This is a genomic window from Ornithinimicrobium sufpigmenti (assembly GCF_004322775.1).
Classification (GTDB): domain Bacteria; phylum Actinomycetota; class Actinomycetes; order Actinomycetales; family Dermatophilaceae; genus Ornithinicoccus; species Ornithinicoccus sufpigmenti.
On the sequence record NZ_CP036403.1, the window covers coordinates 2,506,747 to 2,619,035 of the forward strand.

The following is a 112,289-nucleotide window of genomic DNA, read 5'->3' on the forward strand; positions in this document are numbered from 1 at the left end:
CGGTGACAGGATGACGATGAGGGCAACCTCGGCCGGCGGTTCCTGGGGCGTCACCGGCACCCCTACCTGGTCGCCCCGCGGACCCGCGTGCGCCACCATTGTCGAAGTACCTCCCGAGGCCGTGACCTGCGCATCACCCATACGCTTGCCGGTGCAGCTGCTTCGAACCTAGGGGTGCCGGAGCTGGGCCACAAGGCTCTTGACCAAGTCCTTACCCGCCCTTGACCTGATCGTGACCGCTGAGCCGATGTGACGGCGCAGCGGGGGCGGTCACGACCTGCGCACCGCGCGGAAGCCGACCCCGTGAACCACCTGCACCTGCACCGGGCTGCCGATCTCGTCCAGCTTGCGCCGGACCCGTTTGACCACCGAGTGGACCTGGGCGGTGTCACCCACGTGCCCGGTCCCCCAGACCTCCTCGGTGAGCTCGGCGTACCGGCGGACCTGGCGCGGCTGGGCGACCAGCGCGTGGAGCACGGCGTACTCCAACGGCGTCAGGTGCACCTGTCGACCACCGCTGGCGACCAGCTGCCGGTCCGGGTCCAGGATCAGCTCGAGGCGAGCCGACTGACGTCTCGGTGCTGGGGTGGACGGCAGCTGCTGCCGGTCCGCGGCGGCGGGGCCTGGCTGCGGCCCTGGCCCGGAGGGGCCGGGCTGCGGCTCGGGGCGGGTCAGTCCCGGCCGAAGGCGGCGGGCCAGCTCGGTCGCCTCGCCCGCGTCCCCCACCACGACCACCGGGCCGGTCCATCCGCTCTCCTGTACCCGGCGCAAGGACTCAGCGAGGTGCCGCGAGGCGACCAGGACCAGTGCTGTAGGGAACGTGCACGGACCGTCCGTGGGATCAGACGTCACCGGAGACAGCCTCCCCCCTCATGCCGGACGGGCACGGCCTACCATCCACACCTCGCACGCCGCACCCTAGGGCACTGGTCCGACGCCGTCCACCACCGAGCCGGCCTTCGAGAAACTTGAATGATTCAAGATTATCTGAGAGACTGTACCTATGTCCGCATCACCCGCCGCCGCCCTCCGAGAGGCCGGTCTGCGCGTGACGAATGCCCGTCTGGAGGTCCTGCAGACGGTGCAGCAGCACCCGCACGCCGATGCCGCCACGGTGCTGACCCTGACCCGGGAACGAGCCCGGGGAGTGTCGGTGCAGGGCGTGTACGACGTGCTCGGCACGCTCACCGACGCGGGCCTGCTGCGCCGGATCCAGCCGGCCCACTCGGTGGCCCGGTTCGAGATCGACGACGGCGACAACCACCACCACGTGGTGTGCCGCAGCTGCGAGGCGATCGTCGACGTCCCGTGCGCGGTGGGTGAACGGCCCTGCCTGGATCCGGCGGCCGCCGCCGCGCTCGGTTTTGAGGTGGACGAGGCCGAGATCATCTACTGGGGCACCTGCCCTGCCTGCCGCGAGGACCGTCCAGCGACCGCACTGGATACCCCCGCCTGACCGTCCCGAGCGGGGCCGGCCGCGCCCTGGCGCGACCCACGCACCACCAAGCAACGAAGCGTTCCCGAAGAGATCGAAGGAGAAGCATGACCGATATCCAGCACGGCTACGTCAACGCCGAGCACAGTGGGCAGGGTGCCCCCCTCATTGGCTCCACCCACAGCAACGGCGCGCCCAACGAGTCTGACCGCAACAGCCTGTCGGTCGGGTCAGACGGCCCGCTGCTCCTGCACGACGTCTCGCTGATCGAGGCCCTGGCCTCCTTCGACCGGGAGAAGGTGCCGGAGCGTCTGCCGCACGCCAAGGGCTCGGGCGCGTTCGGCGTCTACGAGACCACCGAGGACGTCTCCGCCTGGACCAAGGCGGGCATCTTCCAGCAGGGCGCCTCTGCCGAGACCCTCCTGCGGTTCTCCACGGTCGCGGGCGAGCAGGGCTCACCCGACACCTGGCGTGACGTCCGGGGCTTCGCGGTCCGTCTCTACACCGATGAGGGCAACCTCGACATCGTCGGGAACAACACCCCGGTCTTCTTCGTCCGCGACCCGATGAAGTTCCCCAACTTCATCCGTTCCCAGCGCCGCCTGCCCGACAGCGGCCTGCGCTCGGCGAACATGCAGTGGGACTTCTGGACGCACAACCCGGAGTCCGCGCACCAGGTGACCTACCTCATGGGTGACCGTGGTCTGCCCAAGACCTGGCGCCACATGAACGGCTACTCCTCGCACACTTACATGTGGGTCAACGAGGCGGGCGAGCGGTTCTGGGTCAAGTACCACTGGCACAGCGACCAGGGGGTGGAGAACATGACCAACGAGGAGGCCGAGCAGCTGGCCGGCCAGGACGCCGACATCCACCGTCGCGACCTCTTCGACGCCATCGAGCGCGGGGACTTCCCCAGCTGGACCCTCTCCGTGCAGGTCATGCCCTACGAGGAGGCCAAGACCTACCGGTTCAACCCCTTCGACCTGACCAAGGTCTGGCCGCACGCGGACTACCCGCTGCACAAGGTCGGCAAGCTGACGCTGAACCGCAACCCGCAGAACTGGTTCGCCCAGATCGAGCAGGCCGCGTTCAGCCCGTCCAACACGGTCCCCGGCACGGGCGTGTCCCCGGACAAGATGCTGCTGGCCCGCACCTTCTCCTACCCGGACGCCCAGCGGCACCGGATCGGCGCCAACTTCACCCACCTGCCGGTGAACCAGCCGAAGGTCCAGGTCAACGCCTACCAGTTCGACGGTCCGATGGCCTACCTGCACTCGGGCAGCCAGCCCACCTACGTCACCAACTCCTACGGCCGGCCCTGGTCGGACCAGGAGGGCCCGGTGGAGAACGGCTGGGAGGCCGACGGCGCGCTCGTCCGGCAGGCCTACCAGCTGCGTGAGGACGACGACGACTTCGGTCAGGCCGGCACCCTGGTGCGGGAGGTCTTCGACGACGCCCAGCGCGAGCGCCTCGTGCAGACCGTCGCCGGCGCGATGGGCGACGTCCAGCCGGAGATCCGCGCGCGGGTCTTCGAGTACTGGCGCAACGTCGACCAGGAGATCGGCAACCGCATCCAGCAGGCCGCCCAGGCCAACGCGGGCACCGACCACTACCCCGGTCTGGATGAGCCGGCGGACGAGTTCCCCTCCCTCAAGGAGGAGCCGGGCGACGCCTACGTGGGCGTGCGCTGACCACCCACGGCTGATGGTCCACAGCTGACCGTCCGCAGCTGACCGTCCGCAGCTGATCACCGCCGGCCGGGTCGCCTCGTGCGACCCGGCCGGCGGCGTCTGCGGTGTTCCCCGCACAGGACACGCCAGACGTCGCCACAGGACACGCGATACGTCGCCACAGGACACGCAGAACGTCTCGGTCACGTGTTCTGTCGGGCCGTCTGGCGTGTCCTGTCGGGCCTTCTGGCGTGTCCTGTCGGTGGGCTGGTCAGCCGAGGCGGAAGGCGAGGGCGTCGATGCGGGTGCGGGTGTCCTGGTCCTCCGCCAGCCGCTCCCCGATGCCGGTCACCAGCGTCTGCACCTGCGTCTGGGTCAGGCCCGGCGCCAGTCTGAGGCGAACCTGCAGCTGGCCCCCCGGCCCGCCGCCGAGCTCGTGGCCCAGGACGGCCGGCTCGTCCGCCACCGCCCCCGCCACCGCGGCGGCGACGGCAGGATCCCGGTGGGCAGGCACCCAGTCCCGGCCCATCGCCAGGGCCCACACCATGGACGGGCGCAGGGTGTATGCCGCGGGGCCGGGCGGGGCCGGCAGGTCGACGGGGATGACGTCACACCCCTCCTGGACCGCCGCCAGCGCAGCCCGCTGGGCGGTGACCGGCACGGGCCTGGCCTCGGCGTTCCACGCGGCCAGTGCAGCGGTCGAGGTGAAGGCGGGCAGCGCACGCTGACCGTCCGGGGCGACCAGCGTCACCGAGGCCATGTCGCTCACCGCGTCGACCGGGATCCCGGAGGACTCGTCGATCTCGCTCGGGACCGCCACGATCGGGACGATGAGGCGGGCCCGCGCCGCCGCGGCGACCAGCTCCTCCTCGTCGCGCTCGGTGTCCGGGCTCGCCAACAGCTGCGCCAGCCGGGCGTCGGCGGCGCCGGTGTCGTCGTCGAAGCCGGTCCCGGTGAGGGTGCGCCCGGCCCACGGGACCCCAGCGGTGTCATGACCGGCCGCCGGGTCGTGCCCGGTGAAGCGGTGCGGCCCGTCGGCGCCCTGCTGCTGGTCGTCACCGCCCTGGTGCACGCCGGCCATGCCCGGGTGCGGGCCGTCGCTGCTCGGGTGGGTCATCGGCATACCTCCAGGGCCTGTTCCAGGGTGAACTCGTCGTGGTAGAGCGCGGCCCCCAGGACCGCCTCGGTGACCCCCTGGCCGGTCAGGGCCCGCAGGGCGCGCAGGTCGGCGAGCTTCGCGACCCCGCCGGAGGCGGTCACCTCGGTCTGCCCCAGCGCGGCGATCTCGGCGAACAGGGTGACGTCGCTGCCCTGGCGCGACCCGTCCCGGGCAGCGTCGGCCACGAGCATGCGGGACGTCAGCCCCAGCACCGGGTGGCCAGGGAGGACCTCGTGGACCGGGCCCAGGTCGAGCCCGGTCCCCCGACTGACGACCCGGCCCTGTCGCACGTCGACCGCGGCCACGACCCGGTCCCTGCCGTGCCGCTCGACCGCACTCACCAGCAGGTCCGCGTCACCCAACGTCGAGCTGGCCAGCACGAGCCGTGCGGCCTGCGTGCCTGCGGCCCACTCGATGCTCGCCGCGGTGCCCAGGCCGCCGGAGAGCTGCACCGGCACGGGGAGGCGGGTGACCAGCTCCTCGAGCAGGTCCGCGTTGTCCCCACGCCCGAAGGCCCGGTCGAGGTCCACCAGGTGGATCCACTGCGCGCCCCGTTCGACCCAGCCCATCGCCACGCGGAAGGGGTCGTCGGTCCCGCCGTCGACCACCTGGGCGGCCCGGCCGGCCGCGACGTCCACCGCGGGCAGCAGGGTCAGCGGTGCAGCGGCGGTCACGGCAGACCACCGAGCTCGCGCCGCAGCCGGACCGAGTCGCGGACCGCGTCCTCGAACCACCCGACCTCGCGTCGGTCCGGCTCGTGGTCGGTCGCACCGGGCAGGGAGTCGACGTGGCCAGGGTCCTCGAGGAGGCGGGTGCCGGGCAGACCCAGGGTGGCCATCACGGCCATCAGCATGCGTGCGGGTCGCACCCGGGTCTCGTGCAGCAGCTCGACCAGCTCGTCGCGGACGCGCGGAGCGGCTCCTGCCAGGGACACCACCTCGGCGGGGCCGGCCAGCTCCAGGCCGGGGGGCCGCAACAGACCCACGTCCGGCTCCCACACCACCCAGCGGAGCAGCTTGCGCCGGCCCGCAGGGTGCGCCGTGATGACCGCACGACCATCGATCTCAAAGAACCCCAGCCCCGGGCCCGCCTTGGGGCCGAGGGCTCGCGCGGCCAGCATCAGGGGCCCGTCGTGGTAGGGCTCACCGGTACGCGCCCGCCCGCGGGCCACCACCCCGATCCAGCCCTCCAGAGGCGCCACGGTGACCGGGACCACGCCGCCAGCGACCCAGGCGTCGACCTCGCGCCGGGGGCCGGCTGCCAGGACGAGGGCGGCCTGCGAGGGGTCGGAGCGGGTCACTCGGCCATCCTACGGATCGTCCTTGTCCCCTCCCGGACGGCCGCGCCGGTCGGCGTCGCGGCCGCGCGCCTCGTGGGTCTGCTGGCCGGTGCCACGGCCGGCGTCCCGGCCGGTGTCTCTGGCGGTGTCTCTGGCGGTGTCTCTGGCGGTGTCTCTGGTGGTGTCTCTGGTGGTGTCTTGGGCGGGGTCCTGATCACGGTCCCGGTCACGGTCCGGATGGGCGTCGGACGCCAGCGGGTTCTCCACCCCCGGACGACGGGTCGTCGGTCCGGGTCGGCGGGGGCGGCCGAAGGCGTCGGTGCCGAAGGAGGGCGAGCGAGGACGGCCCGGCGGGGTCCGCGGGCGACCGAACCCGCCCTGGCCACCGCGGGCATCAGCCGGTCCTGTCGCACCGAACCTGCGCGGCAGGGGCTGGTGGGTCCCCGGCTCGGCGAAGGCGCCGGTCCTGGGCGGCCGGTCGCCGTAGAAGAGCCGTTCGACGACGACCCGTGAGCGCCGCGCCGCGCGGCGCCAGTCCTGCGCCAGCTCAGCGCCCCGGCCCGCCTCGTGCAGCATCACCCGGGCCATGCCTTCCGCGTCGCGCGCGTCGCTGGGCACGCTGTCCACCGCGCGCCCCCGCCACACGATGCCCGCGTCCCGCAGCTGGGAGGCCATCCGCCAGGCGGTGAGCAGCTGGTCGGCGTCCCGCCGCGACATCAGCCCCGCCTCGGCCGCCGCCTCCAGCGCCTCCACCGTGCCGGTCGTGCGCAGCCCCGCGTGGGCGTGGGCGTGCTGGAGCTGGAAGAGCTGGATGACCCACTCCACGTCGGAGAGCCCGCCCAGGCCCAGCTTCAGATGGGTCCGAGGGTCCGCGCCGCGGGGCAGCCGCTCGGCCTCCATCCGGGCCTTGAGCTTGCGGATCTCCCGCACCGCGGCCTGGCTGATGCCGTCCTCGGGCCAGCGCAGCGGCTGGATGAGCTCGACGAAACGCTCCCCCAGCTCGCTGTCACCGGCCACCGGCCGGGCGCGCAGCAGAGCCTGGGACTCCCACCCGGCCGACCAGCGCTCGTAGTAGCTGCGGTACCCCTCCAGGCTGCGCACGATCGGGCCGCTCTTGCCCTCCGGGCGCAGGCTGGCGTCCAGCTCCAGCACAGGGTCGGGGCCGGCGCCGGCCAGACCCTGGCGCAGGCCGGTGAAGATCTCGGTCGCCTGGGCGGCGGCCACCTCAGGGTCCGCACCGGGCAGCGGGTCGTGCACGAACAGCACGTCGGCGTCGCTGGCGTAACCGACCTCCCTGCCCCCCAGCCGACCCATCCCCACCACCAGCAACCTCGTCGCCGGGTCTTCCGCCCTGCGCTCCAGCACCCCGCGCTGGGCCACCTCCAGGGCGACGTCGAGGTAGGCCTCCGTGAGGTCGCTGAGCGCGGCTCGCACCCTCTGCCCGTCCCAGCCGGCCGTGACGTCGCCCAGGACGATCCGCACCAGCTCACGTGCCCGCACCGAGCGAACCGCGGCGAAGGCCTCCTCCGGCGTGGCGCGGCGCCTGGCGGCCGTCGTCATCCGCGCCAGCACGGTGTCCTTGTCGGGGGGGACGAAAGCTCCCTCGTCCCCGAGCAGCGCGACCGTCTCGGGACTGCGGATGAGCAGGTCCACGGCATACCGGCTCGAGGAGAGGACCCGGGCCAGGCGCTGGGCGGCGGTCCCCTCGTCGCGCAGCATGCCGAGGTACCAGTGGGTCGTGCCCAGCTTGTCGCTGATCCGCCGGAAGGCGAGCAGCCCCGCGTCAGGATCGGCGCCGTCGGCGAACCAGGACAGCATGACCGGCAGCAGGTGGCGCTGGATGGTCGCCCGCCGGCTGACCCCCTCGGTGAGGGCGACGAGATGCTGCATGGCGCCCGCCGGGTCGCGGAAGCCCAGGGCCGCCAGACGCGCCCGGGCGGCCTCCGGCGACAGCCTGGCCTCGTCCGTGGACAGCCGAGCCACGGCGGACAGCAGCGGCCGGTAGAAGAGGCGCTCGTGGAGCCGGCGCACGTCCCGCTGGACCGAGCGCCACCTCTTGAGCACGGCGCGGTCGGCGTCACCCCGCTCCCCGAGCGAGCGGCCGAGGCGGCGCAGGTCAGCCTCAGCGGTGGGCATCAGGTGGGTACGGCGCATCCGGTGCAGCTGCACGCGGTGCTCCAGGGTGCGCAACAGCCGGTATGCCGGATCGAGCACCTTGAGGTCGTCCCGGCCGACATACCCCCCGTCAGTGAGGGCCCGGAGGGCCTCCAGCGTGCTGCCGGAGCGCAGGCGCTCGTCGGTGCGCCCGTGCACCAGCTGCAGGAGCTGGACGCTGAACTCGATGTCGCGCAGCCCGCCCGGGCCCAGCTTGAGCTGCCGGTCGGCCTCCTGCTTCTTCACGTGGTGCTCGACGCGTCTGCGCATCGCCTGGACGTCGTCGACGAAGTTCTCCCGCCCGGCGGCCTCCCAGATGAGCGGCGTGACCATCTCCAGCCAGGCCTTGCCGGGACCGGGATCACCGGCGACCACCCGGGCCTTGAGCAAGGCCTGGAACTCCCAGGTCTTGGCCCACCGCTCGTAGTACTCCTTGTGCGAGCGCAGCGTGCGGATGAGCGGCCCCTGCTGCCCCTCGGGCCGCAGCGCGGCATCCACCTGCCAGAGGGTGCCCTCCTCGGTGGACTGCCCACAGATGCGCATCACCGCGCTGGCCAGGCTGGTCCCGACCCGGGTGGCCTCCTCCTCGGTGGTGCCCTGCCGGGGGGCGGCGAGGAAGATCACGTCGACGTCGCTGATGTAGTTCAGCTCCCGGCCGCCGGTCTTGCCCATCCCGATGACCGTGAAGTCGACCCCCTCCTCCCCTGGGGTCTCGGCCCTGGCCAGCAGCACCGCACCCTGCAGGGCGGCCGAGGCCAGGTCGGCCAGGGCGCCGGACACGGCCGGCATGAGGGCCACCGGGTCCTCGCTGGTCAGGTCGGCGCAGGCGATGCGCAGCAGCTGGCGCCGGTAGGCGACCCGCAGCGCGTCCGGACCCTCGGGCGTGTCCCCCCGCAGACCCTCCACCGCCGCGACGACGTCCCGGGCCTCGGGGGCCAACGGTTCGGCGACGTCGACGACGTGCGCGGGGTGGCGCAGCAGGTGCTCGCCGAGCGCGACCGACCCGCCCAGCAGGGCCAGCAGCCGGCCACGTCCCGGCCCCTCCGCGAGGACCACGGGTCGGACGTGCTCGTCGCAGCGGTCGCCGTCGGCCCCGGTGCTGCGGGGGTCGAGCAGGCGGACCAGGCCCAGCAGGGCCCCGTCGGGGTCCGCGGTCGAGCCCAGCTCGCTCGCGAGCTGGGCTGCGAGCAGCCCCTCGGCGCCAGGCGCAGACTGCTCAGCCTGCAGACGATAAACGACCTCGGTGAGCAGGGTCGCCGCCCGCCGGGCGTCACTGAAACCGGCCCGGGCCAGGACCGCCTGCCCGACCTGGTCCGGGTCGACCCGGTCCCTGCCACCGCGGGGGCGCCGGGCCGTCGGGTCGTGCGTCGCAGGGTTCATCGCCGGCTCATCGTCGGTTCACGATCCGCTCACCGCAGGGTGCAGAAGTGCGTCCACGGGCGGGTCCGCAGGTGGGCACACCGCTGAGCTCACGGCTGGGCTCACAGGTGCAGCAGGTAGCGGTCCAGCTCGAACTGCGTCACCTGCGAGCGGTAGTCGCCCCACTCCTGCCACTTGTTGCGCAGGTAGAAGTCGAAGACCTGCTCGCCCAGCACCTCGGCAGCCAGCTCGGAGTCCTCCATGATCGCGACCGCCTCGCCCAGGCTCTGCGGCAGGGGGTCGATGCCCATCGCGCGACGCTCGGCGTCGGTGAGCGCCCACACGTCGTCCTCGGCCTCGGGCGGCAGGTCGTAGCCGTCGCGGATCCCGCGCAGCCCGGCCGAGAGGACCATGGCGAAGGTGAGGTAGGGGTTGCAGGCGGAGTCCAGGGAACGCACCTCGATTCGCTTGGAGTGCCCCTTGCCGATCGAGTACATCGGCACGCGCAGCAGGGCCGAGCGGTTGTTGTGGCCCCAGCAGACGTAGGCCGGGGCCTCGCCGCCGCCCCAGAGCCGCTTGTAGGAGTTCACCCACTGGTTGGTGACCGCGCAGATCTCCCGGCTGTGGGCCAGCACCCCCGCCATGAACTGGCGACCGGTCTGGGACAGCTCGTAGTCGGCCCCCGGCTCGTAGAAGGCGTTGCTGTCGCCCTCGAACAGCGAGACGTGGGTATGCATGCCCGAACCTGGGTGCAGCGCGAGCGGCTTCGGCATGAAGGTGGCGAACGCCTTCTCCTGCAGCGCCACCTCCCGCACGACGGTGCGGAAGGTCATGATGTTGTCGGCCATCGACAGGGCGTCGGCGTAGCGCAGGTCGATCTCCTGCTGCCCGGGGCCGCCCTCGTGGTGGCTGAACTCGACCGAGATGCCGATCTGCTCCAGCATCTCGATCGCCGCGCGGCGGAAGTCGTGGCCGTCGCCGCGGGCGACGTGGTCGAAGTAGCCCGCCTGGTCCACCGGCACCGGCCCGACCGCGCGGTCGTAGGGCTCCTTGAACAGGTAGAACTCGATCTCCGGGTGGGTGTAGAAGGTGTAGCCGTCCTCGCCTGCCGCCGCGAGCGCGCGCCGCAGGATGTGCCGCGAGTCGGTCGCCGCCGGAGTGCCGTCCGGCATGTGGATGTCGCAGAACATCCGGGCCGTGTGCCCCCGCCACGGCAGCACCTGGAAGGTGTCGGCGTCGGGTTGGACGATCATGTCGGCCTCGTAGACCCGGGTGAAGCCCTCGATGACGCTCCCGTCCAGGCCGATCCCCTCGGTGAACGCCTGCTCCAGCTCCGCCGGGGCGACCGCCACGGACTTCAGGGTGCCCAGGATGTCGGTGAACCAGAGCCGGACGAAGCGGATGTCCCGCTCCTCGATCGTGCGAAGGACATACTCCTGCTGGCGGTTCATGGCCTCATCCTGCCGTATCGGGTCCGGCCGGGGCGGGCAGGTCGGCCGTGGCCCGACCGTAGTCACGGGCGAGCTGCTCCAGATCCGCGTGATGAGACTGGAACCGGCAGCCCGTCCCGGAGGCCGCGAGCGCGATCCCCTCCTGGTGCCAGTGCTCCCGCGCCCGGGCGAGCAGCGCGGCATACACCGTCCCGTCCCGGCGGGTGACACGCCACCACGGCACCCCCGAGCCCCACTCACGCAGGATCCGCCCGACGTGCCGGGGCCCGGTGCCGACGAGCGCGCCGAGATCGCCGTAGGACACCACCCGGCCCGCGGGCACCTGCTCCACGGCCCGCAGCACCCGCTCGACCAGCACCTCGTCCACGAAGGCAACCTACCGAGGGTCGTGGCCCGAGCCACGCACGCGGCTGGCGGCCGGGTGCGGACAGGGCCGTGCTGTCCGAGGGGGTTCGGCCGCGCCGTGTCCTCGTGGGTGTGGCAGTGTGCAGGCCGCCGGAGAGTCGACCAGTCGGGAGGGTGCCATGAACGAAGCAGGAAGGTCCACCGAGGACGGCAGCGCTCTCCTGCGCTCCATGCGCAGCACCGTAGGCCGGGAGAGCACGACCTTCGGGTTCTCGATCCTGGTCACCGTGACCTTCGCCATCCTGCAGGTGACCCAGGGCTCACCCCAGCCCCTGCAGATCTTCAGCTATGCGGCAGGGGCGGTCGCGTCCTTCACCCTGCTCGAGGGCGTGCTGTCCCGCGGCTTCCGTCGCCCCATGCCGCAGCACGCGACGCAGACGCTGACCCTGGGCACCAGTCTCAACATCGTCTCCGTGCTCGTGGCCCTGGCGGCCGGGTGGGGCGTGGCAGAGGTCACCTCCGGCGTGGTCGCCTGGGCGGGGGCACCCCTCGTGGCAGGGTTGACCTATCTCCTCGTGGAGGGGCTGGAGGAGACGCTGGCCGAGCGGATCCTGGTCTCCGCCGGCGACCCCGATGCTCAGGAGACCTCCAACCAGGACGCCTGAGCCCCGGGGGTCCCGACGCGTCGAGGTCGTGTCGGCACCGGCTGGCTAGGCTCGTGCCCATGAGCGGGCTGACGGTCGGGTATGCGGCGATGCTGGAGCAGTTTCACCCCCGGGAGGCGGTGGCGCTGACGGCGAGTGCGGAGGAGCACGGGTTCTCCGGCTGCATGGCCGCCGACCACTTCGCACCGTGGGTGCCGGCGCAGGGACAGTCGGCGTTCGTCTGGAACGTCCTGACCGCGGTGGGGGAACGTACGTCCGGTGACCTCGGACCCGGCGTGGTGTGCCCGAGCTTCCGCTGGCACCCGGCGGTCGTCGCGCAGGCGGCGGCCACCCTGGAGGCGATGTACCCCGGGCGGACCTGGCTGGGCGTCGGCGCTGGCGAGGCGCTCAACGAGCACGTCCTCGGCGGGTACTGGCCCGAGGCGGGTGAACGGTCGCGCCGGCTGTTCGAGGCCGTCGAGCTGATGAGCCAGCTGTTCACCAGGTCCGCGGAGGGCAAGGACTCCAAGTGGTCCGGCGAGTTCTTCACCATGGAGACGACCCGGCTGTGGACGATGCCGGAGCAGGCGCCCCCGATCCTGGTCGCCACCGCGGGGCCGGTGAACGCCAAGCGCACCGGTCGGCTGGCGGACGGCATCATCACCGTCGGCGCCCCGCACGGCAAGATCGAGATGCTGTTCGGCAAGTTCGCCGAGGGGGCCCGCGAGGCGGGCAAGGACCCCGACGCGATGCCCAAGGTGCTGCAGCTGCACCTGTCCTGGGCGGAGACCGACGAGGAGGCGCTGGCCAACGCGATGACGGAGTGGCCCAACGGCGGGATGAAGTTCCCGAAGGCCGACATCCGCAGCCCCCATGACTTCGCGGAGATGGCCAAGCTCGTCCGCCCGGAGGACTTCGAGGGCCGCATGGTCATCTCCAGCGACCCGGACGTGCACCGAGCGCACATCCAGACCTTCGTCGACCTCGGCTTCGACCGGGTCTACCTGCACAACGTGGGTCGCAACCAGCAGCAGTGGCTGGAGGTCTTCGGGCGCGAGGTGCTGCCCAAGCTGCACCGCTAGGCAGCGCAGGACACAGGGCTCAGGTCAGTCGTTCAGCGGGTTGGCGTCCCACCGGCGACGCTCGGCATCGCCGGTGGCCCACTCGTCCTCCTGGCGCTCCTCGTCCTCCCACTGGGCGGTCCGCTGCGCCGCCCGCTCGACGGCGGTCGCCGCTTCCTCCTCCGTGGCGTAAGGGCCCATGAGGTCCGCGCTCCGCGCGCGAGCGGGGTCGTCGTGGGCCTCGACCTTGCGAGTCCTGACGTTGAACCAGAACGGCATACGTCCTCCGGGAGTCGTGGGTGTACGGGGGCGGCACCTAGAATCACCCTATGCCCACCCTCACCCCGCTTGCCCCCGGGCGCGTCAGCCCACGGCTGTCCGTGCCCGGTCACATCGCCCGTCCCGAGTACGTCGACCGGCCAGCCCCGGCTCCCTTCACCGGGTCGGAGATCAAGGACGCGGAGACGATCGAGGCGATGCGGGTGGCGGGCCGGCTGGCCGCCCAGGCGCTGGAGCTGTGCGGGTCCATGGTGCGGCCGGGGGTCACCACCGACGAGATCGACCGCGCCGGGCACGAGTTCCTCCTCGACCACGGCGCCTACCCCTCCACGCTCGGCTACCGGGGCTTCCCCAAGTCGCTGTGCACCTCGGTCAACGAGGTGGTCTGCCACGGGATCCCGGATGACCGGGAGCTGCAGGACGGCGACATCTGCAACATCGACATCACCGCCTACATCGGTGGCGTGCACGGCGACAACAACGCGACCTTCCTGTGCGGGGACGTCGCCGAGGAGACCCGACTGCTGGTCGAGCGCACCCGGGAGGCGCTGATGCGCGGCATCCGGGCCGCGCGCCCGGGCCGGGAGATCAACGTCATCGGGCGGGTCATCGAGGCCTACGCCGACCGCTTCGGCTACGGCGTCGTCCGCGACTACACCGGTCACGGCGTCGGCCAGGCCTTCCACTCCGGTCTGGTCATCCCCCACTACGACGCCGCGCCGGCCTACGACACGGTGATCGAGCCGGGCATGACGTTCACCATCGAGCCCATGCTCAACCTGGGTACCCCGGACTGGAAGGAGTGGGCCGACGGCTGGACCGTCGTCACCGCGGACGCCCGCCCCTCGGCCCAGTTCGAGCACACCATCCTCATCACCGAGGACGGCGCGGAGATCCTCACCCTCCCCTGACCCCTGACCGGACACGCCAAAGAGCCCGACCGGACACGCCAAAGAGCCCCACTGGACACGCGCGGGTCAGGGTGCCCGCCCCACGACATACCCTTGGCCGCATGGCGAACACGCAGGTCCTGGGCATCGACATCGGCGGCAGTGGCATCAAGGGTGCCCCGGTCGACCTCGCCGAGGGCCAGCTGACGGCCGAACGGCTGCGGGTCGACACACCCGAAGGTGCGACACCCGGTGACGTCGCCGACGCCGTCGCGTGGGTGGCCGAGCAGTTCGCGGGCCAGCTGACCACCGACAGCCCGGTCGGCATCACCGTGCCGGCCGTCGTGCAGCAGGGCATCGTGCGCTCTGCGGCCAACATCGACGACTCGTGGATCGACACGGACGCCGACGCGCTCTTCACCCAGCGGCTGGGGCGGCCGGTGCACGTGGTCAACGACGCGGACGCGGCGGGTGAGGCCGAGGTGCACTACGGCGCCGGACGGGGTGTCAGCGGAGTCGTCCTGGTGACCACGCTGGGCACGGGGATCGGCTCGGCGCTGTTCGTCGACGGGACGCTGGTGCCGAACACCGAGCTGGGCCACCTGGAGATCGACGGGCACGACGCGGAGTCCCGCGCCGCCAGCAGCGCCCGCGAGCGCGAGGGCCTGTCCTGGAAGCAGTGGGCGGGCCGGCTGCAGCGCTACTACTCCGTCGTGGAGGCGCTGTTCTCGCCCGACCTGATCATCGTCGGCGGCGGGGTCTCCAAGCGGGCCGACAAGTTCCTGCCGCTGCTGGACCTGCGGGCACCGATCGTCCCCGCGCAGCTGCGCAACCAGGCCGGGATCATCGGCGCCGCCTGGCACGCCCACCACCTGGGCTGAGCGGCCTCACCAGCTGGTGTGCCGTGGCCGGCCTTCCTCGTAGCCGGCGGCGCCCTGGATGCCGACGACCGCGCCGGTGTGGAACTCGCCGATGGTGCGGGCGCCGGCGTAGGTGAAGGCGGAGCGCACGCCGGAGATGATCGCGTCCAGCAGGTCCTCGACACCGGGACGCTGGGGGTCCAGGAACATCCGGCCCGAGGAGATGCCCTCCTCGAACAGGGCCGAGCGGGCGCGGTCGAAGGCCGAGAGCTCTCGGGTGCGGTTGCGCACCGCCCGCGCCGAGGCCATCCCGAAGGACTCCTTGTAGAGCCGGCCGTCGGTGTCGCGGACGAGATCTCCCGGCGACTCGAAGGTGCCGGCGAACCACGACCCGATCATCACCGAGGCCGCACCGGCCGCCAGCGCCAGGGCGACGTCGCGGGGGTACTTCACCCCCCCGTCGGCCCACACTTGCGCACCGAGCGCCCGGGCGCTCTCGGCCGCCTCCAGCACCGCCGAGAACTGCGGCCGACCCACGCCGGTCATCATCCGGGTGGTGCACATCGCCCCAGGGCCGACGCCGACCTTGATGATGTCGGCCCCGGCGTCGACGAGGTCCTCCACGCCGGAGCGGGACACGACGTTGCCGGCGACGACCGGCACCCTGACCCCGGTCTCGGCCTCGTGACGGTCCCGTTCACGGGTGACCTGGGGCAGGGCCGCGAGCATCTTGTCCTGGTGCCCGTGGGCGGTGTCGACGACGATCACGTCGGCGCCGGCCGCGAGCAGCTCGGCGGCGCGGCCTGCCACGTCACCGTTGATGCCCACGGCGGCCCCGACCCGCAGCCGCCCCCGGTCGTCCAGCGCCGGGGTGTAGATCGCCGAGCGGATGAGGCCCGTGGGTGTGACCACACCGGCCAGCCGGCCGTCCGCCACGACCGGGGCGAGCTGGACCCGGGCGTCCTCGAGCTGGTCGAAGGCCTCGCGCAGGTCGACGCCGTCCTCCAGCACCAGAGGCGGCTCCTGCATCACGTCCCCCACTGCGGCGAACCGGTCGACCTCCTCCGCGTCGGTCTCGGTGACAACACCGACGGGCCGCCCGTCCTCGATGACGACGGCGGCGCGGTGGGCCCGCTTGGGCAGCACCGAGAGCAGCTGCGCCACGGGCGCGTCGCGGCCGATCACGATCGGGGTCTCGTAGACCGTGTGGCTGGCCTTGACCCGCTCGATCGTGCCCCGCACCTCGGGCAGCGGGATGTCCTGGGGCAGGATCGCGATCCCGCCGCGGCGGGCCACCGTCTCGGCCATCCGGCGCCCGGCGACGGCCGTCATGTTGGCCACGACGATGGGGATCGTGGTGCCGACCCGGTCCGAGGTGCGCAGGTCGACGTCCATCCGCGAGGTCACGTCGGAGCGCGAGGGGACCATGAAGACGTCGTTGTAGGTCAGGTCGTGCGTCGGCCGCATGCCGTTGAGGAACTCCACGGACCTCGACGATACGTGCTCTCGCCCGGTCGACGGGAACCGGATACCGTCCCGGTATGCAGATCACCCACCTCGGCCACGCCTGTCTCCTGCTGGAGATCGCTGACCAGCGCATCCTCATCGACCCGGGCAACTTCTCCGACGCCGCCTACGCGGGGCTGGCGGACCTGACCGCGGTGGTCATCACGCACCTGCACCGCGACCACTACGACCCCGACCGGCTGCCCGGCCTGCTCCAGGACCACCCGCGCGCGGTCGTCCTGGCCGAGCCGCAGACCGCCGAGCAGCTCACCGAGGCCGGGCTCGCGACGCGCACCGAGCGCATGGCGAGCGGCGAGCGGATCACCCTGGGCGACGGCTCGGTGGAGCTGACGCCCGTGGGCGAGCAGCACGCCCTCATCCACCCCTACGTCCCCCGTGTCGGCAACCTCGGCGTGGTGGCGCGGGCGGAGGGCGAGCCGGTGCTCTTCCACCCCGGGGACGCGCTCGACGCCGAGCCCGGGGAGGTCGACCTGCTGGCCGTGCCGGTCAACGCGCCGTGGGGCAAGGTGGCCGAGGCGATCGAGTTCGTCCGGCGGGTCCAGCCGCGCACGGGGGTCATCCCCATCCACGACGCGCTGCTCTCCCCCACCGGTCGCGGGATGTACCTGCAGCACATCGGCGACTTCGGCGCCGAGGGCGGCGTCAAGGTCCTGGACCTCAAGGACCAGGGGCCCACCGACTGCTGAGCCCCTGACTGCGCTGCTCGGGGGGTATGCCGAAGCGGTCTGGGCGTCCTTGGACCGCCCCGGTCAGCCCAGTCCGCTGGCGCCGAAGGCCAGCCCGAGCAGGTAGGTGGCGGCGGCCGCCCCATACCCGATGAGCAGTTGCCGCAGGCCCCGCGCCAGGGGGGAGGCGCCGGAGAGCACCCCGACGACCCCGCCGGTGACCAGCAGCGCCACCCCGACGAGCAGCAGCGAGGTCAGCAGGGCGCCGTAGCCGCTGAAGCCGATGAGATAGGGCAGCACGGGGACGAGGGCGCCGGAGGCGAAGAAGCCGAAGCTGGCCAGTGCCGCGCCCCACGGGTTGAGCACGGCGTCCTGCTCGTCCGCGTCGCTCACCACGGCCGGTACCGCATCGGCCGGGGGCAGGCCCCGCAGCTGGATCTGGCCGAGCACGTCGGCGGCACGTGCCCTGGCGTGGTCGGGGTCCATCCCCCGGGCCCGGTAGACGAGCTCGAGCTCGTTGGTGTTCAGGTCCAGCCCGCCGAGCGCCGCGCTGGTGCCGCGGGACGGTTGCGAGGCGGCGAGCAGCTCGCGGGCGGACCGCACTGAGATGTACTCCCCCGCCGCCATGGACAGGGCCCCGGCCAGCAGGCCGGCCATCCCGGCGGTGAGCACGATGCTGCTGTCGTCCACGGCCGCCGCCATCCCCATGACGAGCGCCAGGTTGGAGACCAGCCCGTCGTTGGCGCCGAACACCGCGGCGCGGAAGGTGCCGGACAGGTGCAGCCGGCCGCGGGCAGCCAGGGCGCGCAGCACCTCCTCGTGCACCGCCTCGTCGGCGACCATCGAGGAGGAGGCGTCGGCGTCGCGGGCGTAGGGGTTGCCGGCCTTGGAGCGCTGCAGCAGCGAGAGCACGAAGAGCATCCCGAAGCGGCGGGCCAGCCAGGCGTGGACCCGGTGGCCCAACGTCGCGCGGGGGGTGGGCTCGGCCTGGTTGCCGAGCAGGGTGGCCCAGTGCTGCGCGTGCCGCTCCTCGGCCTCGGCGAGGGCGTTGAGGATGTCGCGCTCCTCCCCGTGCCGTCGGGCCGCCAGGTCGCGGAAGACGCGGCTGTTGGCCCGTTCGTCCGCCAGGTGGCGTCGCCAGCGGCGGACGTCGTCGGTCGAGGGGTGGCTGGTGGTCACGTGGGTCAAGTGTACGTCGCCGGCCTGACGCCCGGGGTAGACTGGCGGGTCGTGGATGAGTCGGCCAGGCGGCCGCGTCGGGCCCCGTAAGGGTGTCCCGCCGAGGAACGTCCGGGCTCCACAGGGCATGGTGGTGGCTAACGGCCACCCGGGGTGACCCGCGGGACAGTGCCACAGAAAGTAGACCGCCCACCGGTTCGCCGGTGGGTCAGGGTGAAAGGGTGGTGTAAGAGACCACCAGCACGCCGGGTGACCGGCGTGGCTCGGTAAACCCCGCCAGGAGCAAGACCAGACAGTGCGCGCCCGAGGGCTGCCCGCCCGAGCGCACGGGTAGGTCGCTGGAGGTATGCGGCAACGCATGCCCGAGATGGATGGTCGCCACCTCCGCAGTGCCGGCAACGGCGCGGAGGGACAGAACCCGGCGTACCGGCCGACTCATCCACCACCATCTCCGTGGTGCCCGACGCTGGTGGTTCAGCCGAGCAGCCGGTCCGCCAGGGTCCGCGCGACGCCGTCCTCGTCGTTGGCGGGCACGACGTGGTCGGCCACGGCCAGCACGTCCGGGTGGGCGTTTGCCACTGCGTGCGCCACCCCGGCCCAGGAGAGCATCGGCAGGTCGTTGGGCATGTCCCCGAACGCCCAGACCGCCTCGGCGGGCACGGGTGGGTCCAGCTCCCGGCACCAGTGCGACAGGGCCAGGGCCTTGGTGACGCCGGCGGGCACGATCTCGGTCATCCGGATCGCGCCGGAGTGCGAGACCTCGGCGCGCTCACCGACCACCTCGTCCACCAGGACCGTCAGCTCCTCGGTGTGCAGGTGCGGGTGGCGGACGAGGATCTTGCCGGCGTCGACACTGGCCAGCTCCTCGACGGGACCGACCAGCCACTGGCCGTCGGTGCGCCCGGTGGCCCGTTCGAAGTGCGGCTCGCGGGCGAAGCCGCGCAGCGACTCGGTCGCCAGCGCGACATCGGGCAGCTCCCGGCGCAGGTCGCCCAGGAGCTCGGCGACGAGCTCGGCGTCCATCAGCCGGTGCGCGACGATCTCCCGGCGGCCCAGGTCGTAAGTGAACGCCCCGTTGCCGCACAGCGCCAGACCGGTGACGCCCAGGTCGGCCAGCTCGTCCATCCACCGTGGCGGGCGGGCGGTGACCAGGATGGTCGGCAGGCCGCCGCGCGCCAGCTCGGCGAGCACGTCCCGGGTGTATGCCGAGACGGTGCCGTCCGAGCGCAGCAGGGTGCCGTCGCAGTCGGTGGCGATCAGCCGGGGCCGGGGGCCGGCGACTGGGGCCTGGCTGCCCGGGGCCGGCCGGCGCTCCGTGCTCACGACGCCTCGGCCGCCTCGTGTCCGTCGGCCGCCGCGGCCGTGTCGATCGTCTCTCCCGTGACGCTCGTCTCTCCCGTGACGCTCGTCTCTCCCGTGTCGCTCACGACGCTCAGCTCCACCGTGCGGGCACGGATGTCGGCAGCGTCGACCCGTACGGTCGCCATCGTGCCGACCTCGGCACGTCCCATGGCGGGCTCGCTCACCGGGGGGTCCAGGAGTTGGACGATCACGTTGCCTCGGTCGGTCTCGTCGACCACCATCGCCTCGAAGGTCTGCCCCACCCGGTCCCGCAGGACGGCCGCCTCGACGGCGCTCACGCACGCGCGGTCCACCGCGCGGGCACGCTGGTCGCTCTCCCGCATGACGGCCGGGAGGTCGGGCAGCGCCTCCCGCACCCAGTCCGGCACCTCCCGCCCGGCGCTGAGCGCCTCGCAAACGGCCAGTGCGTACCGGTCCACGAGCCGGCGCAGGGGCGCCGTCACGTGGGCGTAGGGGGCGGCGAGCGCCGCCTGCACCTGCTCCTCCTCCGCCGGCAGCACCCCGTCGAAGGCCGTGTATGCCGCGCCCCGGAACAACGTGGTCGCGGCGTTGATGATCGCCAGGTGAGCCGGGTCGGTCCGGTCCAGCGTGCGCAGGAACTCGCCGTACGTCATGTCCCGCGGCCACGACTCGCCCAGCGCGGCCGCCTCGCGGCGGAAGCGGGCGACGGCACGGTCGTCCGGGGGCGGCATCGTGCGCAGGATGCCGACGCCGCCGTCGAGCATCATCTGTCCGGCGACCATCCCGGACAGCAGGGAGATCTGGGCGTTCCAGTCCTCGCTGGCCAGCAGCGGCCGCAGGCGCAGGACGTAGCTGTCCCCGTCCTGGTGCACCTCCTGCTGCGGCATCGGCAGGCTGGCGCCACCCCGCTCCAGCTCGCGGCTGATCCGGGCCTCGCCGACCTCCTTGAGCAGCAGCAGGGTCTCTTCGGCCTCACCCGAGTCGACCAGGCGTTGGGTCTCCTCATAGTCGTAGCGACGGCGGGACCGGACCATCGCCCGGTAGACCTCGGCAGCGGCTCGACGACCGTCGGCCGACAGGACGATGTCCCAGACGTAGGCCGGACAGGTCTGGCCGGGCAGCAGGCTGGCCGCCGCCTCGCTCAGCTCCGGCGGGTGCAGCGGGATCCGTCGGTCGGGGCAGTAGATCGTCTGACCGCGCAGCCGCACCTCCTGGTCGACGGCACCTCCGATCCGGACGAAGGCGGGCACGTCGGCGATGGCGTAGCGCACCCGCCAGCCCTCCCCCGCCCGCTCGATGTGCATCGCCTGGTCCAGGTCCATCGAGCCGGGCGGGTCGATCGTCACGAACTCGACATCGGTCTCGTCCCGCCCGGGCAGGTCCGGGTCGGCCATGGTCCTCCGGACCTCCTCGAGCACCTCGACGGGGAAGTCCTCCCGCACCTCCTGCTCCTCCCGGATCGCGTGGAAGGTCTGCTCGAGCAGCTGCCCGGTCGGCGTGCTGAGGTCGCTCGCCAGTGTCGTCGCCGTCTGCACCATGCGGCCCACCCTACGGGTCGGCTCCGGTGGTGCCGCGGCTGTGGCCTAGCCTGCCTGACGTGCTGATCCTGCTGCCGCCGTCCGAGTCCAAGGCCGTCCGTGACCGGGGCGCACACCTGCGGTGGGAGCGGCTCTCGGCGCCGGAGCTGACCGGCGCGCGACGTGAGGTGGCCACGGCGCTGGCCGGGGTCAGCGACCGGATCGATGCGCCGATCGTGCTGGGCGTGAGCGCGAACCTCGCGCCGGAGATCGCGCTGAACACCCGGCTCGACTCCTCCCCGACCCTGCCCGCCCGGGAGCTCTACACCGGGGTGCTCTACGACGCGCTCGACCTCGCCACCCTCGACGCCTCGGAGAGCCGGCGGGCGACGGCGCGCCTCCGGGTCGTCTCCGCCCTCTACGGCGCGGTCCGGCTGACCGACCGGGTGGCGCCCTACCGGCTGTCGATGGGGGTGAACCTGCCGGGCGTCGGTCCGCTCGCGGCGTTCTGGCGACCCCACCTGGCCCCCGTGCTGCACGCGGCGGCCGGACGCGGGCTGGTGGTGGACTGCCGTTCCAGCACGTATGCCGCGGCCTGGTCTCCCGCCGGACGGCTGGCCGAGCGCTGGGTGCAGGTGCGCGTCCCCGGCGCCACCCACATGGCCAAGCACACGCGTGGTCTGGTCTCCCGGTCCCTGTGCCTGGACGCGGCCGACCCACGCCGTCCGGAGGAGCTGGTCGACCTGCTCCAGCCGTACCACCAGGTCCAGCTCACCCCTCCCGAGCGTCCCGGGCGTCCGTGGGTGCTCGACGTCACGCCTACCTGACCGAGCGCACGACTCTCCCCGACCGGGCGCACGACTCTCCCCGACCGGGCGCACGACTCTCCCCGACCGGGCGCATGACTCTCCCCGACCGGGCGCATGACTCTGCCCGACCGGGCGCACGATTCCCCCCAGACCGGGCGCGCTCACCCGGGAGATCAGCCGAGGCCGGCTTGCGGGCGACCACCGACCAGGCCATCGGCACCTGTTCCCGCCAGGGGGCAGGCAGGACGTACGCCTCCCCTTCTGCGGTCATCGCCGGGTGCAGCGGCCACGGAAGGTCGTCCTGCTCGTCGACCTCGATGATGACCAACCCGGCCCGGACGAGTGCCATCAGCACCTCACTGACCGAGTGCGGCCACTCGTAGTTCCGGGGCTGGGTGATCAGGCTCCGGTCGCCGTCGGTGTATGTCATACCGTCGGCATAGGTCAGGGCCTGGCCGGCCGGCAGCGGGAAGTACCGGTACCCGGGCGCCAGGAGGCGGGGCTCGTGATCGGCGAGGGAATTGGCCGACGGGTGCGAGTCCCGGAAGAAGAACGTGCCGCCCGGCCGCAGCAGGGCCGCCACCTGTCGGCCCCAGGTCCACAGGTCCTGGACCCAGCAGATCGTGCCCGTCGAGGTGTAGACCAGGTCCACCTGCTCTCCCACCGCCGCGGCCGCCTCGAGGACGTTGGCCTCGACATACCGGATAGCTTGGCCGGCCCGGTCGGCGAGCTCGCGGGCGATGTCCAGCGAGACGGGCGACAGGTCGACCCCGGTGCAGCGCGCACCGGTCATCCGCCCATCTTGACGGTCGGGGAGAACCGTGCGCCCGGTCGGTGAAGAGCGTGCCCGGTCGGGGAGAACCGTGCGCCCGGTCGGTGCAGAGCGTGCGCCCGGTCGGGGAGAAGCGTGCGCCCGGTCAGTCCAGGGAGGAGTCGACGATCGTCACGGAGGCGTCATGGTCACGCGCGGGCACCGGGTCGTACAGGTGGTGGGTGTCGTTGACGAAGGCGACCTGGGCCACGCCATCGGGCCAGATCTCCACCGCGCTCAGCGAGGCGGGCGCGGTGGCCAGCGACCAGCCGCGCTCGTGGTCGATCCCCAGCAGCCGGCACAGCACCGACATCAGCGCCACCCGGTGCGTGGCGACCACGACGGTCCCGCCCCGGCGGACCGCTCGCCCCAGCGCGTCGGCGACACGCTCGTCCAGCTCACGGCGCGACTCACCGCCCGGCCGCTTGTACTCCGCGTCCGAGCGCAGCGCGCGCAGATCCTCGCCGTACTCCTCGGCGAGCTGGCCCATCGTCCGGCCGTCCCAGTCCCCGAAGCCCTGCTCGTCCCAGTCGCGGTCCTCCTCGCGCCTCACCCCGAGCGCGTCTGCGATCGCCTGCCCCGTCTGCCGCGCGCGCTGCAGCGAGGAGCTGACCACGCTCACCGGCCCCGGCTCGGACCGCTCGACGAGACGCCGCACGGCCTGGGCGGCGGCGCGGGCCTGCGCCGTCCCGGTGCTGTTCAGGGACGGGTCGGAGCCCCCGCGGCCGTCCACGCGGTGCTCCTGGGTGTAGTCGGTGACGCCGTGGCGGACCAGGACCAGCCGGGTCTGCCCCTCGAGCACGGGCACGGTCTCGTCGGAGAGCACCAGGTCGGCCACCGGCGCCCGCTGCTCACCCGCGGTGGACCGGACCTCCTGCCTCTCCTGGTATGCCGTGCCCCCGCCCGCGGTCGGTCGCTCCCCGTCCGGCTCGTCGAAGAGCGACCAGGGTCCCTCGGCCTCGCCGTCCCGGCCGCCACCGCCCTTCCCGGCCCGTGCTGCGGACCCCCCGGCATCCCCAGACCCTCTCAGTGCGTCCCCGGACCCTTTCTCGGCCCGGTCAGCGGGCTGGACGTGGTCGCGCCGGACCGTCAACCCGTCCATCCCGTCGTTGGACAGCGCGTCGGCCGCGCCGTTGCGCTCCCGCGGGATCCAGGTGAACGAGACGGTTCCGCCCTGGCGCTGGATGGCGTCGACCAGCTGACGGGCCTCCAGCGCGAGACGACGCATGTCGGCGTGCTTGATCTTCCAGCGGCCGGTCATCTGCTCGACGACGAGCTTGGAGTCCATCCGCACCTCGACGGTCGCCTCAGGCGCCAGGCCGAGGTCGAGCACCGCCCGCAGGCCCTCGATCAGCCCGGTGTACTCCGCGACGTTGTTGGACGCGGTGCCCAGCGGCGCTGCCCGCTCAGCCAGCACGGTGCTCGTCCGGGCATCGCGCACCAGCGCGCCGTACCCAGCCACGCCCGGGTTGCCGCGGCTCCCGCCGTCGGCCTCGACGACCAGCGCGCGGCGCAGCGTCACAGCCCGGACTCCGGGGTCCGGACCAGGATGCGCCCGCACTCCTCACAGCGCACCACCTGGTCCTCCGGGGCCGCCTTGATCCGGCCCAGGTCGACCGCGTTGATCTCCAGCCGGCAGCCGCCGCACCGGCGCTGCTGCAGCGGGGCCGCGCCGGTGCCGGAGTGAGCCCGCAGGCGCTCGTAGAGCGCCAGCAGCTCCTCGGACAGGTCCGCGGTGATCGCCTCACGACCACCGGCGACCCGCTCGTGCTCTGCGGCGATCTCGCCGGTCTTGCGGTCCCGCTCGGCTCGCAGCTCGGCGAGCCGCTCACGGTGCGCCTGGCGTGCGGCGAGGGCCTTGGCCTCGGCCGCCTCGGCCTGCTCGGCGCGCTCCATCGCCTCCAGCTCCTCGTCCTCCAGCACGGACTGGCGACGGGCCAGGCTCTCCAGCTCGTGCTGCAGACCCTGCAGGTCCTTGGCGCTGCCCGTCCCGACCTCCAGGCGTTGTCGGTTGCGGGCCGCCCGGTCCCGCACCAGCTGCACCGCCGCCTCGGCCCGCTCGACCTCGCGGCGCACGTCGCTCAGCTCGGTCTGGGCGCGGACCACGTCCTCCTCCAGCGCGGTCTCGGCCTGCTCCATGCGGGCGATGTCGATCAGCTCGGGCAGGCTGCGCAGCCGGTGGGCGAGCTGGGTCAGGGTGGTGTCCAGGTCGACGAGCTCCAGCAGGCGCGCCTGCATCTGGGGCGAGGCCTTCACGGCATACCTCCATGGTCGGTGGGGTGGTTCTGAGGGCGGTGGTGCTCGGGGCCGCTGGCCCCGACGACGAAGTCCCACGGGTCGGTGCGGACGGTCGACAGGCGGATGTCCACGCTGGCGCCGAGCCGGGCGGCGAGCCGCTCACGCAGACCCGGCAGCCAGAGCCACTCCGTCGCGTAGTGGCCCGCGTCCACGAGGTATGGCGTGCCCGGCCCGCCGGCGCGGGCGGCGGCTCGCGCCTCCTCGCGGGCCTCGAGGGCCGGGTGGTGCCGCAGGTCCGCGGTCACGTAGACGTCGGCGCCGCTGCGTCGCACGGCCCCGAACGAGCTGTCGCCCGCGCCACCCAGGACCGCCACCCGGCGCACCTGCGCCTCGGGCCGCCCGCTGACCCGGATCCCACCGGCCGTCGCCGGCAGCCGCTCCGCCAGCCGGGAAGCCAGCTGCTGCAGGCTGACCGGCTCAGGAAGGTCACCGACCCGGCCGAGCTCCTGGTCCTCGGCGATCTGGAGCGGCGCGGTGTCGACGAGACCGCAGGCGGCCGCGAGCGCCTGTCCCACACCGGGATCCGCGACGTCGGCGTTGGTGTGGGCGCAGTAGAGTGCGATGTCGTTGACCAGCAGGTCGGTGATCGTCGCGCCCTTGGCGGTCGTCGTGGCCACCGAGTGGATCCCCTTGAGCAGCAACGGGTGGTGGGTGACGATGAGGTCCGCGCCGAGCGCGACGGCCTCGGCGACGACGTCGAGGGTGGGGTCCACCGCCAGCAGGATCGTGCCGACCGGCTGCTCCGGGTCCCCCGCCACGAGACCGACGCGGTCCCACGACTGCGCCGTGCGCGGGGGGTAGAACTCCTCCAGCAGCGCGACCACGTCGCGCAGCCGCACCCCGTCGGGCGCCTCGCCACCATCTCTGCTGTTGTCCACGTGGGCCCGGCCGGGCTCGAACCGACGACCTACGCGGTGTAAACGCGGCGCTCTACCAACTGAGCTACAGGCCCCTTGCGATCGACCATTCTGACAGGTTCCGGCTACAGGTCCCGCACGGCCCGGTGCAGGACCCCCACCTCCCGGGTCTGGCCGGTCCCCAGCTGCAGGCTCCATCGGACGGTCTGTGAGGGGTCGACGAGGAAGGTGCCACGACGAGCCCTCCCCGAGGTCTCGTCGAACACCCCCCAGTCGCGGGCCGCCCGGCCGTGCGGCCAGAAGTCGGACAGCAGCGGGAAGCGGTAGCCCTCGTGCGCAGCCCACGCCCGCAGGGAGTAGGTGGAGTCGCACGAGACGGCGAGCACCTGGACCTTGTCGTTGACGAACTCGTCGATGTTGAGCTGGATGTCCAGCAGCTCGCCGGTGCAGATCGAGGAGAAGGCGAAGGGGAAGAAGACGACGAGGGCGTGCCGGTCGGCCACCACCTCGGAGAGCCGGACCAGCTCCCCGCGCTGGTCCGGGAGGACCAGCTCGGGCGCACGCTCCCCGACCGCTGGGGGTGCCGCGCCCGTGGCGGTCATCGTCGGCCCACGAGGCGCTGCCCCACCCAGCCCTCCACCGGCACGACGCCGGACGCGCTCAGCGAGCAGGTGTTGCAGGCCTCCTGCACGTCGGGCGCGGCCACCCGGTCGGGGCGACCCGTGCCGGGGGTGAGCAGGACGATGCTGCCGCCCTCCTCCAGCGTGGTCAGCGAGTCGACCAGCTCGTCGGTGAGGTCGCCGTCCCCGTCGCGCCACCACAGCAGCACCACGTCCACGACCCCGTCATAGTCCTCGTCCTCCAGGGGACCCTCGACCAGCGCCTCGACGGCCTCCCGCACCGACTCCTCGACGTCGTCGTCGTAGCCGTACTCGACCACGATCTGACCGGGACGCAGACCCAGCTTGCGCAGGGCAGCCCCCATCGGGCCGTCGGTCGTGGACGTCTGCTCGCTCGCCTTCTCGTTGCCTTCCATGGTGCGGTCTAGACAACCAGAGGCCGGGCTCGCTCGTAAAGCGGGGTCGGCTCATGCCGTCGGGGCAAGCCGCGTGGCGGCCGATGCGGGCCACCACACGCGTCGCCCCGACGGGCGTGACAGACTGAGAAGCGATGCCCGCTGTGCGACGGAAGGATCACCTGATGGCACTGGAGCGCCCCATCGGCCCTATTCTCAATGGGCTGCCGAACCAGGTCCCGGACACCGACCCCGAGGAGACTCAGGAGTGGCTGGAGTCCCTGGACGCAGCGATCGAGACGGGGGGTCGCCAGCGTGCGCGCTACCTGATGCTGCGGATGCTGGAGCGCGCCCGCGACTCCCAGGTCGGGCTCCCCTCGGTCACCACCACCGACTACATCAACACCATCTCGCCCGAGCAGGAGCCATGGTTCCCCGGTGACGAGGACATGGAGCGCCGCTACCGCGCGTGGATGCGCTGGAACGCAGCGGTCATGGTGCACCGGGCGCAGCACCCCGACATCTCGGTCGGCGGGCACATCTCCACCTACGCCTCCCAGGCCACCCTGTGGGAGGTCGGCTTCAACCACTTCTGGCGGGGCCGCGACCACGAGGGCGGCGGCGACCAGATCTTCTTCCAGGGTCACGCCTCCCCCGGCATCTACGCCCGCGCCTACCTCGAGGGCCGGCTGAGCGAGGCCGACCTGGACGCCTTCCGTCAGGAGAAGAGCAAGGCGCGCGAGGGCGTGACGGTCCTCCCGTCCTACCCGCACCCCCGCTCGATGCCGGAGTTCTGGCAGTTCCCCACCGTGTCGATGGGGCTGGGCCCGATGAACGCCATCTACCAGGCGGCGTTCAACAAGTACCTGCACAACCGGGGGCTGAAGGACACCAGCCAGCAGCAGGTATGGGCGTTCCTCGGCGACGGCGAGATGGACGAGCCGGAGTCGCGGGGGCTGCTGCACGTGGCCGCGAACGACGAGCTGGACAACCTGACCTTCGTCGTCAACTGCAACCTGCAGCGTCTGGACGGCCCGGTCCGCGGCAACGGCAAGATCGTGCAGGAGCTGGAGAGCCAGTTCCGCGGTGCCGGGTGGAACGTCATCAAGGTGCTGTGGGGCCGCGGCTGGGACAACCTGCTGGCCAAGGACGCCAGCGGGGCGCTGATCAACCTGATGAACACCACCCCCGACGGCGACTTCCAGACCTACCGGGCCAACGACGGCGCCTGGATCCGGGACCACTTCTTCGGCCGCGACCCGCGGACCAAGGAGCTGGTCAAGGACTGGAGCGATGACGACATCTGGTGGAAGCTCAAGCGCGGCGGCCACGACTACCGCAAGGTCTTCGCCGCCTACCAGGCCGCGATGAACCACACCGGCCAGCCGACGGTCATCCTGGCGCACACCATCAAGGGCTACTCCCTCGGCACCCACTTCGCCGGGCGCAACGCGACGCACCAGATGAAGAAGATGACGCTGGAGGACCTCAAGGGCTTCCGCGACAGCCTGCGGATCCCGATCACCGACGAGCAGCTGGAGGCCGACCCGTACGCCCCGCCCTACTACCACCCGGGGGAGGACGACGAGGCGATCCAGTACCTGAAGGAACGGCGGCGCCAGCTGGGCGGCTACCTGCCCGAGCGCCGGCCCAGCGACGCACGGCTGCCGCTGCCGGACGAGAAGATCTACGACGTCGCCAAGAAGGGTTCCGGCAAGCAGAACGTCGCCACCACGATGGCCCTGGTCCGCATCTTCAAGGAGTGGATGCGCGACAAGGAGTTCGGCAAGCACCTGGTGCCGATCATCCCCGACGAGGCCCGCACCTTCGGCATGGACAGCTTCTTCCCCACGGCGAAGATCTACAACGTCCACGGGCAGAACTACACCTCCGTCGACGCGGACCTGATGCTGGCCTACAAGGAGTCGGAGTCCGGCCAGATCTGGCACGTCGGGATCAACGAGGCCGGCTCGGTCGCGGGTCTGACCGCGGCGGGCACCTCGTACGACACCCAGGGCGTGCCGATGGTGCCGTTCTACATCTTCTACTCGATGTTCGGCTTCCAGCGCACCGGCGACAGCATCTGGGCCGCAGCCGACCAGCTGACGCGCGGCTTCATGATCGGCGCCACCGCGGGCCGCACGACCCTGGCCGGTGAGGGCCTGCAGCACGCGGACGGGCACTCGCTGCTGCTGGCCTCGTCCAACCCCGCGATCCGCGCCTACGACCCCGCCTACGCCTACGAGCTGGCCCACATCCTGCCCGATGCGCTGAGGGTGATGTACGGCGAGGACCCGCAGGACGTCATCTACTACCTCACCGTCTACAACGAGCCGATGAAGCAGCCGGCCGAGCCGGACGACGTGGACGTGGAGGGGATCCTGGCGGGCATGCACAAGATCTCCGGTATGCAGCCCGCCGAGGAGGGCAAGCACGTGCGCCTGCTCGCCTCGGGCGTGGGTGTGCCGTGGGCCCTGGAGGCGCAGGAGCTGCTCGAGCAGGACTGGGGAGTGTCCTCCGACGTGTGGTCGGTCACCTCCTGGAACGAGCTGCGCCGCGAGGCGATGGCCTGCGACCGCGACGCCTTCCTGGACCCGCAGTCCGAGCGTCGCGTGCCCTACGTCACCCGGCGGCTGTCCGAGGGCACCGGCCCGGTGGTGGCCACCAGCGACTGGATGCGTGCCGTCCAGGACCAGATCGCCCCCTGGGTGCCCGAGGACTACTACGCGCTGGGCGCGGACGGCTTCGGCTTCGCCGACACCCGCCCCGCGGCCCGCCGGTTCTTCCACATCGACGGCCCGTCGATGGCGGTCAAGGCTCTGCAGATGCTGGCCGACCGCGGCGAGATCGACCCGCAGGTGCCGGTGCAGGCCGCCGAGCGTTACCGCCTGATGGACGTCAACGCCGGCACCTCCGGCACCGCGGGCGGCGACGCCTGAGGGCAGCGTCTGCGGAGGACGTCTGCGTCAGATCTGGGCCACGGCCCGACGGCGGGCGGTGCGGGCCCCCTGCTCCCGCACCGCCCGCCGTCGGCGTTCCCGTGGGCCATACCAGGCGGACCCGTCCGTAGGACTCGGTCAGGAGGACTCCGCCAGTAGGCTCCCTCAGTCGAACTCGCCCGCCCGGCGGGCCAGCACGCCCCGGTCGGTGTGGTCGGTGCAGAAGCCGTCGACGCCGGCGGCCAGGAACGCCCGGATCTCGTCCGCGGCCCGGCCCAGGCGGGAGTCGTCCTCGCCGCGGCGCAGCTCCTCGGGCAGGAAGGCGTTCTCGGCCCGGAACACCCACGGTATGACGACCAGGCCCGCCGCGTGCGCGTCCTGCACCAGGCCGGTGGGCGCGCCCAGGGTGCCGTCGAGACGACGCGGCCGCACCAGCTGCTTGTCCGGCTGCAGCCCGGTCACGATGCGGGCGCTGGCAGCAAGGTCGCGCAGGGCCGCCCTGTGCTCCCCCACCTGCACGCGCAGGTGGAGCGGCACCCGGCAGCCCAGCCCACGCACCCGCTCCAGGGTGCGCAGGTCGTCGCTGACCACCACCACCGGGGCGTCGGGCCGGTCCAGGCCGTCCGCGCGCAGCAGCTCGACCAGACGGCATACCGGATCCAGCCCCTGCTCGACCAGGTGCCCGGGGCTGCGCAGCTGGAGCAGGACGCCGAGCGGCCGGCCCAGCTGGTCGGCCAGCCGGCGGCGCAGCCCGAGCACCTCGCCCAGCGTGGGCACCGCGAGCAGCCCGTTGTAGGCCACGCTGCCGTGCCGCAGGTGCGGGTAGCGCTCGACCACCCGCAGCGCGCGCACCTGCTCCAGGGTGAGGTGCTCGACGAACCAGCCGCGTACCAGGTAGCCGTCCACCTTGTGGAGGGCACGCCGACCGGCGTGCTCGGGCCGGCTGGCGACATCGGTCGTCGCGGACAGCTCGCACTCGTGCCGCGCCACGAGCTGGCCGTCCCGGGTGACGGTCACGTCCACGGAGAGGTAGTCCGCGCCCATCCGGGCAGCCAGCTCGTAGGCCGGCAGCGTGTGCTCGGGCCGGTAGCCGCTGGCTCCGCGGTGCGCCACGAGCACCGGAGCGTCCGTCGCCGGGAGCAGCCTGCCCGGTGCCTCCTCCGTCAGCGACCGGGTCTCTCGTGGGGGTGCCGAGGGGAGGGCGGCAGACCTGGTGGCGGACATGCTCTCCAGCCCACACGTCCGTGGTGACCCGCCGGGCCACGTCGACCCAAGCCCCGGTGAGCACTCGGTGAACATCCGGGGCTGTGGACCCGCGCAGTAGGCTCCAGGCGTGTCCGAGCCCGCCGTCCCGCCCGAGCCCCGGCCCTCCCCGGAGCCGTTGGCGCGCCGCGCCGGTGCCCTGGCAGCCCGGGCGACGCGGCAGATGGAGACGGAGCACGCCTGGTTCCGCGAGCTGTCCGCCGACGACCGCTCCTGGGTCTCCCTCGTCGCCCAGGCGGGCATCAGCGCCCTGCTGACCTGGTATGACGACGGGGCCCGCCCTGGCCCGCCCCCCGGTCAGATCTTCGCCGGGGCACCGCGCAGCCTGGCCTCCACGATCTCCCTCGCCCAGGCGCTGGACCTCTCCCGGACCGCCGTGACCACGGTCGAGGAGGCGGTGCCCGAGCTGGTCGGGCCGGAGGAGGAGACCGCCCTGCGCGAGGCGGTGCTGCGCTACTCCCGCGACCTGGCCTTCGCCGCGGCCGGCGTCTATGCCCTGGCGGCGGAGCAGCGTGGCGGGTGGGACGCGCGGCTGGAGTCGCTGGTCGTGCACGCCGTGGTCCGCGGCGAGGCCGACGACACGCTGGCCTCCCGCGCCGCCGAGCTGGGCTGGGAGGACGTGAGCGATGTGGCCGTCGTCGTCGGCCGGCTCCCGGACGGGGAGTCGCGGGCCGCCCTGTCGACCCTGCGGGACGCGGCACGCCGGATCGGCCGGGAGGCCCTGACGGCGGCCCAGGGTCCCCGGCTCATCTGCGTCCTGGGCGGCTCCACGGACCCGGTCGAGGACGCCGCCGGCCTCACCGCCGCCTTCGGAGCCGGCCCGGTGGTCGTGGGGCCTCGGGTCCCGCACCTGTTCGCGGCTGGTCGCAGCGCCCGGGCGGCGCTGTCCGGGATGGACGCAGCCCCGGCCTGGGCCACCGCGCCACGCCCGGTCGCCGCGGACGAGCTGCTCCCCGAGCGTGCCCTGCTGGGCGAGAACCCGGCCCGGCGCATGCTGGTGGACCGGGTCTACGTGCCGTTGCGCGACCACCCGTCGGCTCTGCTCGACACCGTCCAGGCGTACCTGGACAACGGCATGGTGCTGGAGGCGACCGCCCGCCTGCTCTTCCTGCATCCCAACACCGTGCGATACCGGCTCCGCAAGGTCGCGGAGACGGTCGGCCTGGACCCGCACGACGCCCGCGACGCGTGGGTGCTGCAGGTGGCCCTCGCCCTGGGTCGGATCACCCGCCGCGGCTAGCCTCGTTTGTGGGAAACCCACAACGACTCGCGCCCGTTATCGTGCGAAACGGTGACGGCCTGTGGAGGAGTCGATGGGCAGAGTGGGGTGGTGCTCGTCATCGTCGCGCCCGGACAGGGCTCCCAGACCCCCGGTTTCCTCGCCCCCTGGCTCGAGCTCCCGGGCGTCCGGGACAAGGTGGGGTGGCTCTCCGCGGTGGCCGGGATCGACCTGGTCGCCCACGGCACCACCTCGGACGCAGAGACCATCCGGGACACCGCCGTGGCCCAGCCGCTGCTCGTCGCCGCCGGGCTGGTCACCCTCCCCACCCTCTTCAGCAACGCCGGCGCTGTCACCGACACCGACACCGACACCGACGCGCTGACCCGGTCCGTCGGCGCCGTCTCCGGCCACTCGGTCGGGGAGATCACGGCAGCAGCCGCCGCCGGAGTGCTCAGCGCCGAGCAGGCGATGGTCTTCGTCCGCGAGCGCGGACGCGGGATGGCCCAGGCCTCCGCCGTCACGCCCACCGGGATGAGCGCCGTCGTCGGTGGTGACCCCGAGGAGGTCCGGGCCGCTCTCGAGCAGCACGGCCTGACCCCGGCCAACATGAACGGCGCCGGGCAGGTCGTGGCCGCCGGCACCCTGGAGCAGCTCGAGCAGTTGGCCGCCGAGCCGCCCACCCGCGCCCGGGTGATCCCCCTGCAGGTCGCCGGCGCCTTCCACACCCACCACATGCAGCCCGCGGTGGACCGGCTCGCCACCTACGCCCGCGCCATCGAGGTCGGGGACCCGCGCCTGCCGCTCGTCTCCAACGCCGACGGCGAGGTCGTCCGGGACGGCCGGGAGGTGCTGCGCCGCCTGGTCGCCCAGATCTCCAGCCCGGTGCGCTGGGACCTGACCATGCAGACGTTCGCCGACCGGGGCGTCTCCGCCCTGATCGAGATCGCGCCCGCGGGTACGCTCGTGGGTCTGGCCAAGCGCGGCCTGAAGGGCGTCCAGACCCTGGCGCTGAAGACCCCGGACGACCTCGAGGCCGCCCGGCAGCTGATCGCCGAGCACGGCGTCACCGCCCCGGTCGACGAGCAGCCGCGCCCCACCACCCAGGAGGACCAGTGACCACCCGCCCGACCCTGACCGTGCCGCAGGGGATGCGGCACGCCCGCATCCACGGCGTCGGTGGCTACCGCCCCGAGCGGGTGGTGACCAACGAGGAGATCCTCCAGTTCATCGACTCCTCCGACGAGTGGATCCGGCAGCGCTCCGGCATCGCCACCCGCCGCTGGGCCCGCGAGGACGAGACGGTCATCGACATGGCCGAGGCCGCCTCCCGGCAGGCGATGGAGCGCGCCGGGGTCTCCCCCGACCAGATCGGCGTGGTCATCATGGCCACCGTCAGCCACCCCTTCCAGACGCCGGCCGCCGCGCCGCAGCTGGCGCACCGGATGGGCATCCCCAGCCCGGCCGCCTTCGACATCTCCGCAGCCTGCGCCGGCTACTGCCACGCCGTCTCCCTGGCCAACGACATGGTCCGGGTCGGCACCGCCGACTACGTGCTCGTCGTCGGGGTGGAGAAGCTGTCCGACTTCACCGACAAGCACGACCGCGGCTCGGCGTTCATCTTCGGCGACGGCGCGGGAGCGGCCGTCATCGGCGTCTCCGACTTCCCGGGCATCGGCCCGACCCTGTGGGGCAGCCTCGGCGACCAGGCCGAGGTCATCACCCAGCGCGAGTCGTGGATCGACCTGCGGCCGACGATGGAGGACGCGGACCGGACCGAGGCCGTGCAGTGGCCCGCCTTCGTCATGCAGGGTCAGACCGTCTTCCGCTGGGCGGTCTTCTCGATGGCGCCCGTCGCGCTGGACACCGTCAAGGCCGCGGGCATCACCCCCGACGACCTGGACGCCTTCGTCCCCCACCAGGCCAACATGCGCATCACCGACGCGATGATCAAGGCGCTGAAGCTGCCCGAGCACGTGCCGGTGGCCCGCGACATCGCCGAGACCGGCAACACCTCCGCGGCCTCCATCCCGCTGGCGATGAGCCGCATGCTCGACGAGGGCGAGGCACCGCACGGCGGGCTCGCCCTGCAGATCGGCTTCGGCGCGGGCCTGGTGTATGCCGCCCAGGTGGTGGTCATGCCGTGACCGCCGCCCTCCGCACCGCAACGTCGACCACGACGTGCACGACGGTGCCCACCGCATCGTCGACCAGGGCGCCCAGGTCGACGTGCCCGCAGCCTCGGCACCAGCCGCAGGCCTGAGCCTCCCCCCACAGCGCCCGAGGCCCGGCGGGTGCAGCAGCACCGGGTCAGCCCAACCGCATACCGCACCTTCATCCCAAGGAGAGACACCATGGCACTGAGCGAGCAGGACATCCTCGCGGGTCTGGCCGAGATCGTCAACGAGGAGACCGGTCTGGAGGCCGAGGAGGTCCAGATGGACAAGTCCTTCACCGAGGACCTCGACATCGACTCGCTGTCGATGATGACGATCGTGGTCAACGCCGAGGACAAGTTCGGCGTGCGCATCCCCGACGACGAGGTCAAGAACCTCACCCACGTCCGGGACGCCGTCACCTACATCGCCAGCAACCAGGGCTGACCCGCCGCCGGTCCGGCGCGCGATCCTCCGCGCCGGACCCGGCGGTCCCCTCCCGCCGCGACCCCCCTCGGGCGCGCGGCACTGCATACCCCTTTCATCCCGCCAGGAGGCCAGGACCATGTCCACCAGCCAGACCCCGCGCCGCGTCGTCGTCACCGGCCTGGGTGCCACCACCCCCGTGGGCGGCACCGTCCCCGAGACGTGGGAGGCGCTCCTGGCCGGACGGTCGGGCGCGCGTCCCCTGACCCAGGACTGGGTCGCCGAGCACGAGCTGCCGGTCACCTTCGCCGCCCAGATCCACACCGACCCCCTCGAGGTGCTGCCCAAGGTGGAGGTGCGCCGCAACGACCCCTCGGGTCAGTACGCGCTCATCGCCGCCCGGGAGGCCTGGGCCGACGCGGGCGCCCCCGAGGTCGAGCCCGAGCGGCTCGGCGTCGCGATCGGCTCCGGCATCGGCGGCGTGTGGACCCTGCTGGACCAGTGGGAGAACCTGCGGACCAAGGGCCCGCGGCGCGTCTTCCCGCTGACCGTGCCGATGCTCATGCCCAACGGCCCCGCCGCCGCAGTCTCGCTGGACCTCGGCGCCCGGGCCGGCGCCCACTGCGCGGTGAGCGCCTGCGCGTCCGGCGCGGAGGGTATGGGGCAGGCGGTCACCATGATCCGTCAGGGCCGCGCCGACGTGGTCGTCGCCGGCGGCACCGAGGCGGCCATCCACCCGCTGCCCATCGCCGCGTTCGCCGCGATGACCGCGCTGTCCAAGCGCAACGACGAGCCCGAGCGCGCCTCGCGCCCCTACGACGTGGGCCGCGACGGCTTCGTCATCGCCGAGGGCGCGGCCGTCATGGTCCTGGAGTCCGAGGAGCACGCCAAGGCGCGCGGCGCGAAGATCTACGGCTACCTCTCCGGGGTGGGCATGTCGTCCGACGCCCACCACATCACCGCCGGTGAGCCCGAGGGTGAGGGCGCTGCCCGGGCGATGGCGGAGACCGTCGCCGACGCCGGCCTGGCGATGACCGACGTGCGGCACATCAACGCGCACGCCACCTCGACCCCGGTGGGCGACAAGGCGGAGACCAACGCGATCCACCGGGCCTTCGGCGCGCACACATCCTCGATCCCGGTCACGGCGACCAAGTCGATGACCGGTCACCTGCTGGGCGCCGCCGGCGCCCTGGAGGCGGTGCTCACCGTGCTGTCGGTGCACCACCGGCAGGTCCCGGCCACGATCAACCTGGACGACCCTGACCCGGACCTCGACCTCGACGTGGTCACCGGCAGCACCCGCACGCTGCCCGACGGCGACCTGGCCGCGGTGAACAACGCCTTCGGCTTCGGCGGGGTCAATGTGGCGCTGACCTTCACCAGCGCCTGACCCCGGCATGCACATCCTGCGGGTCGCCAACTTCGTCAGCCCCACCTCCGGCGGGATCAAGACCGCGCTGCGGGCCTGGGGCGAGCACTACCAGGAGCTGGGGCACCGCGCCTCGCTGATCATCCCGGGGCCCGGGCAGGAGATCACCGAGGAGGCGCAGGGGCTGGTCTACCGCGTGCCGGCCACGCCGATCCCCGGCTCCGGCTACTCGCTCATCTGGAGCCGGGTAGGGATGATGCGGCTGATGGAGGCCATCGCCCCCGACGCCCTGGAGGTCTCCGACCGCGCCACTACCCGGTGGATGGGCCGCTGGGCCCGCAGCCGGGGCATCGGCTCGGTGATGATCAGCCACGAGAACATGACCGGCATCCTGGTGCGCCGCACGCCGGTGCCCGACCGGCCGGCGCACTGGGCCGCCGACTTCATCAACCGCCGCAGCGCGCACGACTACGACGCGATCGTGTGCCCCAGCGAGTTCGCCGCCGAGGAGTTCCACCGCAACGGCATCGACGCCCACGTGGTGCCGCTCGGGGTCGACCTGGAGACCTTCCGGCCCGTTCGCGACGTGCACGCCTGGACGCCCCCGCCCCCCGGTGAGCCGATCCAGATCGTGCACTGCAGCCGACTCTCGCCCGAGAAGAACCCCGGCCTATCCGTCGAGACCGTCCGCGAGCTGGTCCGCCGGGGCCACGACGTGCGGCTCACCGTCTTCGGCGCAGGGCCGATGCTCGGGGCCCTGATCGAGCGGGCGCAGAACCTGCCGGTCACCTTCCACTCCTACATCACCGACCGGGCCGAGCTCGCGGCCCGGATGGGTCAGGCAGACGTGGCCATCTCGCCCGGACCGCTGGAGACCTTCGGCCTCGCCGCCCTGGAGGTGCTGGCCCTCGGCGTGCCGGTGGTCTGCTCCGACGAGGGGGCGCTGCAGGAGGTCGTCGGCCCCGGCGGCACGGTCCGGCCCTCCACCCCGGTCGCCTTCGCCGACGGCATCGAGGAGCTGCTGACCCGCCCCGGGGCCCACGCCGCAGCCCGCGCCCAGGCCGAGCTCTTCAGCTGGCCCACCTCCGCCCGGCGGATGATCTCCATCCACGAGCAGGTCGCCCGCGAGGTCGGCTCCCCCGCCGCCACCCCCTGACAGGACACGGGAAAGGGCCCGACAGAACACGTCAATGAGTCCGACAGAGCACGGGAAAGGGCCCGACAGAGCACGCAACCGACCACGCGACATCCCGCCGCGGGGCTGTCAGCCGACCTTGCCCTCCCGTCGGCTTCCGCGCCCCGCTGCGGGCCTCGCAAGCTCGTGTCCTCGCGGGGCCGTCAGCCGACCTTGCCCTCCCGTCGGCTTCCGCGCCCCGCTGCGGGCCTCGCAAGCTCGTGTCCTCGCGGGGCTGTCAGCCGACCTTGTGCAACCAGTTCACCGGGGCGCCCTCACCGGCATACCGGAAGTGCTCCAGCTCGGCGTCCCAGGCGGTGCCCAGCGCACGGTCGAGCTCGGCCACCAGGGTCGCGGCGCTGCCGCCGGCCGCCTCCACGATCGAGCGCAGCCGATCCTCGTTGACGACGACGTCGCCGTTGGCCGACAGTCGTGCCGTGTGCAGACCGAGCTCGGGGGTGTGCGTCCAGCGCACGCCGTCGCTCCCGCGGCTGGCTTCCTCGACGACCTCATACCGCAGGCCGTCCCAGCCGCGCATCGCGCTGGCGAGCGTGGCGCCCGTGCCGGCCTCGCCGGTCCAGGCAAACTCGGTGCGCATGGTGCCGGTCTGCGCCGGCTGCGCCACCCAGTCCAGGCTGACACGGGTGTCCAGGACCCCTTCCAGGGCCCAGGCGATGTGTGGGCACAGCGCAATAGGCGTGGAGTGGATGAAGACCACTCCACGGGTCATGACTCGGGGCATGACAGCGGACATCCTGACCTCCTGGTGGTGAGGGACGTCTTCCCCAACGCCTCGTTCACCGGGATGCGATGCTCAGTCTTGCCTCTGTCACGTGCGATCTGCGGTTATGTGTCACATTGTGCTCCCTGTTCCCGTTCTGAGCAAGTACAACAACAGCCCCACGCGCCTCAACGCGTGACAGCGGGCTGCCAGCGCCCTGTCAAGGCGTGGTCCAGCCCCTTCTCGGACCCTGGCGGGGCTGCATACCCCGTGCTAGGTTCGGGTATGCGCGTGGCTGACCTGATCAAGAAGAAGGGCTCCTCAGTCATCACCCTCCCGTCGACGGCGACGGTTGCGGAGCTGCTGGAGACCTTGGACGACAACCGTATCGGTGCGGTCGTGGTGGTCGACGGGGACGAGGTCGTGGGGATCGCCTCCGAGCGGGACGTGGTCCACCAACTGCGGGGCGGCCTCGACGCCGGCACGACCGTGTCGCAGATGATGACCGGCGACATCCGCACCTGCACCCCCGAGGACGACCTGGTGCAGCTCGCGACGACGATGACCGAGGGCCGCTTCCGACACATGCCGGTCGTCACCGACGACGGCCTGGCCGGCATCGTCTCGATCGGTGACGTCGTCAAGGCTCGGCTCGACGCCCTCGAGGCGGAGCGGGACCACCTGGAGAACTACCTTCGGCAGTGACTGTCGAGGCGCTGGCGGAAGGACCCGCAGCGGACAGGTAGGCTCGGCTGGCGGTGCGGTGGCGCGACGAGGTCGCGGCTCGCACGCCGGGGCCAGTAGCTCAGCCGGTTAGAGCAACGGACTCATAATCCGTCGGTCCAGGGTTCAAGCCCCTGCTGGCCCACCCAAGACACCGGGTCACAGCGTGACCCTGGGGCAAGGTCACAAGTCGGTGACATCTGTTGACAGATGCGGGTCGCGCGGGGGTCCCCGCACTATCGTGCCCGACATGACCGACACCGCCGTGCCGACCCCGGGGACCAACCTGGGCGCTCCCCTGGTCGTCCTTCAGGACGTCAACAAGCACTTCGGCGACCTGCACGTGCTCAAGGACATCAACCTCACGGTCCACGAGGGTGAGGTCGTGGTCGTGATCGGCCCGTCCGGCTCTGGTAAGTCGACGCTGTGCCGCGCCATCAACCGCCTGGAGCCCATCGAGAGCGGGTCCATCACCATCGCCGGCGAGGAGCTGCCCGAGGAGGGCAAGGCGCTGGCCGCCCTGCGCGCCGACGTGGGGATGGTGTTCCAGAGCTTCAACCTCTTCAGCCACAAGACCATCCTGGAGAACGTCAGCCTGGGGCCGACCAAGGTACGCAAGGCCAAGCCGGCGGCGGCCAAGGCTCGGGCCATGGAGCTTCTGGAGCGGGTCGGGGTGGAGCACCAGGCGGAGAAGTACCCCGCCCAGCTCTCCGGTGGCCAGCAGCAGCGCGTGGCCATCGCCCGCAGCCTGGCCATGGAGCCACGGGTGATGCTCTTCGACGAGCCCACCTCGGCCCTGGACCCGGAGATGATCAACGAGGTCCTCGACGTGATGATCCAGCTGGCCAAGAGCGGGATGACCATGATCGTGGTCACCCACGAGATGGGCTTCGCCCGCCGAGCGGCCGACCGGGTCGTCTTCATGTCCGACGGCGCGATCGTCGAGGAGAACACCCCCGAGGAGTTCTTCACCAACCCCCAGTCCTCCAGGGCCAAGGACTTCCTGTCCAAGATCCTGGCCCACTGAGCACACCCTGACGCACGCCAGTTCTCGCACCTTCCGCACACATCCGCATACATCCGCATACATCGAAGGAGATCCACCCATGCGTAGCACTCACTTCCGCATCCCGGCCCTCGCCGCGGTCGCGGCCCTCACCCTGGCCGCCTGCGGCAACGGCAACGGCGACGACGGCGACGGCGGCAGCACGGGCGGCGGCGAGGGCGGCGACCTGCCCTTCGGCGACAGCATCACCATCGGCACCAAGATCGACCAGCCCGGCACCGGCATCCTCATCGAGGGTGAGTACCAGGGGATGGACGTCGGCGTCGCCCGCGAGGTCGCCAGCCGGCTGGGCTACGAGGAGGACGACATCAGCTGGCAGGAGTCCCCCACCCCGCAGCGGGAGGACATGCTGGTCAACGGCACCGTCGACATGATCGCCGCGACGTACTCCATCACCGACGAGCGCAAGGAGCGCGTGCAGTTCGCCGGCCCCTACTTCGTCGCCGGCCAGGATCTGCTGGTCAAGAACGAGAGCGACATCGAGGGCCCCGAGGACCTCGACGGCCGCACCCTGTGCTCCGTCGCGGGCTCCACCCCCGCCGAGCGGATCGCCGAGGAGTACGCCGACCTGGACATCGACCTGTCCACCTACGACACCTACACCCTGTGCATGGAGGCCCTGGCTGCCGACCGCGTCGACGCGCTGACCACCGACGATGTGATCCTGGCGGGGTATGCCGCGCAGGAGCAGTGGGCGGGCCAGTTCCGGGTGACCGGCAACACGTTCAGCGAGGAGCTGTTCGGCATCGGCCTCAACCAGGACAGCGAGGCCTGCGAGCAGGTCAACGAGATCATCGCCGAGATGTGGGAGGACGGGACGATGGAGAGCATCATCGAGGACAACCTCGGCGACTACACCCCCAGCGACGCCAACCCGCCGGAGGCTGGCGGCCACTGCGCCTGAGGCCCGTGAGCCACACCCTCGTGGTCGGCCGGTCCAGCACCGGACCGGCCGACCACCGTGAGCAGACCTGTCAGGAGATTCAATGCAGGACATCCCGGAGCTGATCGAACGCTTCGACTTCGTCCAGGGTTTCGGCCTGGTGCTGTGGCTGACCCTGTGGAGCGCCTTCTGGGCGCTGCTCCTGGGCACCATGCTGGCCATCATGCGCCTGGTGCCGATCAGGACGCTCAACGTCGTGGGCGGCTTCCTTGTCCAGGCGCTGCGAAACACACCGCTGACCCTGATCATCCTGTCCTCCAACGTCATCCTGTGGGTTCAGCTGGGGCTGGAGCTGGGACCGGACTCCGTGACGAACAACATCCGGCTGGCGATCCTGAGCCTGTCGGTCTACCACGCGGCGTTCGTGTGCGAGGCCCTGCGCAGCGGCGTCAACACGATCCCGCTCGGCCAGGCCGAGGCGGCACGCTCGATCGGACTGACCTTCTCGCAGAGCCTGCGGCACGTCATTCTCCCCCAGGCCTTCCGCGGCGCCATCACCCCGCTGGGCAATGTGCTCATCGCGCTGACCAAGAACACCACCGTGGCAGCCGTCATCGGTGTCGGCGTCGTGTCGCTGTCCATGCGGCGGGCCATCGAGTTCCGACCCGACGTGCTCTTCCTGATCTTCCTCATCGTCGCCGTCGGTTTCGTGCTCATCACCCTGCCCATGGGGATGCTCACCAGCTGGGCCTCCCAGAAGTATGCGGTGCGCCGATGAGCAGCGCGAACGTCCTCTTCGACGCCCCCGGGCCCCGCGCCAGGCGGATCCACCTCATCAGCTCGGTGGTCGGCGGTCTGGTCATCGCGGCGGTCCTGGCCTGGTTCCTCTGGACCCTGTGGGGGCTGGAGCAGATCACGCCGCCGCGGTGGGAACCGATCTTCGGCTCCGAGGCGTGGATCTACTACCTGCTGCCCGGCATCCGGGCCACCATCCTGGCGGCCATCTTCTCCATCACCATCGCCTTCGCGATCGCGCTCGTGGCAGCGATGTGCAGGATGTCGGACAACCGGGTGCTGCGGTGGACCTCCATGCTCTTCATCGAGTTCTTCCGCGCCGTCCCGGTGCTGATCATGATGATCTTCGCGCTGACCTTCGTCACGGCCTACACTCCGGTCCCCGTCCAGCAGCGGCCACTCGTCGCGGTGGTCATCGGGCTGGTCTTCTACAACGGCGCGGTGATGGCCGAGGTCATCCGCAACGGCGTGGCCTCCCTCCCGGCCGGCCAGCGGGAGGCAGGTCTGTCCATCGGGCTGAACCCGACCCAGGTGCGCCGGATGATCCTGGTGCCGCAGGCGCTGACCGCCATGCTCCCGGCGCTGGTCAGCCAGATGGTGGTCGTGCTGAAGGACAGCGCTCTGGGCTACTTCATCCTCTACCCCGAGCTGCTCATCTCCGCCCGGCAGATGGGCAGCCGGTTCGGCAACACGACGGTGGCCTTCCTTACCGCCGCGGTGCTGTTCATCCTCATCAACTACGCCGTGACGGTGCTGGCCGAGCGGCTGGAGAAGCGGCTGCGCAAGAGCGGCCGGGCGGTCCGTGCCAAGGACACCGGCTACGGCCCGTCGATGGACGTCACGGCGGCGGAAGCTGAGCTGGAGGGCCCACAGGCTCGGGCGCCGGATCTTCGGCCCGGCCACCGTCCTTGAGCGGAGCTGACGACGACGAAGGCCCGGCACCATCTGGTGCCGGGCCTTTGTGCTGCGCTCCCCCGACTGGACTCGAACCAGTAACCTGCCGGTTAACAGCCGGCTGCTCTGCCAATTGAGCTACAGGGGAAGGAGGTGCGAGGTCAGACTGTAGCAAAGGGAGCGCGCCGCCTCGAAATCGGCGTCTCCTGGGAAGGGCCGGATCCACTGACCTGTCCCAGGGCCCCTCTGCGGCTGCGCACAACCTTGATCCCACGTACTGCTGAGCGGACTTGGTGCAGCGGGGTGAAGCCTCAGCACAACCTTGATCCCACGATGTGCGGCGTCGTGTCACGGGGCGGTTGAGGCAGGCGGCAGCCCGGTCTGGTTGCGCAGGTCGCCTCGGGCCCGGTCGACGGCCGCCATCAGCTCCCTGTCATCGGTGCGGGAGCCGCGGCCCAGGATGACCTGCTCGTCCAGCTCCCGGGTGGCCAGGTTCTTGCGGACGGTGACCCGTGCGGTGCGGCGCGGGCCGAGGTCGACCACGCGCATGAGCACGACGGTGGCAGTGGTCCGCTCGCGCAGCACCTGCGGCACCTCGCCGGGGCCGGTCTGCGACTTCAGCTGCCACTGCCGCCCGTGGTCACCGTCGGTGAAGGAGACGCTCAGCACCCACAGGTCGGGGTCCCAGGTGCCGGTGTCGACCTCGTGCCAGGACCGCTCCAGGGCCGTCAGACCCTCCGCGGAACGCTCCAGTAGCCGGTACGTCGTCAGCACCAGCCAGTGCCCGGATGCGTCCTCCTGCGCCACGGCGAGGACCCGCTCCCCGCGCGTGAGCTCGGGCAACGCCTCCTGGGGGATGTCTTTGGGGGCGCGCTGCGGCGGGGGCAGCTCCCCGATGACGATCTTGGGTCGGCGCCTGAACAAGGCCACGGTCACTCCATCCTGGCCCGCAGGCGGGCCCGTTCGTGGTGCAGTCGGTTGAGCTCCTCGGCGATCAGCCGCTCCCCGGGCGAGCCAGGCGTCGCCCGCGCCAGCGCGCTCATCCGCTCCGCGACCTGCTGCTCGACGCCCGCGAGGCGGACGCGCAGCACGAGGGAGTCGACGAAGACCTCCGTCGGGACGCCGGTCTCTGGGTCCAGCTTGGAGGGCACCGGGTCCACGGTCAGCCCGTGGACGAGCGGGTGGACCTCCGCAGGGGTATGCCGTACCACCGCCTGCACCCAGGCGGCGGCCGACATCGCCGACGCGGCGGGCACCCCGCCGGCGGTGCGGACGGCGTGCCAGACAGCCCGGTGCATCGGGGCGCGGAAGCCGGCCGGGTCCAGCTCGTCCACGTCCTCGGGGACGATCGCGAGCGGGTACTGCAGGGCCACCTGGAGCAGGTGGCGCTCGGCCATCTGTACCGGGTCACGCAGGTCCGGACGTGGCATCGGTGGCGGGCCGTTCTGGGATGACCCACCACCAGGCGCACCGGGCTCGGGTGTTGCCCCCGGCATACCGGAACCACCTGGCGCCGGTGCAGTCCGTGCCCCACCCGCACCCTTCGGGGCACCCTGCCCACGCCCACCGGCTACCTGTCGCTGCCCGGGCGCCGGCCCCGGGCGGAAGTTCGCGCCCGATCCGCGCTGGGGTGCCCGCGCCGCCTTGTGCACCTCAGCGGTCAGCGACGCAGGGTCGATGCCCATCCAGCCGGCGACGTCGCGGGTGATCTCGGGGCGCAGTGTCTGGTCCTTGATCTGGGCCAGGATCGGCGCGACGGCACGCATGGCCTGCACCCGCTGGGCGGCCTCCGCCAGGTCGTAGGGGGCCAGGGTGGTGCGCACCGCGAACTCGAACATCGGCTGGGCTGCCTCGACCAGCTCCCTGACCCCGCGGCCCTTCTCCTCGTCCGTCTCGCCCTCGCCTGCGACCCAGAGGTCGTTGGGGTCGGCCCCGTCGGCCGCGACCGCGACATAGGACCTGGCCGCCCAGCGCTGGTCCTGCTCGAAGGCCCGCATCGCCGCCTTCTGGCCCGCGGCGTCGCCGTCGAAGGTGAAGATCACCCGCGCCGGGGCCCTGCCCGCCTCGTCGCGCAGGATCCGGCGCAGGATCGTGATGTGGTCGGAGCCGAAGGCGGTGCCGCAGGTCGCGACCGCGGTCTCCACCCCGGCCAGGTGCGCGGCCATGACATCGGTGTAGCCCTCGACGACGACCGCCGTGCGCTCGGCGGCGATGGCCTTCTTGGCCAGGTCGAGGCCGTAGAGCACCCCGGTCTTCTTGTAGAGAGGCGTCTCGGAGGTGTTGAGGTACTTCGCCGGGCTCCAGTCGTCCTCGTAGAGCCGCCGGGCGCCGAAGCCGACGGTGTCCCCCGTGATGGCGCGGATCGGCCACAGCACCCGCCCCTGGAAGCGGTCCGAGAGACCGCGGCCGCGGCGGTTGGCCAGCCCGCCGAGGAGGAGCTCCTCCTCGGTGAACCCCTTGAGCCGCAGGTGGTCGACCAGGGCGGTGCCGGCCCGCGGGGCGTACCCCACCATGAAGCGGGTCGCGTGCGCACCGTTGAAGCCCTTGTCGCGCAGGAAGTCGCGGCCCTTGCGTCCTTCCGCGGAGTGGACCAGTGCCTCGTGGTAGAACTCCTCGGCCACCCGGTGCGCCTCCATGAGACGGGTCCGCTGCCCGACCGGCGGCTGGTCGCTGCGGCCTCCCGGGCCGCCCGTCTCCTCGTAGCGCAGGGTGAAGCCGACCTTGTCGGCGAGCCGCTCGACCGCCTCGGCGAAGGTGAGGTGGTCGATCTTCATCATGAAGTCGATGACGTCACCCCCCTCCTCGCAGCCGAAGCAGTGGTAGGTGCCCAGGGCGGGACGGACGTTGAAGGAAGGTGTCTTCTCGTCGTGGAACGGGCACAGACCCTTCAGCGCCCCCACACCTGCGCTGCGCAGCGTGACGTGCTCCCGGACCACGTCCTCGATGGAGGCCTTGTCCTTCAGTGCCTGCTTGTCCTCGTCGTTGATCCGCCGCACCACGCACCTCCTCTCTTGCGGTGAGTCTAGGTCGCCGGGCCCACATCCCCGCCGGTCGTCCCCAGTGCACCCGTCAGCCGCCGGCCCCCGCCCGCGGAAGACGTCCCTTGAAGACCCGTCAGCCGCGGGCGCCCGCACCTGGGTCAACTCCCCCCAGGGACCCGAGACCGCAGGTGCGCCAGTCCGCCCGGACCGTCCATCTGCCCATACCTCCGTCAGGACACCTGTCGAATGATCCGTCGAGGGAATGCCCCGCGAGCGTCTACCCTTATACGGCTGCGAGCGCGACCGATCTCTCGGTCCCGCGCCCGGCTCACCGGCTTCGCGCCACCCACCCCTGATCCTCGGGAGACCGCCTTGACCGCCGACGCCGATGCCGCCGCACCCGCCCAGACCCTCCACGCCGCCCCGGACGATGCCCGGGTCCGGCTCGTCCTGCGGGTGCTGACGGCCGCGGCCTTCGTGGTCATCCTCAACGAGACGCTGATGGTGAACGCGCTGCCCCGGCTCATGGAGGTCTTCCAGATCACCGCCGCCACGGGCCAGTGGCTCACCACCGGCTTCCTGCTCACCATGGCCGTCGTCATCCCGATGACCGGGTGGCTGCTGCAGCGGGTGAGCATCCAGACGGCGTACGCGCTGGCCATCGGCACCTTCGCCATCGGCACGACCCTGTGCCTCCTCGCGCCCTCGTTCTCCATCCTCCTGCTCGGCCGCGTCGTCCAGGCGGCTGGCACCGCGGTGATGATGCCGCTGCTGATGACGACGATCATGGCGCTGGTCCCCCCGCAGCGGCGGGGTCGGGTGATGGGCAACCTCACCCTGGCCATGTCGGTCGCACCGGCGATGGGTCCGACCGTGTCTGGCGTCATCATGCAGCTGGGGTCCTGGCGTTGGCTGTTCGGCCTGGTCCTGCCCATCGCGATCCTGATGGGGCTGGCGGGCGTGCGTCTGCTGCGGGGCAGCGAGCCCGGCACCCCCACCCGCCTGGACCTGCTGTCGGTGCTCTTCACCGCGCTGGGCTTCGGAGGCGTCGTCTACGGGCTCTCGGCCCTCGGGGAGGCCTCCGGCGGTGGTGCCCCGATCGACCCGCTCTGGGCCCTCCTCGTGGGTGGGCTCGCGCTCGCCCTGTTCGGCTGGCGCCAGGTGGTGCTGCAGCGTCGCGACGACCCGTTCCTGGACCTGCGCACGCTGACCGTCTCGCGGTATGTCGTCGCGCTGGGCGTCCTGTGCCTGGCCTTCATGGGGATGCTGGGCGCCATGCTGCTCCTGCCCATCGTGATGCAGGACGTGCGCGGGATGAGCGTGCTGCAGTCCGGCCTGATGCTCATGCCGGGTGCGGTCGTGATGGGTCTGCTCGGCCCGGCGGTCGGCCGGCTCTACGACCGGGTCGGTCCGCGCCCGCTGGTGGTGCCCGGCTCCCTCGTCCTGGTGGTCGCGATGGGTGGGCTGGCCCTGTCGGTGCAGTCGTCCCCCTGGTGGGTCGTGCTCGCCCTGCACGTCGTGATGAGCATCTCCCTGGCCTTCCTCTTCACCCCCGTCTTCACCTCCGGTCTGGGTTCCCTGCCCCGGCGGCTGGCGTCGCACGGCAGTGCCCTGCTCGGAGCAGCCCAGCAGGTCGCCGGCGCCGCGGGTGCCGCGATGGCGGTGGCCATCATGCAGCTGAGCTCGGTCGCGCTGGTCGCGGACGGGGCCGCGCCGGACGACGCGCTCGGCGCTGGCATCCGCACCGCGCTGCTCGTCGCCGCCGGACTGGCCTGCGTCGTCGCCGTGCTGACCCTGTTCGTGCGGCGCCCGCTCGATGACCCCCAGGACAGCCCCCACGAGCCCCTCGCGGCCCACTGAGCAGCGCCTACGTGGGTGCGTGCTGACACCCGCCCCGCACGGTCCCCCAGCGGGAAGGACCCGCTGAGGAGCGTGCGCGGCATACCCCTGCTCTAGCCTGGGGCCCATGGCCAAGGCGAGCAGCTCCGCGATCGAGCTCGAGGTGGGCGGGCGGACCGTGCGGATCTCCAACCCCGACCGCGTCTACTTCCCCGACAGCGGCCTGACCAAGCTGGACCTGGCGCAGTACTACCTGCAGGTCGGCGACGGGATCGTCACCGCGTTGCGCGAGCGGCCGTGCATGCTCCACCGCTTCCCGGACGGCACGACCGGCGAGCGCGTGCACCAGAAGCGGCTGCCGCACGGCGCACCTGACTGGATGGAGACGGTGCGGGTCACCTTCCCGCGCTACAACCGGACCGCCGACGAGCTGTGCGTCACCGAGCTGGCCCAGGTGATCTGGTGCGTGCAGATGTCGACCGTGGAGTTCCACCCCTGGAACAGCCGCCGCGGGCACGTCGAGCAGCCGGACGAGTGGCGGATCGACCTCGACCCCGGTGAGGAGTGCGACTTGGCCACCGTCCGACGGGTATGCGGCGTCGCCCGGGAGGTGCTGGACGAGCTGGGGGCGGTTGGTTGGCCGAAGACGACCGGCTCCCACGGCATCCACGTCTACGTGCGGATTCCGCCCGAGCACGGCTTCCACGACGTGCGCCGGGCGGCGCTGGCCTTCGCCCGGGAGGTGGAGCGGCGCACCGAGGAGGCGACGACGGTGTGGTGGCGCAAGGACCGCGACCCGCGCAAGGTGTTCGTGGACTTCAACCAGAACGCCCGGGACCACACGATCGCCGCGGCCTACTCCATCCGAGCCACGCCGGAGGCGACCGTCTCAGCGCCGTTGCGGTGGGAGGAGGTCCCCGACTGCGACCCGCGCGACTTCACCGTCCGCACTATGCCGGCCCGGTATGCCGAGCTCGGCGACCTGCACGCAAGGATCGACGACGCCGTCTTCGACCTGGCCCCGCTGCTGGAGTGGGCCGCGCGGGACGAGGCGGAGGGCGCCGAGGTCCCCGGGGAGCCGGACGGGGACTGACCGACTCGGCTGCGGCAGGCCGGTCGACCGGCCCCAGAGCGCGCCTCAGGAGGTCTGCACGTCCACCACGAGCCGCAACGGGTCGTGGAGCAGGAAGACTCGGTAGGGCCGGGGCTCACCCTGCATGCCGATGAAGAGCTGGAGCTGGCCCTCCCAGGGCGTGGTGCGGATGACCTCCTGGACCGCGTCGAGCCGGTGCGTGTCGAGCCCGAAGTCGCCTCCGTCGTAGACCGGGTCTCCCGGCTCGGGGTAGGCCATGCTGTTGAGGACGATCTCCAGGACGGAGTCCCCGGCGATCCCCATCGGCGCACCCGACCCGTCGCGGAGAGGGTTGGGGGTGTAGACGGCGTACCAGCCCGGCCCCGCCGCCCCCGGCTGCGCGGCGAGATCGAGGACGATCCGGTCGAAGCCGTCGTGCACGCCTGCACGGACGCTCGGGGCGTAGACACCGCCACCGGAAGCGGGCCACGGCTCGCCGACCCACTGCTCGTCGGGGTCCATGAACGGCGGGCCACCGCCCGGCGGCGAGGAGCCGTCAGGCGGCGTGACGGGCGAGGTCGGGTGCTGCGAGGTCGGAGCGGGCGAAGCGGGGGCGGTACCCGGCGTCGTCGGTGCCGCCGTCGGATCCGCGGGTGCGGTCGTGGTGGTCGGCGTGGTCGGAGCGTCCTGCGCGGTCGGGCTGGAGGGCGTCCCGGGCGTGGTCGGCGCCACCGTGGGTGAGGCGACTGCCGGCGGCGTAGGCCCGACCGCCGGCGACGTGGGCACGGCCGTCGGCGACCCGACCGGGTCCGGAGCTGCCTCTCCAGTCGCGTCCGTCGTCATGCTGGGGGCCTCGGTCTCGATGCTGGTGGGCGGTGCCTGCTCGGCGTCGGCCGCGGTGACGTCGACCGAGAGCAGCAGCCAGTCGTGGTCGAGCTGGTGCAGGGTCCCGCCATCGGCGAGCACCTCGAGCCAGAAGTCCTCGGCCGTCTGTGCCGGCGGGGGGCAGTCCTGATCCCTGGTGGCCAGATCGCTGCCGGCGAAGGACCCGTCCGCGCGCAGCTCCAGGTCCTGCTGGAACCACCCGCCCCCGCAGTCGTCGGCGACGAAGCCCCAGCCGCGGCCGGCCGCGCCGCCGAAGGAGAAGACCGTCTCGGCGCCGGAGCCGATGACCTCGGAAGCGCGCCGGTCGCTGCCCCAGACCTGGTCGGTCAGCTCCCACGAGGTGCCGGCGAGCTCCGCGGGGTCGGCCACCTGGACCTGCGCATCCGTGTCCATGTCGGCCCTGGCGTCCCTGACGTCCCGCTCCCCCGCCTCGGGCGCGGCCAGGACGAAGGTGGTCAGCCCCGAGGGCAGGTTCGCGACGTGGGGCTCGACCGGACCCACCTCTCCCCCGAACACGCCCGTCTGCCACACCAGCCCGGCCACGGCGACCAGCGCGACGCCGCCGAGCACGCCCGCACCGGCCCGCTTGCGAGAGCGCCGGCGACGACCGCTGCTCCACTGCTCGTGCGGGTCCAGGCTCTCCCGCTCCCCGGGCCACGAGGCGTCCTCCAGCAGGGCCCGGACGTCGAGAGCCGTGCCCCCGTCACCCCGACCGTCCGCGCCATACCCCTCGCTCATCGCTGCCCCTCCCACTGCTGCTCCGCAGCGCGGGCTGCGAGCTCCTCCCGCATCCGGGCGATGGCCTGGTGGGACAGACTCTTGACGGTGCCGACCGCGATCCCCATCACCTCGGCGGCCTGAGCCTCGGTGAGGTCCTCGAAGTAGCGCAGCACCAGCGCGGCACGCTGCCGGGGCGGCAGGGAGCGCAGCACGTCATGGACCTCAGCATCCCTCGCCCTACCCTCCGCGCCGTCACCCACGCCGGCGTCCGGCAACGTCTCGACGACCGTCTCGTGCCGGGTCCTGCGCCACGACGAGACCCGCTGCCGATAGATCACCTTGCGCACGAAGGCGTCGGGGTGCTCGACCTTCTCCCACTTCTCGGCCAGCGCGATGAGCGCCTCCTGCAGCAGGTCCTCTGCCTGGTCCGCGTCTCCGCACATCAGGTATGCCGCACGCCTCAACCGTCCCTGCCGGTCCTGCACGAACTGCGTGTAGGCGGGGTCGGTCGTCACCACGGCGCGCCTCCTCTCGGCTTCCGTCGACCGTCTCCCCACCCTGTCGCCCCGCCGGACGCAAAGGTTCAGGTCGGGCAGCCGCACGTCACGTCGAACGGCTGCACCGGGCCCCGCCCCGGTGTCACGCCCGGGGCGAGGTCTCGACCGTCGGTCCGGTCAGCCGCCGAAGGCGGGGTAGGCCGGCAGGTCCAGCCTGCTCCCCTCCCGCCAGCTGCGCAAGGCCCAGGTCACTGCCTCGTCGCAGAGCGCGGCCGTGTCCGGCAGCTCCTCAGCGCACTCCCGCACCACCCACCGCCAGCGCGCCAGGAGCAGGGCCCGGAACGGAGGACCCCCGTGGTCAGGGTTGATCCTGCGGTCGGCCAGGGCCCCGTCGAGCAGCCACAACGCCCCCGTGACGACCCACAGCGCGACCGCTGCCCGCACCTGACGGTGCCAGTCGGGGTCCTGGGACAGGCCGGGGAGGACCGTCTCGGCGCCCGTGGTGAAGGCCGACAGCATCGAGGAGGTGAGCCCCGAGGGCGGCGCGAAGACGCACCAGCAGGTGGAGAACGGCTCGGCTGCATAGGCAGCCTCCAGAGCGGCGTGCCGGATCCCGGTGCCCTCCAGGTCCACGAAGCGCACCCCGCCGGGTGTCAGCACGGCGTTGTCCGGGCACGCGTCACCGGGGCCCAGGACATGGCGCGCGCTGTCCCCCGCGAGCCAGTCCGCCACGTCGGCGACCTCGGCTGCGGCCGCGGCACCGTGCCGAAGCCCCGCCACCTCGCGCAGCCGGGTGAGGCCGGTCTGCGGGTTGCGGCGTAAGGCGTTTCGATCCTCCGCGATCGCCGGACCGAGCGCCGCCCGCACCGCGGCCGGGGCCGAGGAGGCCGCCCGGAGCGTGCGCCCCAGGGCACCCGCCCAGGCCAGGGTCTGCTGGTATGCCGTGTCCGCGTCCGTGCCGACCAGGACGTCCGCGAGGGTCGGATGGGTGCCCAGGTCCTCCATCAGCAGGCTGGCGCTGGCATCGTCGCTGGCCAGCAGCGTGGGGGCCGAGGGGAGGTGGGCCAGGCCGATCTGCTCCCGCAGGTAGCCCCGGGGCACCGCGCCGCCCGTCGCGTCGGGCGCGAAGGTCTTGACGACGACCGAGGTGCCCCACTCCGCGGGGCCGGAGCGGACGGCATACCGGAGGACCGTGGAGCGGCGTGACCCGCCGAGGTCGACGGGGTCGGCGAGCTCGGCACCGCGCGGGAGCCAGCCTGGTGGGTTCACCGGGCGAGCTCGGCCACGATTTCGCCGGCGGGGCGCTCCTGGGCGGCGCGCCACCCGGACCCCGCCCAGATGTGGATCCCGTGCACGTCCCCGGCGTCCGCAGCCGCCCGCCGCAGCGGCTTGGTCAGCTGGTCGACGACGGGGAAGACCGGGGGTGCGTGGCCCTCGTGCCGGTCGACGAAGTCGTTGCGCACCGCACCGGCGACCCGACCGGTGAACGCCCGCGTGGTGACGCGTTCGGTGAGCGAGGGGTCGCGCAGGGCCGCGCGGTAGGTCTGCGAGGTGCCCGCCTCGGTGGCCAGGAGCAGCGCCGTGCCGACCTGGACGGCGGTGGCTCCGGCGTCCAGGGCCCGGCGGACGTCGCCCGCGGTGGTGATGCCGCCGGCCGCGACGAGCGGCACCTCCACCTCGGGCGCCAGGACCTCGAGCAGACCCAGGTGGTCGATGACGTCCGGCTCGGCCTCGGGGTCGTGGGTGGCCCGGTGGCCGCCCGCCTCGCTCCCCTGGACGACGAGGGCGTCCGGCTGGACGGCGAGCGCGTCCCGGGCCTCGGCCAGCGAGGTCACCGTGAGGTGCACCTCGATCCCGGCCGTACGCCACCGGCCCACCACGTGCGCGGGAGGCACGCCGAAGGTGCAGGACACCACCGTTGGCCGCAGCGTCTCGACCAGGAGCATCTTGTCCGTCCAGTGGTCGGTGTCGCCCCAGGACGGGTGCCCGGGCTCGACCCCCAGCGCCTCCGCCTCCGGCAGCAGGCGGTCACGGAAGGCGCGGACGGCGGCCTCGTGCCGGCTGCGGTCGGCAGCGCGCGGGACGAAGAGGTTGACGCCGAAGGGACGCTGGGTGAGGTCGCGGGTGTGGACGAGGTCGGCGGCCAGCTGCTCGGGCGTGCGGTAGCCCGCCGCGAGCATCCCCAGGCCGCCGGCGTCGCTGACGGCCGCGGCGAGCAGCGGCGTGCTGATCCCCCCGGCCATGGGAGCGCCCACGATCGGCAGGTCTTGCGTCGTCAGCAGGCTGGTCATCGGGACTCCTCGCGTGTTCGGTGGGGCCTTCTCGCGTGTTCTGTGGGGCCTTCTCGCGTGTTCTGTCGGGACTTGTGGGGTGCTCTGTGGGCACTTTGGGCGTGTTCGGTGGCTCAGGCGGTGCCGGGGGTGGTGCGGGCGAAGATCGCAAGGGCACGGACGTCGGAGAGGGAGGCGACCTGGTCGATGACCGCGCGGCGGGCGGCGGTGTCGTCGCCCGCGCGCTCCGCCGCGTCCCAGGCCTCCCGGTGGACGGGGTCCAGCAGCCGGGGATCGGCGAGGTAGCGCCGGACGAGCTCGTTGACGACCTCGCGCTCGTTGTCCATCACCGCACGCCGCTCCTCGCTCAGCATGACGAAGTGCGCAGCCACCGCCTTGAGCATCGCCGCCTGGGCCCGGACCCGGTCGGGGACGACCAGGTCGGCGGCATAGCGGGTGAGCACCCCGGGGCCGTACCGCTCGCGGGTCGCCAGCTCGACGGTGTGCACGAAGTGCCCGATCAGCCGGCTCGTCATGTCCTTCAGGGCCGCCAGGTCCGCGCGGGTGCCGGTGTGCCGCAGCGGGACCACACCGCTGTCCAAGACCGACCCGAGCGCACCCGTGAGCTCGCCGACCGCGAGGTCGGGGGCGTACCAGTCGTGGGCGAGGCGGGCGACCTGGTGCTGGACGTCCCTGTCCCGCAGAGCCTCGGGAGCCACGCGCCCCGAGGCGATCGCGTCCTCGACGTCGTGGACGCAGTAGGCGACGTCATCGGACCAGTCCATCACCTGCGCCTCCAGGCAGGGCCGGTGCGGCTCCTCGGCCGGGGCGTGCGCCCGCACCCAGCGGAAGACCTCGAGGTCGTCGCGGTAGACGCCGAACTTGCCCGACGCCGTCTTCGCCCCTTGTCCCAGCGGTCCCTGAGGTCCGTCCCCGCGCGCCCAGGGGTACTTGGTCGCTGCGTCGAGGCTGGCGCGGGTCAGGTTCAGCCCGGCAGGTCGGCCGTCGGCATGCACCCGCTTGGCCTCGAGCCGGGTCAGCACGCGCAGCGTCTGCGCGTTGCCCTCGAAACCCCCGATGTCGCCGCTCAGCTCGTCCAGCACGGCCTCCCCGTTGTGCCCGAACGGCGGGTGCCCGATGTCGTGGGCCAGGCAGGCGGTGTCCACGACGTCCGCGTCGCAGCCCAGGGCCGCGCCGAACTCGCGTCCGATCTGGGCGACCTCGAGCGAGTGGGTCAGCCGGTTGCGGACGAAGTCGTCGCTGGTCGGCGCCACCACCTGCGTCGTCGCCGCCAGCCGTCGCAGCGCCGCGCTGTGCAGCACCCGCGCCCGGTCCCGCGCGAAGTCATGACGGTCGGAGCGCTTCTGCGCCGGGTCCTCGGCGACCCAGCGCTCCCGGTCGGCCACGGCATACCCCTCCACCTTGAGGCTGACGGGCGACGGGCTGCTCACACCTCGAGGGTATGCGGTGGACCGATGGGAGGATGGCAGGCGTGCGGATCATCGAGCTGTGGACCTTCCCGGTCAAGTCGTTGGGCGGGCAGTCCCGGGACGAGGTCGTCGTGGAGCCGTGGGGTCTGGCCGGCGACCGGCGCTGGGCGATGGTCGACGCCGCCGGGGAGCCGGTCACGGCCCGAGAGCTGCCCGCGCTGCTGGGACTGCGGGCCGAGCAGCTCGATGAGGACACCCTCCGGATCCGTGACCGCGACGGTGGGAGCGTCCTCGTGGACACCCCGCTCGGGATTGGGCCGGTGCCGGTGGGGCACAGCCGACAGGGCGTCGCCAACCCGGCCGACGAGGACGTGAGCCGGTGGATCAGCGAGCGGGTCGGTCGGTCGCTGCGGCTGGTCTGGCAGGAGGATCCGCGCGTGCGGCGGGTGTCTGGTGCGCACGGTGGACAGGAAGGGGACGTGCTGTCCCTCGCGGACGCGGGGCCGCTGCTGCTCACGTCGCACGCGTCCCTCACCCGTCTGCAGGGTTGGGTTGACGAGGGTGACCAGCCCCAGCCCCTGGACATGCTGCGCTTCCGGCCCAACGTCGTCATCGACGGGGAGCAGCCGTTCGCGGAGGATGGCTGGGGGACGGTCCGCCTGGGTGAGGTGACGTTCCGCACCGCGGAGGTCTGCGACCGCTGCGTGCTGACCACCTACGACCCGCAGACCCTCGCCCGGGGCGCCGAGCCGATCGCCACGCTGGCACGGCACCGCAGGTGGGACGGCAAGACCTGGTTCGGCACCCGGCTGGTGCCCCAGGATGAGGGGGTCCTGCGCGTGGGGGACCCTGTCGTCGCCGGTGACGTGCGGCCCTAACCGACCCGCTCTGTCGTTCCCTTGACGCTCGGGCCCTGACCGGTCCCCAGGTCGGCCGAGGCACCGGGCCCGCGCCGGCCCGCGACGGCCGCGCGCACCCGCCCGGCCCCCAGGACCAGCACCGGCCCGAGAGGGCGGGGCGGGACGTCGACATACCCTCCGTCCTGCAAGCCGGCCTGACGCTCGAAGAAGCTGCGTGCGGCCCGGTCGCCGGTCCGCAGCCACGACCAGCCCATCGAGGCGGCGTAGAGCGGCAGGAAGGGCAGACCGAGGCAGGCGGCCCACTGTCGCGAGTGGACCAGCTCGTGCCCGAGCAGCGCAGGCCGTCGGGCGACCAGCAGGTCGAGATCGTGCCGCGAGATGATCACGTCGCCGACGGTGAAGGCGCCGCCGGTGGGGAAGGTCCAGCGGTAGTAGTCGGCCAGGATGCTGCGTCGCGGTCCCCGTCGCAGCCGCGCTCCCCCGGCCCGCGCCATCGCCAGGCCGAGGGGTGTGGACAGGTTGACCCAGTTGAGCAGGTGCCGCACGGTGTCGCTCCGGGTCGTGATCAGCGCGTCGGGAGCGAGCGAGGGATGCCGTGGACCGGGCGCGTTCCGGCGCAGGGACGGTGTCGAGCTCACCGACTGCCCCCGGGGAGGGGATGGCGCACGAGGCTCAGGCGTACCGGGCGCGGGCCCGCTCACGCGCCTTGTCCGCCTCGACCTGCCGGTCCTTCGGCGGGGCGGTCGTCACCAGCGAGTCCAGCAGCTCCTGGGTCGCTGCGGAGATCGCCGCGACTGCCCTGGCGTAGGCCTCCTCGTTGGCCCGTGCCGGCTTGGTGGCGCCCCCGACCTTGCGGACGTACTGCAGGGCCGCGGCCTGGACCTCCTCCGGGGTCGCGGGAGGCGCGAAGTTGTTGAGCGGGCGGATGTTGCGGCACATGCCGTCCATGCTGCCACGGAGGGCTTCGCTGAGGGGGTGGAGCAGCATGATCCTTGTGCGGGGCCTGGGCTCGTCACATCGCCCACGCGCCTACGAGCGGACGGGGTATGAGTGCTGGGTCGTCATTCCGAGGCAGGAAAATGCTGAGAATGCGCACCTCGGTAGGATGGCGAGCAGGGAGCAAGATCAGATCCGCCGCATACCTGAGGAGCGTATTGCCATGACTTACCACGTCTATCTTTCGGGCGAAATTCACACCGACTGGCGCGAGGAGATCCAGCGCGGGGCCGAGGCCGCCGGGCTCGACGTGGTCTTCACCGCGCCGGTGACCGACCACCCCGCGAGCGACGCCGCCGGCGACCACCTGGGCGAGACCCACAGCCAGTTCTGGCGGGACCACCAGTCCGCCAAGGTCAACGCCATCCGCACCCGCACCCTGATCGAGCAGAGCGACCTCGTCGTGGTCCGCTTCGGGGACCAGTACAAGCAGTGGAACGCCGCCTTCGATGCCGGCTACTGCGCCGCCCTGGGCAAGCCGTACGTGACCCTCCACGACGCCGACATCGTCCATGCGCTCAAGGAGGTCGACGCCGCTGCCCAGGCTTGGTGCACGACCACCGACCAGGTGGTGGAAACCCTGCGCTACGTGCTCAAGGCCTGAGACTGTGGCCGCGGTCCCCGGCCATGACTGAGACACGGCAAGGCGCCCGCGTCTCGACAGGCGCAGTGACGGTGCGTCCCTGGGCCCTGGTCAGCTATCTGGTCCTCCTGGCGCCAGTGGCCATGCTCGGTTACGGCGCCTACGAGCCCGGCATCAGGTCGGGACTCGTGGAGGCAGCCATCCCGGGGATCTACAGCCATGCCTCCAACCTGGCTCTGTCCTTCGCTCTGGTCCTGTCCTACGGGCTCCTCCGCCTGCTCACCGGAGCCGAGCTGCGGGAGCTTGTTCTCTTCACAGCGTTGGTCGTCGCAGCCAACTACGGCTACGAACTGTGGCTGCCGCTGTTCAACACCAGGGACATCATGGACGCCCGCTACGGGGCGGGCGGCGCGCTGGCCGCGCTGACCTTCCTTGTCCTCGTCCACCGGTACGGGCTGCGCCAGCCAGCTGGCTGATCCAGGCCTGGCCACGTCGTGGCGCAGGACCGAGATCCTGTCAGGGATGCGGGAGAACGAGGTCGGCCATCACGCCATAGTGGTCGCTGGCCCACACGCCGTGCTCATCCGGTCGATCGAGCACCCGCTGGCAGTCGGCCACGCGCAACGTGGGGCCGTGCAGGCCGCTGCGCACGAGCACGTGGTCGATCTTGCGACTGACACCGGTGGAGACCTCTCCGGCGCGCACGAGCGGGTTGGACACTTCGAACGTGTAGCCAGGGTCATCAGGGTGCACGGACTCCCAGGCGTCCTGGTAGCAGACGCTCAGACCGTCCACAGCTCTGCGGCCGCGGAGGAACAGCATGCTGGCGGAGTCCGGCGTCGCGTCGAAGTCTCCCAGGATGACGGCATGCACCTCCCGGTCGCCGAGGTGCTCCTCCAGAGTCCGTGCGGCCTGCACCGCCTGCTGCTCGCGCTCCAGCTCGTAGGTGAACGGCCAGCTGGGCTTGTGATGGGCGACCACCACGGGACCCAACGGGGTGTCGAGCTCCACGACGGTGGTCGCGGTCCAGGGCAGGACATCCCCGGAGCGCTCCGTGACACGCTGGTCGATCTCCGTGACGAGCCGGTGGGGCCAGCGAGTTGCCAGCGTGCCACCGGTCCCTTCCTCCGACGACCTGGAGAAGTCGGTGGTGCGGTACCTGTCCCCGAGGAGCGTGGAGATCCCCCTGCCGGTAGGCACCTCCTGGAGCGCCACCACGTCTGGGGCGAGCTCACGCAACATGCGCGCCACGAGCCGGTGTCGTCTGTCCCAGCCGGGATTGGCAGGACCGTAGACGTTCATCGTCAGCACCCTCAGCCGCGGATGGCCCGTTGGCGTCTTGAGCACGTGAAGCTCATCCTCGGCCATGACCGAAGTGTGGCAGAGCGGCACTGTCCGGAACCGCCTCTGCGTGCGAACCAGCGAGCCTAGGCGTGCAGGAAATCGGTGAGCGTCGTCGCAAGCTGCCCAGGTGCCTCCTCCGCCATGTGATGCCCGGAACCGATCACGGCGCCAGAAAGGGGTCCGGAACACCAGCGAGCCCAGATCAGGGTCGGGTCGCCGTAGAGGTCCTCGAGGTCATCGTGCGCGGACCAGGCGACGAGGGTGGGGCAACGGATGCGTCGGCCTGAGGCACGGTCCGCCTCGTCGACGGCCCGATCGACGTGCAGGCTCGCCCGATAGTCCTCCAGCATGGCCAGCACCGTGTCCGGGTCGCTCACCGCGGCCACCATGTCGTCGTAGTTCTCCTGCCCCATCCGATCGCGGTCCGGCTGGTACCACGCCAGCGGGTCGGCAGTGATTACTCTGTGCGCGTGGGGTGAGGCGAAGAAGAACCAGTGCCACCACGACTGGGCGAAGGCTGCGTCGGCCCGCTCCAGCGCCTCCACGATCGGGACGCCGTCCAGGACGGCCAGGTGGGTGACGTGCTCGGGGTGGTCGAGGGCGGCCCGATAGGCGACGTAGCTGCCGCGGTCGTGGCCGACGAGGGCGAACCGTTCATGGCCCAGCTCCTCCATCAGGCGAACGATGTCCCTGGCCATGGTGCGGTCGCTGTAGGCATGGTGGGCGCTGTCGGGCGGAGGTTTCGACGACTGTCCGTAACCGCGCAGGTCCGGGCACACCACGGTGAAATCCTGGGCCAGCAGGGGCGCCACGCGGTGCCACGTCGTGTGCGTGCGCGGATGACCGTGCAGCAGGATGACGGCAGGTCCCTCGCCGCCCTGTCGAAGACGAAGCGCGACACCGTCGCCGACGTCGACAAACGTCATCGTGAAACTCGGGAAGAACACGACGCGACCATCTCGCGACAGCGGCCCGGACGCGACCGCAGGCGACGTCCTCGGCCGACCCAGCTGTCGCCGTCGAAAGCCAGCGAACGTGAGGTGTCCGGGTGCAGGATGGGGTGGTGATGTCGAGGGGCCCCGGGACGCGCGACGACATCGCCCGGCTGCTGATGTCGGTCCGGCGCGGGGAGGCCGCGTCCCTGGACCAGTTGGCGGTCCGCGCCCACCTGAGCCGCTACCACCTCTCCCGGCTCCTGCAGCAGCAGCTCGGCTTCCCGCTCCGCGACTTCCTGGCGGCGACGCGGGTCGATCGGGGGATCGAGGTGCTGCTCGACGGGCACCAGGTCACGCGTTCCCAGCTGGAGGCGGGACACGAGTCGGCCTCCAGCTACCACCGGGCCTTCGTGCGGCATACCGGCCTCTCCCCGTCCCAGTTCCGTGCGCAGATGGGGGCGCTGGCCGCGCACCTGATGCGGCACCAGGACGAGGTCACGTCCGCGCTCGTGGCCGTGCACCGGACCTTCCGCCCGGAGGACCACCCGCAGAGGCACCCGCTCACCCTGCGGGTCGAGGGAGCCGCTCCTCGGGCGGCGCTCTTCGTGGCGCTGCACCCGGAGCCGATCGTCCGGGGAGAGCCGCTGCTCGGGATCGCGATGCTCGGCACTGCCCGGCACGTCGTCAGCGCGATCCCCGACGGGGCCTACTACCCCATGGTCGTCGAGGTGCCCCGGGCCGCCGACGTGCGCGCCTACTTCCAGATGAGCACCAACCGGCGCCAGCTCCACCGCGAGCCCGTGACCTTCCCCCTGGCGCAGCCGACCACCGTGACCCTGACCCTACGAGACCTCCTCCCGGCCGACCCGCCCATCACCCTCAACCTGCCCAAGCTCTTCCTCGACGCCGTGTCCGGCCGGGTCGCCCTCAGGTCAGCAACTCAGGACAAGCGGGCGTCCTCCCCCGCTCACTAACGTCGTAGCCACCCAGTCACAGAAGGAGACATCATGGCCACACTGTCGACATACATCGCCTTCCTCGGGAACGCCGCCGAGGCGTTCCGGCACTACCAGGAGGTCTTCGGGGGTGAGCTGGACCTCATGACGTACGGCGACGTCCCGCCGATGGAGGGTATGCCGTTCGAGCCCGACCCGTCCTCGGTCGCGCACGCCAGGCTCGACCTGGACGGTGGCACCATCACCGGCGGGGACGCCATGCCGGGCGAGGACTACGCCGTCCGGGACACCGTCTACTCACTGCTCTACGAGGTGGACGACGTCGAGAAGGCGCGAGAGCTGATCGACAAGCTCCTCGCGGCCGGCGGCTCGGTCAACATGCCTTTCGAGCTGGCACCGTGGGGCTCGCACTACGGTCAGGTCTTCGACAAGTTCGGCGTCATGTGGGCCTTCGACGTGGCCATGACCGAGGATCACGGCGGCTGAGCCGGGTCGGCATAGTCGGCACGGTCGGGCCGGACACCACCCGACCGAGGTGCCACAGTGGAGGCATGGGACGATCCGGCCGACCGCGCACCCCGGGCGAGCGTCTGTGAGCGGACGTCTCCCGGAGGAGCCGGTGCGACTGCCGGTCAACCGGCAGACCTGGCAGCACCTGACCTTTCTCCACTACCGCTACCCGGCGGCCGAGGTGCAGCGCCTCGTGCCGCCGGGGTTGCGCGTCCAGGAGTGGGGTGGCGCGGCGTGGGTGGGGATCACGCCCTTCCTCATGCGCGACGTGCGTGTCGCCGGTCTGCCTCCGCCGCCGGGCTGGGGAGCCTTCGCCGAGCTCAACGTCCGCACCTACGTGCAGGGACCGGACGGCCGCGACGGCCTGTGGTTCCTGGGGATGGTCGTGCCTCGGGTGACGTTCGTCGTGGCGCTGCGCAGCCTGGGGCTGCCCTACGCCAAGGCCGCCGGTCAGGTGGACGTCGACGGAGCCCGGTGGGGCTACCGGTTCGGACCGCCGAAGGGCCGGCTGCCCTCCGGCCGACGGGTGGACCGTCCGGAGCAGGCCCGGGACTCCGCGCCGTGGTTCCGGGCCGAGGTGAGCCTCGCCGAGCCGGTGGGTCCTGCTGAGCGCACCGCCGAGCTGGACGCGATCACCGGGCGGTGGGCGGCCTACCACCAGCGGGCCGGTGTCCTGTGGCGGACCCCGGTCCGGCACGCGGTGTGGCCACTGCACCACGCCGAGGCCGTCGGCGAGCTGACCGCACCGTTGCGGTGGGTGGGTCTGCCCCGGCCCGCCGGGCAGCCGATGCTGCACGCCTCCCCCGGGGTCGTCACCAGGCTTGGTATGCCGCGTCCCGCACGCGCCCGTAGGGTCTGACCATGTCGTCATCACCGTCGTCGTCATCGCCGTCGCCGCACGCACCCTCCGACCCGTCCCGAGGCCTGGGAGCCCTGCTCTCCCCCGCCGAGCTGCAGGCGCTCCTCGTCGGTCCCGAGCAGGACCGCCCGGTGCTGGTGGACGTGCGATGGGCGCTCGGCGCCGGCACGGAGGCCAACCGGGCCGCATACCTGGAAGGCCACCTGCCGGGCGCGGTCTTCCTGGACCTGGAGAGCGCCCTGTCCGACCCGCTGCGCGAGGACGGCGCGGGCGGACGCCATCCCATGCCCTCCCGGGAGCGCGTGCAGAGCGCGCTGCGGGCCGCGGGCGTGCGACAGCACGGGGCAGTCGTCTTCTACGACGCCGACCGGAGCCTCGGCGCAGCCCGGGCCTGGTGGGTGGCCAGCTACTACGGGGTGCAGGCCGCGGTGCTCGACGGCGGGCTGGCCGCCTGGCAGACAGCCGGCCTGCCCGTGGTGCCCGGCGAGGTCGAGGCTGAGGAGGGGGACGTCGAGCTGGTGACCGGTGGGCGGGAGCTCCTGGACGCCGCCGGTGTCCAGGCGCACCTGGAGGCCGGCGGGCAGCTGATCGACGCGCGTCCGGCCGACCGCTACCGGGGCCAGAACGAGACCATCGACCCTGTCGCCGGCCACATCCCCGGGGCGCTGTCGTTGCCGGCCCTGTCGCTGGTGCCGGACGGGCCCTTCGTCGACAGTGAGGGCCTGGTGCGGCGGCTGACCGAGGCAGGCGGCGTCACCGACCGGCCGACGGCGGTCTACTGCGGCTCCGGGGTGCAGGCCGCCCACCTCGCCCTGGCCCTGGAGGCGCACGGCGTCGGACCGCGGCCGGCCGTCTACGTGGGGTCCTGGAGCGACTGGATCAGCGACCTGTCGCGACCTGTGGAGTCCGACTGAGCGCACGGCACGAGGGACCGGGTGGTCCCGGCCCCTCGGCGTGGTGCGTCAGTGCCGCGTCCAGCGGCCTGGGTCAGGCCTGCTCGAAGACGTTGACCAGCTCGCGGTTGAAGGCGGGCAGGTCGTTCGGCGTGCGGCTGGAGACGAGGGTCCCGTCCACGACGACCTCCTCGTCCACCCAGGTCGCACCCGCGTTGCGCAGGTCGGTCTTGAGGGAGGGGTATGAGGTCATCGTCCGGCCCTGCAGGATGTCGGCGTCGGTCATGATCCAGGCACCGTGGCAGATGACGGCGATCGGCTTGCCCTCGGCGCCGAAGTGCCGGGTGAAGGCGACGGCATCCTCGTCCATGCGCAGCTTGTCGGCGTTGCCGGTGCCGCCGGGGAGAACGAGGGCGTCGTAGGAGGCGGGGTCGGCCTCTGACGCGGTCTTGTCCACGTCCTGCGTGTGGCCCTTCTTGCCCTCGACGCGCTCGCCGGAGGGGGCGATGAGGTGCGCGGTGCCTCCGGCCTCGACGACGGTCTCCCAGGGGCTGGTCAGCTCGCTGTCCTCGAAACCGTCGGTCAGCAGGAAGGCGATGGTCTTGCCGTTGAGTCGTTGCGTCATGCTTCCAGGCTAGGTGGCCACCCGGGTCGACGCAGGCCGGAGGGGGCCAGCGCCTCTCACACCGACCCCTCTGACGTCGACCCGCGTCACCCCGCCTGCACGGCACGGGACCGGACGACCGGCGGGTCAGCCGCCGGAGACGTCGAGCTCGGCCTGGGCGATCGCCGCCCGCTGCGGCCCGTCGAGCTCGCGGGACTCGAGCCACCGGTCGGGCAGCGCCACGACCCGGGCCGAGCCGGCCCGACCACGCTGCCCGTCGGCGGCCTCGCCGGGCCAGGCCTGGTCCAGGTCGAGGGTGGCGATGAGCGCGTCGAGGTCCGCCAGGGTGTTGACGAGGGCGAGCTGGTGGCGCAGCTGGCCACCGACACGGAAGCCCTTGGTGTACCAGGAGATGTGCTTGCGGATGTCGCGGCAGCCCTTGGCCTCGTCGCCGTGGAACTCGACGAGGAGCTCCGCGTGGCGGCGCAGCACACGGCATACCTCGGCCAGGGTGGGCTCGACCCGCACCCGGGAGCCGGCGAAGGCGGCGGCCAGGTCGGCGAAGAGCCACGGGCGGCCCAGGCAGCCGCGCCCCACCACGACGCCGTCGCACCCGGTCTGCTCCACCATGCGCAGCGCGTCCTCCGCCGACCAGATGTCGCCGTTGCCGAGCACCGGGATGGTGGTGACGGCCTGCTTGAGCTCGGCGATGCGGCTCCAGTCGGCCTCGCCGGAGTAGGCCTGGGATGCGGTCCGGGCGTGGAGGGCCACCGCTGAGGCACCCTCCTCCTCGGCGATCCGCCCGGCGTCGAGGAAGGTCTCGTGGTCGGCGTCGACACCGACCCGCATCTTGACGGTCACCGGGATCTGCGCCGGTGCCGCCTCGCGGACCGCGGCGCGGACGATCCCGCGGAAGAGCTCGGTCTTCCACGGCAGTGCCGCTCCCCCGCCCTTGCGGGTGACCTTGGGCACGGGGCAGCCGAAGTTGAGGTCGACGTGGTCGGCGCGGTCCTCGTCGCGCAGCAGGCGCACGGCCGCGCCGACGGTGGCGGGGTCGACGCCGTAGAGCTGGATCGAGCGGGGCACCTCCTCCGGGCCGTGCTCGATGAGCTTCATGGTCACCGGGGTCCGTTCGACCAGGGCACGGGAGGTGATCATCTCGCTGACGTAGAGCGAGGTCGCGCCGCTGGCGCCGCCCGCGGCCAGTCCCTCGTCGCCATACTCGCGGCACAGCTGGCGGAAGGCCCGGTTGGTGATCCCTGCCATGGGCGCGAGCACGACCGGGGAGTCGATGGTGTGCGGGCCGATCTGCAGGGGCGGCAGGAGGGAGGTGAGGGTGCTCATGACGCGTCGATTGTCCCATCCGGGACGACGTGCCTGGAATCGTGCGGGACCAGGACCCTGCGGGCCTGCTCGAGGACGCAGTCGGAGAGCACCTCCAGGGTGCGCGAGGGCAGGCGCCAGGCGAGCCAGTGGAGAGGGACGTCGTGGTGGGGACGGCGCGACACCGGCACGAGCGCCCCCGCGGCGAGGTCCTCCCGGGCCCACGCGTCCGGCATCATGCCCCACCCCATCCCCAGCCGCACCGCCTCGGCGAACTCCCTGCTGGAGCCGACGTAGGACGCGGGCGGGTCGATCTCCCTGCGCACCCACCGGCGCGCCACCCGGTGCTGCATCGTGTCCTTGCGGTCGAACCGCACGATCGGTGCCCGGTCCAGGTCGGCGGCCCGGGCCCCGCGGGGTAGCCACCGCGCGCGGAAGCCGGGTGTGCAGACCGCCAGATAGCGCAGCGACCCCAGGGGGTGGATCCGGCACCCTGCCACGGGGGCCGGGTCGGCGGTGACGGCGGCCAGCGCCGCACCGGAGCGCACCAGGCCAGAGGCGTGCTCCTCGTCCTCGCGCACGATGTCGAGGGTGATGCCCAGCTGCTCCTGCGCCCGGGCGAGCCCGGGCAGGATCCAGGTGGCCAGGGAGTCGGCGTTGACGACGATCGGCACCAGTGGGTGTGCGGACGCACTCGCCTCGGGGACGAGCTCGGCCAAGGCGTCGTGGACCAGCAGGTCCCAGTGACCGGACAGCCGCAGCAGCACCTCCCCCGCCGCGGTCGCGGTGACCGGCTTGGCGCGGTCCACGACGACCTGGCCCACCGCCTGCTCCAGCGCCTTGATCCGCTGGGACACCGCCGAGGGCGTCACGTGCAGCCGTGACGCGGCCCGCTCGAAGGTCCCTTCATGGACCACTGCCGTGAGCGTGGACAGTGCCACGGGGTCCATCCGCATGAAGCGATGCTAAACGTCGCGCAGGATCGTTCATCGTCCTGATGCTGTTCGGAGGGGCCTAGCGGGGCTAACGTGGCCGCCCGTGACCTTCTTCGGCGTCCTCCTGACCGGCTTCTTCACCGGCCTGGGACTCATCGTGGCCATCGGGGCGCAGAACGCCTACCTGCTGCGGCAGGGGCTGCGTCGCGCTCCGGTCGCCCCTCTGGTCCTGCTCTGCACCGTGGCCGACGCCGCGCTGGCCTTCCTCGCGGTGCTCGGCATCGGCGCGATCGTCGCCGCATGGCCGCCCTTCCTGGACGTGGCCCGCTGGGGCGGTGGCCTGTTCATCATCGGCTACGGCGTGCACGCCGCCTGGCGGGCCCTGCGCCCGACCGAGGCGCTTACCGCCGAGGGTCGGGGGGTCGGTTCGGTCCGCAGGTCCGTGGCCACGATGGCTGCCCTGACCTTCCTCAACCCGCACGTCTACCTCGACATGACGCTCGTCGGCAGCATCGCCAACACCCACGGCCCCGACGGGCGTTGGTGGTTCTACGGCGGCATGGTGACCGCGAGCGCGGTGTGGTTCAGCTCCCTCGGGTTCGGGGCACGCCGTCTGGCGCCGCTCTTCGCCCGGCCCCGGGCCTGGCAGCTGCTGGACGCCGGGATCGCCGTGGTCATGGTCGCCATCGGGCTGAGCCTCATCCTCAGCGCCTGAGTGCGGCCTGACGCCGAACGCGAGTGGCGACGCGTGGGGGGTCGTTGCCCGGGTCAGTCGCCGGCCACCAGGAAGGCCCAACGGCCGGAGGCGTCGACCCCGACGCGCCAGCCGGTGTAGCCGATCCCGGAGCTGCGCATGAGGTCGACCTCCTCCTGGCTGTAGAGCCCGGTGTCCGCCAGTCGCGCCCAGTCCTGCTCGGTCTCCAGCTCTGCAGGCCAGCGGTACGGCGCGTCCGGCGCGTCCTGGCCGGGCTCGAAGCGGGTGAGGAGGGTGGCGGCAGCGGCCGCGCGGTCCGCACCCTCCTCGCCGGAGAACGCCTCCTGCGGGCTGACCACCCCGAAGGACAGGTGGGTCTCGTCGCGCTCGGCCAGGGCAGCCAGACCGGCCAGGTCGCAGGCCGCGGCCAGCTCGAGCACCTCGCTCGCCCCTGCCACCGTCGCCTCGGGCAGGCCCTCGGCCAGGAGCACCGGGTCGGGGTATGCCGTGCTGCACGGGTCGACCGGTCCGGGCGGCGGTGTGTCCTCGGTGGCGGTGTCGTTGGCCGTCGTCGCCGTCCCCGGGTCCTCGGTGGCCGTCCCGTCCTCGGTCGGCTCCTCCGTGACCTCGTCGGTGCCCACATCGTCGGTGCCCACGTCGTCGACCGAGGTGACTGCCGGCCCGGTCGGCTGCTCGGCGGGACCGGGGAAGGCGTCGGGGCCGGAGAGCAGTCCCCCGCCGAGCCACATACCGCCGACGAGCACTCCGGCCGCCGCCAGTCCGCCGACGGCCTGCACCGTCTGCCGACGCCGGCGCACCACCCGCCCCTGGGCCCACACCTGCTCCGCGAGATCGACCTGCGGGTCCGCACCTGCGGCGCGGTCGAGGGCATCCCTGAGGTTCTCGTTCATCGCTCTCCTCCCCCGGCCCGGCTGCTGCCGGCCACCTCCGGCATCAACGCCCTCAGCTTCTGCAGCGCCTTGCTGGCCTGGCTCTTCACCGTGCCGGTGCTGCACCCCAGCGCGTCGGCGATGTCGGCCTCCGAGAGGTCCTCGAAGTAGCGCAGCACGATGACCGCACGCTGCCGGGGCGGCAGCTCGGCCAAGGCCTGTCGCACCTGTGACCCGTCGACCCAGGCGTCCACCTCTGCCGGGGCGGTCTCGCTGTCGAGCAGGTCCGGCTCCCCGGCCTGCACGGCATACGGGACCTCCCTGCCCCACTTGCGCCAGCGGGAGACCGCGTCGCGGTAGAGGATGCGGCGCACGTACGCGTCAGGTGAACCCTCGCGCACGCTCTCCCAGCGGGAGGCGAGCTTGACCAGGGCGTCCTGGACGAGGTCCTCCGCCGCGTGGTGGTCGCCGCAGTAGAGCCGTGCGGCCCGGATCAGCTGGTGCTGCCGGGCCCGCACGAACTCCACGAACTCGGCGTCCGCTGGCGTGGCACTCATGCCTGGTGAACGCTCGGAGGTGCCTGCGGGGTTGCCTTCGGCCGGTCAGAGATCTGCGCAGCGGGCAGGTGTGCGATCAGGCTCGGCCGGGGGTATGCGGTCAGGCCCCGACCAGGCGTTGGGCGAGGTAGCCCTCGACCTGGTCCAGCGCCACCCGCTCCTGGCTCATCGAGTCGCGGTCGCGGATGGTGACGGCGTGGTCGTCGAGGGTGTCGAAGTCGACGGTCACGCAGTAGGGGGTGCCGATCTCGTCCTGGCGCCGGTAGCGCTTGCCGATGGCGCCCGCGTCGTCGACGTCCACCATCCAGTGCTGGCGCAACCGGGCGGCCAGGTCCTTGGCCTTCGGGGTCAGGTCGGCGTTGCGCGACAGCGGCAGCACCGCGACCTTGATCGGCGCCAGGCGCGGGTCCAGCCGCAGCACCACGCGCTTGTCGACCCCGCCCTTGGTGTTGGGGGCCTCGTCCTCGGCGTAGGCGTCGACGAGGAAGGTCATCACCGAGCGCCCCAGGCCGGCCGCCGGCTCGATGACGTAGGGCGTGTAGCGCTCCCCGCTGGCCTGGTCGAAGAAGCTCAGCTCCTGGCCCGAGTGCTGGCTGTGCGTGCTGAGGTCGAAGTCGGTCCGGTTGGCGATGCCCTCGAGCTCGCCCCACTCCGAGCCGGTGAAGTTGAAGCGGTACTCGATGTCGACGGTCCGCTTGGAGTAGTGCGAGAGCTTCTCCTGCGGGTGCTCGTAGTGGCGCAGGTTGTCCGGGTTGATGCCGAGGTCGGTGTACCAGCGGGTGCGCTCGGCGAGCCAGTACTCGTGCCACTCCTCGTCCTCACCCGGCTTGACGAAGAACTCCATCTCCATCTGCTCGAACTCGCGGGTCCGGAAGATGAAGTTGCCCGGCGTGATCTCGTTGCGGAACGACTTGCCCGTCTGGGCGATGCCGAACGGCGGCTTCTTGCGCGAGGTGCCCAGCACCTGGGCGAAGTTGACGAAGATGCCCTGCGCGGTCTCCGGGCGCAGGTAGTGCAGGCCCGACTCGTCCTCGACCGGGCCGAGGAAGGTCTTGAGCATCATGTTGAACTCACGCGGCTCGGTCCAGGCCTTGTTGCCGCAGCTGGGGCAGTTGATCTCGTCCAGGCCGACGTCGTCGGGGTCGACCTCTCGGCCCTTCTTGGCCGCCTTGTCCGCGACCGCCTCCTGCAGGTGGTCCACCCGGAAGCGCTTGTGGCAGGACTGGCACTCGGTCAGGGGGTCGGAGAACTCACCGACGTGACCGGAGGCGACCCACACCTGACGCGGCAGGATGATCGAGGAGTCCAGGCCCACGACGTCGTCGCGCATCTGCACCATCGAGCGCCACCACTGGCGCTTGATGTTCTCCTTCAGCGCCGTGCCGAGAGGTCCGTAGTCCCAGGCCGAGCGGGTCCCGCCGTAGATCTCTCCGGCGGGGAAGACGAAGCCACGACGCTTGCACAGGGATACGACCGTGTCGACGGTGGAGGAGGGAGCCATGCTGGCCAGTCTAAGCAGGGTGCCGGGTCGGCTCGGACCCGGTTTAGGCTGGTCCGGTGTCCACCCCCCACCCTTCACCCGAAGCCTCCCCTGCCCCAGGCCCGGGCCCGATGCGTCGGCGCGTCGAGCAGGCGAGCCGGCCGCTCCTGGAGCGGCTGGCGAAGCTGCCGGTGTGGCTGCCGTTCCTGCTGCTGCTGGTGCTGGTGCTGGTCGGCGGCTTCCTCGGGGGCCCGGTCGGCTGGGTCATGGTCGTGGCGGCTCTGCTGTTCATCCTCTGGCTGCTCTACCTCTCCTGGCCCCGGCTCACGCCGGTGGAGCGCCTCATGCGCATCGCCGTGCTGGTGATCTTCGTCGCCGTCGCCGTGACGCAGATCCTGCCGCGCTAGTCGCCCTCGCCGCGACCGCGCCACACTTGCGGACACTCGCTGCTGTCGCAACGGTAGCGAGGAGCTGGAACCGTGGCGCGCTGCCGGCCGGGACCAGGGCGGCTAGGTCCGGCGCCCTCGCGACGACATCCGCGCCGCGGCCTCGACGAGCTCCCTGATCACCTCGGGCCGGTAGAGCTGAGCCCAGGTGATCCGGGCCACGCCGTAGCCCAGCCGCCGGATGCGGTCCTCGCGGGCCTTCTCCCGCACGAGCGACTCCCGCCCGGCCGCGTCCTCGTACTTCACCGCCCCGTCGAACTCCACCACGACGCCGAGATCCGGAAGGTAGAAGTCCACCCGGGCGACGAACTCACCGTCGTCCGTGATGACGCACTGCGGGCGGACACGGTAGCCAAGCAGGAGCAGGATGACGCGCAGGCCACTCTCGCCGATCGACTCGGCCGACGGGTCCGCGCGGTGGACGACCTGTCGCGCACGCGGCGTCCCCGTCGCCCCGGCCAGGTCCCGCAGCCCCTCCTCGAGCTGTGCCCTGCTGACCACCCTGGCCCGCAGTGCGGCGTCGGCCAGTCCTTGGGCGCCGATCTGGCTGCAGGACATGATCGCGCCGAGGACCGCCGCCACCGGCCCGACGCTCCACACGCCGCCCACCTGCCGGAAGCCGGCGCGCTCACCCGGGCACCGGTGCACCGTGAAGGCGTCCCGACGACGGCCGTGGCCCGACCCGGACCGTCTCGTCACGTGCACCATCTCGAGGTCGCTGGCCAGCAGCGGCAGCCCCAGCAGCACCGCAGCGCTCTGGTGGCTGGCAGCCAGGGTGGCGGGTGAGGTGGCCAGCACCGCCCGCAGCCGAAGCCGGTGCGCCTCCTCCGGGTCGGCCCGGGCCAGGCGCGCCGAGTCGGCGTAGCCACCTCGGCACACACGAGTCAGGGTCCCTGTCGCCCGTAGCCGCCGCAGGTCCGTGGGCCCCAGCCCGAGGTGCTCCGCCGCGGCCGCGGCCGAGAGCGCACCGCCATGGGCGTCGAGATAGGCCCGGAGCAGCGACATGGACCACAGCGTGGCCCAGCCAGCGGGTTCAGCGCCCGGCATCGGCACATCCCTGTGGAAAACTCTGACGCCTGCTCGCTCCGGAGCAGGTGTGGTCGCGACCGAGCCACACCTGGAGACAGTGGCCACCGTTGGAACGGTGGCCAGAACACCTATCCGTGGCTCGGTCATGGAGATTTGACAATCATTCTCATTCGCAGAACTCTTAGCGGTATGACGCGACTCCCCACGGCCCCTGGCGGCCTCGCCGCACTCACCGCGCTGACTCTCATGCTGGGGCTGGCGGGCTGCGGCAACGGAGCCAGCGGTGGGACGAGCGGCGGCGCCGGGGGCGGCAACGGAGACGGCGGGAGCGCGGGAGGTGCAGGGCAGCTGTCTGTGGTCACCAGCTTCTACCCCATCGAGCACCTCGCCTCCCGGGTGGCCGGTGAGCACGCCGACGTCTCCACCCTCACCTCCGCGGGCGTCGACCCGCACGACGTGGAGCTGACCCCGCGACAGGTCGCCGCGCTCGGGGGCGCAGACCTGGTCCTCTACAGCGCGGGCATGCAGCCCGTCGTGGACCAGGCGGTCGCGGCCGAGGCAGCCGATCAGGCCGTCGACCTGGCCCCGCACGCCGACCTGCTGCTGGTCGGGGAAAGCCCGCACGACCACGACGGCGACGGACACGACGAGAGCGACCACGCGCACGACGACGAGAGCGACCACGCGCACGACGACGAGAGCGACCACGCGCACGACGACGAGAGCGACCACGGTCACGACCACGGCCCCGAGGACCCGCACTTCTGGCTCGACCCCGAACGGTACGGCCAGGTCGCGGAGGTCATCGCCGCCGAGCTCATCGCCGTCGACCCGGACAACGCCGGCAGCTACGAGGCCAACCTGGAGATCGTGCTCGCAGACCTGGAGGAGATGGACCAGGAGTTCGTCGAGGGCCTGGCGGAGTGCCGCAGCCGTGACCTGGTGACCACCCACGAGGCGTTCGGCTACCTGGCGCACCGCTACGACCTGCGGCAGACCGGCATCACCGGGATCGCCCCGGACTCCGAGCCCTCCCCCGCGCGCCTCGCCGAGGTCGCCGGCCAGATCCGGGACCTGGACGTCCGTGCGATCTACTCCGAGCCGATCCTGCAGGACGACATCGCCCGGACGATCGCCAACGAGACCGGCACCGAGGTCCTCACGCTCGACCCCGTCGAGGGCGTGACCGACGACTCCGCCGGGTCCACGTACGAGGAGATCATGCGGGCCAACCTCGCGTCGCTGCGCCAAGGCCTGGGCTGCTCATGATGCGGCGCGAGATGGTGACCGCTGACGCCTCGGGCAGCGACCTGACCGACACCGAGGACCTGGTCGTGTCGATGCACCGTGCCACCTTCGGCTACCAGGGCCGACCCGTGGTCACGGACGTCGACCTCGACGTCCGCCGCGGCGAGGTCGTCGCCGTCCTCGGGCCCAACGGCTCCGGCAAGACGACGCTGGTCAAGGCGCTGGTAGGCCTGTCGGAGCACCTGTCCGGCGACGTCAGCGTGCTCGGCACCCCCCTGGCACGGCTGCGCGACCGGACCCGCATCGGCTACGTGCCGCAACGGCATACCCTCGTGGGCGGGGTGCGGGCCACGGTGACCGAGGTCGTGGCGACCGGCCTGCTCGCCCGCCGCCCCTGGTGGCGGCCGGCCTCGCGCACGGACCGCGCCGCCGTGCAGCAGTCGCTGGAGACGGTCGGGCTGGCCGACCGGGCACGGTTCGACGTCGACACCCTGTCCGGGGGGCAGCAGCGGCGGGTGCTCATCGCGCGGGCGCTGGTCGCCGAGCCGGAGGTCCTGGTCATGGACGAGCCGACGGCCGGCGTCGACCACGCGAGCCAGGCCGTGCTCGCGGGCGTCCTGCAACGGCTCGGCGCCGAGGGCACCACGATGCTCGTCGTCACCCACGAGCTGGCCGCGTTGCGCGGCGTCGTCGACCGCATCCTCGAGGTCGACACCGGTCACCTGGTCTTCGACGGCACACCGCAGCGGTATGCCGTGCACCAGGGCGAGCTGGCCCGCGCGGCCGGGAGGGGGTCGGCATGAGCGAGATGCTGGCGCTGGAGTTCATGCGCAACGCGCTCGTGGCCGCGCTGTTCGTCGGGCTCGCCGCCCCGATGGTCGGCATCTTCCTGGTGCAGCGGCGGCTCTCGCTGATCGGCGACGGGCTGGGCCACGTGGCGCTGGCCGGCGTGGCGATCGGTGTCGTCACCCAGACCAGCCCGGTGTGGTCCGCCCTGGTGGCCGCCGTCATCGCCGGCATCGCGATCGAGCTGATCCGGGCCCGAGGACGCACCTCGGGCGACGTGGCGCTGGCGCTGATGTTCTACGGCGGCATCGCGGCGGGCGTGGTCATCATCAACCGCGCGGACGGCGGGCAGACCGGCAACCTCACCGGGTTCCTGTTCGGTGCCATCACCACCACGTCCCGCGAGGACCTCGTGGTGTTCGCGGTCCTCTCGACCGCGATCATCGTCGCGGCCCTCGCCCTGCGTGACCGGCTCTTCGCCGTGGCCGGGGACGAGGAGTACGCCCGCGCCTCCGGGCTGCCGGTGCTCGCGCTCAACATCGTGCTGGCGGTGCTCACCGCGGTGACCGTGGTGGTCGCGATGCGGGTGATCGGGCTGCTGCTCATCAGCGCGCTGATGATCATCCCGAACGCCGCGGCACAGCAGTTCTCGGGCAGCTTCCGGGCGGCCGGGTGGTGGGCGGCGCTCATCGGCGTCGTCTCCTCGGTCGGGGGCGTGGTCACCTCCTTCTACGCCGACACCGCCTCGGGCGGGACGATCGTGCTGCTCTCCATCGCCCTGTTCGCGGTCGCCGCGCTGGGGGGCGCCGTCCGCCGCGCCGTGGCGCTGGCCAGACACCGGCACGCCGAGCGGCACCCGCACGAGCACGGCCCCGGCTGCGGTCACGACCCCGTGCCGCACGGCGACCACGTCGACTACCTGCACGACGGCCACCGGCATGCCGCTCACGAGGGCCACTACGACGAGCACGCGCCCCAGGTGCACCCGCACGAGCACGACCCGCTCAGCGTGCCGCATACCCTCGAGAAGCCCGAGAGCCAGGAGGCCGCACCGTGACCACCGCCCGTCGCCTCACCCGGCAGCAGAGCGCCGTCATGGCGCAGCTCGCCGAGCTGGACGACTTCACCAGCGCCCAGGACCTGCACGCCAGCCTGCGCGGGGCGGGGGCCAAGGTGGGTCTGGCGACCGTCTACCGGACCCTGGCCGCGATGGCCGCCGCCGGCGAGATCGACACCCTGCGCACCGACGAGGGCGAGGCCGTCTACCGCAAGTGCTCCACCGGGCACCACCACCACCTGGTCTGCCGGGAGTGCGGCCGCACGGTGGAGATCCAGGGCCCGGCGGTGGAGCGCTGGGCCGACAAGGTCGGCGCCGAGCACGGCTTCGCCCAGGTGCAGCACACGCTCGAGGTCTTCGGCGTCTGCCCCGCCTGCACCCGCACCGACACACCGGCACCGGGCCCCTGACGACGGAGCGCGCACGTGCGCGTCAGGAGGTGGGCGCGTCCACCGCACCGCCGTAGCGGCGGTCCCGGGAGACGTACTGCTCGATCGCCGCCCACAGGTTGCGCCGGTCGTAGTCGGGCCAGAGCACGTCCTGGAAGACCATCTCGGCATAGGCGCTCTGCCAGAGCAGGAAGTTGGAGGTCCGCTGCTCGCCCGAGCTGCGCAGGAAGAGGTCCACGTCGGGCACCTCGGGGTGGTAGAGGTAGCGGCCGATGGTGCGCTCGTCGATCCCGCGCGGCGACAGCCGCCCCGCCTTGACGTCCTCGCCGATGGCACGCACCGCGTCCGCGAGCTCGGCGCGCCCGCCGTAGTTGACGCAGAAGTTCAGGGTGATGACGTTGTTGTTGCGGGTCCGCTGCTCCGCGTCGCGCAGCTCCGAGATCACCGACCTCCACAGCCGCGGCGTCCGTCCGGACCACACGACGCGCACGCCCCAGGAGTCCAGCTCGTCCCGCCGCCGGTGGATGACGTCACGGTTGAAGCCCATCAGGAAGCGCACCTCGTCAGGGCTGCGGCGCCAGTTCTCCGTGGAGAAGGCATACGCGCTGATGCACTGCACCCCGATCTCGATCCCACCGGCGATCACGTCCAGCAGCGAGGCCTCCCCCGCCTCGTGCCCCTGGGTCCGCCGCAGACCACGCTGGTTGGCCCAGCGGCCGTTGCCGTCCATGACGATCGCCACGTGCCGGGGCACCAGCTCGGGCGGGATCGCCGGCGGCCTGGCGCCCGAGGGGTGGGCATAGGGCGGCACGGGCTGGCGGGTCGCCATCGGCTCAGCTGGTCCTCTCGACGTGTCGCAGGGAGCGGACCCCACGCTCCAGGTGCCATTGCAGGTAGGCGGCCACCAGGCCGCTCGCCTCGTGCCGGTGCCGGCTCTGGCTGGCGTCGGCGACCGACCAGTCCCCCGCCATGAGCGCGCCGAGCAGGGCGAAGGTCTCCGGTGCAGGGGCGGTGGACCCGGGCGGACGGCATACCGGGCAGACCGCCCCGCCCGAGGGGACGTGGAAGGCCCGGTGCGGACCGCTCATCCCGCAGCGGGCGCAGTCGACGAAGCTGGCGCGCCAACCGCCGATGGCCAGCGCCCGGATGAGGTAGGAGTCGAGGACGAGACGGGGCTCGTGCTCGCGCGCGGCGAGCGCCGCCAGGCCCCCGGCCAGCAGCCGGAAGTGCTGGGTCGCCGGCTGCCCCTCCTCGGTGAGCTGCTCGCAGGTCTCCAGCATCACGCTCGCCGCGGTGAACGCCGGGTAGTCCCGGGCGATCGCCTCGCCGTAGGGGGCCAGCCCGTCGGCCTGGGTGACCGTGTCGAGGTTGCGGCCCTCGTAGCACTGCACGTCCACCACCATCCCCGGCTCGAGCCGGGCGCCGAACTTGCTCTTCGTCCGCCGCACCCCCTTGGCGACGGCCCGCACCTTGCCCCGGCCGCGGGTGAGGAGGGTGACGATCCGGTCGGCCTCGCCCAGCTTGTGCGTGCGCAGCACGACGGCTGCTTCGCGGTAGGTGGGCATGCGCTCATTGTCCCCCACGCTCCCGGGCCCCCGCTCGTGCCACACCGGCCCCCGGGCGCCTTGCCCGACGACGGAGGGATGTTCACGAACAGATGTGCGGTTCAGGCTGGCGTCGCGTGGCACGTGTGTTCTATTGTCGACGTATGATGCTGCAAGGATCCTTGCTCGACCAGGTGGAGCAGGTCGGACTGCGCCCGCTCGCTGGAGCGGTTCGCCGCACGGTGCTCGACCACGGCGCCTGGGTCGACGTGCGGCCCGGGTGGGTGACCGGCTCCGACGAGCTGTTCACCCGGCTCGCGCTCGGCGGGCCGGCCGGGGTGGAGTGGCGGGGCGAGCAACGCCAGATGTATGACAGGCAGGTCACCACTCCCCGGCTGCTGCGCTTCTACCGCGAACGCGAGCGCCTGCCGGACCCGGTCCTGGAGCACGCCCGGCTGGCGCTGTCCGAGCACTACGCCGCCGAGCTCGGCGAGCCGTTCGCGACCGCCGGCATGTGCCTCTACCGCGACGGCCGCGACAGCGTCGCCTGGCACGGCGACCGTTTCGGGCGGGCGGCCGACCGCGACACCATGGTCGCCATCGTCTCCCTCGGCTCGCCGCGGGCCCTGCTGCTGCGGCCGCGCGGTGGCGGGGAGAGCCTGCGCCACGTGCTCGGCCATGGTGATCTCCTGGTGATGGGCGGCTCCTGCCAGCGCACCTGGGACCACTGCGTGCCCAAGACCAGCCAGCCGGTCGGCCCCCGGATCAGCATCCAGTTCCGTCCCCGCGGGGTGCGCTGAGCCGAGCGGTCGGCAGCCCCGGGCGCGGCGGCATCTCACGCTAGGGACGCGGCAGCGTGCCGATCTGCTGCTGCAGCAGCTCACGGACCGCGTCCGCGTCGCGCGCGGCGAGGGCGGCGGCCGCCAGCTCGCGCATCGCCTCCAGGGACGTCTCGCGAAGGATGGCCTTGACGGAGGGGACCGCGACCGCGGTCGAGCTGAGCTCGCGCACCCCGAGGCCGACGAGGAGGCGGGCGACCTCTGGCTCCGCGGCCATCTCGCCGCAGAGGCTGACGACCACGCCCTCGGGGGCGCGTTCGCAGATGAAGCGGATCAGCTGGAGCACGGAGGGGTCCAGCGGGTCGGACCAGCGTCCCACCCGGGGGTTGCCGCGCTCTGCGGCGAGGGTGTACTGCGAGAGGTCGTTGCTGCCGATGGAGATGAGGTCGAGCCCCTGGGCCACTCGCCCCAGCCGCACCGCGACGGCCGGCACCTCGACCATGATCCCGACGCCGAGGCGGGCAGGAAGGCCTGGCAGACCGGCGCGGGTCGCTGCCTCGGCGAGCCTCGCCCTGGCCCAGTCGACGTCGTCGATGCAGGTGACCATCGGGAAGAGGACGTTGACCCGGTGCTCCTGCGCCACCCGGCAGATCGCCTCCAGCTGGTCGCTCAGCACGCGCAGGTCGTCCCGGAAGGCGCGGATGCCACGCTCACCCAGGAACGGGTTGGTCTCGGGACGGGACGGCAGGAAGCTCAGCGGCTTGTCCCCGCCCACGTCCCACGTGCGGATCGTCACGGGGTGGGGGTGGTATGCCGCCGCGATCGCGGAGTAGACCTCCACCTGCTGCGCGACGGTCGGGGCGGTGCGCGCGCGGGCGAAGACGGCCTCGGTGCGCACCAGGCCCGATCCCTCGGCCCCGAGGCCGGCCCCGAGCCGGGCGACCGCGAGCGAGGACACATTGGCCTTCACCGTGATCCGCAGCCCGTCCCGCGTGGTCACCGGCAGGTGCGTGTCGGCCAGCGCCCGCTCGCGGTGCTCACGGCGGCGCTCCAGCATCGCCTCGAAGGCGGTCCGCACCTCCGGCGGCGGGTCGACGTCCACGCGTCCGCTGCGGGCGTCGAAGGCCACCAGCGTGCCGGGCGGGACGTCTGCGCGGTCACCGACACCGGTCAGGACCGGCACTCCTCGGGCCCGCGCGATCAGGACACCGTGCCCGAGGCCTCCGCCTCGACGGGTGAGCACGCCCCTGATGGCGTGGGCGTCCAGGGAGATCGCCAGGCCGGGGTCGAGCTCGTCGACCACCAGGACACCTTCCCCCAGCGACTCGGGCTCGTCCTGGCCGAGCAGGATGCGCACCACCCGGTCCCCCACGCTGCGCACGTCCTGCGCGCGCTCGCGCTGGTAGCTGTCCGGGAGGGCGTCGAAGCGCGCCGCTACCCGCTCGACGCCACCGCACCAGGCCGCCGCCGCGCTGGCCCCACCGCGGATCCGGGACCGGACGTCGGCCTGCAGGCCAGGGTCGCGCAGCAGGATGGCGTGGGCGGCGAAGACCTCCGCCTCGCCATAGCCCAGGTGCCGGCGGGCATGCTCCTCCAGCGCCGCAAGCCGCAGCGTCGCCTGGGTGACTGCCCGGTCGAGCTGGCGCACCCTCTCCTCCGGGTCTGCGGACGAGCTCTCCCCGGTGTCGGGGCCTTGCCCGCCCCCGGGGCCAGGCCCCGGGTCGAGCAGCCGCTCGCCGATGATCACCGGCCCGATGGCTGCCTCCAGGCTGGACCCGGCCACCCCCGGCTCGCTGGAGACCGCCGCCGGCACCGGCAGCTCGACCTCCGCCAGCGGCTCCACCGGCCCCACGTCGTCACCGAAGGCGCTGGCGGCGAGCTCCTCCAGGTCGGCGAGCACCTTCTCGGCCCCGGCCCCGCGGGCCTCGGCCAGGAGGACGTGCCCCTGCCGCGCCCCCAGCGTGGCGACCGCCGAGAGGCTGCGGGCATCGACCGGGCCGCGGCCGGTCGTCGCGTTGGTCAGCCGCACCTCGGCGACGGGCTCCGCCTCGCCGACCAGGGTCACCAGGCGGGCAGCCGGTCGTGCGTGCAGGCCGTGCTCGCCCAGGACCGCGAGCTCGCGGGAGACCCACGGCCGGGTGTCCTCGGACGCGGCGGGCTCCTCGGCCTCCCGTGCCGGCCGGTCGCCGCGACTCTCGGCCTGCAGGTGCTCCACCTTCGCCGCCAGCCCGCGCTCGGCCTCTCGGGCAACGGTGCTCAGGTCGGCGCCGGTGCCCGCGGCCACGACCGCCGCCAGCAGCCCCTCGACGAGCGGGGCCGGGCTCACCCGGACCCGGGCCGCCACCGCGGGGTCCAGCAGCTCCAGCGCCATCTCCGCGGACAGGACGGCGCTGCCCAGGTCGACCAGGACGAGCACCCCGTCGCCGCCGGTGGCGGTGTCCACCGCGGCCACGACCTCGGCGACGAGGGCGGCGTCCGTGCCGGTGGTGCGCTCGTCCAGCCCCGAGGCCAGCTCGACCACCGGGCTGGACCCGCCGGGGCTCATCTCCTGAGCCAGGTCTCGTGCCGCCCGGGCGAGGGCGCGGCTGTGTGAGACGACGACGACGCCGATCATGCCTCAGGCCAGGGTCTGGGCGGCCGCCCGCAGGAGGAGGGCAGCACTGCTGGCACCAGGGTCGATGTGCCCCGCGCTGCGCTCCCCGAGGTAGGAGGCCCGACCCTTGCGCGCCACCATCGGCTCGGTCGCGTCCCGTCCCTCCTCCGCCGCCTCGGCGGCCAGGTCCAGACACTCCTGGACCGTCCGGCCGTCCCGGGCTGCCTCCTCGAAGGCCGCGAGCGCGGGGGCGAAAGCGTCATACATGGTCTTGTCGCCGCGCTCGGCCTTGCCGCGCGCCACGATGCCCTCCACACCAGCCCGCAGGGCCTGCGACAGCTCCCGGGCACCGGCGTCGTCGGAAGCGGAGAGCGGTCCCGCCAGACGCAGGAAGAAAGTGCCGTAGAGGGGTCCCGAGGCTCCGCCCACGGTGCTGACCAGGGTCATCCCGACCTTCTTGAGGTAGGTGTCGATGCCACTGAACTGCTCGTCCTCGGCCAGCCGGGCGCTGGCCGTGAAGCCGCGCTCCATGTTGGTCCCGTGGTCGCCGTCACCGATGGCCCGGTCCAGGTCGGTCAGGTGCGCCGCCTGCTCCTGGATCGCACGGGCGCTCTGCGCGACCCAGGCCTGGAATGCAGTCAGATCAGCCATGTCTCATCCTCACCATCGAAGAGCCGGGGTGTCCACCGGGGCGTCCCAGCATCGCAGCATCTGCTCGTCCGTGCGCAGCAGGGTCAGGGAGCAGCCCGCCATCTCCAGGGAGGTCAGGTAGCTGCCCACGAGGGAGCGCACCACGGCGATCCCTCTCGCCTCCAGCAGCCGGTGCACCTCCTGGAACATCAGGTAGAGCTCCAGCTGAGGGGTGCCGCCCAGACCGTTGAGGAAGACGAGCGCGGGCTCGTCTCGTTGTAGGCCGAGGTCGTCGACCACTGGTTCGACCAGCTGCGCCGCGAGCTCCCGGGCGGGGGCCATGGCCTGCCGGCGCCGGCCGGGCTCGCCATGGATCCCGACGCCGATCTCGATCTCGTCCGGTCCCAGGTCGACGGTCGGGCGCCCGGCCGCCGGCACGGTGCAGGAGCTCAGCGCGATACCCATCGATCTGCTGGCCGCGGCGACCCTCTGCCCCAGCTCTGCGCACGCGTCCAGGTCCGACCCGTCCTCGGCGGCTGCTCCCACGATCTTCTCCACCAGGACGGTGGCACCCACGCCACGACGACCGGCGGTGAAGAGGCTGTCCTCGACCGCGACGTCGTCGGCCACCAGGACCGTGCGCACGCGGACCCCGTCCGCCCCTGCCAGTTCGGCGGCCATCTCGAAGTTGAGCACGTCGCCGGTGTAGTTCTTGACGATCTGCACCACCCCGGCACCGGTGTCCACGGCGGCTGTCGCCGCCAGGATCTGGTCGGGCACCGGGGAGGTGAACACCTGCCCGCAGCAGGCGGCGTCCAGCATGCCTGAGCCGACGAAGCCGCTGTGCAGGGGCTCGTGCCCCGCGCCGCCACCGGAGAGCACACCGACCTTGCCGGGCACCGGTCCCCCGGCGCGCAGGACCACCTGGTGCTCGAGGTCGACGCGCAGCCGGTCCGGATGGGCCAGGGCCACGCCTTGGAGGGCTTCGACGACCACGTCAGCGGGGTCGTTGATGAACTTCTTCACGGCCCGACCCTGCCACAGAACGACAGGACGCACGCGCGCGGCACCACGTCCGGCGGGCAGCTGATTGAGCATCGCTTCCGTCATGAGCCTCGGCGCTCGGCTCGGTGCCCCGGGGGGAGCGGCGAGATGCATGGTCGTATGCGGCTGTCACTCAGGCTCCGCGCAGGCTTGTGGGGCAGATCGGAGCTGCTGGACGACTGCGGCATGACCGGGCAGGTGACGTGGCAAGGTAGCCATCGTGACCGACGGGGAGGACACGCCGCGCGGACCGGTCCTGAAGACCGGCCGCCTGCTGCCGCGGCCCTGGCGAGTCAGTGAGGCGGCGGTCATGCACCAGCTGTGGAACGAGCGGGATCCGCGGGTGCCGCCTCGCAGGCGGATCGATACTGAGGGGCACCCCACGGTCTCGGAGCTGGCGGAGTCGATTCGTTCCGATCGACCCCATGTCGATCGGTCTGCTCGCCATGGAGCTCGTGGAGACGGGGAGGCCATCGGCTACTGCGGCCTGGTCGACAGCGGGCGAGCCGTCCCAGGCGAACCGGAGCTGGCCTTCGAACTGCTCCGGCGTCAGTGGGGTCGGGGGTACGCCACCGAAGCGTCCCATGCGGTCATGGACTGGGCCAGGTCATCCGGACACAAGCGCCTGTGGGCGACCGTAGGGGACTGGAACATCGCGTCACGGCGCTGCTCCTGCTCGAGGAGGCGGTCCTCCTTCAGGTCGTGCTGGAGCCACCCGGCCACGTCGCTATGGAGGCGCCTCTGCACACCCAAAATTTCAGCGTCCTTCTCGACGGACACGTTCACCGCCGGCGGCGGCGGCGGACTCCAGCGGCACCTCGTTGCCCCGGTCACTCGGCATCCCTGGTCTCCTCTCACTCATCGTGTCTGTCGCGCTTTCGTCACTCTCCCTCCTACGACCGGGGCAGGCCTCGGGACTGTTGCACGGGTAGGTGACGGGAGTGGGTCAGGCAGTCTGGGCGGCCGGTGTGCAGGATGCAGTCGGCGACGTTGCCGGGGCCGGGCGACGGCACTGGTGAACGCGTCGCCGGCCCGTGCGACGGGCCCGCGAACGCACAGGTCGAGACGAGGCCGTGCACTGGAGAACTACGACTTCGTTGTCGAAGCCAGGTACGATGGCCGCCGCCACCATTCCTGGGAGTCGCCGAATCTGTCCGGCGGACACCCTGCGTGAATCGTCGAGGACTTGCGTGGCCATCGGTACGCGTGATTTCTGACACTCGCGTTGCAGGTATTCCTGCCCTTGTCACCCCGCCCGGGCGCCCCGCCGCCTGGCTCCGTAGCGATATCAACTGAAGGTAGAAGTGAGCACGATATGAAGGCACTCAACCGGCGCACATTCCTGCAGGCGGTCGGCCTGGCGCCCCTGGTCCTGCCAGAGCACCTCCGCGCCGGGCACGGCGGCGGGTCGAACCTCTCCGACCCGGTGCCCTCCCCAGCCCAACCCCTGCCAGAAACGTACTCCTTGACGGGCCTACCCCGCCGTGTGTTCTCCGCGGGCGATCCGGACTGGTGGTACGCGCCGCTACCCACCGACGCAGCGCTCGACCCCCAGTCGCCGCAGAAGCTGGACTTCCTCATCCAGACCGGCATCGCCTCGTGGGGGTCGGTGCCCCTGGGTTACCCGTCGTGGGCAGTGAACAACTACAACAACACCCCGAGCATCCTCGTCATCACACCCGGCGAGGCCACCGTGCCCCTCGTGCTGCGTGACCCGCCAGCTGGCCCGTACGGGGCCAACCTCGTCGACATGTTCTCCGATGCGAAGGTGCCCGCGGACGCCGCCATACTCTCCGGTGGAACAGATGGTTTTGTCGTCATCTACGAGCAGGAGACCGATACCTACTGGGAAGGGTGGCAGGTCCGGTGGGACGCACCCGGCTATCCGGGGTGGTCCGTCTACCGAGGTCAGCGCATCCGGAACGCCTCCACGAAGCTCGGGCGCGCTGAGCCCTACCCGAACGGCGCCAGCGCCCCGTTCTACTACGGGACCAACGCTGCCGGTCTCGCACAGGAACCCGGCGTCATCAAGGTCCAGGAACTGCAGGAAGGTCACATCTCGCACGCCATCACCTGCGCGATCCCCGTCCCCTGCGTCGCCGCCCGCGACATCCCCACCCGCAACGCGGGCATCTCCCAACCCGCCGTCCGTTCAGACGGTCAGTCCACCGAGCAGTACGCCATCCACATGGGCCAACGGTTGCGCCTGCCCGCCTCGCTGGACATCGACGCGATGGACCTGCACCCCGTGTGCCGAACCATTGCCAAAGCGTTCCAGGAGTACGGGTGTATCGTCGCTGACCGCGCTGGGGACATCTCGTTCTGCGCCGAGAACCTCACAGACCTGCCTGCCGGGATCTACGACCCCCTCTTCGCCGGCGCCCAACCGCACAACGTCTGCTGGAACGCACCCAAACCCGGCGGCGGCAACTATGAGCCCTTCCCGTGGGCGCACCTGCAACTGCTGGAGTTCGAGACCACGCTCGAGGGTCTGCCCAGGTAGACCCACCCGACCACTGCTGAGGGTGACGCCAGGTGAGCGAGAGTGGTAGCAGCTCCTCAGAAGCCCAGCCGGTCCAAGGCCTTGGGGTCGCGCTGCCAGTCCTTGGCCACCTTCACGTGCAGGTCGAGGTAGACCCGGTGGCCCAGCAGCTTCTCGATGCCCTGCCGGGCCTGGGCGCCGACCTCGCGCAGCCGGGACCCGCCGCGACCGATGATGATGGCCTTCTGGCTGGGTCGCTCGACGAAGACGTTGACCCGGACGTCGGAGAGCGGGTCGTGCTCGGGCCGGTCCTCGCGAGCGACGATCTCCTCGACCTGGACGGCGAGGCTGTGGGGGAGCTCGTCCCGCACGCCCTCCAGCGCGGCCTCGCGGACCAGCTCGGCGATCATCACCAGGTCCGTCTCGTCGGTCAGCTGGTCCTCGGGGTAGAGCTGCGGCGACTCCGGCAGGTAGCCCGCCAGCAGGTCGGCGACCTCCTCGACCTGGTCCCCGCGCACCGCTGAGCAGGGGATGATCGCCGCCCAGTCGCCGAGTCCGTCGATCGCCACGAGGTGCTCGGCCAGCCGGTCCCGGCTGACGGCGTCGGCCTTGGTGGCGATGGCCACCACCGGCACCCTGCGCACCCGGTGCAGGTCCACCAGGTCCTTGGCGATGTACTGGTCGCCCGGCCCCACCCGCTGGTCCGCGGGCAGGCAGAAGCCGATGACGTCGACCGACAGGAGCGTCTCGCGGACCAGGTCGTTGAGCCGCTGGCCGAGCAGCGAACGGGGTCGGTGCAGCCCCGGGGTGTCCACCAGGATCAGCTGCGCGGTCTCGGTGGTCCGGATGCCACGAATGGTGTGCCGCGTCGTCTGCGGCTTGGAGGAGGTGATCGCCACCTTCGAGCCCACCAGTGCGTTGGTCAAGGTGGACTTGCCGGCGTTGGGCCGCCCGACCAGGCAGGCAAATCCGGCCCGGTATGCGGTCTCGTCGGGCTCACTGTGGGGCACTGCTGCTCACCTCGTCCTGGGCCGGGCTGGCCTCGTCCTGGTCCGGAACGGCGTCTTCCTCGCCGGCCTCCGGCTCACGCAGCCGGCGCACCAGCACTGTCGCGACGCGACGGCGCCGGCCGGCCATCCGCTCGGCGGTCAGCTCCAGGCCGGCGACCTCGCCCACCGACCCCTGGATGGGGACCATGCCGATGGCGGTGGCCAGCAGCCCGCCCACGGAGTCGACGTCCTCGGTCTCGATCTCCACGTCGAACATCTCGGCGAGGTCGTCGACGAGCATGTTGGCCGGCACCCGGACCAGCTCCTCGCCGTCCTCGGCGATGACCGGCTCCACCTCGGCCTGGTCGCGGTCGTACTCGTCGGTGATCTCGCCGACGATCTCCTCCAGGACGTCCTCGATGGTGATCAGCCCGGCGGTGCCGCCGTACTCGTCGATGACGAGGGCGACGTGGGCGCGGGCCTGCTGCATCTCGCGCAGCAGCTCATCCACGCGCTTCATCTCCGGGACCCGCTGGACCGGGCGCATCACCTCGGTCACCGGGGTGGTGGCGGCGGACTGGGCGCGGCTGTTCACGGCTCGGGCGACGTCCTTGAAGTAGAGCATCCCCAGGACGTCGTCGGTGTCCTCGCCGATGACCGGCACCCGGGAGAAGCCGGAGCGCAGGAACAGGCTCATCGCCTGCCGCAGCACCTTCTCGCCCTTGATCGTCACCAGGTCCGGGCGGGGCACCATGACCTCGCGCGCCACGGTGTCACCCAGCTCGAAGATCGAGTGGATCATCTCCCGCTCGTCGTCCTCGATGACCGCGGACTCCCCGGCCAGGTCGACCAGCTCCCGCAGCTCGGACTCGGTCGCGAACGGTCCCTCGGAGTAGCCGCGGCCCGGGGTGACCGCGTTGCCGATGAGGACGAGCACCTTGGCCAGCGGGCCGAGGAAGAGCCGGAGCAGGCGGACCAGCGGTGCGCTCATCAGCGCGACCACGTCCACGTGCTGGCGACCCAGCGTCCGCGGCGAGACGCCGACGACCACGAAGAGCACCACCGCCATGATGGCCGAGGCGATGAGTGCGGTCTGGACGTGGTTGTCGGTGACGATGTCGACGGCGACCGCCACCATGACCGCGGTCGCCGCCTCGGCCGTGACCCGGACGAAGGTGGCGACGGCCAGGTACGGGGTGACCTCGCGGGTGATGCGGACCAGCGCGCGGGCGCCGGAGCGTCCCTCGTCGAGCAGCTGCTCGGCCCGATGCCGGGACATCCGCTGCAGCGCGGTCTCCCCGGCCGAGAGCACGAAGGCGACGACGGTGGTGGTCAGCGCCAGGAGGATCAGCGTGATCATGTCCGCTTCGCCACGCTGTCGTCGTCGGCCGCACTGGTCGACCGGCCGCGCTGGGCCAGGAAGGTCAGCAGCAGCGTCCGCTGCAGGTCGAACATCTCCTGCTTCTCCGCCGGCTCGGCGTGGTCAAAACCCAGCAGGTGCAGGATGCCGTGCGTCGTCAGCAGCAGCAGCTCGTCGCCGACGGCGTGGCCCGCCCCCTGAGCCTGCCGACGGGCCACGGACGGGCAGAGCACGACGTCGCCGAGCATCCCGGCGGCCGACTCCTCCCCCTCATGACCCGGGCGCAGCTCGTCCATGGGGAAGCTCATCACGTCGGTCGGGCCGGGCAGGTCCATCCACTGCACGTGCAGCGCCGCCATCGTCTCCTCGTCGACCAGGGTGATGGTCAGCTCGGCCTGGGGGTGCACCCGCAGCTGGTCCAGGACGTGCCGTCCCAGGTCGGCCAGCTCCTGCTCGGAGACCGGTGAGGGCACCTCCCCGGACTCGTTCAGCACCTCGATGCTCACGAGGAGGAGTCCTCCTCCACCGCGCGGGGACGACGCGGCCCGCGCTGCTGGCGCGCGTCATACCGCCCGTAGGCGTCGACGATGTCCCCGATCAGCCGGTGTCGCACCACGTCCTGGCTGGTGAGCCGGGCGAAGTGGATGTCCTCCACGCCGTCGAGGATCTGCTGCACCACCTTCAGCCCGGACTGCACCCCACCGGGCAGGTCGACCTGCGTCGTGTCGCCGGTGACGACCATCTTGGAGCCGAAGCCCAGCCGGGTCAGGAACATCTTCATCTGCTCCGGGCTGGTGTTCTGCGCCTCGTCCAGGATGATGAAGGCGTCGTTGAGGGTGCGGCCACGCATATAGGCCAGTGGCGCGACCTCGATGGTGCCGGCGGCCATCAGCTTGGACATCGACTCAGGGTCGACCATGTCGTGCAGGGCGTCGTAGAGCGGGCGCAGGTAGGGGTCGATCTTGTCCGTCAACGTGCCCGGCAGGAAGCCCAGCCGCTCCCCCGCCTCCACCGCGGGGCGCGTCAGGATGATCCGGTTGACCTCCTTGGCCTGCAGCGCGGCGACCGCCTTGGCCATCGCCAGGTAGGTCTTGCCGGTGCCGGCCGGGCCCAGCCCGAAGACGATGGTGTGGGCGTCGATGGCGTCGACGTAGTGCTTCTGGTTCAGCGTCTTGGGCCGGATCGTGCGCCCCCGGCTGGAGACGATGTTCATCGTCAGCACGTCCGCCGGGCGGTCGGAGGTGGCCGCCCGCAGCATCCCGATGCTGCGCTCGACGGCGTCCCGGTTCAGCGGCTGGCCGCGGCGCACGATGGACACCAGCTCGTCGACGAGCCGCTCGACCAGCGCCAGCTCGGCGGAGTCCCCCGTGAGCCGGAATTCGTTGCCACGCACGTGCACGTCGATGCGCGGGAAGGCCCGCTCGATGGTGCGCAGCAGCTCGTCGCGGGGGCCGAGGAGGGCCACCATCGGAATCTCCTCGGGGATGACCACGGTGTGCGTGGCCGGGGTGAGGTGGGTGGGCGGCCCGGAGAAGCTCGACGATCCGGGGGGTTCAGGATGCTCGACATCGGTCATATCAGGTCCAAGTCTAGTGCTCGAAGGCTGGGCCGGTCCGGCGAACTCAGCCGGACGGGCGTGACCGGCCCGCCGCCACGACGGAGACGGCGCCGACGACGCAGGCGACCACCAGGGTGCCGACGAACGCGGTGTGGGGTGCGGCGGCATACGTCAGCCCGAAGACCACCCCGGTGATCGCCAGGGCGAAGGCGCTGGTCAGCGCCTCACCAACCTGCAGGGCCGAGGAGTTGCGGCCGATCTCGCCCGGGGGCGACAGGCGCATGGTGAGCAGCGAGGTGGTCGGGTATGCGGCGCCCAGACCGAGCGTGGCCAGGCCGTAGAGGACGATGACCGCCCAGCCGGGCCACGCGACCCATACCGCCAGCGCCATCGCCACCATGAGGGTGGCGTAGATGCTCACCCCGGCCACCATGACGCGGTAGCGGTCGGTCGCCGGACCGAGGCGGCCCTGGAAGAACGAGCCGAGGGCCCACGCGATGGACGCCACGGCCAGGACCGCGCCGGCCCGGGCCGGGGAGTAGCCGTGCTCGTCCCGCAGCATCAGCGGCAGGTAGGCCTCGGCGGCGACCAGGGAGCCGCCCAGGGCGGCGCGGACCCCGATGACGGCGGGCAGGCCCCGTGCCAGGCGCAGCGAGCCCAGCGGCAGCAGCCGCCAGCTGGCCAGCCCCAGCAGGACCAGCGCGACCGCACCGATGACCCACTCCCGGCCCTGCACCGACTCGCCGGAGAGGTTGAGGACCCCGACCGCGGCCGCGGCGACGACGGCCCAGCCGATCGTGGCCGGGCGCAGGAAGGGCGCGTCGTCGCTGGGGTAGGTCCCGCGCAGGGCCGGGCGCAGCACGAGCAACGCCACCGCCACGAGGGGCGCGACACCGAGGAACACCCAGCGCCACGACAGGTAGTGCACCAGCGAGCCGGTGAGGAGCGGCCCGACCAGACCGGGCACGACCCAGGCGGCGGCGAGCAGCGAGAAGACGGCGGGGCGGGAGGCGTCCGGGACGCGCTGTGCGATGACGACGTAGAGCGCGACGGTGGACAGCCCGCTGCCCAGCCCCTGCAGCCCACGGGCGACGCTGAACAGCTCCATCGTGGGTGCCAAACCGGCGACGAGCAGGCCCAGGGCGAAGGTCAGGGTGCCGGCGATGACGACGGGTCGGGGACCGCTCCGGTCCGACCACCAGCCGCTGAGGATCATCCCGACGATGCTGGCGGCGACGGTCGCGCCGAAGGCCATGTTGTACAGGTGGTAGCCCTGCAGCGCCTCCGCGATCGTCGGCATGGCGGCCCCGACGGCGATGTACTCCAGCGCGAAGAGCGCGATGAGCGCGGTCGCCCCGATGGAGGCCGAGCGCAGCTGCGGGCCGAAGAGCGAGGGTGCGGGCCCGGTGTCGGCGCCCGTGGTGCCAGAGTCCGAGGCACCGGAGCGTGTCGTGCCGGAGCCCGTGGTGCCTGTGCTCACCGCCACCTGCCCTGGGCGTTGAGGACGGCGAGCGCGGCCGGCCCGGCGCTGGAGGCGCGCAGGACGGTCCGGCCCAGGCGGACCGGTCGGGCACCTGCCGTGGTGAGCGCGGCCAGCTCCTCCGGCGCGATCCCACCCTCGGGGCCGACGACGACCAGCACCTCTCCCTGTTCGGGCAGGGCCACCTGGGCCAGCGGTTCGTCGGCCTCCTCGTGCAGGACGAGGGTGAGCGCCGACTCGGCGACGCGCCGCACCAGCTCACCCCGGGTCGCCAGGTCGGCGACGACCGGCACGCGGACGCGGCGGGACTGCTTGGTCGCCGCCTGCACGGTCTGCTCCCACTTGCGGTGGGCCTTCTGGGCCCGCTCGGCCCGCCAGCGCACGATCGAGCGGTCGGCCTGCCATGGGACCACCTCGTCGACGTCCAGCTCGGTCGCGGCCTCGACGGCCATCAGGTCGCGGTCCCCCTTCGCCAGCGCCTGCACCAGGACGAGGCGGGGCTGCGGCTCCGGGACCGTCCACAGCGAGTCGACCGCGAGCTGGAGGGCTCCCTGGTCGGCGGCAGTGACGGTGCAGGACGCGGCGCGACCCCGACCGTCGGAGACGAGGACCCCCTCGCCGACGCCGAGACGTTGCACGTCGGCGGCATGACGTCCCTCGGGGCCGTCCAGCCGCAGGGTGCCCGGCCCACCCTCGTCGTCGGCGTCGAGACTGCCGACCGGCACGAGGAACAGGGGCGCGGTCATCACCTGCCCCTCAGGGCGTCCCAGAGCTTGCTCTTGCGGCCGTGGCCGGCGCCGTTGGCACCCATGCGACCCGTGGGACGGGTCTCGTCCCGGCTCTCGGCCAGCTGGACCAGCAGCTCGCGCTGCTCGTCGGTGAGGCGGGTGGGGACCTTGACGTCCAGGTGCAGGACGAGGTCGCCGCGGCCCTGGCCGCGCAGGTGGGTGACCCCCAGACCGGGCAGCGTGATGGTCTCGCCGGGCTGGGTGCCCGGGGCGAGGTCGATCTCCTCCAGGCCGTCGAGGGTCTCCACGGGCAGGCTGGCGCCGAGCGCAGCCGCCGTCATGGGGACCTCCAGCGTTCCGTGCAGGTCGTCGCCCCGCCGCTGGTAGGTCTCGTGCGGCTCGACCGCGATCTCGACATACAGGTCCCCCGGCTCCCCGCCGTACGGTCCGACCTCGCCCTCACCGCTGAGCTGGATCCGGGTGCCCGTGTCCACCCCGGCCGGCACCCTCAACGTCAGGTCGCGGCGGGTGCGGACCCGTCCCTCGCCCGAGCAGTCGAAGCACGGGTGCTCGATCACGTCGCCGTAGCCGCGGCAGGCCTGGCACGGGCGGGAGGTCATCACCTGACCCAGGAACGAGCGTTGGACCTGCTGCACCTCGCCGCGGCCGACGCAGACCTGGCAGGTGCGGGTGCCGGAGTCCGGCTGCGCGCCCGAGCCGGTGCAGGTCTGGCACAGCACGGCCGTGTCGATGTACAGGGTCTCCTCCCCACCGAAGACGGCGGTGGGCAGGTCGATGTCCAGCCGGACTAGGGCGTCGTGACCGCGCTGAACCCGGGCCCGCGGGCCCCGGGTGCCGGCTGCGGTGCCGCCGAAGAAGGCGTCCATGATGTCGCTGAAGGTGAAGCCCTGGCCGAACCCGCCGGTGGCGCCGCCGTAGGGGTCCTGACCCCGGTCGTAGGAGGCGCGCTTGGTCGGGTCGCCGAGGACGTCGTAGGCCTGGCTGACCCGCTTGAACTCGGCCTCGGCGTCCGCCCCGGGGTTGACGTCCGGGTGGAGCTGACGGGCCTTGCGGCGGTAGGCCTTCTTGATCTCCTCGGGAGTGGCCTCGCGCGGCACTCCAAGATCGGCGTAGTAGTCGTTCACGGCGTGGGGCGTCCTCAGCTGGTCGCGGTCGGATGGGTTCGGCAGGTGGTCTTCAGGTGGTGCTCAGGTGGTGCTCAGGTGCTGGTGCGCCGGTCGGCGCGACGGGGTGACGTTGGTCCAACGACGGGGGCGCGGCAGGTATGCCGTGAGATCCCTCACCCGTCCAGGATCTCGGCGACGTAGTGCGCCACCGCGCGGACGGCGACCATGGCCTGGCCGTAGTCCATACGGGTGGGCCCCACGACGCCCAGGTTCCCGGCACCACCGTAGGCGGTGGCGATGACAGAGGTGGTGCGCAGCGGCGCGTACGGGTTCTCGGTCCCGATCGAGACGGCGACCGTGTCGCCGTCGCCCTCGGTGATCGTGGGCACGGCCTGGAGCAGCCGCAGCAGCACCACGTGCTCCTCCAGCGCCTCCAGGACCTGGGACAGGGTGGTCGGGAAGTCGCTGCCGACCCGGGCCAGGTTGGCGGTGCCGGCCAGCACGACCCGCTCCTCGGTGCTCTCCTCGGTGGCGTCGGCCAGGGCTCGCGCGACCGCGTCGGCGAGCGGCCGGTCCTCGGGCGGCATCCGCTCGGTCACCGCGGCCAACCGCGCCGGCACAGCGGTCAGCGGCTGGCCGACGGCCTGCTCGTTGACCAGGTTGCGCAGCCCTGCGACCAGCTCGGCCTCGACGCCCAGGTCGCGACCGGTCTCCACCATGCGCTGCTCGACGCGGCCGGTGTTGACGATGAGCACGACCATGAGGCGGGTCCCGCCGACCGGGACCAGCTCGATGTGCCGCACGGTGGACCGGGTCAGGCTCGGGTACTGCATGACGGCGACCTGCTGGGTCAGGCCCGCCAGGAGCCGGGTGGTGCGGGCGACGACGTCGTCCAGGTCCACCGCACCCTCCAGGAAGCGCTCGATGGCCGCGCGCTCGGCCTTGCTCATCGGCTTGACCTGCTGCAGCCGGTCCACGAAGAGCCGGTAGCCGGCGTCGGTGGGGATCCGTCCGGCGCTGGTGTGCGGTGCCGTGATAAGGCCCTCGTCCTCCAGCGCCGCCATGTCGTTGCGCACGGTCGCGGCCGAGACCCCGAGCTGATGGCGCTCCAGCAGGGCCTTGGACCCGACCGGCTCGGAGGTGCGCACGTAGTCCTGCACGATCGCCCGCAGCACCTCCAGACGACGCTCCTCGCTCATGGCTCCTCCCTCCGCCGCTGGCACTCTGCATACCTGAGTGCCAAGTCTACCCGGGGCACGCAAACCGAACCTCCCCTCGACCGAGCGCACGCTCCTCACCGACCAAGCGCACGTTTCGCACCGACCAACGACGCGGTCCGCCCATGGGCGGGCAAACCGTGCGCCCGGTCGGGGCCAGCCCGGGAGAACCGTGCGCCCGGTCGGGGCCCGACCGGGAGAACCGTGCGCCCGGTCGGGGGAGGGCGAGACTCAGTCGACCTGGCGGGGGTGGGTCATGTCGATCGGCACGACCCAGGCGTCGAACTCCTCCTCGGACAGGTGACCCGAGGCGATCGCGGACTCGCGCAGGGTCAGGCCCTCCTTGTGGGCGTGCTTGGCGATCGCTGCGGCCTTGTCGTAGCCGATGTGCGGGTTGAGCGCGGTGACCTGCATGAGGTTGCTGGCCAGGTTGGCCTCGATCGTGGCGTTGTCGGGCTCCAGGCCCACGGCGCAGCCGTCGTTGAACGCACGGCAGCCGTCGCCGATGAGCCGGATGCTCTCCAGCACGGCGTGGACCATGACCGGCTTGTAGACGTTGAGCTGGAAGTTGCCCTGGGTGCCGGCGAAGGCGACAGTGGCGTCGTTGCCGAAGACCCGGGTGGCGACCATGGTGAGGGCCTCGGACTGGGTGGGGTTGACCTTGCCCGGCATGATGCTCGACCCCGGCTCGTTCTCGGGGATGACCAGCTCGCCGATGCCGTTACGGGGGCCGGAGGCCAGCCAGCGCACGTCGTTGGCCATCTTCATCAGGGCGCCGGCCAGGGTGCGCAGGGCGGCGGAGGTCTGCACGAGGGCGTCGTGGGCCGACAGCGCAGCGAACTTGTTCTCCGCGGACACCAGCTCGAAGCCGGCCTCCTCCCCCATCTTCTGCGCGGCCAGGTCACCGAAGCGGGGGTGAGCGTTGAGCCCGGTGCCGACGGCGGTGCCGCCGATCGCCAGCTCCCGCAGGCCGTCCCCGGCGTGCCGCACCTCGCGCATCGCGTAGTCGATCTGGGCCACCCAGCCACCGATCTCCTGCCCCAGGGTGATCGGGGTCGCGTCCTGAAGGTGGGTGCGGCCGACCTTGACGACCCCGGCGAACTCCTCCGCCTTGGCGGCCAGCGTGTCCCGCAGCAGGGTCACGTCCCCCTCGAGCCGGTCCCGCAGCTCCAGCAGCACCGCGATGTGCATGGCCGTCGGGAAGGTGTCGTTGCTGCTCTGCCCACGGTTGACGTGGTCGTTGGGGTGGACCGGCGTCTTGCTGCCCATCTCGCCACCAGCCAGCTCGATGGCCCGGTTGGAGATGACCTCGTTGCTGTTCATGTTGCTCTGGGTGCCCGAGCCGGTCTGGAAGACGACCAGCGGGAAGTGGTCGTCCAGGTCCCCCGCGATCACCTCGTCGGCGGCGCGGACGATGAGGTCGGCCACGTCCTGCGGCAGCTCACCGAGCTCGGCGTTGGCCTGGGCGGCGCCCTTCTTCAGGATGCCCAGGGCCTTGATGACCGGGCGGCCCCAGACAAAGGTGTCCCGGCCGATCGGGAAGTTGTGGATGCTGCGCTGCGTCTGCGCGCCCCAGTAGCGGTCGGCGGCGACCTCGACCTGCCCCATGCTGTCCGTCTCGATGCGTGTCTGGCTCATGGCCTCATCGTAGGAGGGCCCACCTCTGGCGCCGTCGCCGCGCCCGTCGCCGCACCCGTCGGTCCGCTGTCGTCGCACCTCCCGCGTGCACTGCCGCGCCCCCACCGCCCCGCGCGCCTCACCCGTCCCAGCGGTCGCACCGCCTAGCGTCGGACGGCGTGATGGACAGGTATGGAGCAGACGTGCTGAGCGGGGACTGGCGGGCGCCGAGGCGCGGTCGCGCCCGGGAGGTCGAGGCGCAGACCGGGCTGGTGGTCGAGGACGTCGACACCGGCTGGTGCGGGGCCGTCGTGCGGGTGGAGAAGGCCGGCGGGATGCAGGTGGTGCACCTGGAGGACCGCCGCGGCAGGGTCAAGGGCTTCCCGCTCGGGCCGGGCTTCCTCCTCGACGGCGCCCCTGTCGTCCTCACCGCCCCCACGGCCGAACGCCGGGCCCAGGTCGCAGCGGCCAAGCAGGCGGCCAGCCGGACCGCCAGCGGGTCGGTACGCGTCGACGGTCAGGCCGCTCGCGTGGCCAGCGGCTCCCGGATCTGGGTCGAGGGCCGGCACGACGCAGAGCTGGTGGAGAAGGTCTGGGGCGACGACCTGCGGGTCGAGGGGGTCGTGGTGGAGATGCTGGACGGTGTCGATGACCTGGCGGCCGAGATCCGGCGCTTCACGCCGACCCCGGACCGCCGGCTCGGCGTTCTCGTCGACCACCTGGTGCCGGGCACCAAGGAGAGTCGGATCGTGGCCGCCGCCGAGCAGGTCAGCCCGCACGTGCGGATCCTGGGCCACCCCTACGTCGACGTGTGGCAGTCGGTCAAGCCGGCCCGGCTGGGACTGGAGGCGTGGCCGGTCATCGCGAAGGGGCGTTCGTGGAAGCACGGGGTGCTCGCCGAGCTCGGCTGGCCGCATACCTCGCAGACCGACGTGGCGCTCGGATGGAAGAAGATCCTGTCCACCGTGCGTTCCTACAGTGACCTGGAACCTACGCTGCTCGCCAGCGTCGAAGAGCTGATCGACTTCGTCACGGTTCCCTGACACCCCAAGGAGTGAGTGTCTTGACGCACAACCCCTACCCCCAGCAGCCTCCGATCCCGCAGCCCGGCGACCCCCGCAGCTACAGCGCCGCCCCCGACCCGGCGAACGGCGAGGAGCGCACGATGATGCTCCTCGCCCACCTGTCCGCCCCGGCGGCGATGCTGCTCAGCGTGGGCTGGCTGCCCTTCCTCGGCCCGCTGCTGGTCTGGCTCTTTTACCGCGAGCGCAGCGCGGCCGTGCGGACCGCCGCCGCCGGCGCCTTCAACTTCAACCTCACGATGACGATCGCCTCGGTGCTCACCTGGATCAGCGTCTTCGTCACCCTCGGCATCGGCCTCATCTGGGCGGTCCCGATCTGGATCGTGCTGTTCATCGTCCAGATCGTGGTCCATGTGCGCGGTGCGCTGGCCGCGTCCCGGGGCGAGGTCTACAACTACCCCCTGCAGATCCGGCTGCTCAGCTGAACCCCTCCTGCCCCGTCCGAGGGGCGCTCAGCCTCGGCGTGTCAAGCGCGACACGCCGGGGGAGGTCGCATTTCCTCGCAGATCCCTTGCGCGCAGGGGCGGTCGGGAGTAGAACTCTGCTACGCACTCCTCGCGGAGAGCGGATCGCAAGACTCGTCGAGGATTCGATGATCTGGCAGGTGCCCGCCACCCGCTGGTGACCCCTCTGGTGATGCAGGGGAGAGCCTCGGACACCTTCGCGATCGTCCGGCGCATCTCAGCCGGTCGTGGCCCGGTTCGCAGACTCATACTCCGCGAACCGGGCCACATCCATCTCCAGGCTGATCGGGGCTCGTCGAGGCTGCTCGACGCTCCTCGAGACTCGCCCGAGCTCCCGTAGCTTCCAGGCCCTGCCGGCTCATACCCGGCAGGGACTGACGTCATTGTGCGGCACGCGTCTGACGGACCGGCAGAGCGCAGGTGGCGTGTCGGTGAACTCGGCCGCGCGGTGACGCCGCCGCTACTTCGTGCGCGGCCTCAGGGGGGTAGGCCCGGGCGTCCAGGGCACCACGATCTCCTGCTCCACCGCGCGGGCGGCCATGCCGCGCGCGGCGGTGTGCCCGGCCGCAACCATGGCCTCCTCGATCACCCGCGCCAGCTTCTGCGGGTGCGGGGTGCCCAGGATCCACCACGCGTAGGGGATCTTTCGACGGCCGCTGCCGGAGGACATCGTGGTGGTCGTCTCCAGCAGGCCCGGGATGTGCACCCACGTGCCTGCGTCGGTGGCGCTGTCCAGCCCGTTGACGGCCAGCGACCGGTAGGCCAACGGACCCGTCCCGATCCGGTAGTGCGGGCTCACCTGCGGCATCCCCCGGTGCCGCGAGATCAGCTGGCTGCGGCGCAGGACTCGCACGCGCGCCGGGTCGACCGAGCCCCACGGCACGACATACCTCGCGCTACGGGTCGGGCCGTAGCCCAGCACCAGGCCGCGCTCGCACACCCGGTGCCGCTCCAGGACCCCCGGGAGCGCGATGGCGGAGCACAGCAGCACCATCAGGAGGAGCACGAAGAACCGGAACCACAGGGGGTCGTCCGGGACGGCCAGCCACTGCCAGGTGACCACCCCGACGGTGATGGCGACCATCACGGCGGACGCGATGGGCCCCGGCCAGCAGCGGAACGTCGCCAGGACCCGCCCCATGTCCTCCCCTCGCAGGGGGCCAGGCTCCGGCGCCATCAACTCGCCCGGAGCAGCGTGCGCACGAAGGCCTCGACCCCGTCGAAGCCCTCCCCACGGAAGCGGATCAGCCCGTCCTGCTCCCGACGGGACAGGTAGCTGCCCTCGGGACCGGAGTAGAGGCCGGAGAAGCTGACCTCCTCGGGTGCGCTCGACTCCATCCGGCTCAGCGTCACCGCCACGAGAGCCTGGCCGACGGGCTCCAGGCGCGGGTCCTGGCCCTGCACCTCCTCGACGGCGAGCCGCACGTCGAAGTCCGGTGCCGGCGTCTGGGCGTCCACGCCGGACCAGGCCATCAGCGCCAGGGCGGTGTCCTCCGCCGCGGCGAGCACGAACTCGTGGAAGCCCTGGACGGTGATGAACTCGGCCAGCCACCGGTCCTGCTCCTGCTCGTAGAGCACGATCCAGTCGGTGCCCAGGGTGGTGGTGCGCTCGGCGACGACCGTCGACGGCGCATGCCGGCGCATCCCGAGCAGTGCCCACACCTCTGCTGGCGAGGTCTGCCGGATGGTGCCCTGGACGTCGTCCAGCGGCAGCGCCTCGACGAGCCCCCGGACGGTGAGCGAGCGCATACCCATGGCGACGGCGAGCTCCCGCTCCTGCGGCTCCAGCGTGTCCAACCAGGGCAGCGGCACGGGACGGTCCTGTCCCTCGAAGACCAGGGCGGCGATCTCCTCGTCGCTGTACGAGCCGAGGTTGAGCGCCTCCTCGGCCGACTCCTCGATCATCTCCTCCGTGAGCGAGGCGACCTCCGGGTCGAGGAAGGGGTTGTCCTGGTCCGAGGCTTGGCCGGGGGTGTGGTCAGGCACAGCTGTTCTCCGTCGTGCTGGTCGGGTCGCGGTGGTGAGGTCAAGCTGGTCAGAGCCGTTCAAAGGGCCGGGTGGGAGGACAGGAGTGGAGGGCTCAGCCGAAGAGCCCCTTCCAGACCTTCTTGCCGATGTCCTTGGCGCCCTCGAAGGCCTTCTTCCCGACGTCGACGACCTTCTTGGCCGCCTCGCCGACCGCCTCCCGGTTCTCGTACAGCCAGGCGCCGGCGGCGACCGCGCCACCGACGGCGATGATGCCCAGGCCCACCGGGCCCAGCGCCGCTCCCGCGACGAGCGCGTAGGTGGCCAGGCCACCGGCCGCGAGACCCCCCGCGCCGCCCAGACCGGTCACGACGCGGTCGGTCGTGGACATCCCCTCCCCACCGCGCAGGGCGCGGTAGATGTCGTAGCCACCCGTCACGGCCCCGAGCGGGGCGAGCAGCCGGCCGCCGGCCCGGACGGTTGACCCGATCCGGCTGGTGCCGAAGCGGGCCATCGTCCCGCGCCACCCGGTCTGCGGAGCGCCTCCCCGGGGCACACCCGTGCGGATCTCACCGTAGCGGTGGTGGGTGCCCCCTGATCTGGGGTAGCGCGTCTGTGCGTGGCCCAGGGCGAGGCGGTCCGACTGCAGGCGCCGCATGTTCTTGTAGTAACGGTGCGCCCCGGCCAGCCCCTGGCTGCGACGCGTCGCCTTGAGCCGTGACCGGGCCGAGCCCCCCTGGCCCCGGGTGTCCTTGATCGCCTGCACCGTCCGGTTGTAGGCGGCGCTGTCGCGGGCGATGGCGATCGCCTGCCAGCTGTACCAGCCGTTCGTCAACGCCTTCTGCACGTTCTTGCCGACGTCCACGAGCTGCTGGGTCGAGGCTCGCCGTTGAAGATCGCCTCGAGCTGGTCCATCGAGAGCCCGACCTGCTGGGGCAGGATCGCCGCCGTCGAGGCCCCCCACGCGTCCACCGGCGACGTCGTGGCCGCTCCCGGCGACCAGGTCGTCGCCAGCCCCGACAGGGCAGACCGCGCCCGCGACTGCGCCTCGTCGAAGGTCGTGTGGGCATTCTCGGCATCGGTGCGGTGCCGGGACATGTCCGAGCGTGCCTGCGACTCGAGCTCGGTCTCCCCGGTGCTCTGCGCCAGGTTGAACAGCCGGCGCGCATCGTCATACCCGGTGGAGGCGGTGTCGATCGCCGACTGGGCGCTCTCCAGCGCGTCGGCGTAGTCGGCGAGCGCCGCCGCCACATCGGAGAAGACCTGGGCGGCTTCCTCCATCGCCCCGGCGCCGTCGTGGTACAGCCCCTGGAAGTCCGCCACGCGCCGGGTCGGCAGCGCCGCCTCAGCGGTCCCGGCGGCACCGAAGAGCGTGTCCAGCCGCGTGCCGCCGACGCGTTCCGCCAACCCCGTCAGCCGGCTCGCGCCGTCGCGGATGCCACCGGGGTTGCCCTGAGGCCGGGCGAAGGCGCTCACACCGCCACCTGGCCGCCGGTCGCGAGGTCGAGCTGCTCCCCCGCGGTGGCGCTGCCGGTGCCCATCGCGGACACCAGGACGGCGGCTGCCGCGACGGCGCCTCCGGCAGCCAGGACGGCGTTCTCCGCGAGCACCCCGATCTCGCCGGGCGCTGCGCCGGCGATGTCACTCCCCGGACCCTTGCACGCCAGGGAGTCGGCCGCCAGATCCGTCCCCAACCCGTCCAGCCTGGTCGCCGCGCCCCGCAGCGCCGTCGGGTCACCTCCGGCAAAGCCCATGCTTGCACGCCTCCCTCGCATCGGTCCTGTCGCGCGCGAGCCAGATCCCCTCCGGCGCGCGCGACTGAGCGGGCCCAGTGTAGGCACAGGCCGGTCCGGACAGGCGTCGTGCGGCACGGCACCTCGTGTCGCGGTCGCTCCCGCCCTCCTTACCGTGCGCGCGGCGTCAGCCCCACGTCAGCCCAGCAGCCGGTGCACCACCGTGTCCGCCAGCAGCCGGCCGCGCAGGGTGAGCACGACCCGTCCCTGCACCGCCGCCCGCCCCTCCACCAGGCCGTCGGCGACCAGACCCGCGACCGCGAGACGTCCCTCGGGCCGGAGCCTGTCGACGGGCAGGCCGTCGGCGAGGCGCACGCCGAGCAGCACCTGCTCGTCATACCGCTCGCCGTCGCCGAGCAGCTCGCGCGCGTGGGCCGGGCTGTGCGCCTGCTCGAGCCGGTCGGCGTAGGCCCGCGGGTGCTTGACGTTCCACCAGCGCACTCCCCCGACGTGGCTGTGCGCGCCGGGGCCGACGCCCCACCAGTCGTCGCCCCGCCAGTAGGCGATGTTGTGCCGGCAGCGCCGCTCCGGGGAGCGGGCCCAGTTGGAGATCTCGTACCACCCGTAGCCGGCCGCGGCGAGCAGCTCGTCGGCCAGCTCGTACTTGTCCGCCTCGTCGTCGTCGTCCGGCGCCGGCACTGCTCCCCGGCGCACCTGCCCGTGCAGCTTGGTGCCCTCCTCGACGACCAGGGCGTAGGCCGAGACGTGGTCCGGCTCGAGGGAGGCCACGAGCTCCAGGCTGGTCCGCCAGTCCTGCAGCGACTCCCCCGGCGTGCCGTAGATCAGGTCCAGGCTGATCTGCATCCCCGCCTCGCGCACCGCGTGCACCGCCCGCACCACGTTGGCCGGATCGTGGGTGCGATCGAGGGTGCGCAGCACGTGCGGGACGGCGGACTGCATACCGATGCTCACCCGGGTGAAGCCGTGCGCCCTCAGCCGCTGCGCCACCTCGGGCGTGACCGTGTCGGGGTTGGCCTCGGTGGTCACCTCGGCGTCGGGCGCCAGGCCCCAGGTATGCCGTACCCGTTCCAGCAGCCCGCCCAGCTGGTCCGGGTCGAGCATCGTCGGTGTGCCGCCGCCGACGAAGACGGTCTCCACGGCGCCGGGCCGGTCGCCCAGCACCCGACCAGCGAGCTCGAGCTCGCGGTGGGCCGCCTCGACGAAGGTCTCGGTCAACGACCGGGCCTCCCCCGACAGCAGCGGCTGCTCCGGGCCGGTCTGCCCCAGCTCGGGCAGCGTGTAGGTGTTGAAGTCGCAGTAGCCGCAGCGGACGCGGCAGAACGGGACGTGCAGGTAGACCGAGAACGGGCCGGCACCCACGCTGGCCAGCGCGGTCTGTGGGAGGGAGCCGTCCTGCGGTGCGGGCTCACCAGGGGGGAACGCGGACGGCATACCTCCCAGTGTCCCAGACCGGACACGGCGCACTCGCTCGCCGCGTGTGGGGCGCGGTGCCGCGTTAACCTCGCAGGGTGCAGCAGCGCCTCCGTGAGTACATCGACAGCCTGCGGGACCAGGGCTACACCGTCCGGGACGACCAGGGCTCGGACCCCGACCTGATCACCCCGGACGGGAGCGCCGTCGACACCTGGCGCGAGGACTACCCCTACAGCGAGCGGATGACCCGCGACTACTACGAGGTCGAGAAGTGGCTGCTGCAGGTAGAGCTGCTGAAGTTCCAGTACTGGGCCAAGGACAACGGCAGCCGTCATCTGCTCGTCTTCGAGGGGCGGGACGCCGCGGGCAAGGGTGGGTCGATCAAGCGGTTCATGGAGCACCTCAACCCCCGCGGCGCACGCGTCGTGGCACTCAACAAGCCGACCGAGGTCGAGGCCGGGCAGTGGTACTTCCAGCGCTACGTGGAGAACCTGCCGACCTCCGGGGAGATCGTGCTCTTCGACCGGTCCTGGTACAACCGCGCCGGCGTGGAGCGGGTGATGGGCTTCTGCTCGCACGCGGAGTACGAGGTGTTCATGGAGCAGGCGCCGCTGTTCGAGCGGATGCTGGTCGACGCGGGGCTGTCGATCACCAAGTTCTGGTTCTCGGTGACCCAGTCCGAGCAGCGGACCCGGTTCGCGATCCGGCAGCTGGACCCGGTGCGGCAGTGGAAGCTGTCGCCCATGGACCTGGAGAGCCTGGACCGCTGGGACGACTACACCGCGGCCAAGGAGGAGATGTTCCGCCGCACGGACACCGACTGGGCGCCCTGGATCACGATCAAGTCCAACGACAAGAAGCGTGCGCGGATCAACGCCATGCGCCACTTCCTCTCCCAGTTCGAGTACGAGGGCAAGGACCACGACGTGGTGCTGCGCCCCGACCCCCGGCTGGTCAAGCGGGCCCGGGACACGGTCGGCGACTGAGGGCCGGCCTCCCCCGACCGGGCGCACCCTCCTCTCTGCCCGGGCGCAGGTGTGTGCTCAGCGCAGGCGGTAGGCCAGGTCGGTGATCTGCCGGCCGGCCGCGGTGCCGCGGCGCTCGAAGCGGGTCACGGGACGCAGCGGGGCCCGGTCGGTGGAGACCAGCTCCAGGCGCGGCTCGGCCCCCACCACCTCGCGCATCGACTCGGCGTAGTGGTCCCAGTCCGTGGCCAGACGCCATACCCCGTCCGGGGCGAGCAGCCGGACCACGGCGTCGACGAAGTCCGGGGTGACGATCCGGCGCTTGTGGTGCTTGGCCTTGGGCCAGGGGTCGGGGAAGAAGGTCCAGACCTCGTGCACCGACCCCGGGGCGAGCATCGTCTGCAGGGCCACCACGGCGTCGACCTCGACGATGCGCACATTGGGCTGGGCCCCGGCGCCGGTCTCGGCCTCCATCTTGGCCAGCGCGTGCCCGATCCCGGGTCTCCACACCTCCAGGGCCAGGAAGTCCCACTCGGGACGCTGCGCAGCGCCGGCGACCAGGGCGTCACCGGACCCGGACCCGACCTCGACGACGAGGGGTGCCGTGCGGCCGAAGACCTCCTGCGGGTCGAGGCGGTAGGCCGGGTCCACCACCGTCGAGGTCGCGCCCATGGGACGGGGTACCTCCACCAGGACCTGGTCCGCGATCCGGTCCCACGCGGCCTGGTGCGCCCGGGGCATCCGCCCTCCGCGCCGGGTGAAGGAGCGTGTCCGCGCCAGCGGTCGGGGGCCGATGAACGGGTGGCCGAGGGCGTAGTGACCGGCCGGCGCCTGCGGACGCGTGTCCGGTCGCGCCTTTTCGGGTGTCCGGTCGGGCCTTTCGACGTGTCTTGTCGGGCCTTGTGACGTGTCCTGTCGGGGGTGGGAGGCGTGGCTCACTTCTTGGTCTTCTCGGCGCCGACGCCGTCCTGGGAGAGCGCGGCGATGAAGGCTTCCTGCGGCACCTCGACGGAGCCGACCATCTTCATCCGCTTCTTGCCCTCCTTCTGCTTCTCCAGCAGCTTGCGCTTGCGGCTGATGTCACCGCCGTAGCACTTGGCCAGGACGTCCTTGCGGATGGCGCGGATGGTCTCGCGGGCGATGACCCGGGAGCCGATGGCCGCCTGCACCGGCACCTCGAACTGCTGGCGCGGGATGAGCTCCTTGAGCTTGGTGGCCATCTGCACGCCGTAGGCGTAGGCCTTGTCCCGGTGCACGATCGCGCTGAAGGCGTCGACGGTGTCGCCCTGGAGCAGGATGTCCACCTTGACCAGGTCCGCCTCCTGAGACCCGTCGGGCTCGTAGTCGAGGGAGGCGTAACCGCGGGTGCGGGACTTCAGCGCGTCGAAGAAGTCGAAGACGATCTCGGCCAGGGGCAGCGTGTAGCGCATCTCCACCCGCTCCGGGGACAGGTAGTCCATCCCGCGCAGCGTGCCGCGGCGGTTCTGGCACAGCTCCATGATCGCCCCGATGAACTCGCTCGGCGCCAGGATCGTGGCCCGCACGATGGGCTCGGTGATCGAGGCGACCCGACCGGCAGGGAACTCGCTGGGGTTGGTCACCTTGACGGCGGACCCGTCGTCCAGCTGGACGTCGTACTCCACGTTGGGCAGGGTCGAGATCAGCTCGAGGTTGGACTCGCGCTCCAGGCGCTCCCGGACGATCTCCAGGTGCAGCATGCCCAGGAAGCCGACGCGGAAGCCGAAGCCGAGGGCCGCCGAGGTCTCCGGCTCGTAGACCAGCGCGGCGTCGTTGAGCTTCAGCTTGTCCAGCGCGTCGCGCAGGATCGGGTAGTCCGACCCGTCGAGCGGGTAGAGCCCGGAGAAGACCATCGGGCGCGGCTCCTTGTAGCCGCCCAGCGCCTCGGTGGCCCGGTTGCGCTCACCGGTCACGGTGTCGCCGACCTTGGACTGCCGCACGTCCTTGACGCCGGTGATCAGGTAGCCCACCTCACCGACACCCAGCCCCTTGGACGGGATCGGGTCCGGGCTGATGGCACCGATCTCCAGCAGCTCGTGGGTGGCCTTGGTCGACATCATCACGATCCGCTCGCGCGGCGACAGGTCGCCGTCGATGACGCGGACGTAGGTGACCACGCCGCGGTAGGTGTCGTAGACGGAGTCGAAGATCATCGCGCGCGCCGGCGCGTCGGCATCGCCCTGCGGCGCCGGGATCAGCTCCACGATCGTGTCCAGCAGCTCCCGGACGCCCTCACCCGTCTTGCCCGAGACCTTGAGCACCTCGGACGGGTCGCAGCCGATGAGCCCGGCGAGCTCCTCGGCGTACTTCTCCGGCTGGGCGGCGGGCAGGTCGATCTTGTTCAGCACCGGGATGATCGTCAGGTCGTTCTCCATGGCCAGGTAGAGGTTGGCGAGAGTCTGCGCCTCGATCCCCTGCGCGGCGTCGACGAGGAGCACCGCTCCCTCGCACGCGGCCAGGCTGCGGCTGACCTCGTAGGTGAAGTCCACGTGCCCCGGAGTGTCGATCATGTTGAGGATGTACGTACTGGTACTGGTACCGCCACGAGCTCCCTGCGGTTGCACACCCTCGTGTTCCGGGCGACCAGGCTCCTTCGTCGCGGTCGCCCAGGGCATCCGCACCGCCTGGCTCTTGATGGTGATGCCGCGCTCACGCTCGATGTCCATGCGGTCCAGGTACTGGGCACGCATCTGACGCTGGTCGACGACACCGGTCTCCTGCAGCATCCGGTCGGCCAGGGTCGACTTGCCGTGGTCGATGTGAGCGATGATGCAGAAGTTGCGGATGCGCTCCGGCGGGGTGGACGCCGGCTGGGGCACCGTGTTCGGGTGGGCAAGGGGAGACACGCTGGGTTACGACCTCGGGGTATGCGGTGAGCCTGGGCAGTCCTGCCAGTGTCCCACGGACCGGGGCCGGGCTCGCCCCGGCGCGAGCGATCAGTCCACGAACCGGACGAACGCGCGCAGCCGGCCCTCTCCGTGGTCGCGGATCTCGGCATACCCCAGCGACTCGTAGAAGGCGCGCTGGCCCGGCTCGTCGTCGGTGAGCAGCACCTGCTGGCGCACGTGGGTGAACGGCGCCATCGCGGCGTCGACCAGGGCCTTGCCGACCCCTTCCCGCTGCAGCTCGGGACGGACCAGCACATCCTGCAGGTAGGCGATGGTGGCTCCGTCGGAGATGACCCGGGCCAGGCCGAGCAGGTCGTCGCTGTAGCGCGCCGTCACCACGTGGGTGGACCCCTCGATCGCGGCCTCGAGCACGTCCGGATCGGTCGTGTAGGTGCTCCAGCCCACCGCGTCGTAGAGCCCGACGAGCTCCTCGCGACTGGGGCGGTCATCGGCAGTGATGACGATCTCATGAGAGGCCACACCGTCACGATAGACCATCGCGTAGGATGTCCACACAACGGTGTTTTCTTTCCACCATGCGGAATCAACCCCTAGGGAGACTGTCATGACCGACCCGTCCCAGACCCCCAGCCTCGATCTGCCCGACGGCGTCGCGGTCACCGGCGCGCTCAAGCCCGGCTACGAGCAGATCCTCAGCCGGCAGGCGCTGGAGCTCATCGCGACCCTGCACCGGGAGCTCGAGCCCCGCCGCCAGGAGCGCCTGGCTGCGCGTCAGGAGGTGGTGCGGGCCATCGCCGACGGCGAGGACCTGGACTTCCTGCCCGAGACTGCCTCGATCCGCGAGGACGACAGCTGGCGGGTGGCCGAGCACGCGCCGGGCCTGGTCGACCGCCGGGTCGAGATGACCGGGCCGACCGACCGCAAGATGACCATCAACGCGATGAACTCCGGGGCCCGCGTCTGGCTGGCCGACCAGGAGGACGCCAACACCCCCCTGTGGGAGAACGTGGTCGAGGGTCCGATGAACCTGCGCGACGCGATCGCCGGGACGATCTCCTTCACCTCCCCCGAGGGCAAGGAGTACGCCCTGAAGACGACCGACCAGGCGCAGCTGCCGACGATCGTCATGCGGCCACGCGGCTGGCACCTGGACGAGAAGCACATCACCGTCGACGGCGAGCGCACCTCCGGCGGGCTGGTCGACTTCGCTCTCTCGATGTGCGCCAGCGCCACGCTGCAGCTCGAGGCGGGCAAGGGCCCCTACTTCTACCTGCCCAAGATGGAGCACTACCTCGAGGCCCGGCTCTGGAACGACGCCTTCACCATCGCCCAGGACGCGCTGGGCATCCCCCGCGGCACGATCCGCGCCACCTGCCTGATCGAGACCTACCCCGCGGCCTTCCAGATGGAGGAGATCCTCTACGAGCTGCGCGAGCACTCCGCGGGCCTGAACGCCGGCCGCTGGGACTACCTGTTCAGCATCATCAAGACCTACCGCACCCGCGGCCGCGACTTCGTGCTGCCCGACCGCAACGCCGTGACGATGACCGCCCCGATGATGCGCGCCTACACCAACCTGCTCGTGCGCACCTGCCACAAGCGTGGCGCGCACGCCATCGGCGGCATGGCCGCCTTCATCCCCTCCAAGGACGAGGAGGTCAACAAGGCTGCGTTCGAGAAGGTCACCGCCGACAAGCAGCGCGAGGCCGAGGACGGCTTCGACGGCTCCTGGGTCGCCCATCCCGGCATGGTGCAGACCTGCCTGGACGTCTTCGACCGCGTCCTGGGCGACCGGCCCAACCAGGTGGACAACACGCGCGAGGACGTGCAGGTGACCGCCGCCGACCTGCTCGACGTCAAGGCCACCCCCGGTGAGGTGACCGAGCAGGGCCTGCGGGCCAACATCGACGTCGGCCTGCAGTACCTGGCGACGTGGCTCACGGGCCGGGGCGCGGTCGGCATCCACAACCTGATGGAGGACGCCGCGACGGCGGAGATCTCCCGCAGCCAGGTCTGGCAGTGGATCAACAACGACATCACGCTGACCGACACCGGCGAGGTCGTCACCCAGGAGCTCGTCGAGCGGCTCGTCGACGAGGTGGTCACCACCCTGCCCGGTGACGCGTCCAACTACGAGGAGGCCAAGCGGCTCTTCCTGGCCGTCGCGGTCGCCGACGAGTACGCCGACTTCCTCACCGTCCCGGCCTATGAGGAGATGCCCTGACGAGGGCACTGACGCCGGGCTGACGTCTCCGGGGGCGGCCGCGAGGCCACCCCCGGGGGTGCCTCGCATCCTGGTGTCAGACCATCTACAGTGATGCCCTGTCGACAAGGAGGTCCAGTGATGAGGGCAGACGCACACGTGCGAGGACTGGACTCGGACGACGCGGCTGAGGACCAGGCACAACAGGACCCGGCACGCCCCGCAGACGCGGGTTCCGACGGGGGCGAGCGGGTCCAGGAGGTGCTGCGCGAGCTGCGCGGCGTCATCCCCGAGGCCCGGCTGCTCACCGACCCCGCCCAGCTGGCCACCTACGAGTGTGACGGGCTGGCGGCATACCGCGTCACCCCGGCGCTGGTGGTGCTGGCCGACAACGCCGACGAGGTCGCCGCGACCGTGCGCTCCTGCGCCCGGCACGCCGTCCCGTTCGTGGCTCGCGGGTCCGGGACCGGCCTCTCCGGTGGCGCCCTGCCGCACGCCGAGGGCGTGCTGGTCGTCACCAGCCGGCTGCGCACCCTGCACCAGCTCCGCCGCGCCGACCAGCGCGCGGTCGTGGACACGGGCGTCATCAACCTGCAGGTCACCAAGGCCGCCACCCCCGACGGCTACTACTTCGCGCCGGACCCCAGCAGCCAGCAGATCTGCTCGATCGGTGGCAACGTCGCGGAGAACTCCGGCGGCGCGCACTGCCTGAAGTACGGCTTCACCTCCGGGCACGTGCTGTCCCTCGACGTCGTCGCGCCCACGGGTGAGCAGGTCACCCTCGGGACCGAGGCCCCCGACGCGCCCGGCTACGACATGGTCGGCGCCTTCGTCGGCTCCGAGGGCACCCTGGGCGTCGCCACCAGCGCGGTGGTCCGCCTGACCAGGTTGCCGGAGGAGGTGCGCACGGTGCTCGCCGGCTTCGAGACCACCGACCAGGCCGGCGCCGCCACGTCGGCGATCATCGCCGCCGGGATCGTGCCGGCCGCGATCGAGATCATGGACGCCCTGGCGATCGAGGCCGCGGAGCGGGCGGTCAGCTGCGGCTACCCCGAGGGCGCCGGAGCCGTGCTGGTCGTCGAGCTCGACGGCGCCGCGCAGGAGGTCGAGCACGAGTATGCCGAGGTCGAGCGGATCTGCCGCGAGGCCGGCACCTTCGAGTTCCGGATGGCGATCGACGCCGCCGAGCGAGCCGAGATCTGGAAGGGCCGCAAGTCCGCCTTCGCCGCGGTGGGCCGCATCTCCCCCGACTACATCGTCCAGGACGGCGTGGTGCCGCGCACGGCGCTGCCGGAGGTGCTGCGCCGGATGGGCGAGATCAGCAGGGAGAAGGGGGTCCGGGTCGCCAACGTCTTCCACGCCGGCGACGGCAACCTGCACCCGCTGGTGCTCTTCGACGCCGCCGAGGAGGGCGCGACCGAACGCGCCGAGGCGGTCTCGGGGATGATCCTGGACCTGTGCATCGAGCACGGTGGCTCGATCACCGGCGAGCACGGGGTGGGCTCGGACAAGGCGAGGTACATGCCCCGGATGTTCACCGACGACGACCTGGACACCATGCAGCTGGTGCGCTGCGCCTTCGACCCCGAGGGCATCGCCAACCCGGGCAAGATCTACCCCACGCCGCGGCTGTGCGGTGAGCGTCCACGCGTGCGGCAGGACGCCCACCCGGCGCAGCAGGCCGGCCTGGCCGAGATCTTCTGATGAGCCTGCACGAGTCGCTGTCGGCGACCTGCCGGGTCGAGCAGGCCACCGAGGCGGACCACGTCGACGGCGTGCTGCCGCAGGTGGTGGCCCACCCTGCCTCGGCCGAGGAGACGTCCGCGCTCCTGCGCGCCTGCCACCAGCAGGGCCTCGCCGTCGTGGTGCGCGGTCACGGCTCCAAGCTCACCTGGGGGCGTCCCCCGGAGCGTGTCGACGTGGTGCTGGACACCACGGGGATGGACGAGCTCGTCGAGCACTCCCGCGGGGACCTCATCGCCACTGCCGGGGCCGGTATGCCGCTCTCCCGCCTCCAGGAGCAGCTCGCCGAGGGCGGGCACCAGCTGGTCGTCGACGACCTGGCGCAGGGTTCGACCCTGGGCGGTGCGGTGGCGACCGGCCTGGGTGGCCCACGGCGGATGTGGACCGGCGCGATCCGGGACCTGGTCATCGGGGTGCGCTTCGTGCGGGCGGACGGGACGATCGCCAAGGCCGGCGGCAAGGTGGTCAAGAACGTCGCCGGCTACGACCTGGCCAAGCTGCTCACCGGGTCCTACGGCACCCTCGCGGTCCTCACCCAGGTGACCGTCCGGCTGCACCCCCTCCCCGACCAGCAGCTGTGGGTCGAGGCCGCGGTGCCGGCCGAGCGGCTGGCCGACGTCCTGCAGCACGTCACCCACTCCCAGCTGGTGCCGCACGCGCTCGAGGTGCACGCGGTCCCGGGCGAGCAGGCCCGGATCGGCACGCTGCTCAGCGGCACCGTCGCCGGGTGCGAGTCCCGCGCCCAGACCCTGGTCGAGGAGCTCCGCTCCCTCGGCGCCGATGACCCCGAGGCCTCCCCCGAACCGCCCGGCTGGTGGGGCCGGCTGCCCGGCCGGGAGGGCGAGTGCCGCCCCGTGCTGCTCAAGACCACGGCCGTGCTGTCCGGCATACCCGATCTCGTCGCCGAGGCGACGCGGCAGGGGCTGACGGTCACCGGCTCGGCGGGGACCGGCGTGCTCCACGCCGCGATGCCCTCGGCCGACGGTACAGCCGCAGACCCGAGCGCCGCGGCCGCCGCCCTCGACGCGGTCCGCACGACCAGCACCCACCACGGGGGCTCGACCATCGTCCTCGACGCCCCGCCGGACCTCAAGGCCGCGCTCGACGTCTGGGGCCCGGTGCCGGCGATCGACCTCATGCGGCGGGTCAAGACCGAGTTCGACCCGACCCGCACCCTCGCGCCCGGACGCTTTGTAGGAGGCCTGTAGCCATGCCTGACCAGCGCATCACCCCCACCTTCGTGCAGGCGGGCAAGATGCCCCCGATGGGCCGGCCCGTGGACCTCGGGATGCCGACCGTGCGCGGCGACCGGTCCGACGTCCTGGCCGAGCCCGCCTTCGACGCGCTGCGCCCGCCGAGCCCCGACCTGCTGGACGACTGCGTCCACTGCGGCTTCTGCCTGACCACCTGCCCGACCTACCAGCTGTGGGGCGAGGAGATGGACAGCCCCCGCGGTCGCATCGACCTGATGAAGGCCGGCGTCGAGGGCTCGCCCCTGACCCAGTCGATGGTCGACCACTGGGACGCCTGCCTGGGCTGCATGGCGTGCGTGACCGCCTGCCCGTCGGGCGTGCAGTACGACCGGCTCCTCGAGGCCACCAGGGCCCAGGTCGAGCGACGGGCCGACCGGCCGGCGCACGACAGGGCGCTGCGCACGTTGATCTTCAACCTCTTCCCCTACCCGAAGCGGCTGCGGGTGCTGCGCGCCCCGCTGCGCCTGGCGCAGCGCACCGGCGCGCTGCGGATGGTCGAGCGCACCGGGCTGGTCAAGAAGGTCAGCCCGCAGCTGGACGTCATGCAGTCGCTGGCTCCGCGGCTGGGTCCCCGGGTCAGCGTGCCGGAGCGCACGCCGGCGGTCGGGCCCCGCCGCGCGGTCGTCGGGATGCTCACCGGCTGCGTGCAGCGCGAGTTCTTCGGCGACGTCAACGCCGCGACCGTGCGGGTGCTGGCCGCCGAGGGCTGCGACGTCATCGCGCCCGTCCGGCAGGGTTGCTGCGGCGCGCTGTCGGTCCATACCGGCCGCGAGGACGAGGGCATGAGCTTCGCCCGCCGGCTCATCGACACCTTCGAGGAGACCGGGGTGGAGCACATCGTGGTCAACTCCGCCGGTTGCGGGTCGAGCATGAAGGACTACGTCCATCTGCTGGCCGACGACCCGGACTACGCCGACCGTGCCCGGGCCTTCAGCGAGCGGGTCCGGGACCTGTCCGAGATCCTCACGGAGCTGGGTCCCGTCGCCACCCGGCACCCCGTCACCGCGGGCGGTCGGCAGGTCGTCGTGGCCTACCACGACGCCTGCCACCTGCGGCACGCCCAGAAGGTGGTCAGCCAGCCGCGGAAGCTGCTGAGCGGCATACCGGGAGTGAGCCTGAAGGAGATCCCGGACGCCGAGATCTGCTGCGGCTCCGCCGGCGTCTACAACATCCTCAACCCTGAGCCGGCGACCGAGCTGGGTGACCGCAAGGCCGCCAACATCCTGAGCACCGGTGCCGAGCTGCTCGTGACCGCCAACCCGGGGTGCCTGATGCAGATCAACCAGGCCCTCGAGCGCGCCGGCCGGCCGATCCCCTTCGTGCACACCGCGGTGGTGCTGGACGCCTCGCTCAGGGGCGAGCCCCTCGTCTGACCACGGGGTCGTCCGGCTCGGGCGCTGGTCCGGTCACACGCAGTCCAGCTCCCGGCGCGACAGGGGCCCGGCACCTTCCTGATAGAGGTGCCGGGCCCCTGTCGGGTCCTCAGTCGGAAAGGGCCGAGGCGCCCTGGCGCTCGCGGGTGACGAGGTTCTTCTCCCGCCTCAGCATCCAGAAGACGGCACCCACCAGGATGGCCAGCAGCACCACGAGCTGGATGATCCCGGCGAGCCCGGCACCGTAGATCATGAAGTAGCCGATGACGCCGGCCGTCAGACAGTAGTAGAAGGTGACCAGGGCGGTCTTTCTGATGAGGTCACCCTCTCGGCCGAGCAGACCGACGGTGGCGGACGCGGCGACGATGTTGTGGATCGCGACCGGGTTGCCACCGGCGCCGCCGACCGCCTGGGTGGCGACCACCGTCTCCGGCGGCACGCCGATCTGCTCGCCGGTGGAGAACTGGAAGAGCGCGAAGGTGAGGTTCGAGACCGTGTTGGAGCCGGCCACGAAGGCGCCCAGCGCACCGATCCAGGGACTGATCAGCGGCCAGTTGGCCCCGGCGATGGTCGCTGCGCCCTCAGCCAGGGTGACCGGCATCGAGGCCAGCCCCGACTCGGTGAACTCGGCCCCGGAGCGGATCAGGATCCGCACCAGCGGGACCGCGAAGAGCAGGGCCACCGCCGTGCCGAGGATCTGCTTGCCCGCGACGGTCCAGGTCTCCCGGATCTGCCGACCGTTCATCTTGTGCACCGCGTAGGTGATCAGGCAGGTGATGATGAAGACCGTGCCAGGGCTGTAGAGCCACTGCCAGGTGGTCGAGATGCCGGTGCCCAGCAGGTCGGTGAAGGGCAGCGTGATGGCCGGGTTGTCGCTGGTCAGGAAGCTCTGCAGCGGGTCGATGAGGCGGGTCGCCAGCAGCAGGACGGCGATGAGGACGTAGGGCGTCCACGCGGTCACCGTGCCCATCTTCCGCTTGCCGATCTCCGCCAGGTGGTCGGTGTCGAGCTTGCCCATCCACCGCTCCTCCCAGCTGGCCCGCGGGCCGAAGTCGAAGGTCTCCTTCGGCATCAGGAAGCCCTTGCTGGAGGTGAACATCACCAGCGCCAGACCGATCAACCCACCGAGCAGGGCTGGGAACTCCGGCCCGGCGAGGAAGGCCACGAGCACGTAGGGGACGGTCATCGCCAGCGAGGCATAGATCGCGAACGGCCAGATCCTCAGACCCTCGACGAAGCTGCGGCGCTGGCCGAAGAAGCCGGTGAGGAAGACCGAGAGCAGCAGCGGGATGAGCAGACCCGTGATGGCGTGGATGAGCGAGACCTGGCTGGCGATGTGCGCGACGTACTCCATGTGCGTCATCCCCAGCTCGGCCTCGCGCGCCTCCACCCCGGGGGCGCCCGCCAACCCCTGCCCGGCGCCGACGATCATCGGGGTGCCGACGGCGCCGAAGGAGACCGGCGTGGACTGGATGATGAGCCCGACCATGACGGCGGCCATGGCCGGGAAGCCCAGGGCCAGCAGCAGCGGCGCGACCACCGCGGCGGGGGTGCCGAAGCCGGAGGCGCCCTCGATGAAGGAGCCGAAGAGCCAGCCGATGATGATCGCCTGGACCCGCCGGTCCGGGGAGATCGCGGTGAAGCCTGCGCGGATGGTGCTCATCGCGCCGCTGGCGATCACCGTCGAGAGCAGCAGCAGCGCACCGAAGACGATGTAGAGCAGGGTCACCGCGACGATCAGGCCCTCGATCGTCGCTGCGGCGACCGCGCCGGGCCGCATCTCCCAGACCCACAGCGCGATGATGACGGTGATGACGTAACCGACGGGCATGGCGTACTTGGCGGGCCAGCGGAAGCCGGCCAGCAGCACGCCGACCACCACGATCGGGGCGATCGCGAGGAGACTGAGAACTGCAAGGCTGTCCACGTTGACATCCTTCCCGGCAGGGGCGCGCCCTGCCGCGGATCGACACAGATCGGGTGATGGTTCGCGCAAACTATCTCTGCTCAGACGGCTGCCGTCAAGCACCCGCCCCGATGAGGCGCAGCCTCCCGGACCTGAGGGCCCATTGCAGCATCACGCGCCCACCTGCCCTCACGGCCCCACCCCTGCCCCTCGGCCTGCACCTGCCTTGCCCTCTCTGCCTCTGGCTGCGACCGGGCCGGGCATGCGAACGGGCCGGGCACCTTGTCGGTGCCCGGCCCGTTCGTCCGGTGGAGCTGAGGGGATTCGAACCCCTGACCCCCTCCATGCCATGGAGGTGCGCTACCAACTGCGCTACAGCCCCGTGAGGACTGGATCACTTTACCCAGGCCCCAGGTCTTTCACCAAATCGGGTCCCGGCGCAGGTCAGCGGTCTGTGACACTGCCCACGCTGGGACCCACGCCGGCGTTCCAGACCTCCAGCCGCCACCCCGTCCGGTGCTCGACCAGCTCGGCCCAGTGGGCGTTGCGCAGGCCGACGAGCGACAGCCACGCCTGGCGGTAGCTCAGCCCCACGACGTCGGCCACCAGCGCCCGGCTGGCCAGCCCGTGCGTGCTCACCACGACCGTCTCCCCCTCCTGCTGGGTGGCGACCAGGTCGTCGAAGGCGGCGCGGGCACGGCGCTGCAGGTCGGCGACCGTCTCACCGTCGCCCCCGCGCCGCACGTCCTCACCCCGGTCGAGGGCGTCCATCACCTGGGGGTGGAGCGCCACCACGTCGGCATGGCGCATGCCCTGCCACTGGCCGACGTCGATCTCCCGCCACCGGGCGTCGGTCTCCACGGG

Annotated in this window: 108 protein-coding genes, 4 tRNA genes and 1 other RNA gene (1 of these 113 running past the window's edge); 47 read left to right on the plus strand and 66 right to left on the minus strand. The window is 72.0% G+C overall.

Annotated elements, in window-relative coordinates:
• Positions 1-270 precede the first annotated feature (270 nt).
• A complete protein-coding gene (locus ESZ52_RS11425; protein WP_181009990.1) occupies positions 271-852 on the minus strand; it encodes a winged helix-turn-helix domain-containing protein in 582 nt (193 codons plus the stop codon).
• Between the two features lie 151 nt (positions 853-1,003).
• Between ESZ52_RS11425 and ESZ52_RS11430 the strand changes: the two genes are divergently transcribed.
• Both ESZ52_RS11430 and ESZ52_RS11435 read left to right on the plus strand, forming a co-directional pair.
• Positions 1,004-1,456: a Fur family transcriptional regulator gene (locus ESZ52_RS11430; RefSeq protein WP_131105040.1), complete on the plus strand. Its 453-nt coding sequence runs from the start codon at positions 1,004-1,006 to the stop codon at positions 1,454-1,456.
• Between the two features lie 86 nt (positions 1,457-1,542).
• A complete protein-coding gene (locus ESZ52_RS11435; RefSeq protein ID WP_131105041.1) occupies positions 1,543-3,129 on the plus strand; it encodes a catalase in 1,587 nt (528 codons plus the stop codon).
• A 250-nt stretch (positions 3,130-3,379) separates the two neighbouring features.
• Here ESZ52_RS11435 and ESZ52_RS11440 read toward each other — a convergent pair whose 3' ends face one another.
• From ESZ52_RS11440 to ESZ52_RS11465, 6 genes are all read right to left on the minus strand, one after another.
• Positions 3,380-4,225 carry an SseB family protein gene (locus ESZ52_RS11440; RefSeq protein ID WP_238154544.1) on the minus strand — a complete coding sequence of 282 codons (846 nt, stop codon included), beginning with the start codon at positions 4,223-4,225 and terminating at the stop codon, positions 3,380-3,382.
• Positions 4,222-4,941 carry a HisA/HisF-related TIM barrel protein gene (locus ESZ52_RS11445; RefSeq protein WP_181009989.1) on the minus strand — a complete coding sequence of 240 codons (720 nt, stop codon included), beginning with the start codon at positions 4,939-4,941 and terminating at the stop codon, positions 4,222-4,224. The genes ESZ52_RS11440 and ESZ52_RS11445 overlap by 4 nt, the downstream gene beginning before the upstream one ends.
• A complete protein-coding gene (locus ESZ52_RS19310; RefSeq protein WP_181009988.1) occupies positions 4,938-5,567 on the minus strand; it encodes a hypothetical protein in 630 nt (209 codons plus the stop codon). The genes ESZ52_RS11445 and ESZ52_RS19310 overlap by 4 nt, the downstream gene beginning before the upstream one ends.
• A 9-nt stretch (positions 5,568-5,576) precedes the next feature.
• Positions 5,577-9,080 (minus strand): bifunctional [glutamine synthetase] adenylyltransferase/[glutamine synthetase]-adenylyl-L-tyrosine phosphorylase, encoded by a 3,504-nt coding sequence (locus tag ESZ52_RS11455; RefSeq protein ID WP_202865329.1) that lies wholly within the window; start codon positions 9,078-9,080, stop codon positions 5,577-5,579.
• 101 nt (positions 9,081-9,181) lie between these two features.
• Positions 9,182-10,510 (minus strand): glutamine synthetase family protein, encoded by a 1,329-nt coding sequence (locus tag ESZ52_RS11460; protein ID WP_131105043.1) that lies wholly within the window; start codon positions 10,508-10,510, stop codon positions 9,182-9,184.
• A gap of 4 nt (positions 10,511-10,514) precedes the next feature.
• On the minus strand, positions 10,515-10,877 hold the full coding sequence (locus ESZ52_RS11465) for an MGMT family protein (RefSeq protein WP_131105044.1): 363 nt from the start codon (positions 10,875-10,877) through the stop codon (positions 10,515-10,517).
• A gap of 208 nt (positions 10,878-11,085) precedes the next feature.
• On the opposite strand from ESZ52_RS11465, the gene ESZ52_RS11470 reads away from it, so the two are divergent.
• Entirely contained in the window at positions 11,086-11,520 is a 435-nt protein-coding gene (locus tag ESZ52_RS11470; RefSeq protein WP_131105045.1) for a hypothetical protein, read from the plus strand.
• 59 nt (positions 11,521-11,579) lie between these two features.
• Positions 11,580-12,581: a TIGR03557 family F420-dependent LLM class oxidoreductase gene (locus ESZ52_RS11475; RefSeq protein ID WP_131105046.1), complete on the plus strand. Its 1,002-nt coding sequence runs from the start codon at positions 11,580-11,582 to the stop codon at positions 12,579-12,581.
• Positions 12,582-12,605: 24 nt separating this feature from the next.
• Here the strand turns inward: ESZ52_RS11475 and ESZ52_RS11480 are convergent, their stop codons facing one another.
• Positions 12,606-12,839, minus strand: coding sequence for a methionine aminopeptidase (locus ESZ52_RS11480; protein ID WP_131105047.1), 234 nt, complete (start codon positions 12,837-12,839; stop codon positions 12,606-12,608).
• 50 nt (positions 12,840-12,889) lie between these two features.
• Between ESZ52_RS11480 and map the strand changes: the two genes are divergently transcribed.
• Positions 12,890-13,750, plus strand: coding sequence for a type I methionyl aminopeptidase (gene map / locus ESZ52_RS11485; RefSeq protein WP_131105048.1), 861 nt, complete (start codon positions 12,890-12,892; stop codon positions 13,748-13,750).
• Positions 13,751-13,851: 101 nt separating this feature from the next.
• Positions 13,852-14,610 carry a polyphosphate--glucose phosphotransferase gene (gene ppgK, locus ESZ52_RS11490; RefSeq protein ID WP_131105049.1) on the plus strand — a complete coding sequence of 253 codons (759 nt, stop codon included), beginning with the start codon at positions 13,852-13,854 and terminating at the stop codon, positions 14,608-14,610.
• Between the two features lie 6 nt (positions 14,611-14,616).
• Here ppgK and ESZ52_RS11495 read toward each other — a convergent pair whose 3' ends face one another.
• Positions 14,617-16,074 carry a GuaB1 family IMP dehydrogenase-related protein gene (locus ESZ52_RS11495; RefSeq protein WP_131105050.1) on the minus strand — a complete coding sequence of 486 codons (1,458 nt, stop codon included), beginning with the start codon at positions 16,072-16,074 and terminating at the stop codon, positions 14,617-14,619.
• Between the two features lie 56 nt (positions 16,075-16,130).
• Between ESZ52_RS11495 and ESZ52_RS11500 the strand changes: the two genes are divergently transcribed.
• On the plus strand, positions 16,131-16,802 hold the full coding sequence (locus tag ESZ52_RS11500) for an MBL fold metallo-hydrolase (protein ID WP_131105051.1): 672 nt from the start codon (positions 16,131-16,133) through the stop codon (positions 16,800-16,802).
• A 63-nt stretch (positions 16,803-16,865) separates the two neighbouring features.
• On the opposite strand, the gene ESZ52_RS11505 is transcribed toward ESZ52_RS11500, so the two are convergent.
• A complete protein-coding gene (locus ESZ52_RS11505) occupies positions 16,866-17,960 on the minus strand; it encodes a VIT1/CCC1 transporter family protein (RefSeq protein WP_131105052.1) in 1,095 nt (364 codons plus the stop codon).
• 56 nt (positions 17,961-18,016) lie between these two features.
• On the opposite strand from ESZ52_RS11505, the gene rnpB reads away from it, so the two are divergent.
• Positions 18,017-18,402, plus strand: an RNA gene (gene rnpB, locus ESZ52_RS11510) — RNase P RNA component class A.
• Between the two features lie 32 nt (positions 18,403-18,434).
• Here rnpB and ESZ52_RS11515 read toward each other — a convergent pair.
• Together ESZ52_RS11515 and ESZ52_RS11520 are read right to left on the minus strand one after the other, a co-directional pair.
• Positions 18,435-19,283: an HAD family hydrolase gene (locus tag ESZ52_RS11515; RefSeq protein WP_131105053.1), complete on the minus strand. Its 849-nt coding sequence runs from the start codon at positions 19,281-19,283 to the stop codon at positions 18,435-18,437.
• A complete protein-coding gene (locus ESZ52_RS11520; RefSeq protein WP_131105054.1) occupies positions 19,280-20,821 on the minus strand; it encodes an RNB domain-containing ribonuclease in 1,542 nt (513 codons plus the stop codon). Before ESZ52_RS11520 ends, ESZ52_RS11515 begins: the two co-directional genes overlap by 4 nt.
• A gap of 59 nt (positions 20,822-20,880) precedes the next feature.
• Between ESZ52_RS11520 and ESZ52_RS11525 the strand changes: the two genes are divergently transcribed.
• On the plus strand, positions 20,881-21,627 hold the full coding sequence (locus ESZ52_RS11525; protein WP_131105055.1) for a YaaA family protein: 747 nt from the start codon (positions 20,881-20,883) through the stop codon (positions 21,625-21,627).
• On the opposite strand, the gene ESZ52_RS11530 is transcribed toward ESZ52_RS11525, so the two are convergent.
• The 7 genes from ESZ52_RS11530 to ESZ52_RS11560 form a co-directional block, all read right to left on the minus strand.
• Entirely contained in the window at positions 21,620-22,402 is a 783-nt protein-coding gene (locus ESZ52_RS11530) for a class I SAM-dependent methyltransferase (protein WP_131105056.1), read from the minus strand. The two genes, ESZ52_RS11525 and ESZ52_RS11530, sit on opposite strands and share 8 nt — an antisense overlap.
• A 124-nt stretch (positions 22,403-22,526) precedes the next feature.
• A complete protein-coding gene (locus tag ESZ52_RS11535; protein ID WP_131106593.1) occupies positions 22,527-23,936 on the minus strand; it encodes a bifunctional RNase H/acid phosphatase in 1,410 nt (469 codons plus the stop codon).
• 2 nt (positions 23,937-23,938) lie between these two features.
• A complete protein-coding gene (locus tag ESZ52_RS11540) occupies positions 23,939-24,676 on the minus strand; it encodes a zinc ribbon domain-containing protein (protein WP_131105057.1) in 738 nt (245 codons plus the stop codon).
• Entirely contained in the window at positions 24,673-25,596 is a 924-nt protein-coding gene (locus ESZ52_RS11545) for a Nif3-like dinuclear metal center hexameric protein (protein WP_131105058.1), read from the minus strand. The genes ESZ52_RS11540 and ESZ52_RS11545 overlap by 4 nt, the downstream gene beginning before the upstream one ends.
• 1 nt (position 25,597) lies before the next feature.
• Positions 25,598-25,670: transfer RNA gene (locus ESZ52_RS11550), tRNA-Val, on the minus strand.
• 30 nt (positions 25,671-25,700) lie between these two features.
• Positions 25,701-26,177 carry a peroxiredoxin gene (locus ESZ52_RS11555; RefSeq protein WP_131105059.1) on the minus strand — a complete coding sequence of 159 codons (477 nt, stop codon included), beginning with the start codon at positions 26,175-26,177 and terminating at the stop codon, positions 25,701-25,703.
• Entirely contained in the window at positions 26,174-26,611 is a 438-nt protein-coding gene (locus ESZ52_RS11560; protein WP_272948381.1) for a DUF3052 domain-containing protein, read from the minus strand. The genes ESZ52_RS11555 and ESZ52_RS11560 overlap by 4 nt, the downstream gene beginning before the upstream one ends.
• Positions 26,612-26,775: 164 nt before the next feature.
• Here ESZ52_RS11560 and aceE point away from each other — a divergent pair, with 164 nt between their 5' ends.
• Positions 26,776-29,529: a pyruvate dehydrogenase (acetyl-transferring), homodimeric type gene (gene aceE / locus ESZ52_RS11565; protein ID WP_131105060.1), complete on the plus strand. Its 2,754-nt coding sequence runs from the start codon at positions 26,776-26,778 to the stop codon at positions 29,527-29,529.
• Between the two features lie 165 nt (positions 29,530-29,694).
• Here the strand turns inward: aceE and ESZ52_RS11570 are convergent, their stop codons facing one another.
• Positions 29,695-30,753 (minus strand): glycerophosphodiester phosphodiesterase family protein, encoded by a 1,059-nt coding sequence (locus ESZ52_RS11570; RefSeq protein WP_181009987.1) that lies wholly within the window; start codon positions 30,751-30,753, stop codon positions 29,695-29,697.
• Between the two features lie 109 nt (positions 30,754-30,862).
• Between ESZ52_RS11570 and ESZ52_RS11575 the strand changes: the two genes are divergently transcribed.
• The 6 genes from ESZ52_RS11575 to ESZ52_RS11600 all read left to right on the plus strand — a co-directional run bounded on the left by ESZ52_RS11575 (position 30,863) and on the right by ESZ52_RS11600 (position 37,121).
• Positions 30,863-32,032 (plus strand): PucR family transcriptional regulator, encoded by a 1,170-nt coding sequence (locus tag ESZ52_RS11575; RefSeq protein WP_238154543.1) that lies wholly within the window; start codon positions 30,863-30,865, stop codon positions 32,030-32,032.
• A 90-nt stretch (positions 32,033-32,122) separates the two neighbouring features.
• Entirely contained in the window at positions 32,123-33,130 is a 1,008-nt protein-coding gene (locus ESZ52_RS11580; protein WP_131105062.1) for an ACP S-malonyltransferase, read from the plus strand.
• Between the two features lie 32 nt (positions 33,131-33,162).
• Positions 33,163-34,158, plus strand: coding sequence for a beta-ketoacyl-ACP synthase III (locus ESZ52_RS11585; protein WP_131106596.1), 996 nt, complete (start codon positions 33,163-33,165; stop codon positions 34,156-34,158).
• 207 nt (positions 34,159-34,365) lie between these two features.
• Positions 34,366-34,614, plus strand: a complete 249-nt coding sequence (locus tag ESZ52_RS11590; RefSeq protein ID WP_131105063.1) for an acyl carrier protein — start codon at positions 34,366-34,368, stop codon at positions 34,612-34,614.
• A gap of 118 nt (positions 34,615-34,732) precedes the next feature.
• Positions 34,733-35,986, plus strand: coding sequence for a beta-ketoacyl-ACP synthase II (fabF, locus tag ESZ52_RS11595; protein WP_131105064.1), 1,254 nt, complete (start codon positions 34,733-34,735; stop codon positions 35,984-35,986).
• A gap of 7 nt (positions 35,987-35,993) precedes the next feature.
• Complete coding sequence (locus tag ESZ52_RS11600) at positions 35,994-37,121, plus strand: glycosyltransferase (protein ID WP_131105065.1); 1,128 nt, start codon at positions 35,994-35,996, stop codon at positions 37,119-37,121.
• Between the two features lie 256 nt (positions 37,122-37,377).
• Here the strand turns inward: ESZ52_RS11600 and ESZ52_RS11605 are convergent, their stop codons facing one another.
• Entirely contained in the window at positions 37,378-37,893 is a 516-nt protein-coding gene (locus ESZ52_RS11605) for a DUF3145 domain-containing protein (protein ID WP_131105066.1), read from the minus strand.
• Between the two features lie 252 nt (positions 37,894-38,145).
• Between ESZ52_RS11605 and ESZ52_RS11610 the strand changes: the two genes are divergently transcribed.
• From ESZ52_RS11610 to ESZ52_RS11635, 6 genes are all read left to right on the plus strand, one after another.
• The gene (locus tag ESZ52_RS11610; protein WP_131105067.1) at positions 38,146-38,565 is read left to right on the plus strand and encodes a CBS domain-containing protein; all 420 of its coding nucleotides are present in this window, start codon (positions 38,146-38,148) and stop codon (positions 38,563-38,565) included.
• A gap of 89 nt (positions 38,566-38,654) precedes the next feature.
• A tRNA-Ile gene (locus ESZ52_RS11615) sits at positions 38,655-38,728 on the plus strand.
• A 105-nt stretch (positions 38,729-38,833) separates the two neighbouring features.
• Positions 38,834-39,610 carry an amino acid ABC transporter ATP-binding protein gene (locus ESZ52_RS11620; protein WP_131105068.1) on the plus strand — a complete coding sequence of 259 codons (777 nt, stop codon included), beginning with the start codon at positions 38,834-38,836 and terminating at the stop codon, positions 39,608-39,610.
• Between the two features lie 79 nt (positions 39,611-39,689).
• The gene (locus ESZ52_RS11625) at positions 39,690-40,553 is read left to right on the plus strand and encodes a glutamate ABC transporter substrate-binding protein (protein WP_131105069.1); all 864 of its coding nucleotides are present in this window, start codon (positions 39,690-39,692) and stop codon (positions 40,551-40,553) included.
• A gap of 82 nt (positions 40,554-40,635) precedes the next feature.
• On the plus strand, positions 40,636-41,310 hold the full coding sequence (locus ESZ52_RS11630; protein WP_131105070.1) for an amino acid ABC transporter permease: 675 nt from the start codon (positions 40,636-40,638) through the stop codon (positions 41,308-41,310).
• Positions 41,307-42,239, plus strand: a complete 933-nt coding sequence (locus tag ESZ52_RS11635; RefSeq protein WP_131105071.1) for an amino acid ABC transporter permease — start codon at positions 41,307-41,309, stop codon at positions 42,237-42,239. The genes ESZ52_RS11630 and ESZ52_RS11635 overlap by 4 nt, the downstream gene beginning before the upstream one ends.
• 57 nt (positions 42,240-42,296) lie before the next feature.
• Here the strand turns inward: ESZ52_RS11635 and ESZ52_RS11640 are convergent.
• From ESZ52_RS11640 to dnaG, 3 genes are all read right to left on the minus strand, one after another.
• Positions 42,297-42,369, minus strand: a tRNA-Asn gene (locus ESZ52_RS11640).
• A gap of 200 nt (positions 42,370-42,569) precedes the next feature.
• Positions 42,570-43,151, minus strand: a complete 582-nt coding sequence (locus tag ESZ52_RS11645) for a hypothetical protein (RefSeq protein ID WP_131105072.1) — start codon at positions 43,149-43,151, stop codon at positions 42,570-42,572.
• A gap of 2 nt (positions 43,152-43,153) precedes the next feature.
• Entirely contained in the window at positions 43,154-45,220 is a 2,067-nt protein-coding gene (gene dnaG / locus ESZ52_RS11650; protein ID WP_131105073.1) for a DNA primase, read from the minus strand.
• A 354-nt stretch (positions 45,221-45,574) separates the two neighbouring features.
• Between dnaG and ESZ52_RS11655 the strand changes: the two genes are divergently transcribed.
• Together ESZ52_RS11655 and ligD are read left to right on the plus strand one after the other, a co-directional pair.
• Complete coding sequence (locus ESZ52_RS11655; protein ID WP_238154542.1) at positions 45,575-47,062, plus strand: DHA2 family efflux MFS transporter permease subunit; 1,488 nt, start codon at positions 45,575-45,577, stop codon at positions 47,060-47,062.
• A 106-nt stretch (positions 47,063-47,168) separates the two neighbouring features.
• The gene (gene ligD / locus ESZ52_RS11660) at positions 47,169-48,134 is read left to right on the plus strand and encodes a non-homologous end-joining DNA ligase (RefSeq protein WP_131105075.1); all 966 of its coding nucleotides are present in this window, start codon (positions 47,169-47,171) and stop codon (positions 48,132-48,134) included.
• Between the two features lie 45 nt (positions 48,135-48,179).
• Here the strand turns inward: ligD and ESZ52_RS11665 are convergent, their stop codons facing one another.
• The 5 genes from ESZ52_RS11665 to ESZ52_RS11685 form a co-directional block, all read right to left on the minus strand.
• Positions 48,180-49,736, minus strand: coding sequence for an AMIN-like domain-containing (lipo)protein (locus tag ESZ52_RS11665; protein WP_131105076.1), 1,557 nt, complete (start codon positions 49,734-49,736; stop codon positions 48,180-48,182).
• On the minus strand, positions 49,733-50,233 hold the full coding sequence (locus ESZ52_RS11670) for a SigE family RNA polymerase sigma factor (RefSeq protein WP_202865330.1): 501 nt from the start codon (positions 50,231-50,233) through the stop codon (positions 49,733-49,735). The genes ESZ52_RS11665 and ESZ52_RS11670 overlap by 4 nt, the downstream gene beginning before the upstream one ends.
• Positions 50,234-50,392: 159 nt before the next feature.
• Positions 50,393-51,484 (minus strand): hypothetical protein, encoded by a 1,092-nt coding sequence (locus ESZ52_RS11675; protein ID WP_131105078.1) that lies wholly within the window; start codon positions 51,482-51,484, stop codon positions 50,393-50,395.
• On the minus strand, positions 51,481-52,506 hold the full coding sequence (locus ESZ52_RS11680; RefSeq protein WP_131105079.1) for an NAD(P)H-dependent flavin oxidoreductase: 1,026 nt from the start codon (positions 52,504-52,506) through the stop codon (positions 51,481-51,483). The genes ESZ52_RS11675 and ESZ52_RS11680 overlap by 4 nt, the downstream gene beginning before the upstream one ends.
• 113 nt (positions 52,507-52,619) lie before the next feature.
• A complete protein-coding gene (locus ESZ52_RS11685) occupies positions 52,620-53,936 on the minus strand; it encodes a deoxyguanosinetriphosphate triphosphohydrolase (RefSeq protein WP_181009985.1) in 1,317 nt (438 codons plus the stop codon).
• A 41-nt stretch (positions 53,937-53,977) separates the two neighbouring features.
• Between ESZ52_RS11685 and ESZ52_RS11690 the strand changes: the two genes are divergently transcribed.
• Positions 53,978-54,793 (plus strand): MOSC domain-containing protein, encoded by an 816-nt coding sequence (locus ESZ52_RS11690; RefSeq protein WP_131105080.1) that lies wholly within the window; start codon positions 53,978-53,980, stop codon positions 54,791-54,793.
• On the opposite strand, the gene ESZ52_RS19315 is transcribed toward ESZ52_RS11690, so the two are convergent.
• Together ESZ52_RS19315 and ESZ52_RS11700 are read right to left on the minus strand one after the other, a co-directional pair.
• A complete protein-coding gene (locus ESZ52_RS19315; protein WP_181009984.1) occupies positions 54,790-55,413 on the minus strand; it encodes a hypothetical protein in 624 nt (207 codons plus the stop codon). The genes ESZ52_RS11690 and ESZ52_RS19315 overlap by 4 nt on opposite strands.
• A gap of 34 nt (positions 55,414-55,447) precedes the next feature.
• Complete coding sequence (locus tag ESZ52_RS11700) at positions 55,448-55,714, minus strand: DUF2277 domain-containing protein (RefSeq protein ID WP_131106598.1); 267 nt, start codon at positions 55,712-55,714, stop codon at positions 55,448-55,450.
• A 220-nt stretch (positions 55,715-55,934) separates the two neighbouring features.
• On the opposite strand from ESZ52_RS11700, the gene ESZ52_RS11705 reads away from it, so the two are divergent.
• Positions 55,935-56,375 carry a YtoQ family protein gene (locus tag ESZ52_RS11705; RefSeq protein WP_131105081.1) on the plus strand — a complete coding sequence of 147 codons (441 nt, stop codon included), beginning with the start codon at positions 55,935-55,937 and terminating at the stop codon, positions 56,373-56,375.
• A 23-nt stretch (positions 56,376-56,398) separates the two neighbouring features.
• Positions 56,399-56,830, plus strand: a complete 432-nt coding sequence (locus ESZ52_RS11710) for a hypothetical protein (RefSeq protein WP_145968828.1) — start codon at positions 56,399-56,401, stop codon at positions 56,828-56,830.
• A gap of 40 nt (positions 56,831-56,870) precedes the next feature.
• Here the strand turns inward: ESZ52_RS11710 and ESZ52_RS11720 are convergent, their stop codons facing one another.
• Together ESZ52_RS11720 and ESZ52_RS11725 are read right to left on the minus strand one after the other, a co-directional pair.
• Positions 56,871-57,722 (minus strand): endonuclease/exonuclease/phosphatase family protein, encoded by an 852-nt coding sequence (locus tag ESZ52_RS11720; RefSeq protein WP_131105083.1) that lies wholly within the window; start codon positions 57,720-57,722, stop codon positions 56,871-56,873.
• 59 nt (positions 57,723-57,781) lie between these two features.
• The gene (locus tag ESZ52_RS11725; RefSeq protein ID WP_131105084.1) at positions 57,782-58,624 is read right to left on the minus strand and encodes an alpha/beta fold hydrolase; all 843 of its coding nucleotides are present in this window, start codon (positions 58,622-58,624) and stop codon (positions 57,782-57,784) included.
• 140 nt (positions 58,625-58,764) lie between these two features.
• Here ESZ52_RS11725 and ESZ52_RS11730 point away from each other — a divergent pair, with 140 nt between their 5' ends.
• From ESZ52_RS11730 to ESZ52_RS11745, 4 genes are all read left to right on the plus strand, one after another.
• Positions 58,765-59,607: a helix-turn-helix domain-containing protein gene (locus tag ESZ52_RS11730; protein WP_131105085.1), complete on the plus strand. Its 843-nt coding sequence runs from the start codon at positions 58,765-58,767 to the stop codon at positions 59,605-59,607.
• Positions 59,608-59,640: 33 nt separating this feature from the next.
• Positions 59,641-60,075 carry a VOC family protein gene (locus ESZ52_RS11735; protein WP_202865331.1) on the plus strand — a complete coding sequence of 145 codons (435 nt, stop codon included), beginning with the start codon at positions 59,641-59,643 and terminating at the stop codon, positions 60,073-60,075.
• Positions 60,076-60,181: 106 nt separating this feature from the next.
• Positions 60,182-60,958, plus strand: coding sequence for a YqjF family protein (locus ESZ52_RS19320; RefSeq protein WP_181009983.1), 777 nt, complete (start codon positions 60,182-60,184; stop codon positions 60,956-60,958).
• Positions 60,959-60,960: 2 nt separating this feature from the next.
• Complete coding sequence (locus tag ESZ52_RS11745) at positions 60,961-61,872, plus strand: sulfurtransferase (RefSeq protein WP_131105088.1); 912 nt, start codon at positions 60,961-60,963, stop codon at positions 61,870-61,872.
• Positions 61,873-61,945: 73 nt separating this feature from the next.
• Here ESZ52_RS11745 and ESZ52_RS11750 read toward each other — a convergent pair whose 3' ends face one another.
• From ESZ52_RS11750 to ESZ52_RS11760, 3 genes are all read right to left on the minus strand, one after another.
• Complete coding sequence (locus ESZ52_RS11750) at positions 61,946-62,476, minus strand: type 1 glutamine amidotransferase domain-containing protein (RefSeq protein WP_131105089.1); 531 nt, start codon at positions 62,474-62,476, stop codon at positions 61,946-61,948.
• A gap of 126 nt (positions 62,477-62,602) precedes the next feature.
• Complete coding sequence (gene dusB / locus ESZ52_RS11755; protein WP_131105090.1) at positions 62,603-63,799, minus strand: tRNA dihydrouridine synthase DusB; 1,197 nt, start codon at positions 63,797-63,799, stop codon at positions 62,603-62,605.
• On the minus strand, positions 63,796-64,734 hold the full coding sequence (locus ESZ52_RS11760) for a LysR family transcriptional regulator ArgP (protein WP_131105091.1): 939 nt from the start codon (positions 64,732-64,734) through the stop codon (positions 63,796-63,798). Before ESZ52_RS11760 ends, dusB begins: the two co-directional genes overlap by 4 nt.
• A gap of 82 nt (positions 64,735-64,816) precedes the next feature.
• On the opposite strand from ESZ52_RS11760, the gene ESZ52_RS11765 reads away from it, so the two are divergent.
• A complete protein-coding gene (locus ESZ52_RS11765) occupies positions 64,817-65,428 on the plus strand; it encodes a LysE/ArgO family amino acid transporter (protein ID WP_131105092.1) in 612 nt (203 codons plus the stop codon).
• A 53-nt stretch (positions 65,429-65,481) separates the two neighbouring features.
• On the opposite strand, the gene ESZ52_RS11770 is transcribed toward ESZ52_RS11765, so the two are convergent.
• The 3 genes from ESZ52_RS11770 to ESZ52_RS11780 all read right to left on the minus strand — a co-directional run bounded on the left by ESZ52_RS11770 (position 65,482) and on the right by ESZ52_RS11780 (position 68,355).
• The gene (locus ESZ52_RS11770) at positions 65,482-66,318 is read right to left on the minus strand and encodes a hypothetical protein (RefSeq protein ID WP_131105093.1); all 837 of its coding nucleotides are present in this window, start codon (positions 66,316-66,318) and stop codon (positions 65,482-65,484) included.
• Positions 66,315-66,854 (minus strand): SigE family RNA polymerase sigma factor, encoded by a 540-nt coding sequence (locus ESZ52_RS11775; protein WP_131105094.1) that lies wholly within the window; start codon positions 66,852-66,854, stop codon positions 66,315-66,317. The genes ESZ52_RS11770 and ESZ52_RS11775 overlap by 4 nt, the downstream gene beginning before the upstream one ends.
• Before the next feature lie 100 nt (positions 66,855-66,954).
• On the minus strand, positions 66,955-68,355 hold the full coding sequence (locus ESZ52_RS11780) for a glycine--tRNA ligase (protein WP_131105095.1): 1,401 nt from the start codon (positions 68,353-68,355) through the stop codon (positions 66,955-66,957).
• 56 nt (positions 68,356-68,411) lie between these two features.
• Here ESZ52_RS11780 and ESZ52_RS11785 point away from each other — a divergent pair, with 56 nt between their 5' ends.
• Complete coding sequence (locus tag ESZ52_RS11785) at positions 68,412-68,741, plus strand: DUF6703 family protein (protein ID WP_132974534.1); 330 nt, start codon at positions 68,412-68,414, stop codon at positions 68,739-68,741.
• Positions 68,742-68,843: 102 nt separating this feature from the next.
• Here ESZ52_RS11785 and ESZ52_RS11790 read toward each other — a convergent pair whose 3' ends face one another.
• Positions 68,844-69,785, minus strand: a complete 942-nt coding sequence (locus ESZ52_RS11790; protein WP_131105097.1) for a type IV toxin-antitoxin system AbiEi family antitoxin domain-containing protein — start codon at positions 69,783-69,785, stop codon at positions 68,844-68,846.
• Positions 69,786-69,998: 213 nt separating this feature from the next.
• Here ESZ52_RS11790 and ESZ52_RS11795 point away from each other — a divergent pair, with 213 nt between their 5' ends.
• The 4 genes from ESZ52_RS11795 to ESZ52_RS11810 are packed head-to-tail and all read left to right on the plus strand — an operon-like array spanning position 69,999 to position 73,310.
• Positions 69,999-71,078 (plus strand): metal ABC transporter solute-binding protein, Zn/Mn family, encoded by a 1,080-nt coding sequence (locus ESZ52_RS11795; RefSeq protein WP_238154541.1) that lies wholly within the window; start codon positions 69,999-70,001, stop codon positions 71,076-71,078.
• A gap of 11 nt (positions 71,079-71,089) precedes the next feature.
• A complete protein-coding gene (locus ESZ52_RS11800) occupies positions 71,090-71,860 on the plus strand; it encodes a metal ABC transporter ATP-binding protein (RefSeq protein WP_181009982.1) in 771 nt (256 codons plus the stop codon).
• Complete coding sequence (locus ESZ52_RS11805) at positions 71,857-72,900, plus strand: metal ABC transporter permease (RefSeq protein WP_131105098.1); 1,044 nt, start codon at positions 71,857-71,859, stop codon at positions 72,898-72,900. The genes ESZ52_RS11800 and ESZ52_RS11805 overlap by 4 nt, the downstream gene beginning before the upstream one ends.
• Positions 72,897-73,310, plus strand: coding sequence for a Fur family transcriptional regulator (locus ESZ52_RS11810; protein WP_131105099.1), 414 nt, complete (start codon positions 72,897-72,899; stop codon positions 73,308-73,310). The genes ESZ52_RS11805 and ESZ52_RS11810 overlap by 4 nt, the downstream gene beginning before the upstream one ends.
• 22 nt (positions 73,311-73,332) lie before the next feature.
• Here the strand turns inward: ESZ52_RS11810 and ESZ52_RS11815 are convergent, their stop codons facing one another.
• A complete protein-coding gene (locus tag ESZ52_RS11815; RefSeq protein ID WP_131105100.1) occupies positions 73,333-74,118 on the minus strand; it encodes an isoprenyl transferase in 786 nt (261 codons plus the stop codon).
• A 4-nt stretch (positions 74,119-74,122) separates the two neighbouring features.
• A complete protein-coding gene (gene recO, locus ESZ52_RS11820) occupies positions 74,123-74,854 on the minus strand; it encodes a DNA repair protein RecO (RefSeq protein ID WP_131105101.1) in 732 nt (243 codons plus the stop codon).
• Positions 74,855-74,997: 143 nt separating this feature from the next.
• Between recO and ESZ52_RS11825 the strand changes: the two genes are divergently transcribed.
• On the plus strand, positions 74,998-75,633 hold the full coding sequence (locus ESZ52_RS11825) for an alpha-ketoglutarate-dependent dioxygenase AlkB (protein ID WP_131105102.1): 636 nt from the start codon (positions 74,998-75,000) through the stop codon (positions 75,631-75,633).
• Between the two features lie 40 nt (positions 75,634-75,673).
• On the opposite strand, the gene ptsP is transcribed toward ESZ52_RS11825, so the two are convergent.
• Genes ptsP through dhaK form a run of 3 tightly spaced genes read right to left on the minus strand, consistent with a single transcriptional unit; the run spans position 75,674 to position 79,861 of the window.
• Positions 75,674-78,226 carry a phosphoenolpyruvate--protein phosphotransferase gene (ptsP, locus tag ESZ52_RS11830; RefSeq protein WP_131105103.1) on the minus strand — a complete coding sequence of 851 codons (2,553 nt, stop codon included), beginning with the start codon at positions 78,224-78,226 and terminating at the stop codon, positions 75,674-75,676.
• Positions 78,227-78,229: 3 nt separating this feature from the next.
• Positions 78,230-78,856 (minus strand): dihydroxyacetone kinase subunit DhaL, encoded by a 627-nt coding sequence (gene dhaL, locus ESZ52_RS11835; protein WP_131105104.1) that lies wholly within the window; start codon positions 78,854-78,856, stop codon positions 78,230-78,232.
• Between the two features lie 9 nt (positions 78,857-78,865).
• Positions 78,866-79,861 (minus strand): dihydroxyacetone kinase subunit DhaK, encoded by a 996-nt coding sequence (dhaK, locus tag ESZ52_RS11840; protein ID WP_131105105.1) that lies wholly within the window; start codon positions 79,859-79,861, stop codon positions 78,866-78,868.
• A 238-nt stretch (positions 79,862-80,099) separates the two neighbouring features.
• Here dhaK and ESZ52_RS11845 point away from each other — a divergent pair, with 238 nt between their 5' ends.
• Entirely contained in the window at positions 80,100-81,053 is a 954-nt protein-coding gene (locus ESZ52_RS11845; protein WP_272948382.1) for a GNAT family N-acetyltransferase, read from the plus strand.
• 141 nt (positions 81,054-81,194) lie between these two features.
• Positions 81,195-82,382, plus strand: a complete 1,188-nt coding sequence (locus ESZ52_RS11850; RefSeq protein ID WP_131105106.1) for a hypothetical protein — start codon at positions 81,195-81,197, stop codon at positions 82,380-82,382.
• Positions 82,383-82,438: 56 nt separating this feature from the next.
• On the opposite strand, the gene era is transcribed toward ESZ52_RS11850, so the two are convergent.
• The 9 genes from era to fumC form a co-directional block, all read right to left on the minus strand.
• Complete coding sequence (gene era, locus ESZ52_RS11855; protein WP_131105107.1) at positions 82,439-83,371, minus strand: GTPase Era; 933 nt, start codon at positions 83,369-83,371, stop codon at positions 82,439-82,441.
• A complete protein-coding gene (locus tag ESZ52_RS11860; protein ID WP_131105108.1) occupies positions 83,358-84,710 on the minus strand; it encodes a hemolysin family protein in 1,353 nt (450 codons plus the stop codon). The genes era and ESZ52_RS11860 overlap by 14 nt, the downstream gene beginning before the upstream one ends.
• Entirely contained in the window at positions 84,707-85,216 is a 510-nt protein-coding gene (ybeY, locus tag ESZ52_RS11865) for an rRNA maturation RNase YbeY (protein ID WP_131105109.1), read from the minus strand. Before ybeY ends, ESZ52_RS11860 begins: the two co-directional genes overlap by 4 nt.
• A complete protein-coding gene (locus ESZ52_RS11870) occupies positions 85,213-86,286 on the minus strand; it encodes a PhoH family protein (RefSeq protein WP_181009981.1) in 1,074 nt (357 codons plus the stop codon). Before ESZ52_RS11870 ends, ybeY begins: the two co-directional genes overlap by 4 nt.
• Positions 86,287-86,332: 46 nt before the next feature.
• On the minus strand, positions 86,333-87,748 hold the full coding sequence (locus ESZ52_RS11875; RefSeq protein ID WP_131105110.1) for an MFS transporter: 1,416 nt from the start codon (positions 87,746-87,748) through the stop codon (positions 86,333-86,335).
• Positions 87,745-88,494 carry a 16S rRNA (uracil(1498)-N(3))-methyltransferase gene (locus ESZ52_RS11880; RefSeq protein ID WP_131105111.1) on the minus strand — a complete coding sequence of 250 codons (750 nt, stop codon included), beginning with the start codon at positions 88,492-88,494 and terminating at the stop codon, positions 87,745-87,747. Before ESZ52_RS11880 ends, ESZ52_RS11875 begins: the two co-directional genes overlap by 4 nt.
• Positions 88,494-89,621 carry a molecular chaperone DnaJ gene (gene dnaJ, locus ESZ52_RS11885; RefSeq protein WP_131105112.1) on the minus strand — a complete coding sequence of 376 codons (1,128 nt, stop codon included), beginning with the start codon at positions 89,619-89,621 and terminating at the stop codon, positions 88,494-88,496. The genes ESZ52_RS11880 and dnaJ overlap by 1 nt, the downstream gene beginning before the upstream one ends.
• Positions 89,622-89,776: 155 nt before the next feature.
• Positions 89,777-90,802 (minus strand): heat-inducible transcriptional repressor HrcA, encoded by a 1,026-nt coding sequence (gene hrcA, locus ESZ52_RS11890; protein ID WP_131105113.1) that lies wholly within the window; start codon positions 90,800-90,802, stop codon positions 89,777-89,779.
• Between the two features lie 249 nt (positions 90,803-91,051).
• Entirely contained in the window at positions 91,052-92,458 is a 1,407-nt protein-coding gene (fumC, locus tag ESZ52_RS11895; RefSeq protein ID WP_131105114.1) for a class II fumarate hydratase, read from the minus strand.
• 158 nt (positions 92,459-92,616) lie between these two features.
• Between fumC and ESZ52_RS11900 the strand changes: the two genes are divergently transcribed.
• Both ESZ52_RS11900 and ESZ52_RS11905 read left to right on the plus strand, forming a co-directional pair.
• Entirely contained in the window at positions 92,617-93,480 is an 864-nt protein-coding gene (locus ESZ52_RS11900) for a DUF3097 domain-containing protein (protein WP_131105115.1), read from the plus strand.
• Between the two features lie 11 nt (positions 93,481-93,491).
• The gene (locus ESZ52_RS11905; RefSeq protein WP_425600014.1) at positions 93,492-93,944 is read left to right on the plus strand and encodes a DUF4870 domain-containing protein; all 453 of its coding nucleotides are present in this window, start codon (positions 93,492-93,494) and stop codon (positions 93,942-93,944) included.
• Between the two features lie 499 nt (positions 93,945-94,443).
• On the opposite strand, the gene ESZ52_RS11910 is transcribed toward ESZ52_RS11905, so the two are convergent.
• The 6 genes from ESZ52_RS11910 to hemW form a co-directional block, all read right to left on the minus strand.
• Positions 94,444-95,124, minus strand: coding sequence for a hypothetical protein (locus tag ESZ52_RS11910; protein ID WP_131105116.1), 681 nt, complete (start codon positions 95,122-95,124; stop codon positions 94,444-94,446).
• A 35-nt stretch (positions 95,125-95,159) separates the two neighbouring features.
• Complete coding sequence (locus tag ESZ52_RS11915; RefSeq protein WP_131105117.1) at positions 95,160-95,969, minus strand: hypothetical protein; 810 nt, start codon at positions 95,967-95,969, stop codon at positions 95,160-95,162.
• 94 nt (positions 95,970-96,063) lie between these two features.
• Positions 96,064-96,813: a hypothetical protein gene (locus tag ESZ52_RS11920; protein ID WP_131105118.1), complete on the minus strand. Its 750-nt coding sequence runs from the start codon at positions 96,811-96,813 to the stop codon at positions 96,064-96,066.
• The gene (locus ESZ52_RS11925; protein ID WP_131105119.1) at positions 96,780-97,424 is read right to left on the minus strand and encodes a hypothetical protein; all 645 of its coding nucleotides are present in this window, start codon (positions 97,422-97,424) and stop codon (positions 96,780-96,782) included. Before ESZ52_RS11925 ends, ESZ52_RS11920 begins: the two co-directional genes overlap by 34 nt.
• Positions 97,421-97,702 (minus strand): hypothetical protein, encoded by a 282-nt coding sequence (locus ESZ52_RS11930; protein WP_131105120.1) that lies wholly within the window; start codon positions 97,700-97,702, stop codon positions 97,421-97,423. Before ESZ52_RS11930 ends, ESZ52_RS11925 begins: the two co-directional genes overlap by 4 nt.
• A 177-nt stretch (positions 97,703-97,879) precedes the next feature.
• A complete protein-coding gene (hemW, locus tag ESZ52_RS11935; protein WP_131105121.1) occupies positions 97,880-99,133 on the minus strand; it encodes a radical SAM family heme chaperone HemW in 1,254 nt (417 codons plus the stop codon).
• Positions 99,134-99,210: 77 nt separating this feature from the next.
• Between hemW and ppk2 the strand changes: the two genes are divergently transcribed.
• The gene (gene ppk2, locus ESZ52_RS11940; RefSeq protein ID WP_131105122.1) at positions 99,211-100,101 is read left to right on the plus strand and encodes a polyphosphate kinase 2; all 891 of its coding nucleotides are present in this window, start codon (positions 99,211-99,213) and stop codon (positions 100,099-100,101) included.
• A 57-nt stretch (positions 100,102-100,158) separates the two neighbouring features.
• On the opposite strand, the gene trmB is transcribed toward ppk2, so the two are convergent.
• The 3 genes from trmB to ESZ52_RS11955 form a co-directional block, all read right to left on the minus strand.
• Entirely contained in the window at positions 100,159-100,821 is a 663-nt protein-coding gene (trmB, locus tag ESZ52_RS11945; RefSeq protein ID WP_131105123.1) for a tRNA (guanosine(46)-N7)-methyltransferase TrmB, read from the minus strand.
• A gap of 194 nt (positions 100,822-101,015) precedes the next feature.
• A complete protein-coding gene (gene lepA / locus ESZ52_RS11950) occupies positions 101,016-102,944 on the minus strand; it encodes a translation elongation factor 4 (protein WP_131105124.1) in 1,929 nt (642 codons plus the stop codon).
• Between the two features lie 90 nt (positions 102,945-103,034).
• Complete coding sequence (locus ESZ52_RS11955) at positions 103,035-103,466, minus strand: GNAT family N-acetyltransferase (protein ID WP_131105125.1); 432 nt, start codon at positions 103,464-103,466, stop codon at positions 103,035-103,037.
• A gap of 85 nt (positions 103,467-103,551) precedes the next feature.
• Here ESZ52_RS11955 and aceB point away from each other — a divergent pair, with 85 nt between their 5' ends.
• The 4 genes from aceB to glcF all read left to right on the plus strand — a co-directional run bounded on the left by aceB (position 103,552) and on the right by glcF (position 109,519).
• Positions 103,552-105,171 carry a malate synthase A gene (gene aceB / locus ESZ52_RS11960; protein ID WP_131105126.1) on the plus strand — a complete coding sequence of 540 codons (1,620 nt, stop codon included), beginning with the start codon at positions 103,552-103,554 and terminating at the stop codon, positions 105,169-105,171.
• Between the two features lie 120 nt (positions 105,172-105,291).
• A complete protein-coding gene (locus tag ESZ52_RS11965) occupies positions 105,292-106,854 on the plus strand; it encodes an FAD-linked oxidase C-terminal domain-containing protein (protein WP_131105127.1) in 1,563 nt (520 codons plus the stop codon).
• Positions 106,854-108,101 carry an FAD-binding oxidoreductase gene (locus ESZ52_RS11970; RefSeq protein ID WP_131105128.1) on the plus strand — a complete coding sequence of 416 codons (1,248 nt, stop codon included), beginning with the start codon at positions 106,854-106,856 and terminating at the stop codon, positions 108,099-108,101. The genes ESZ52_RS11965 and ESZ52_RS11970 overlap by 1 nt, the downstream gene beginning before the upstream one ends.
• A 2-nt stretch (positions 108,102-108,103) precedes the next feature.
• Positions 108,104-109,519, plus strand: coding sequence for a glycolate oxidase subunit GlcF (glcF, locus tag ESZ52_RS11975; RefSeq protein ID WP_337590170.1), 1,416 nt, complete (start codon positions 108,104-108,106; stop codon positions 109,517-109,519).
• A 109-nt stretch (positions 109,520-109,628) separates the two neighbouring features.
• On the opposite strand, the gene ESZ52_RS11980 is transcribed toward glcF, so the two are convergent.
• The 3 genes from ESZ52_RS11980 to ESZ52_RS11990 all read right to left on the minus strand — a co-directional run.
• On the minus strand, positions 109,629-111,446 hold the full coding sequence (locus tag ESZ52_RS11980) for an L-lactate permease (RefSeq protein ID WP_131105129.1): 1,818 nt from the start codon (positions 111,444-111,446) through the stop codon (positions 109,629-109,631).
• A 288-nt stretch (positions 111,447-111,734) separates the two neighbouring features.
• Positions 111,735-111,807: transfer RNA gene (locus ESZ52_RS11985), tRNA-Ala, on the minus strand.
• Positions 111,808-111,869: 62 nt separating this feature from the next.
• Positions 111,870-112,289, minus strand: partial view of a histidine phosphatase family protein gene (locus tag ESZ52_RS11990; protein ID WP_131105130.1) — the 3' portion only. Its footprint extends 216 nt past the window's final position; 420 of the gene's 636 nt are visible here — the last part of the coding sequence; its start codon lies off the right edge, out of view; it ends in the stop codon at positions 111,870-111,872.

Coding starts and splice junctions, on each gene's coding strand:
- ESZ52_RS11430 (WP_131105040.1), top strand. CDS start 1,004: ATGTCCGCATCACCCGCCGCCGCCCTCCGAGAGGCCGGTCTGCGCGTG.
- ESZ52_RS11435 (WP_131105041.1), top strand. CDS start 1,543: ATGACCGATATCCAGCACGGCTACGTCAACGCCGAGCACAGTGGGCAG.
- ESZ52_RS11440 (WP_238154544.1), bottom strand. CDS start 4,225: ATGACCCACCCGAGCAGCGACGGCCCGCACCCGGGCATGGCCGGCGTG.
- ESZ52_RS11455 (WP_202865329.1), bottom strand. CDS start 9,080: ATGAACCCTGCGACGCACGACCCGACGGCCCGGCGCCCCCGCGGTGGC.
- ESZ52_RS11460 (WP_131105043.1), bottom strand. CDS start 10,510: ATGAACCGCCAGCAGGAGTATGTCCTTCGCACGATCGAGGAGCGGGAC.
- ESZ52_RS11470 (WP_131105045.1), top strand. CDS start 11,086: ATGCGCAGCACCGTAGGCCGGGAGAGCACGACCTTCGGGTTCTCGATC.
- ESZ52_RS11475 (WP_131105046.1), top strand. CDS start 11,580: ATGAGCGGGCTGACGGTCGGGTATGCGGCGATGCTGGAGCAGTTTCAC.
- ESZ52_RS11480 (WP_131105047.1), bottom strand. CDS start 12,839: ATGCCGTTCTGGTTCAACGTCAGGACTCGCAAGGTCGAGGCCCACGAC.
- map (WP_131105048.1), top strand. CDS start 12,890: ATGCCCACCCTCACCCCGCTTGCCCCCGGGCGCGTCAGCCCACGGCTG.
- ppgK (WP_131105049.1), top strand. CDS start 13,852: ATGGCGAACACGCAGGTCCTGGGCATCGACATCGGCGGCAGTGGCATC.
- ESZ52_RS11500 (WP_131105051.1), top strand. CDS start 16,131: ATGCAGATCACCCACCTCGGCCACGCCTGTCTCCTGCTGGAGATCGCT.
- ESZ52_RS11520 (WP_131105054.1), bottom strand. CDS start 20,821: ATGGTGCAGACGGCGACGACACTGGCGAGCGACCTCAGCACGCCGACC.
- ESZ52_RS11530 (WP_131105056.1), bottom strand. CDS start 22,402: ATGACCGGTGCGCGCTGCACCGGGGTCGACCTGTCGCCCGTCTCGCTG.
- ESZ52_RS11555 (WP_131105059.1), bottom strand. CDS start 26,177: ATGACCGCCACGGGCGCGGCACCCCCAGCGGTCGGGGAGCGTGCGCCC.
- ESZ52_RS11560 (WP_272948381.1), bottom strand. CDS start 26,611: ATGGAAGGCAACGAGAAGGCGAGCGAGCAGACGTCCACGACCGACGGC.
- aceE (WP_131105060.1), top strand. CDS start 26,776: ATGGCACTGGAGCGCCCCATCGGCCCTATTCTCAATGGGCTGCCGAAC.
- ESZ52_RS11570 (WP_181009987.1), bottom strand. CDS start 30,753: ATGTCCGCCACCAGGTCTGCCGCCCTCCCCTCGGCACCCCCACGAGAG.
- ESZ52_RS11585 (WP_131106596.1), top strand. CDS start 33,163: ATGCGGCACGCCCGCATCCACGGCGTCGGTGGCTACCGCCCCGAGCGG.
- ESZ52_RS11590 (WP_131105063.1), top strand. CDS start 34,366: ATGGCACTGAGCGAGCAGGACATCCTCGCGGGTCTGGCCGAGATCGTC.
- fabF (WP_131105064.1), top strand. CDS start 34,733: ATGTCCACCAGCCAGACCCCGCGCCGCGTCGTCGTCACCGGCCTGGGT.
- ESZ52_RS11600 (WP_131105065.1), top strand. CDS start 35,994: ATGCACATCCTGCGGGTCGCCAACTTCGTCAGCCCCACCTCCGGCGGG.
- ESZ52_RS11605 (WP_131105066.1), bottom strand. CDS start 37,893: ATGTCCGCTGTCATGCCCCGAGTCATGACCCGTGGAGTGGTCTTCATC.
- ESZ52_RS11610 (WP_131105067.1), top strand. CDS start 38,146: ATGCGCGTGGCTGACCTGATCAAGAAGAAGGGCTCCTCAGTCATCACC.
- ESZ52_RS11620 (WP_131105068.1), top strand. CDS start 38,834: ATGACCGACACCGCCGTGCCGACCCCGGGGACCAACCTGGGCGCTCCC.
- ESZ52_RS11625 (WP_131105069.1), top strand. CDS start 39,690: ATGCGTAGCACTCACTTCCGCATCCCGGCCCTCGCCGCGGTCGCGGCC.
- ESZ52_RS11630 (WP_131105070.1), top strand. CDS start 40,636: ATGCAGGACATCCCGGAGCTGATCGAACGCTTCGACTTCGTCCAGGGT.
- ESZ52_RS11635 (WP_131105071.1), top strand. CDS start 41,307: ATGAGCAGCGCGAACGTCCTCTTCGACGCCCCCGGGCCCCGCGCCAGG.
- ligD (WP_131105075.1), top strand. CDS start 47,169: ATGGCCAAGGCGAGCAGCTCCGCGATCGAGCTCGAGGTGGGCGGGCGG.
- ESZ52_RS11665 (WP_131105076.1), bottom strand. CDS start 49,736: ATGAGCGAGGGGTATGGCGCGGACGGTCGGGGTGACGGGGGCACGGCT.
- ESZ52_RS11680 (WP_131105079.1), bottom strand. CDS start 52,506: ATGACCAGCCTGCTGACGACGCAAGACCTGCCGATCGTGGGCGCTCCC.
- ESZ52_RS11700 (WP_131106598.1), bottom strand. CDS start 55,714: ATGTGCCGCAACATCCGCCCGCTCAACAACTTCGCGCCTCCCGCGACC.
- ESZ52_RS11705 (WP_131105081.1), top strand. CDS start 55,935: ATGACTTACCACGTCTATCTTTCGGGCGAAATTCACACCGACTGGCGC.
- ESZ52_RS11710 (WP_145968828.1), top strand. CDS start 56,399: ATGACTGAGACACGGCAAGGCGCCCGCGTCTCGACAGGCGCAGTGACG.
- ESZ52_RS11720 (WP_131105083.1), bottom strand. CDS start 57,722: ATGGCCGAGGATGAGCTTCACGTGCTCAAGACGCCAACGGGCCATCCG.
- ESZ52_RS11725 (WP_131105084.1), bottom strand. CDS start 58,624: ATGACGTTTGTCGACGTCGGCGACGGTGTCGCGCTTCGTCTTCGACAG.
- ESZ52_RS11730 (WP_131105085.1), top strand. CDS start 58,765: ATGTCGAGGGGCCCCGGGACGCGCGACGACATCGCCCGGCTGCTGATG.
- ESZ52_RS11735 (WP_202865331.1), top strand. CDS start 59,641: ATGGCCACACTGTCGACATACATCGCCTTCCTCGGGAACGCCGCCGAG.
- ESZ52_RS11745 (WP_131105088.1), top strand. CDS start 60,961: ATGTCGTCATCACCGTCGTCGTCATCGCCGTCGCCGCACGCACCCTCC.
- ESZ52_RS11750 (WP_131105089.1), bottom strand. CDS start 62,476: ATGACGCAACGACTCAACGGCAAGACCATCGCCTTCCTGCTGACCGAC.
- dusB (WP_131105090.1), bottom strand. CDS start 63,799: ATGAGCACCCTCACCTCCCTCCTGCCGCCCCTGCAGATCGGCCCGCAC.
- ESZ52_RS11760 (WP_131105091.1), bottom strand. CDS start 64,734: ATGCGGATGGACCCCGTGGCACTGTCCACGCTCACGGCAGTGGTCCAT.
- ESZ52_RS11770 (WP_131105093.1), bottom strand. CDS start 66,318: ATGAACGAGAACCTCAGGGATGCCCTCGACCGCGCCGCAGGTGCGGAC.
- ESZ52_RS11775 (WP_131105094.1), bottom strand. CDS start 66,854: ATGAGTGCCACGCCAGCGGACGCCGAGTTCGTGGAGTTCGTGCGGGCC.
- ESZ52_RS11780 (WP_131105095.1), bottom strand. CDS start 68,355: ATGGCTCCCTCCTCCACCGTCGACACGGTCGTATCCCTGTGCAAGCGT.
- ESZ52_RS11790 (WP_131105097.1), bottom strand. CDS start 69,785: ATGTCGCTGCTCCGGGCCTATCTCGACGCCCATGGCGGTGCGCTCTCG.
- ESZ52_RS11795 (WP_238154541.1), top strand. CDS start 69,999: ATGACGCGACTCCCCACGGCCCCTGGCGGCCTCGCCGCACTCACCGCG.
- ESZ52_RS11800 (WP_181009982.1), top strand. CDS start 71,090: ATGGTGACCGCTGACGCCTCGGGCAGCGACCTGACCGACACCGAGGAC.
- ESZ52_RS11805 (WP_131105098.1), top strand. CDS start 71,857: ATGAGCGAGATGCTGGCGCTGGAGTTCATGCGCAACGCGCTCGTGGCC.
- ESZ52_RS11815 (WP_131105100.1), bottom strand. CDS start 74,118: ATGGCGACCCGCCAGCCCGTGCCGCCCTATGCCCACCCCTCGGGCGCC.
- recO (WP_131105101.1), bottom strand. CDS start 74,854: ATGCCCACCTACCGCGAAGCAGCCGTCGTGCTGCGCACGCACAAGCTG.
- ESZ52_RS11825 (WP_131105102.1), top strand. CDS start 74,998: ATGATGCTGCAAGGATCCTTGCTCGACCAGGTGGAGCAGGTCGGACTG.
- ptsP (WP_131105103.1), bottom strand. CDS start 78,226: ATGATCGGCGTCGTCGTCGTCTCACACAGCCGCGCCCTCGCCCGGGCG.
- dhaL (WP_131105104.1), bottom strand. CDS start 78,856: ATGGCTGATCTGACTGCATTCCAGGCCTGGGTCGCGCAGAGCGCCCGT.
- ESZ52_RS11850 (WP_131105106.1), top strand. CDS start 81,195: ATGAAGGCACTCAACCGGCGCACATTCCTGCAGGCGGTCGGCCTGGCG.
- ESZ52_RS11860 (WP_131105108.1), bottom strand. CDS start 84,710: ATGATCACGCTGATCCTCCTGGCGCTGACCACCACCGTCGTCGCCTTC.
- ESZ52_RS11870 (WP_181009981.1), bottom strand. CDS start 86,286: ATGACCGATGTCGAGCATCCTGAACCCCCCGGATCGTCGAGCTTCTCC.
- ESZ52_RS11880 (WP_131105111.1), bottom strand. CDS start 88,494: ATGACCGCGCCCCTGTTCCTCGTGCCGGTCGGCAGTCTCGACGCCGAC.
- hrcA (WP_131105113.1), bottom strand. CDS start 90,802: ATGAGCGAGGAGCGTCGTCTGGAGGTGCTGCGGGCGATCGTGCAGGAC.
- fumC (WP_131105114.1), bottom strand. CDS start 92,458: ATGAGCCAGACACGCATCGAGACGGACAGCATGGGGCAGGTCGAGGTC.
- ESZ52_RS11910 (WP_131105116.1), bottom strand. CDS start 95,124: ATGGGGCGGGTCCTGGCGACGTTCCGCTGCTGGCCGGGGCCCATCGCG.
- ESZ52_RS11930 (WP_131105120.1), bottom strand. CDS start 97,702: ATGGGCTTTGCCGGAGGTGACCCGACGGCGCTGCGGGGCGCGGCGACC.
- hemW (WP_131105121.1), bottom strand. CDS start 99,133: ATGCCGTCCGCGTTCCCCCCTGGTGAGCCCGCACCGCAGGACGGCTCC.
- trmB (WP_131105123.1), bottom strand. CDS start 100,821: ATGCCCCGGGCGCACCAGGCCGCGTGGGACCGGATCGCGGACCAGGTC.
- aceB (WP_131105126.1), top strand. CDS start 103,552: ATGACCGACCCGTCCCAGACCCCCAGCCTCGATCTGCCCGACGGCGTC.
- ESZ52_RS11965 (WP_131105127.1), top strand. CDS start 105,292: ATGAGGGCAGACGCACACGTGCGAGGACTGGACTCGGACGACGCGGCT.
- ESZ52_RS11970 (WP_131105128.1), top strand. CDS start 106,854: ATGAGCCTGCACGAGTCGCTGTCGGCGACCTGCCGGGTCGAGCAGGCC.
- glcF (WP_337590170.1), top strand. CDS start 108,104: ATGCCTGACCAGCGCATCACCCCCACCTTCGTGCAGGCGGGCAAGATG.